Raw genomic sequence first — 113326 nt, forward strand, 5'->3', positions numbered from 1 at the left:
TCGTGCTGGTCCTGGCCGTGGTGTACGTCCTGTTCCAGTACGTCTTCCCGTGGGCCGAACCGCTGTTGCCCTTCAACGATGTGACGGTGGACAACCAGTGAGCGCGCGCATCCTCGTCGTCGACAACTACGACAGCTTCGTCTTCAACCTGGTGCAGTACCTCTACCAACTGGGCGCCGAGTGCGAGGTGCTGCGCAACGACGAGGTGTCGACGGCGCACGCCCAGGACGGCTTCGACGGCGTCCTGCTGTCCCCCGGACCGGGCACCCCCGAGGAGGCGGGCGTCTGCGTCGACATGGTCCGCCACTGTGCCGCCACCGGTGTCCCGGTCTTCGGGGTCTGCCTGGGCATGCAGTCGATGCAGGTGGCGTACGGCGGTGTCGTCGACCGGGCGCCGGAGCTGCTGCACGGCAAGACCTCGCTGGTGGAACACGAGGGCAAGGGCGTCTTCGCGGGCCTGCCGTCCCCCTTCACGGCGACCCGCTACCACTCCCTGGCCGCGGAACCGGCGACCGTCCCGGCCGAGCTGGAGGTCACGGCGCGCACGCACGACGGGATCATCATGGGGCTCAGGCACCGGGAGCTGCCGGTGGAGGGTGTGCAGTTCCATCCCGAGTCGGTGCTGACCGAGCACGGGCACCGGATGCTGGCCAACTGGCTCGTGCAGTGCGGTGACCGGGAGGCCGTGGCCAGGTCGGCGGGGCTCGCCCCGGTGGTGGGCAGGGCCACGGCGTGACCGCGCTGCGCCCCGAGCGCGAGACCGGCGCCACCTACGGGGACGCCGCGGAGCAAGGGTCCTCGTACGAGCAGCAGCCGTACGGGGACTTCGGCGTGTGGCAGGGGCAGGAGCCGGGCCCTCAGTGGGAGGGGGCCGGGGGGTACGGGCCGCAGGCACCGCAGCCGGGGTACGAGCCGCAGCAGGGATACGACGCGACGGCGGTGCTCCCGTCGTACGAGGAACCGCGGCCGGCCCCGGCTCCGGCGCACGAGGGGCCCCTGCCGGTGGACGACGAGACCGTCGCGCTGCGCACCTTGGACGTGGCGAAGGCGCGGCGGGCCGCGGGGCGCGCCGCCGAGCCCGCACCGGCGCCCGGTGGCCGTGCCGCGCGGCGCAAGGCGGCCCGGAGGCACGGGCGGCACGGTGGAGGCCCTGGAGGTCCGCCGACGGCCGGGAAGCCCGCTGGAGGGGCTTCGGAGGCGCCGCGCTCCCGGCTGGAGGCCCGGAGGGCGGCGCGGGCTCAGAAGCCCGGTGCGGCGGTCGTGGTGAGCCGGCTGGTGGGGGAGCTGTTCATCACCACGGGTGTGGTGATGCTGCTCTTCGTGACGTACCAGCTGTGGTGGTCGAACGTGCGGGCGCACCAGGAGGCGGGCAGCGCCGCGCAGCACCTCCAGCAGGACTGGGCGAGCGGCAAGCGGGAGCCGGGGGTGTTCGCGCCGGGGCAGGGCTTCGCCATCCTGCACATCCCGAAGCTGGACGTGGTGGCGCCGATCGCGGAGGGCACCAGCAAGACGCAGGTGCTCGACAAGGGGATGGTCGGGCACTACGGCGAGGGCACCCTGAAGACGGCGATGCCCGGCGACAAGACGGGCAACTTCGGGCTCGCGGGGCACCGGAACACGCACGGAGAGCCGTTCCGGTACATCAACCGTCTCCAACCGGGTGACGCGATCGTGGTGGAGACACAGGACGCGTACTACGTCTACAGGATGACGTCGATGCTGCCGGTGACGTCCCCGGCGAACACGAGTGTCCTGGACCCGATCCCGAGGGGTTCGGGCTTCACCGCACCTGGCCGCTACATCACGCTGACCACGTGCACGCCGGAGTTCACCAGCAAGTACCGGCTGATCGTGTGGGGCAAGATGGTGGAGGAACGGCCGCGCAGCAAGGGCAAGCCGGACGCTCTGATTTCGTAGGCGCAGGGCACGTGGACGCACGGGCACGTGGAACAGACGGGGCAGATGCAGTGGGAGTGACCACCGACCAGGACGAGCGGACCGCCGCCTCCCCGTCGGCTCGGCGGCGTGGGCGCGGCCGGTTCGCGCTGGCCGTCAGCGTCTTCGGGGAACTGCTCATCACCGCGGGGCTGGTGCTGGGCCTGTTCGTCGTCTACTCCCTGTGGTGGACGAACGTGATAGCGGACCGCAAGGCCGACCAGCGGGGCGACACGGTGCGCCACCACTGGGCGGCCGAGAAGGACAGTGGCCCGGGCGCCCTGGACACCAAGGACGGCATCGGCTTCCTGCACGTGCCGGCGATGAAGAACGGCGAGGTGCTGGTCGAGAAGGGCACGTCGACGGACGTCCTCAACGACGGCGTGGCCGGCTACTACACGGACCCGGTCAAGGCGACGCTGCCGATGACGGGCAGGACGGGCAACTTCGCCCTGGCCGCGCACCGGGACGGGCACGGGGCGAAGTTCCACAACATCGACAAGCTGAAGAAGGGCGACCCGATCGTCTTCGAGACGAAGGACAACTGGTACGTCTACAAGGTCTTCGCCATCCTCCCGGAGACGTCGAAGTACAACGTGAAGGTGCTGACGGCGATCCCGAAGGAGGCAGGCGTGAAGAAGCCGGGCCACTACATCACCCTGACGACGTGCACGCCCGTCTACACGTCGGAGTACCGGTACATCGTGTGGGGTGAACTGGTGCGGGTCGACAAGGTGGACAGCGAGCGGACGCCGCCGAAGGAACTGGGCTGAGGCCTCTCCTGGTGCACGACTGAGCCCCGGCCCTCCGCGAGGGGGGCCGGGGCTCAGTCGTGGTGCGGGCCGGTGGCAGCCGGTCGGCCTCAGCCGCCGGTCAGTCCGCCGAAGAAGCCGCCGTTGTTGCCGCCGTTGCCGCCGGCGGTGAACAGGTCGACCGAGGTGCCCTTGTTGACCTGCTGGCCCTGACCCGGGTTGGAGCCCACGACGATGGCGTTGTCGTCCGAGGAGCCGTTGATGTTGCCGACCTGAAGGCCCGCCTGCTCGAGCATCTTCCGGGCGTCCTTCAGCTTCTGGTTCTGGATGTTCGGGACCGGGACCTGGGTGTTCTGGGCCTTGCCTATCTGGATCTGGACCGTGGAACCCTTCGTGACCTGCTGGCCGATGGCGGGCACGGTCTGTATGACCTTGCCGTCCTGGTTCGGGTCGTTGGTGGGGACTTCGGTGCAGTTGCCCGTCAGACCGCTGGCCTGCATCTGCTGCTTGGCGGCGTCACAGCTCTGGTTGCTCACGTCCGGCACGGCCACCTTCTGCGGGGCCGCGGCGACCGTGAGGGTTATGGTCGAGCCCTTCTCCTTCTCCGTGCCGCCGGCAGGGTTCTGGCGGATGACGACGCCCGGAGTCCGGTCGGACTCCTCCGTCTTCTGGTCGACGACGAAACCCTTGCCCTCGAGCTGTGACTTCGCATCGTCGAACTGCAGCCCGCTCACGTCCGGCACCGCCACCTTCGGGGCACCCGTGGACACCACCAGGTCGATGATGCTGCCCTTCTTGACCTCGGTGTTCGCCGTGGGGTTCTGGGTGCAGACGTTGCCCTTCTGCTGGGTGTCGCAGGGCTTTCTGGAGATGGACAGCTTGAGGTCCGAGTTGTTCGCGAGTGTCTGCGCGTCCTTCTGGGACTGGCCGACGAAGTTCGGCGTCGGCACGGTGTCGTTGCCGATGCCGTGGTTGCTGAAGATCCACTTGCCGATGAGGATCGCGCCGACCAGGACCAGGACGCCCGCGACGACCAGCAGGATCGTGGAGGTGTTGGACTTCTTGGGCTGGCGGCGGCGGTCCGGGCGGTCGTCGTAGCCGTAGCCCCCGTCGTCCGGGTTCATCGGCGGCATCATCGTCGTCGCGCCGGCGCCCGGGTCGGAGCGCAGGGCCGTCGTCGGCTGGTCGTCGGGGTAGCCGCCGTAGCCGACCGAGCCCAGCGCGGCCGTCGCCGCGACCGGCTGGCCGTCGAGGCACGCCTCGATGTCGGCGCGCATCTCGTCGGCGCTCTGGTAGCGGTAGTCCGGGTCCTTGACCAGCGCCTTCAGCACGATCGCGTCCATCTCGGGCGTGATCTCCGGGTCGAAGACGCTCGGCGGCTGGGGCTCTTCGCGGACGTGCTGGTAGGCCACCGCGACCGGGGAGTCGCCCACGAAGGGCGGGCGGACGGTCAGCAGCTCGTAGAGGAGGCAACCCGTCGAGTACAGGTCCGAACGCGAGTCGACCTGCTCACCCTTCGCCTGCTCCGGCGAGAGGTACTGGGCGGTGCCGATGACCGCCGCGGTCTGCGTCATCGTCATGCCGGCGTCGCCCATGGCGCGGGCGATGCCGAAGTCCATCACCTTGACCTGCCCGTTGCGCGTCAGCATGACGTTCGCGGGCTTGATGTCGCGGTGGACGATGCCGTTGCGGTGCGCGTACTCCAGGCCCTGGAGGATGCCGATGGTCATCTCCATGGCGCGCTCCGGCAGCAGCTTGCGGCCGCTGTGAAGAAGCTCACGGAGTGTGGAGCCGTCGACGTACTCCATGACGATGTACGGGATCGAGACCCCGTCGATGTAGTCCTCGCCCGTGTCGTAGACCGCGACGATCGCGGGATGGTTGAGCGAGGCGGCCGACTGGGCCTCCCGGCGGAACCGGGCCTGGAAGGAAGGATCGCGCGCCAGGTCGGCGCGCAGCGTCTTCACCGCCACGGTGCGGCCGAGGCGGGTGTCGTGCGCGAGGTAGACCTCGGCCATGCCACCACGGCCGAGCACCTGGCCCAGCTCGTACCGGCCGCCGAGGCGACGCGGCTCTTCCATAGCTTCCTACCAGCCCTCTCCGTCGGTCCCGACCACACCCGCGTGTGGTCCGGCGGTGTGCTGTCCGGGCATACGGTACCCGGCTCGCTCTGCGTGACCTGGCCACATCCGCCACCCGATACAGGACCGGTATCGCAACGTGCACCGATGTGAAGGCGACGTGACCGGGGTCACTTCTTGCTGTTGATGACCGCCTCCATGACGTTCTTCGCGATGGGGGCGGCGAGGCCGCCACCGGAGATGTCGTCACGGTTGGCCTTGTCGTCCTCGACCACCACGGCCACGGCGACAGGCGAGCTGCCGTCCTTGAGCTTGGCGAACGAGATGAACCAGGCGTACGGCTTCTCGCTGTTGTTCAGGCCGTGCTGGGCGGTACCGGTCTTGCCGCCCACGGTGACGTTCGGGATCTGCGCGTTGGTGCCGGTGCCCTTCTCGACGACGGTCTGCATCATCGACTGCAGGATCTGGGCGTTCTTCTCCGACAGCGGCCGGCTCAGCTCCTCCGGCTGGGTCTGGGTGAGCACGTCCAGGCCGGGCGTCTGCAGCTTGTCCACCATGTACGGCTTCATCAGCTTGCCGTCGTCGGCGACGGCGGAGGCGACCATGGCCATCTGCAGCGGCGTCGCGGCGGTCTCGAACTGGCCGATGGAGCTGAGCGCGGTCTGCGGACGGTCCATCTTCTCCGGGAAGTTGGAGGCGACCGAGCGCACCGGCGTGAACTGCTCGGAGTCGAAGCCGAACTTCTTCGCCTCCTCGAGCATCTTGTCCCGGCCGAGGTCGGCGCCGATCTTGCCGAAGACGGTGTTGCAGGAGAACTGCAGCGCGGTCCGCATGTTCGCGTTCTCGCAGGGGATGTTCCCCTCGTTCTTCAGCTCCGTCCTGGTGTCCGGGAGGGTATAGGGCAGCGGGGACTTGGTCGGCTCGTCCGCGCCGGTGTACAGCCCGTTCTCCAGTGCCGCCGCCGCGGTGACCACCTTGAAGGTGGAGCCCGGCGGGTAGGTCTCGCGCAGGGCCCGGTTGAGCATCGGGTCGCTGGGGTCGTTCTTCTTCTGCAGCTGCTGCCAGGCCTTGGAGTCCGTGGACAGGGAGTTGCCCGCGAACGTCGACGGGTCGTACGACGGGTAGGAGGCCAGCGCCAGGATCGCCCCGGTCTGCGGGTCGAGTGCCACGGCCGCGCCCTTGCCGCCGACCTTCTTCAGACCGTCGTAGGCCGCCTTCTGCGCGGCCGCGTTGAGCGTGGTGACGACGTTGCCGCCCTGCTGCTGCTTGCCCGTCAGCATGTTGAGGGTGTTGCGGAAGAACAGCCGGTCGTCGGTGCCGGTGAGGATGCCGTCCTCGATGGACTCCAGCTGCGTGGCGCCGAAGGCCTGGGAGGCGTAGCCGGTGACCGGCGCCCACATCGCGCCGTCCCTGTAGGTGCGCTTGTACTTGAAGTCGTTGAGGCTGTTGGTGGGCGTCTCCTTGGACCCGGTGATGGGGTTGCCGTCGACGATGATGTCGCCGCGCGGTGTGGAGTACCGGGCGATCAGCACCCGGCGGTTGTCCGGGTCGGTGCGCAGGCTGTCGGCCTGCACGTACTGGAGCCAGTTGTCGCGGACGAGCAGCGCGAGGACGAGCAGTCCACAGAAGATCGCGATCCGGCGCAGGGGCTTGTTCACGGTCGGACCACCTGGGTCATCTCGGCGTCGGGGTTCGGAGCGGGGGTGGGGGCCGGGCGGCGCGCGGTGTCGCTGATGCGCAGCAGGATGCCGATCAGGGCCCAGTTGGCGATGACGGAGGAACCGCCGTAGGCCAGGAAGGGCATCGTCATACCGGTCAGCGGGATGAGCCCCATCACACCGCCCGCCACCACGAAGACCTGGAGCGCGAAGGCGCCGGACATGCCGACGGCGAGCAGCTTGCCGAACGGGTCGCGGGCGGCGAGGGCGGTGCGCACTCCGCGCTCCACGATCAGGCCGTAGATCAGCAGGAGCGCCATGATGCCGGCCAGGCCCAGCTCCTCGCCGAAGGTCGCGAGGATGAAGTCGGAGTTGGCGGCGAACCGGATCAGTTCGGAGTGGCCCTGGCCGAGTCCGGTGCCGAGGGTGCCGCCGGAGCCGAAGGCCCACAGGGCCTGCTGCAGCTGCTCGGAGTGGCCGCCGACACCCTGCCGGCTGAGCGTGTACTCCTTCATCGGGTCGAGCCAGGCCTGGACGCGCATCTTCACGTGGCGCTCGACGCCGGCCACACCGACGGCGCCGGCCGCGGACATCAGCAGACCGAAGACGATCCAGCTGGTCCGCTCGGTGGCGACGTACAGCATGATGACGAACATTCCGAAGAACAGCAGCGACGTACCGAGGTCGGTCTCGAAGACCAGGATGAGGATCGAGATCGCCCAGACGACGAGGATCGGCCCGAGGTCGCGGCCGCGCGGCAGGTACAGGCCCATGAAGCGGCGGCTGGCCAGGGCGAGCGCGTCGCGCTTCACCATCAGGTAGCCGGCGAAGAAGATCGCCAGCACGATCTTCGCGAACTCGCCGGGCTGGATGGAGAAGCTGCCGACATGAATCCAGATCTTCGCGCCGTAGATGTTGGCGCCCAGGCCCGGGACGAGCGGCAGGAGCAGCAGGATCAGCGCGGCGACCATGGAGATGTAGGTGTAGCGCTGCAGGACGCGGTGGTCCTTGAGGAAGACCAGTACGGCGACGAACAGCGCGATCCCCAGCGCCGTGTACAACAGCTGGCGGGGCGCCGCGTTGCCGGCCTGGTGGATGTGCTGCAGCAGCTTGGACTGGTCGAGCCGCCAGATGACCACCAGGCCGAGGCCGTTGAGCAGGGTCGCCAGCGGCAGCAGCAACGGGTCCGCGTACGGGGCGAACTTCCGTACGACGAGATGGCCGACGCCGGCCAGCAGACCGAGGCCGATGCCGTAGCTCAGCAGGCCGGGCGGCACCTTGTTGTTGATGGCGAGGCCCACGTTGGCGTAGGCGAACACCGGGATGACGACGGCGAACACCAGCAGCGCAAGCTCGGTGTTGCGGCGGCTCGGTGTGCCGATCGCGCCGATCGTGGACGTGTGGTGCGTCGACGTGTTCGTACTGCTGCTCATGGTGTGACAGGGCCCCTCACGGCTGCTTACTGCTTACCGCACAGTGAGACGACCTTCTGCTCTTCCTCCGAGAGGCTGGGGCCGGGTGTGGGAGTGGGTGCGGTCTGGGTCTTGGACGCCGACGGGTTCGGTGTCGGTGTGGCCTTGGACGTCGGGGAGCTGCTCGCGGTTCCCGTGGTGCTGCCGGGCTTGGGGGTGTTCTTGGACTCCGTGGTGCGGCGTTCGGCGTCCTTCCTGCACGCCGACGCCTGCACGGCCAGCTCGGAGATCTTCGACTGGGCCGCCTGGAGGCCGCCCTCGGCGATGGTCGCCTTGACCTGCTTCTGCTGGTAGGGCGGCAGGTACTTCAGTTCGATCTCCGGGTGGTCCTTCTCCACCTTGGACAGCGAGACCCAGGCCAGGTCCTGGCTGATGCCCTGGTACAGCGCGACGTGCTCGCCGTTGGCGCCGACGTAGTACTGCGTCTGTGTCCACCGGTAGGCGCCGTAGCAGCCGCCGCCGACGACGGCGAGCGCGAGGGCCGTGTAGAAGGATCTCTTCAGCCACCTGCGGCTCTTCCTCGGCTTGACGAAGTCCTCGTCGGTGTAGTCGCCGAAGCTGCCCGCCGGGAGGTACCCGGTGGTGTCGCCGCTGCCGGGCGGGCCGAACTCGCCCCCGCCGCCCTGCACGGACCTGTGGCGGCCGAGTCCGGCGGCGCGGCCCGCGGGGGTCTGCATGATGCCGTTGTCGTGCAGGTGGTGCTGGTTCTCGGCGACCGCGCCCACCACGACCGGGGTGTCCGACAGGTGCCCGGCGAGGGTGTCCCCGGTGTCCAGGTCCAGCACGTCGGCCACGATGACGGTGATGTTGTCGGGGCCGCCGCCGCGCAGCGCCAGCTCGATCAGCGCCTGCACGGTCTCCTCGGGCCCGTGGTAGCTGGCGAGGGTCTCCTCCAGCGTCTGGTGGGAGACCACCCCGGACAGCCCGTCGGAGCAGATCAGGTACCGGTCGCCGGCGCGCACCTCGCGGATGGACAGGTCGGGCTCGACGTGGTCGCCGCTGCCCAGCGCGCGCATCAGCAGGGACCGCTGGGGGTGGGTGGTGGCCTCCTCCTCGGTGATGCGGCCCTCGTCGACGAGCCGCTGCACCCAGGTGTGGTCCTGGGTGATCTGGGTGAGGACGCCGTCCCGCAGCAGGTACGCGCGGGAGTCGCCGACGTGGACGAGGCCGAGCCGCTGACCGGTCCACAGCAGCGCGGTGAGCGTGGTGCCCATGCCTTCGAGCTGGGGGTCCTCCTCGACCATGGCGCGCAACTGGTCGTTGGCGCGCTGGACCGCGGTGCCGAGCGAGGTGAGGACGTCGGAGCCGGGGATGTCGTCGTCGAGCGCGACGATGGTGGAGATCACCTCGGAGGAGGCGACCTCGCCGGCGGCCTGGCCGCCCATCCCGTCGGCGATCGCGAGCAGGCGCGGACCGGCGTAACCGGAGTCCTCGTTGCCCTCGCGGATCATTCCTTTGTGCGATCCGGCGGCGAAGCGCAGTGACAGACTCATGCGCACCTCGCCCGTCGGCTCCGGGTACATCCGCACGGTGCCCACCCTCCGGTCGGGAGCGCGCCGGGGCCCTGGGTGGGGGCCGCCGCTGCGTGCTCGCTCCGCTCGCTCATTGTCGTACTACTTCCGCAGCTCGATGACGGTCTTGCCGATGCGGATCGGCGCGCCCAGCGGAATCGGTGTGGGGGACGTCAGCCGGGTCCGGTCGAGGTACGTGCCGTTGGTGGACCCGAGGTCCTCGACGATCCACTGGCCGTCGCGGTCGGGGTAGATCCTGGCGTGCCGGCTGGAGGCGTAGTCGTCGTCCAGCACGATGGTGCTGTCATGGGCGCGGCCGAGCGTGATGGTCTGGCCCTGCAGTGCGACCGTGGTCCCGGTCAGTGAACCCTCGGAGACGACCAGCTTGGTGGGTGCCCCGCGGCGCTGGCGGCCGCCGCTCGGCTGCTGGCGCTGCGGCGGGGGCGCGGCCTGGCGGGCGCCGGGCTGCGGCCGCGCGGCGTCCCGGCGCGAGCCGCGCTGGGTGACCCGCGTACCGAACAGGTCGCTCCGGATGACCTGCACGGCCACGATCACGAACAGCCACAGTACGGCCAGGAAACCCAGCCGCATGACCGTGAGGGTCAGCTCTGACATTGCCCCCGCTTCACCCTTCGGCTTGCCTATAGATAACGGTGGTGCTGCCCACGACGATCCGCGAGCCGTCGCGGAGCGTAGCGCGGGTGGTGTGCTGCCCGTCCACCACGATGCCGTTGGTGGACCCGAGATCCTGGATCGTCGAGGGCGTTCCGGTCCGGATCTCACAGTGCCGGCGGGAGACGCCGGGGTCGTCGATCCGCACGTCGGCTTCGGTGCTGCGGCCCAGCACCAGCGTCGGGCGGGAGATCTGATGGCGGGTGCCGTTGATCTCGACCCAGTAGCGGGTCCGTCCGCCGGACGCCGGGGAACCGCCGGGACGCTGGCCGGCGGGCTGCGGGTAGCCGTATCCGCCGGGGCGGGTGCCGGGCGGCGGCGCGGACGGCATGGGCGGAGCGCCCGCGGGAGCGGCGGAGGGCGGGTAGCCGTAGCCGCCGGGGCGGGGGGAGGGGCCGCCGCCCTGTGCGGGAGCCTGCTGGTCGGTGGAGGAGGCGAGCGTGCGGCTGCGCACGCGGTACAGGCCGGTGTCGAGGTCGTCGGCCTTCTCCAGGTGGACCTTGATGGTGCCCATGAAGGTGTAGCGCTGCTGCTTGGCGTAGTCGCGCACCATGCCGGCGAGCTCGTCGCCGAGCTGACCGGAGTAGGGGCTGAGGCGTTCGTAGTCCGGTGCGCTCAGCTCCACGATGAAGTCGTTCGGGACGACGGTGCGGTCGCGGTTCCAGATGGTCGCGTTGTTGTCGCACTCCCGCTGGAGCGCGCCGGCGATCTCCACGGGCTGGACCTCGGACTTGAAGACCTTGGCGAAGGTGCCGTTGACCAGACCTTCGAGACGTTGCTCGAACTTCTTCAGGACTCCCATGGGGCACCTCCTCCGTCGTTGCCGTTCTGTGTACTGCTTACCTGGTACTGCTTACTGATCGTATCCACGCGCCGGAAAATCGGCTGGTTCCCCCCGTCGTCCCTGTCGACGGGTGTCGACGCCTCCGGACTTCCCTGCGGACGGCCCCTTCGAACACCTCCCGGGCGTACTCCTTGTCGTACTCCTCGGAGCGCTCCGCGGTGGTACTCCCGGCATGGATCGTAGAGGCGGCTGCAGACCAGTGTCCCGCACCCGGCTGTAGACCCCGCCGCCTCCTGGGGAGATGAACGGGACCGGTACGAGGTTGATACGTGAACAGACACACTCTGAGACGTCGGCGGGGCGGCGGGGGGCGCGGGGCGCGGGGCCGGGCGGTGGGAGGGTCGGGGCGGCGAGGCGGTGGCGGGGTGGGTGCGTGCGGCCGGGCTGTGGGTGCGGGGTGGTGCGGGCCGGCGCCCGGTGGTGGTCGGGGCAGGCACCGGGAGTTCGGGGTAGTCGCTGGTCGGGAGCCGGTTCGCGGGGCGGGGCCCAGGGGCCCCGGGGGAAAGGGATGTGAACCCACCCTCTTCAGCGTGCTAATGTTCTGGGTGTCGGAAGGCGCCGGGCCGAGAGGGCCGGGACCGGAGGACACACCCAATGCGCGGGTGGCGGAATAGGCAGACGCGCTGGATTCAGGTTCCAGTGCCCGCAAGGGCGTGGGGGTTCAACTCCCCCCTCGCGCACAGAGAGAAACCGACGAAACGGGTCTCTGCCGGTGACGGAAGTCACGGCAGGGGCCCGTTTCTCGTTGTGTCCGCGTTGTGAGGGATCGCACAGCCGGAGATCGACGCCCCTGGCCCCGCCCGTGAGCTATATCACGGGCGGGGCCAAGGGTTCTCCTGCGGGTAATGCCGTGTTGTTGCCGTCAGTTTGCCGAGCACCGGGGAACGCGCCGCGTCCGGCAAGGCAAGACGGTCTGGGCCGAACCGAGCGAGAAGGAGTCCGCCGGATTCCCGGCAGGGGATTCCCTGTGCGTTCGCTGATGACCAGCTCGGTGGTGAGGAGCAAGTCCTCCGCACCGGTGCGCGCCGACAGCAGAGGCGCGTCGTCACGCGGAGCTTCGTCCGCAAGCTCGACGAGCAGCGCGCGGCCTGTTGTCCTTCACGGCCCGGTCTGCGCCGGAGCGTCACGTGCCCTCGGTGCCGCAGCCGCAGTCGCACCCAGGCCGGCACGTCATGCCGCAACGGCGTAGCGGAGCACCACATCACAGACCCCTCGACATTTCCATACGGCGTATGGTAATTCTGGTGAGATGCTTCCGTACAACGTATGGAAGCATCGCGACCACCGACATACATACTGAGAAGAAAAGGAACGAGTGTTCATGTCCCAGTACCAGCTTCGCGTCTACACCCTGTGCAGCCCTGAGGCGCTCGCCGCCTACGAGAACATCTGGTCCAAGCACATTCCAGGCATGGCCAAGCACCGGATCACCACACATGGGGTCTGGACGGTGCCCGCGCCTGCCGACAGCGAGGCGCGCCAGCTGTACGCCCTCGTGTCCTACAGGGATGCCGACGACGTGCAGGAGCGGCTGACGGCGTACCTGTCCAGCCCCGAATTCCGCGCCGACATGGAGGGCTTCGACATCGGCCAGATCGTCGACGTCGCCGAGACCGTGCTGAAGCCCACCGCCGACTCACCCTTGCGATGACGGGGCCCGAGCCTCTCAGGTTGTGATCCGCACAAGTGAGCCAACCAGAAACGGCCACGACCTGCGGCTCTCACGTTCAGCGGCAGCGCTGCGCTCTTCGGGCAGCAAACGCTGCCACCACGCGCCGGGGGCAACCCCGGTCGCTTCGCGCAACTCGGCCAAGGCGCCCCGCAGTCGGCAGCAGACACGGACGAAGTCGGTGAGGTCGGCAGTGGATGGCGGGTCCCCCACCGCACAGCAGGGCGCTCCGCATGCGAACGTGACGCCGGTTCAGCAGCCAGTGGCGGTGCGGTCTGCTCCGGGCAGGGCCCGCTTCGGCTGCTGCCGCGTCTGCGCCCTCGGCAGGCCGGAGCCTGGGCGGGGCGCCGTGGTCCGCGGTTCGAGCGAGCCGAACGCCGGCGCCCAGGGTCCCGGTCACTGCCGGACACTGCGATTCCTGGGGAAGGCGCAACCGGCTGCGAGGAAGAATGTGACGACGACTTCGCCCAGAGGGCCGATTCGAGCGGCCTCGCGCGCAACTTCGTGAGGAGCTGCAAGGAGAGCCGCCCCAGCACCCCGGACCGTGGTGCTGCTGTGACGACCGCGGTCGTCAGACCCACTTGCTCACGACCGTTCCTTCAGGTCGGGCGGTCACCGTGCGTCGGTGTCGAACAAGCGGCGGGCATTGCGGGTGGAGAGGTCCCGCCAGGTGACGGTGGCGGACGGCTGCACCGCGGAGTCGATGGAGGTGACCTGAGCGAGCACCGCGTCAAGGGGCGTCCAGCAGTAGTGTCAAGACCCCGCCGGCTGCCGTTGTGCGCCCCCGTCTCGCACACCACCCTTTCCACGCCCTCTTCAGCCGTACATGCCCCCGCGTCAGTTCCTGTCGAGGTCTGTACGGCTCTCGGTGTTTCATGTGGGCGCAGAGACGAGTACTCGGCCATTACCGCTGGTCACCAGCCCGGGTCCGGGGAAAAGGTTCCGGGCGATGCCGTGGAGAGCGTGCTCCGCCGGGCTGGATGCCGGCGGGTGGGACGTTCGTCCGACCCGTGGGTGAGGGGGTGAGGGGATGAGGGGTGGACCCCTCAGGTGACCACCTGTCCTGCTACATGTGCACGACAGGTGCAGCGTTCTCGTCCTGCTGGGGCACACCCCGGCGGTAGAGCAGGGCGGTGACGACGAGGCCGATGGCGAAGACGGCCGCCGACCACCAGTAGGCCGTGGAATAGCCCTCGATGCCGGCCTGGGCCAGGACGGCGGGGTCCTTGGGGTTGCGGCCGGAGAGGTAGCCGGTCGCGGCGTCGGAGGCCATCGTGCTGAGCAGGGCGATCCCGATGGAACCGCCCACCTGCTGGAGGGTGTTGACAGCGGCCGAAGCCACGCCGGCATCGGCGGCCGCCACGCCGGAGGTCGCCAGGCTCATGGCGGGCGCGATGACCGTGCCCAGCCCGATGCCGACGAGTACCAGCTGGGGCAGTACCTGCGTCGCGTATCCGCTGTTCAGGTCCAGCGTGGTCATCCAGATCAGCCCGGCGGCGGCAATGGCCATGCCCAGCGGGACCACCGGCTTCGGTCCCATGTGCGCCACCAGGACGTTGTTCGCCACGGCGGAGGCGCACGACGAGGCCACGATCAAGGGCAGGAAGGCGAAGCCGGTGTGCAGAGCGCTGTAGCCGAGGCTCTGCTGCAGGTAGTAGGTCAGGAACAGGAACACGCCGAACATGCCGGCTCCGGTGACGAAGAGGGCGGCGAAGGAGCCGCCGCGGTTCCGGTCCAGCAGCACCCGCAGGGGCATCAGCGGATACGCCGTCCTGGTCTGCCACCAGGTGAAGAGGGCCACCAGTACGGCGCCGGCCGCCAGCATGCACCAGGTCGCGGGCGAGCCCCAGCCGTGCGTTTCGGCGTTCGAGAAGCCGTAGACCAGGCAGAACAGGCCAATGGAGGCCAGCAGGGTGCCGGGGACGTCGAGCTTGGAGGTCGTATCACGCGGGGTGCGGTGCAGCAGGGCTGCCCCACCGACGAACGCCACCACCGCGAAGATCACGTTGACGTACATGGTCCAGCGCCAGTCCAGGTACTGGGTCAGCACGCCGCCGAGAATCAGGCCGACGGCTCCGCCGGCACCGGCGACCGAGCCCGCCACGGTGAAGGCTCTCGCCCGCTCGCGCGGATCGGTGAAGGTGGTCATCAGGATCGACAGGGCCGAGGGGGACAGCAGGGCGGCGAACAGGCCCTGGACAGCCCGGGCGACGACGAGCATGGCGAAACCGTTCGCCGCGCCTGCCACCATGGAAGCGGCCGCGAAGCCGGCCAGACCCACCAGGAACGTCACCTTCTGCCCGACCAGGTCCGCGATCCTGCCGCCGAGCAGCAGCAGGCTGCCGAAGGCGAGGGCATAGGCGGTGACCACCCACTGCCGAGAGGCGTCCGAGAAGCCCAGGTCGTGCTGGGCGGACGGCAGGGCGATGTTCACGATGGTGCCGTCGAGGACACCCATCAGCATGGACAGGGAAATGACCAACAGAGTCCACCAGCGACGCTGATGCGACAGGTCGGGCACATGCTCAGGTGCGATCTCGGCGCCGCGAGCAGCGGCGGTGGCGTTCTGGGACATGAGGACAGCCCTCCGGACAGCGGATGGGGGGATTGGGGATATCAGGTGCGGTTCATCCGGTACGGGCCGCCCTTCACGCTCACGGGCGGGAGCCCTCGGCGGCATGGCCGCCTCGGTAAACGGATGGCGCGGGTGATGCAGCTCGACGAGGCCGATGGCTCCCCGTTTCGGGAGGGGGCCATGAAGAGGTCCCCGCACGCGCATTTCGCGGTTGGCGTCGGCGGACGGCTGCCGCGTACGGACTGGGGAACCACCCCGCCGGACGGGCTTACCCATGGGACGGGGGTGGCTCCCGTGTGTCGCAGGCCGAGCTCGTCCGACTGCGGGCGCGCACCCCAGGCGTCCAGCGCCTGGTGCGCAGCGCCTGAGGACGACCGGCTCAGAGGTCGGCGCCCCGGCCGTGCCGATCACCGGTGAGCCGGCTTTCCAGGCCCGTGATCAGTGTGTCCATCACGAGGCGGAACATGTGGTCCTGATCAGGGCCTTCCGGGGCTGCGTCCGGGGAGCCGGACGCTGCGTCCGCGGCCCCGTTTCCTTCGGCGTCAGGGCCGGGGGGCGTGAGGTTCGACCACTGGTGGAGCGAGCCGTTGAGTTCGGCGGTGAGAACGCCGATGACGACGGCGACCATCAGCGCGGCGATCTCCGGGACCTTTGACCGCGGCACCCCGGCAGCGGCCACGATCGCGGTGAGGGCTGTCCAGAACGGGTCGTCGGGCTGGATGAAGTCCGGCTGGTGGCTGAAGGAGTAGGCCACCAGCTCGGGATGACGGTGCGCCAGGGCCCGGAAGTCCGTGGCGAGCAGGCGGATGCGCTCCTGCCAGGGGGCGTCCTCCAGCGTCACGGTGCGGAACCGGGCGCCGACCCTTCTCGTCACGCCGCGCAGCACGGCTTCCTTGTTCGACACGTGGTGGTACAGCGACATCGGGTTCGCATCGAGCACGGTCGCGAGCTTGCGCATGGTGAGCGCCTCGACCCCGTCCGCGTCGATGAGCCGCAGGGCGGCGGCATAGATCCCGGCCTCGGTCAGGGGCACGTCCCTCTTCCTGGTTCCCCGCGGGGGACGCCTCGCTTTTTCCATACCACGTACGGTATCAGTGCCATACGTCGTATGGAAATGACCTTCATCACGGCGGTCGCTTGCGCGTCCGGGGTTGCGCTCCGGTTTCCGTACTGCGTATGGTTTCGATTCCGTACGACGTATGGTTCTGTCGTGTACCGCGGCATCGACCGGCGCCCTTGCCCTTCCCCCTTCTCCACGCAAAGGAGCAAGAACATGACCACGCACTCCGCGAACGACCTTCGCCCCATCCGGTCCCCGCGGGGGATCCCCCTGCTCGGCCACACGCCGCAGATCCCCGACACCAATCCGGTGGAGTACTTCGCCGAGCTGTCCAAGCAGTTCCCCGAGGGCATCTACGGCATGGACATCGCCGGCATCGAGCAGGTGTTCGTCTACGACCCGGACCTGGTGGCCGAGGTCTCCGACGAGACGCGGTTCTTCAAGCAGATCGAGAGGACGCCGCTGCAGCACGTCCGGGACTTCGCCGGCGCGGGCCTGTTCACGGCCCACCAGCACGAAGAGGAATGGGGCATGGCGCACCGGATCCTCCTGCCGGCCTTCAGCCAGCGCGCCATGAGGAATTACTTCGGGCAGATGCTGGAGATCGCCCAGAACCTGGCGGGCAAGTGGGAGCGCCGGGAGGGCCAGCCGGTCAACATCACCGACGACTACACCCGGCTCACCTTGGACACCATCGCCCTGTCGGGGTTCGGCTACCGGTTCGACTCCTTCGAGAAGGAGGAGCTGCACCCCTTCCTCAAGGCGCTGCTGGAGGCGCTGATCGAGTCGCTGCGGCGCTCGCAGGAGCTGCCGATGATGACCAAGCTCCGCAAGGCCGATGCCAAGAGGTACGGCGCGAACATCCAGATGATGCAGGAGCTGGTCGAGAGTGTGATCAAGGAGCGCCGCGAGGGGCAGTCCAGCGGTGAGGACGACCTGCTGGGTCTGATGCTGGAGGCCACCGACCCGGAGACCGGCAAGAAGCTGGACATCGACAACGTCCGCGACCAGGTGCTGACGTTCCTGATCGCCGGTCACGAGACCACCAGTGGTCTGCTGTCGTTCGCCACGTACTCGCTGATGCGCAACCCGTCCGTGCTGGCCCAGGCGTATGCCGAGGTGGACCGCCTGCTGCCGGGCGACACCGTTCCGGACTACGACACGATCATGCAGATGGACGTCATCCCGCGGATCCTGGACGAGACGCTGCGCCTGTGGGCTCCCATCCCGTCGTTCGGCAAGACGGCGCGGGAGGACACCGTCATCGGCGGCCGGTACGAGCTGAAGAAGGACACGAAGGTCCTCATCCTCGAGGGCCCGCTGCACACCCACCCCAAGGCGTGGGAGCGGCCCGAGGAGTTCGACATCGACCGGTGGCTGCCGGAGAACCGGGTCACGCAGCACCCGCACGCCTACAAGCCGTTCGGCAACGGCATACGTGCCTGCATCGGCCGCCAGTTCGCGCTCGTCGAGGCCCGCCTGGCCCTGGCGCTGGTGCTGCAGAAGTTCAAGTTCGCCGACACCAGCGACTACAAGATGGACCCCCGGGAGGCGCTGACGCGCAAGCCCGGCAACTTCGAGCTGGTCGTGCGCCGCCGGCAGGAGCACGAGCGGACCGTGTTCGGCGTCGCGGATGTGCAGACCGGCGACACGCAGGCGCGGGCAGCGGTCAGCGGTGTCGGGGTGAACCTGACCGTCGCCTACGGCTCCAGCCTGGGCTCCTGCGAGGACCTGGCGCGCACCATCGCCGACCGCGGTGAGCGCTCCGGGTTCGGCACCACGCTGGTGAGCCTGGACGAGCTGGGCGACAACCTGCCCACCGAGGGCCTGCTCACCGTGGTCGCCGCCAGCTACAACGGCAAGGCCCCCGACAACGCCCAGCGCTTCGACGACCTGCTGGCCGTCGGACTGCCGGAGGGCTCCCTGTCGAATGTGCGGTTCGCGCTGCTGGGCGCCGGCAACACCCAGTGGGTGGCCACCTACCAGGCATTCCCCAAGCGGATCGAGGAAGGTCTGCTGGCCGCCGGCGCCACCCCGATCGTGGAGCGCGGCATCGCGGACGCCGCCGGTGACTTCGACGGCATGGCCACGCGGTGGATGGACACCCTGTGGGCCACCCTGGCCGAGGAGTACGCCGCCGACACCTCCCAGGCCAGCGGCCCGCGCTACCAGGTCCAGCTGCTCAGCGAGTCCGACGTGCGCCCCGCGATCGTCTCCGAGCAGGCCTACCCGCTCACCGTGGTGGCCAACGAGGAGCTCGTGGCCGACGCGACCGGTCTGTGGGACTTCAGCATCGAGCCGCCGCGCCCGTCGGCGAAGTCCATCACCTTCGAGCTGCCCGACGGTGTCACCTACGACACCGGCAACCACCTGGCCGTCTTCGCCAAGAACGAGCTTTCCCTGGTGGAGCGCGCCCTGAGGCGGCTCGGCGTCGACTACGACCAGGTGCTCCGGCTCGACCAGCCGGACGGTGGCCGCACCCACCTGCCGGTCGGCACCCCGGTCACCGCCGGCATCCTGCTCACCGAGTTCCTGGAACTGCAGGACGTGGCCACCCGCTCCCAGATCCACACGCTCGCCGAGTACACCGAGTGCCCGTGGACCCGGCCGCAGCTCCAGGCCTACACGGCCGACACGCAGGAGGCCGAGGAGCGCTACCAGCAGGAGATCCTCGGCAAGCGCATCTCGGTGCTGGGCCTGCTGGAGCGCTTCGAGGCCATCGAGCTGCCGCTGGCGGTGTTCCTGGAGATGATGGGCCCGATCCGGCCGCGCTTCTACTCCATCTCCTCCGCCCCGTCGGCCAACCCGCGCCACGTCCGGCTGACCGTCGGGCTGCTGGAGGGCCCGGCCCTGTCCGGCGACGGCCAGTACCGCGGCACCTGCTCCTCCTACATCGCGGGCCTGGAGCCCGGTGACGTCGTCTACGGCTACGTCCGCGTGCCCTCCCCGACGTTCGCCCCGCCCGCCGACCCCGCCACGCCGCTGATCCTCATCGGCCCCGGCACCGGCATCGCGCCGCTGCGCGGCTTCCTGGAGGAGCGGGCGACACAGCACGCGGGCGGCACCCAGGTGGGCCTGTCGCAGGTGTTCGTCGGCTGCCGCCACCCGGAGCACGACTACTTCTACCGCCAGGAGATGCAGGACTGGGAGCAGTCCGGGATCGCCCGGGTGCACACCGCCTTCTCCGCGGTGACCGGCCACCCGGCCCGGTTCGTGCAGAACGCCATCGCCAGTGCGGCCGACACGGTGTGGCAGGCCATCGAAGACGGCGCGTACATCTACGTCTGCGGTGACGGCCGCCGTATGGCCCCCGCCGTCCGCGAGGCCCTCGCCGCCATCCACCGCGACAAGACCGGCGCCGACGACGAGACCGCCCAGCAGTGGCTCGCCCAGCTCGAGGCGGACGAGCGCTACCAGCAGGACGTCTTCGCCTGACCGCCGCACGCCGTCAAGGCGTGCGCCCCTCAGCCGCCGGGAGGCGTGCGGACGTCCTGCCTTCCCCGCACACCTCCCGGCCCCACCAGCCACTCAGACACCACAGGCACCCGCCGGCCCGAACCGCCGCGCGGTGCCGCTCACAGAAAGCAGATCACCATGGACACCATGCTCGCCGGACGCTTCCACCTGGACAGCAAGAAGTTCGCCGTGGAGGAAGTCCCGATCCCCGTGCCCGGTCCGGGCGAGGTCCTCATCGAGGTCAAGGCCGCCGGCGTCTGCCTCTCCGACGTCCACCTCCTCGACGGCTCCCTCGTCCCGATGTTCGCCACCTCCGACACGGTCACCGTCGGCCACGAGGTCTCCGGCGTCATCCACACCCTCGGCCCCGACCTCAAGCGCAACCTGACCATCGGCACCCGCGTCACCCTCGAGGCCGGCAAGACCTGCGGACAGTGCGCCGACTGCGCGCGCCACCGCCCCTGCATGCAGATGCGCACCGCAGGCATCGACTACGACGGCGGCTGGGCCGAGTACATGATCGCCCGCGAGGACACCCTCATCCCCATCCCCGACAGCCTCCCCTTCGACCAGGCCGCGATCATCCCCGACGCGGTCTCCACCCCCTACGCCGCGGTCGTCGCCACCGCCGGTGTCCGTCCCGCCCAGTCCGTCGGCGTCTGGGGCGTCGGCGGAGTCGGCGCGCACAACGTGCGCCTGGCCCGGCTGGTCGGCGCCGCCCCGATCATCGCCGTCGACCCGCTGCCCAGCGCCCGCGAGCGCGCCCTCGCCTTCGGCGCGGACCTGGCCCTGGACCCCGCCGCCCCCGACTTCGCCGACCAGGTACGCAAGGCCACCGAAGGACGAGGCCTGGACTTCGCCTTCGACTGCGCCGGCGTACCCGCCGTCCGCGAACAGGCCGCCTCCGTACTCGGCCTGGGCGGCTCCCTGATCCTGGTGGGCATCACCCCCAGGCCGCTGACCATCACCGAGGGCCTGACCTTCAACTACATGCAAAAGCAGGTGCGCGGTCACTACGGCGGCTTCCCCGAGTCCGTCTCCGAGCTGGTGCGGCTGAGCGCAGCCGGCCGCCTCGACCTGGCCCCCTCCATCACAGACCACCTCCCCCTCCTCGACGCGGCCGACGCGGTCAACCGTCTGGAGAACAAGATCGGCGACCCGATCCGCCTCATCCTCGTCCCCTGACGCCCGTCAGCAGGACACCAAGCCACCCTGGGCAGGGGTGAGTGGGCGCCGGTGCGTGAGGGAGCACCGGCGCCCACGGCTTTCCGGCACCAAGAATCCGACCGTCACCGGTCCTCGCAGCCACCGCTTCTCTGTTCAGCCCCCTTGAATCCGACGGCAGACCTTCCGATGTCCCTCCCCGGATGACTCGAAGCACCAGGAGTAAGACCCAATGAAGTCATTGAGAAGTGTGGTCCAGGGGCTACCTGTGAAGCTTGTCGGCGCGCACGCGACGTCCCTGCCCTTGATCATGAAGCTGCGGTACGAGCCGAGCGATCCCTATGTCGTCCGTGCCGCATTCACCACCGATGTCGACAGCGACGAGCTGGTGGAATGGATCATCGGCCGCGATCTGCTGATCGACGGCCTGCAGGGCCCCGCCGGCGAGGGAGACGTTCGCATATGGCCCTCCGGCGAGGAGGGCTGCCGCGACTTGTACATCCTTCTCAACCCGCCGTCCGGTACGGCCCTGCTCAAGGCCCCGGCGCAGGAATTCAAGGCGTTCCTGCAGGAAACCGAGGCAGTGGTGCCCAGGGGGGCCGAGCTCGGTCACAGCGACTTCGACCGCTTGCTGGCGCACTTCCTCGCCGAAGGGTGAGTCCCGTCACGTGCCCACCCGAGGCCGGCACCCGGACGTCTGCGTATCGGTGTTCGACCGCCGTGGTGAGTGCCCGCCATCATGGCGTCGAGGGCGGACGGCCGGCCTCGGTCAGGACGTTCGCCGTGACTCCGCGGCCGATCCGGGACTCCGCGGCCGATCCGGGCAAGACCGATCGGCAGGTCACCGCTGTCCATACGGTCTGTGGCGGTCGCCGTAGGAGGTGTTGAGCTGCTCGATGACGGGTGGACGGGGCCTCCTCGTCCAGGTCGAGTCGACATGGTTCCCTCCGACGTCAGGGTTCTTCCGTCCGTGCGGTCGTCCCGGCGGAGGGGCGCCGCTGACACCGACCCGAGATAGAACGATGGCAAAACATTTCGGTGACCGATGTAACCTTGGGGCATGGCCACCCACATGAGTCCTCACCCTCCCCGGAGGCGCTGGTCCGCGCTGCTCACCGCGGAGCGGCCCCGTCCCGAGGGCATACGGTCGCGGCCGAATGCCTGGTGGCTGGCCGTGGGCACGGTGTGTTTCGGCGCGTTCATGGGACAGCTGGATGCCAGCATCGTGACGCTGACCTATGGGAGCCTGGGTACCGAGTTCCGTGCTTCGCTGGCGGCGGTGGAGTGGGTGTCGCTGGCGTATCTGCTGACCCTCGTGGCGCTGCTGGTGCCCGCCGGTCGGCTGGCCGACGCGCACGGCCGCAAGCTGCTGTACCTGTACGGGTTCGCCGTCTTCACCCTCGCCTCGGCCGCCTGCGGGCTCGCCCCGTCACTGATGGCGCTTGTCGCGTTCCGCGTGGTCCAGGCGGCCGGGGCGGCCATGATGCAGGCCAACAGCGTGGCGCTGGTGACCACCAGTGCCCCGCGTGAGCGGATGCGCAGCGCGCTGGGCGTCCAGGCCGCCGCTCAGGCGCTCGGGCTGGCACTCGGGCCGACGGTGGGCGGGGCGCTGGTGTCGACGCTGGGCTGGCGGTGGGTGTTCTGGGTGAACGTACCGGTCGGGCTGGTCGCGCTGGTGGGCGGGCACTATCTGCTGCCGCGCACCCGGGCCCGGACGACGGTGGCGCGCTTCGACTGGGCCGGACTGGGACTGCTTGCCGTGGCGACCACCAGCGCCCTGATGGGCGTGTCGGCAACCTCCGGGCTGGCCGTGCCCGGATGGGGAGTGGCCCTGCTGTTCGTCGCGGCGGCCTGGACGGGCTGGGGCTTCGTGCGACGGCAGCAGCGGGCCGCCGCTCCGCTGCTGGACCTGGCTCTGCTGCGGGAGCGGACGGTGGTGTTCGGATTGGTCGGGGCGCTGAGCGGATACCTGGTGCTGTTCGGGCCGTTGGTGCTGGTGCCGGTCGTCCTCACCGCGCGCGGCTCCTCGGACCTGACCGCCGGGCTGGTACTCACGGCGCTTCCGACCGGGTTCGCGCTGGCGGCGACCGGCGGCGACCGTCTGCTGCCGCACTCTGTGACGGACCGGTGGCGGTGCCTGGCGGGGGCCGGCGTCTTCACTCCGGCCGTGGCCGCGCTGCTGGTCGTCCCCCTGACCATCGGCTGGCTGGCGCCCGTCCTGGCCCTGACCGGCGTGGGGCTGGGGACGTTCACCCCGGCCAACAACGCCATGATCATGGGGTCCATCCCGGCCCGTTCCTCGGGCACGGGAGGAGGGCTGGTCAACATGACCCGCGGTCTGGGCACAGCACTCGGCGTCGCCCTGGTCACTCTGGCCCTGCACCTGGGGAACGGTGGCGGGATACAGGCAGGGGCTCGGTGGGCGGCGGCCGTTCTGGTGGCGGCCTCGGTGGTGACGGTCGCATCGGCGTGGCTGAGTCGGAGCGGAGACCCGGGAGTGTCGCAGGCGACGCTGTGAGCAGCGGCGCGGAAGGATCGCGGAGGTGACCGCGGCCGGCCGCGCAGGGCTCAGCGGTCGCGCGGTGCGGCGAGTGCTGCGTTCAGGTCGGCTGCGCGGGGGCGGTCGTGGGGCAGTTCGCCGAGCATGGCCGCCAAGCTCCCGCCGACGGCCGCCCGCGTGGCATCAGGTGCCGCTGTCACACCCGCTCCCGGCCGGGCGTGCCGCTCACGATCGCGGTCGGCACGTGCTGTCCGTTGTCGCCGGGCGGGCAGGGGGCGTCGTCGCCGCTGCGGTGGGCGGTCACCGAACCTTCGCGGGCCGTCGGCTCGGGCGCCGGGTCCGTCCGAGCTGCGGACGGCGGGACCGTACCCGTGTGCCGCCCAGCTACCCTGGCCCCATGTCCGCGCAGCCCCACACCGAGGTCACCTCGCCCTCTCCCGGCCCTGCCGGAGAGGCACCGGAGGCCCGTCTGCTCACCGAGGCCGTCACCCGGCTGCGCCGGGCGCTGCGCTCCTCGATCCGCACCGACTACCCGTGGGAGACCCTCCCCATGGCACAGGTCGAGCTGCTGCAGGTACTCGGCGAGCACTCTCCCGCCCGGATCAGCGACCTTGCCGCCCGCCGGCGGCTGGCCCAGAGCACGGTCAGCGGGCTGATCGGCCAGATGATCACCTCCGGCCTCGTCGCGCGCGACGTCGACGCCGCCGACCGCCGCGCCTCCGTCGTCACCCTCACCGACGCCGGACGCGAGAAGCTCGCCGCCTGGACCACCGCCCACGAACGCCGCATCGACGCCGCACTCGCCGCCCTCGACGACAGCTCCCGAGCGGCCATCACCAACGCGCTGCCCGCCCTGTTCCGGCTGGCCGAACACCTCGGCGAGCCGGCCGACGGCGCGCCGGAGCGGTGACCGGCGACCGGGCACACGTCCGCAGGCCTCCTTTGGTGCGCTGAGTATCCGTATGCCCTGGCGCTTCGCGTGGCCGTGGCCCCGGCCCCGGGGAGCCGGCCGCACATGCCGGAAGCGCGCTCTCCCTCCCCGGCACGACGGAGCGGCCCGAGCGCTGCGGGCCGGTGGGACGACTTCGAGGACGGGCCGGTGACACCTCGCCGGGCTGCCGTCCGACGGCGCGGCGGGCTGACAGGCGCCGGCGAGTCCACCAGGGCGCGGGCCAGCCGGCCTTTCGCCCGGGATGCCCGTGCGGCTCGGCGGACGGTGCGGTGGGTGGCGGGGTCAGCCGAGGGTGAAGTAGGCCAGGCTGCCGAGGCCCGCCACCGTGCAGTAGAGGGCGAACGGGATGAGGGTCCGGTTCTCGAAGTACCGGACCAGGTACCGGGTGGCGAGGTAGGCCGCCACGAAGGCGGCGATGCTGCCCATCAGCAACGGGCCGCGCAGACCGCTGCCTTCCGCTCCGAGGAGCGGGGGCAGCTTGAGCACGGCTGCTCCGCCGATCACCGGTGTGGCGAGCAGGAAGGCGAACCGGGCGGAGTCCTCGTGGCTCAGGCCGCGGAAGATTCCCGCGCTGATGGTCGAGCCGGAGCGGCTGATGCCGGGGAACAGGGCGAGGATCTGTGCCGCGCCGATCGCCATGGCCTGAGGGATGGTCATTTGGGTGATGCGCTGATCGGACAGTTCGTCCGGTGCCAGGTCCGTGTCTCCCGCCGCCGGCTGGACTCCTGCCCGCCGCCGCCCTGTTCCGCCGCGGCGCAACTGCTCGGTGACGAAAAGGACGATGCCGTTGAGGGCCAGGAAGACCGCCGTCGGGACGGGGCGCCCGAGTGTCGTGCGGAACACCTTGTCGAGCGCGACGCCGGCGACGCCCACCGGGATGCAGGCCATGATGATCAGCCAGGCCAGCCGCTGGTCCACGGTCTGGATGCGTCGCTGGGTGATGGACGTGGACAGCCCGCGGATCACCCGGAGCCAGTCCCGCCAGAAGTAGACCACCAGCGCGAGGGCCGTGGCCAGATGGAGGCCGACCAGTTCGTTCAAGTAGAGCGAGCCGCTCGCGGAAACGTCCAGATCGCGCTTCCAGTGCCCGCCCAGCAGCGCGGGTATCAGGATGCTGTGCCCGAGGCTGGACACGGGGAACAGTTCGGTGACGCCTTGCAGCAGGCCGACGCCCACGGCTTCCGGATAGGTGAGAACGGACATGGGCGACCCTTGCTCGATGCGGGCGGCAGGTGGGTGACACTGGTCGGCCTTCGGGCCGAATGCCGGATCAGGCGGAACCTACTACACGGCTGTAAAAACTGGGTCACGGGCGGGGTGTCTTCACCTCGGTGCCCCCCACTGTTCACCTGTTGCGGACCTCCGGGCTGTCCGAGTTGATCTCCCTGTCCGGTAGGACCGTTCGCCCCTGTTCCGGCTTGTGCGTGCTCGGGACGGCCGGGTCGTCTGTGGCGGCTGCGCCGTGTCCGGTGTCAGTGGCCGCTGTGATGCTGGCGGCATGACCCCTTGGAACCTGCTCGACCTCGACAAGGCCCTGCGTGTCAGCTGGGCCGCCGACACCTGCTCGCCCGACGATCGGGCCGACTGGGAGCCCGGCAACCCGGCCTGGGGGCACTGCGACATCACGGCCTTGATCGCCAACGACGTCTTCGGCGGCGATCTCGTGGTCGGTGAGGTGCACCTTGACGGGACCCAGCATGGCTTCCACTGGTGGAACCGGTTGCCCAGTGGCGTGGAACTCGACCTGACGCGCGAGCAGTTCCGGCATGGACAGACTGTCACGGCCGCTCGTGTCATCGAGCGCCCGCCGGGCCCTTTGCCCCGCCGCTGGGAGGAGTACCTCCTTCTGCGCGAGCGTGTCGTCGAGCAGCTCGGTTCGCTCCCGGGACCTGTCTGACGGACTGCGGTCAGCCCGTCTGGTTCGGCAGGACGAGGCCCCGGCCGCTGGTCGCCCGGGCAGCCGCAGTGAGGAGCCCTCGGCCCGGCGGCGCCGTTGCCGGCGGCGGCCGTGAGCTCCCGTGTCGCAGCTCGAACGGCACGTTGACGTGTTCCGTACACCGTGGGTCCGCCGGGTCGGCGGGTCAGCTGCCGCCGGCGGCCTCTGGCTGGTGGGCGGCGGCGTCCAACTGGTAGGGGACGCTGGTGACCATCACGCCGGGCATGAACAGCAGCCGGGTCTTGAGCCGCAGGGCGCTCTGGTTGTGCAGGAGTTGCTCCCACCAGCGGCCCAGCACGTACTCGGGGATGATCACGGTGACGACGTCACGGGGGCTGTCGCGGCGGATGCGGCGGACGTAGTCGAGGACCGGGCGGGTCACCTCCCGGTAGGGGGAGTCGAGCACGACCAGGGGTACGTCGAGGTTGTGCTCGTCCCACTGCCGCTTGAGCTCGTCGCTCTCGTGCGGCTCGACGGAGACGTTGAGGGCCTCGATCTGGTGGGGGCGGATGGAGCGGGCGTAGCCGAGGGCCCGCAGGGCGGGGGCGTGGATCTGGGAGACGAGAACGATCGCGTGGTTGCGGGACGGCGGCTGGGAGGGGGCGGTCGCCGGGACGGAGAGTTCCCTGGCGACGCGGTCGTAGTGGCGTCGGATGCCCTGCATGGCGAAGAACAGCAGGGGCATGGCGATGGTGACGATCCACGCGCCGTGCAGGAACTTCGTCGCCAGCACGATCACCAGTACCACGCCGGTGAAGAAGGCTCCGGTGGCGTTGATGGCCTGCGAGCGGCGGATACGGCGCCGGGCGGACGGGCCGGTGGTGTGGGCGAGCTCCTTGCTCCAGTGCTTCACCATGCCCGCCTGGGAGAGGGTGAAGGAGACGAAGACGCCGACGATGTACAGCTGGATGATCGAGGAGACGTCCGCGTCGAAGGCGATGATCAGGCCGATCGCGGCGAGCGCCAGCAGGATGATGCCGTTGGAGAAGACCAGCCGGTCGCCGCGGTTGTGCAGCTGGCGGGGCAGGAAGCGGTGCTGGGCGAGCAGCGAGGCGAGCAGCGGGAAGCCGTTGAACGCGGTGTTGGCGGCGAGGATCAGGATCCCGGCGGTGAAGGCCTGCACGTAGTAGAAGAGGAACGTCGCGTTGCCGAAGGACGCCTTGGCGATCTGGGCGAGCGCGGTGGGCGTCGAGGTGCCTGCGGGCAGGCCCAGCTCGGTCGGGCTGTCCGCGACGTGCACGCGGTAGAGCAGCGCCAGGACGGTGATGCCGGCGAACATGGTGATCGACATCGCGCCCATGATGACCAGGGACATCGCGGCGTTGCGGCTCTTCGGCTTCCGGAAGGCGGGCACGCCGTTGCTGATCGCCTCCACGCCGGTCAGCGCGGTGCAGCCGGACGCGAAGGCGCGCATGCCGAGGAAGACCAGGGCCAGGCCGGTGAAGGTGCCGGTGGCGTGGATGGTCAGGTGGGCCGACTCGGCGCGGACGGTTTCCCCGGCGGCCAGGCGTACGGCGGCGAACGCGAACATCGCGTAGATGCCGAGCACGAAGCCGTAGGTCGGTACGGCGAAGGCCCGCCCGGACTCCTTCACACCGCGCAGGTTCATCAGCGTCAGCAGCCCCACGGCGGCCACCGACAGCTCGACCGCGTACTTCGACAGGGACGGCGCGGCGGAGGTGATGGCCGCGATGCCGGCGACCACGGAGACGGCCACGGTCAGTACGTAGTCCACGAGCAGGGCGCTGGCCGCCGTCAGGGCGGCGGTGCGGCCGAGGTTGTCGGTGCTGACCGCGTAGGCGCCGCCGCCGTTGGGGTAGGCGTAGCAGGTCTGCCGGTAGGAGGAGATCACCACCACCAGCAGCAGGATGATCGCGGCGGCGATGTACCAGGTGAGATGGAGCAGCTGGGTGCCGCCGTAGGCGAGAATCAGCAGGATCTCCTCGGTGGCGTACGCGACGGAGGAGAGCGGGTCGCTGCAGAAGACCGGGATGGCCAGCCGCTTGGGCAGCAGGGTGTCGGAGAGCTGGGCCGTCCGCATGGGGCGGCCGACGAGCAGGTGCTTCGGCAGCGGTCTCACATCTGGCGATGCTAGGTGTGCGGTGGACACGCCAGGCAGCACCGGACGCCAGAAGGCCATCAAAGGTGCGTTAAGATCCCGCGATCGGCGTCATGCCTGCTCAGCTGGGCCCCGCTGGGAACCCCGTCCGCACGCCCCGAGGACGCGGACGTCGCCCTTCCGGCGCTACGGCGACGCTCCACGCGGCAACGGCGTCGGTCTCGGCCTCGCCGTCGCCCGCGGCTTCGCCGAGGCCATCGGCGGCACCCTGACCCGAGGACAGCCCCGGCGGCGGCCTCACCATGGTCCTCCCCCACCTCCCGGCAGCCCCGGCCACGCGTCTGCCGAAGCCGGGACTCCGGTGACCGCCGCGCCCCGGACCCCGTCGCGTGCGGAGGCCGGACATTGCCGGGTCCCGGCAAGCCATCCTCCCGGGAAGTGCAGGCCGGCAATCTGTCAAAGACGCATCAAGAGCAGGTAAGGTTCCCAACGGTGTGCCGGGAAGTCTGGTCGGCGAGCAGGGGATGTGGTCTCTCTTCCGATCGGGGACGTTGCCGGTGGTACTCGTTGCTGTCTTCGGGGTGGCGCTGCTGATCGCGGTGCTGCTGTCCGGGCTCGCCGCCCGCACCGTGCTGTCCACCTCCCTCCTCTTCCTCGTCGGTGGCGCGCTGGTCAGCGACGGTTTCCTCGGGCTGATCCACATCACACCGGACAGCGGGATCGTGTCGGTCACCGCCGACCTGGCGCTGTTCGCGGTGCTGTTCACCGACGGCCAGCACGTCTCCTTCGCCAAACTGCGCGCCAACTGGCGCAACCCGGCCCGCGCGCTGGGGTTGGGCATGCCGCTGGCGTTCGTGTTCATGGCGCTGATCACGCACTTCCTGGTCGGCCTGGACTGGACCACCTCGTTCCTGGTGGGCGCGGTGCTGGCGCCGACCGACCCGGTGTTCGCCTCGGCGATCGTGGGCCGCAAGGAGGTCCCGGCCAAGCTGCGTGAACTGCTCAACGTGGAAAGCGGCGTCAACGACGGCCTGGCCCTGCCGGTCGTCCTGTTCCTGATCGCCGCCGCCGGTCCCGCCGCCGGGCACGCGGACGAGGCGTCGATCGGCCGGATCGCGCTGGAACTGGCCCTGGGCCTGGCCTTCGGCGTGCTGCTGCCGCTGCTCGTCAACGGGCTCGTGCGCTTCCCTCTGCTGGGGGCCGAGCCGAAGCTGCAGCCGCTGCTGCCGCTGGCGACCGGAGTCATCCTGTACGGGCTGTGCCACCTCACCCACGCCAACCCCTACCTGGCCGCCTTCTCCGCGGGGGCGGTGTTCACGGCCGTGTCGCCGGAGGCGAAGGAGGCGTTCGAGCCGCTGGGCGAGGCGTTGGCGGAACTGGCGAAGTTCGCCGCGCTGCTGGTGTTCGGGGCGCTGCTCACGCCGCGTCTGTTCGGGGACCTGTCGTGGCAGGGATACGTCGCGGTGGTTCTGGCGATCGTCCTGATCCGCCCGGCCTCGCTGCTGATCTCGCTGGCCGGTACCCGGTTCGAGCGGCGCGAGAGGCTGACCGCGGCCTGGTTCGGGCCGAAGGGCTTCGCTTCGGTGGTGTACGGGCTGCTTGTGCTGCAGTCGGGCATCCCGCGGGCGGAGCAGGCGTACACGCTGATCGCGGTGTGCATCGCCTTCTCGATCGTGGCGCACTCCAGTACCGACGTACCCCTCGCCCGCATGTTCGACGTCGAGGACCTGGTCGGCATCCCCGAGGACGAGAGCGGCCAGGACGGCCTCGAGGCCGGACAGGAGGGGAAGACCGCCGTATGAGCGATTGGCACAGCTGGGCGGCCGTGACCGTGTTCGTCGGCGCGTACGGACTGATCATCAGTGAACGCGTCCACCGCACGGCCGCGGCCCTCGGCGGCGCCGGGGCCATGCTTGCGATCAGCGCCACCGACGACAGGGCGGCGTTCTACTCCGAGCACACCGGCATCGACTGGAACGTCGTCTTCCTGCTGCTCGGGATGATGGCGATCGTCGGCATACTGCGCCAGACCGGCCTGTTCGAGTACCTGGCGATCTGGTCGGTGAAGCGGGCCCGCGGCAGTCCCTTCCGGGTGATGGCCATGCTGGTCGTCATCACCGCCGTCGCCTCCGCGCTGCTGGACAACGTCACCACCGTGCTGCTGATCGCCCCGGTCACGTTGCTCGTCTGCGAACGCCTCGGTCTGGCCTCCGCGCCCTTCCTGATCGCAGAGGTGTTCGCCTCCAACATCGGCGGAACCGCGACGCTGGTCGGCGACCCGCCCAACATCATCATCGCCAGCCGGGCCGGACTGACCTTCAACGACTTCCTCGTCCACCTGGCCCCGGTGGCAGCCGTCCTGACGGCGGTGCTGCTGGGGCTGTGCCGGGTGATGTTCCGCAAGGTGTTCGTCCACGACGAGGAGCGCGCCGGGCAGGTCATGGCGCTGACCGAGCGCGAGGCCATCCGCGACCCGCGACTGCTGTGGCAGGGTCTGGCCGTCCTCGCCCTCGTCGTGGCAGGCTTCGTCCTCCACCCGGTACTGCACTACGCGCCGAGCGTGGTCGCCCTGCTCGGCGCCGGCCTGCTCGTCGCCGTGTCCAGGCCGGATACGCGGCAGGTCCTGAGCGAGGTGGAGTGGCCCACCCTCGCCTTCTTCGCCGGCCTGTTCGTCATGGTCGGAGCGCTGATCGAGACCGGCGTCATCGGCGAGCTCTCCCGCGTGTTGGCCAGCGCCACCGGCGGCCGCGAACTCGGTGCCGTACTCATCCTGCTGGGCGGCTCGGCACTGCTGTCCGGCATCGTGGACAACATCCCGTACGTGGCGACCATGGCGCCCATCACGGCCGACCTGGTCAAGGACCTGGGCGGCGCGGCTGACGGTCACCACGTGCTGTGGTGGGCCCTGGCTCTCGGTGCCGACCTGGGCGGCAACGCCACCGCCATCGGTGCCAGCGCCAACGTCGTCGTCCTGGGCATCGCCGAACGCAACCGACAGCCCATCTCCTTCTGGCAGTTCACGAAGTACGGCCTCGTCGTCACCCTCACCACCGTCGCGATCAGCGCTCTGTACCTGTGGCTGCGCTACTTCGTACTGGCCTGACGCACTGTCGGTGATGCCTGACGACCAGCGGTGGCACACCGAACGCGGAGGCCGCCGTCCTCTTGTGAGGGGGCGTCGGCGGTGGTCGGACCACGTCGAACGGCGGTGCTGTGGCGCCGGCGGCGTGGTCCGCTGCGGCGGCGCAGCACCGCCGTCGAAGCGCGGATCGTGCCCGCCCCCGCAGACTCGCTTGGTCGCCGACCGGGGGACCGCTCGTGTGATCAAGAGCCGGGAGTGTCCAACATGCCCGTCTTCCCCAGGAGCTCATGCAGCAGGTGCGAGGCGGTGACGACTCCGAGCAGACGTGTGCCGCCCTTGCCCTTCTCCGCGACCGCCACCAGCGGACTGCGCACCCGCGCCATCAGCGCGGCCACCTCCAGCGCCGTGTCGTCCGGATCAGCGATCGGCGGTGGCGCCGCCGTGCTGGACAGACACTCGCCGACGCGGCGCCCGGCCAGCGCCTGGCACAGCCGGTCGGCGTGCTGCTCGTCGACGACCGCGGCCAGCGTGGGATCCTCGATCACATAGGCGGGAACCAGCACCTTGACCATCTGGGAAGCCGGCAGGATCGCCTTCGGCTCGCCGCGCTCGTCCAGCACGAGCAGCCCGGGCAGCTTGTGCTCGGCCATCAGCCGTGCCGCCTCCAGGGCGTCGCTGTCGACGCTCACCGACTCGTATTCCACCGCCAGGTCACGTGCGCGCACGGTCGGCTCCTCGTCTTTCCTCGACGTCCCAGGTCCCAGCGTCGTACGCGTCCTGCCCGCGCGCCAGGCCGTCGAACGGAACCATACGGAACAGCAACGGAACACCCCGGACGCGTGGCGGTTCCGGCAGGAGGTCCTGAGCCGCCGGGTCTGGAACCGGAGGACGGCCTGGACCGGACACGCCGCCGCGGCTCGGCGCACGCGCTCCAGCCGGTCCCCGGCACGGCCGGGCTGTTCAAAGCCCCTCCTCCCCGTGCGGGTGCCGTCGTGGCCACCGGTGCGCCACCTGGCGGGGACGGTGGTGACGGTCAACCGGTCGTGGGCGGGAGAGATCCGCCGGCATGGGACATGAGGTGCGGCCGGTGCAGATGGCGCGAGGGGGTGCGTTCGATGATCAGGAAAGCGGCGTCGTCGGTGAGCTGCTCGCCGGTGTGGTCGAGCAGGTCGCGGTGAAGGTGGTGCAGCAGGGCGTCGGGGCTTGAGGCGGGGCAGGAGGCGACCCGTTCGGCGAGCGGGTAGAAGGCTCCGGTCGGTGAGCGGGCTTCGATCACGCCGTCGGTGTAGAGCAGCAGCATGTCGCCCGGTTCCAAGGTGAACGGGTCGGTGCGGTCGTTCCGTGTACAGAGGGCGCACAGGCCCAACGGGGGCGCGGGTCGTCGGGAGTTCAGGACGGTCACCTGGTCTCCACGGATCAGCAGGGGTGGCGGATGGCCGCAGTTGAGCATCTCGGCCTGCGGGCCCTGGTCGTGGATGTCGATCATGACAGCGGTGATGAAGTGCTCGCCGGCGTCGTGCGCGGTGTCGGCGACCTCCTCCAGGTTCCGGCAGACGCTCTCTTCGACGGCGGTGACGAGCTCGGGCAGGGAGGCGTACCGGTGAGCGCCCTCACGGAACGCGCCCATCACCACCGATGCCTCGCCGATGGAGGCCAGTCCGTGGCCTCGTACGTCGCCGATGAGGACCCGGGTGCAGGGTTGATCGGTGCGGGCGACCGCCAACAGGTCGCCCCCGATCTGGGCCTCGTCCTCGGCGGCCAGATACAGCCAGGCCACCCGCAGGGGTCCGATCCGGCGGGGTGGAGGCCGCAGCAGAATCCGCTGTGCCGTCTCGGCCACCGACCGCACCCGGCTCAGCTCACGGGTACGCCGCTCGCGCACGTAGGTGATGAAGACCACCAGAGCCGACAACACGGCCAGCGCGATGAGCTGCGCCACGTGGTTGGTCGTGGTCAGCCCCCCGTGGAATATCGAGATGATCACCAGGGCCGCCTGCGCCAGAGCCCCGACCAGGGCGGTCAGCCGCGGACCGGCGAAGGAGGCGGTCAGAGTCGGCGCGATGACCAGCAACGGGCCCAGATGGACACTGGTGCCGATGCCGATGTCCGTCACCGTGATGGCCACGATCAGTGCGAGCGCGATCACCAGCAGCCCGCGCTCCGCGCGCTGCTCCAGGACGGGGTCTTCCGATATCCCTCGTGCACCCATACGGCCTTTTTACGCCTGTTTTGACCGTTCGCGCGCTCCGCGTCGTGTCCTGTCGCGGCCGGTACGGCTCGCGGCGCCCCCCTGAGGCGGGACGTCGAGTGCTGCCCGTGATCGCTGGTCGCCGGCCCCGGTCGGCGGGGCCTGGTTCGAGGCGGTGCCGTGGAGGTGGGCGGGTGGCGGTGGGCGGCGTCGCCGGCGATCAGTACGCGGCCGTCGTCGGGCCCGTGGTTGAGGTGGAAGACCATTCCTCGGACTTCGGCCCAGGTGGTCGGAGCCCATGGCTGCCGCATCGTCGGGCGGTCGCCCGCGGCGGCTGCCTGTGCCGGCCACCCGAGTCGAAGATCGAACGCCTTCGCACCGTTGCGCCAAGGGAGCGTCAAGAGGCTGGTGGGCGGCCATACTTGACCATGCGGGGGCGCCCCGTGACGGCCTGATGCGGGGAGGCGATGTGAGCGGTGACGGCAAGGGGCTGGGGAAGGTCGAGGTCAGGCTCAAGTGGGACCCGAGCCCGCTGGGGGAGCCGCCTCGTCATCTCGACATCATCGCCGCGACCTACTCCGTCGACGCACCCCACGGGCGGCCGGTGTACGTCGTCCACTGGGACAGCCGGTCGCCGGACGGCACCATCAACATGAGCCGGCACAGCCGCACCGGCATGGGCTTCGGCTTCGTCGAGGTGATGGTCCTCGAGTTCGACCGGCTGTCGGAGGTCTACGGGAGGGTGGTGGTCGGGGTGGTGATCCACCAGAACGGCGGGCCCCGTACCTTCGGCGACATGTCGAACGCCGGGGTCCTCGTCGCCCAGAGGTACACGGAGCTGCTGAAGGACGACTTCGGACGGGTCACCGACTCGACCGCCGCGACGGTGGCGGAGTTCACCCGGGACGGGACCGGAGCATGGCGGTTCCGCGAGATGATCCGCGGATTCGACAGCGACCCGGTGGCCTTCACCGCGGAGATGGGCAGCGCCCGCCCGTGACGTCGGGGCATGGCCCGCGACGGGTGTCGGTCCGCTTCGGCGCGCGCCTCGATGTCCTCGATGCCGGTGGGCCGGCCGGCACGGTTCCACCGGACGTACCGGCCGCCCGCGATCAGGGGTGTGGCCACCCTCGACCGGATCGGCCGGCCTCGCAGCAGGTTCACCACAAGGGTGAACGCCGCGGCCGCAGACCGGGAGACCGGCGAACACCGCGACCGCGTGGAACGGCACCAGTTCCTGCTCCTGGTCCGCCGCCGCCGCCGCGACGATCACAGCGGCGGCCGCCGGGTACACCGCGAACGACCGGCCGGTACGGGGTGTGGTGACGGTTGGCCCGGCCCGGCACCGGCGGCAGCGCACCCGGCCGGTCGGCCGTGCCGGACCGCGCCCTTTCCAGGCCCGGTCCGGCCCGGAAGGGAGGAGTGGGCGGCGGCGAGCAGCAGCGGGGAACCGGTCAGCTGGACCGCACCCCGGAGCCGGGAGGCGTTGCAGCACCCTTCGCCGAGTCGCCTCACTGCTCCTTGGACCCGGCCGCCTCCCGGGCACGGCGGTCGGTGGACGGGATGCGCGGGTCGGTGGCGCGTGTGATGGCGGACTCGACCGCGGCCACCCGGTCGGCGAGGAGGCCGAGGGCGGCCACGACGGGCTCCCCCGCACGAGCGACGCCGAGGGCTCGCGGGAGGGTGACGGGGTCCTCGGCGGGACCGCCGAGGACCTGCGTGCGGACGTAGGCGGCCTTCACCTCGGCCCAGCGTGCCGCTTCCCCGGTGGTCAGCGTGTGGCGCAGTTCGGCGAGTTTCAGCAGGTTGGCCTCCGCGCCCGTGGTGAGGGTCTGGGCCTCCGCGGTGAAGTGGTCGTCGACGACGGCGGCGAGTTCGGCGTCGTTCATGACGGGCCGCAGGCGTTGGGCGATCTTGTTCATGGTGCGGTAGGAGCCCTGGAGCCGGAAGGGCGGCTCGGTGCGCGCGGCGTCGGACTGTGCGGCGGAGGCGATGTAGGCGGCATTGACCGCGAGGACCGTCCTCCGCACGGTGAGCAGGTGGCGCAGCACGGCCACGATCTGCTCGACCTCGGCGGGAGCATAGGGGGACGTGAGCCGGTCGGCGCGGGCGGCGGGATCGTCGGCGGCGAGCCGGACGAACAGATCGAGGTCGCGGCGGTCGCGTCCGGCGAGCGGGGCGAGCACCGGGTTGGAGGTGAGCGCGTTCTCCAGGAAGCTGTGCGCGAAGACGTCGTCCTTGCCGGTGAGGACGTCGCCGAGGTTCCAGACGTCGGCGCGGTTGGCGAGCATGTCGGGGACGTGGAAGCGAGCGCCGGACTCCGTGTAGGGGTTGCCGGTCATGCAGACCGCGAAGCGCTTGCCGCGCAGGTCGTACGTGCGCGGCTCGCCGTCCCACACGCCGTCGATGCGACGGGTGGCGTCGCACAGGGGGATGAACTTCTGCAGCAGCTGCGGTGAGGTGTGCTGGATGTCGTCGAGGTACAGGAGCGTGTTGTTGCCCGCCGCGAGCGCGAAGTTGATCTTCTCGATCTCCCGGCGGGCTGTGGCGTTCGGGGCTTCGGCCGGGTCGAGCGAGGTGACGGAGTGGCCGAGTGCGGGGCCGCTGACCTTGACGAGCATCAGGCCGAGGCGGTCGGCGACGTACTCCGTCAGCGTCGTCTTGCCGTAGCCGGGTGGGGAGACCAGCAGCAGGAGGCCGCCGGTGTCGGTGCGCCTGGTCTCCCCCGCGGTGCCGAGCTGCCGGGCGAGGCTGTCGCCGATGAGGGGCAGGTACACCTCGTCGATGAGGCGATTGCGCACAAAGGCCGCCATGGAGCGCGGACGGTGGTCGTCCAGGTGCAGTCGGGTGCGTTCGGCGGCGATCAGGGCGGTGCGCCGGCGCTGGTAGCCGCGGAACGCGGGTACCTCCACCTCGGCGAACCGCTTGGTCCGGGCGAGGAACTCGTCGACGCGCAGGGTCAGGGTGCGGCCGGTGATGCGCGGGTGGGTGCCGAGCAGCCCCTCGGCCGTGGTCACCGGCGAGACGCCGGAGTCGTAGCGGACCAGGTCCGGGCACAGCTCGGCGGCCACCGCCTCGGCCAGGTCCCCTGTGGTGGCCTCCGTGCCGGTGGAGGCCGCGTACGCCGACAGCCACGCCTCGGCGAGCTGGCGGCGGGCGGCGAGGTCGTCGAGTGCGGCCAGGTCCTCTTCGTAGGCCGACGCCGCCACCGTGTGCCGGAATGTGTCGAGCAGGGTGCGGGTGGCGGTGCTGATGACGAAGCCGTCGGGGCCGGTCGTCAGTTCCTCGAAGAGGTACGACGCCGCCGGGGAGGCGAGCTGCCCGGCATCCGGGGACCAGGCGCCGATCGCCGATGCCAGTTCCGCCTCGAGCTCGGCGATCGCGGGCGTCGGGCCGAATGTGTCGCGGGCCCGGGCCAGGGACACCGCGCGCCGGGTCCACGTCGCGCGCGCCTCGGCCGTCGTGCCGTGCGTCCAGAAGAGCTGGGCCAAGGCGCGGGCCGCGGGCTCGTGGCGCAGCGGACCGGCCTGTTCGTACACGGACAGGAGCGCGGTGAGGATCAGGGTGGCGTCGTGGTCGTGGACGCCCCGCTCGTAGCCCTCGTCGTACGCCTCCTGGGCCGCCCTGCGGACGAGGTCGGGCAGGTCGCCCTCCGCCAGGGCGGCCGGGCCGTGTTCCCTGAGCAGGCGGGCGGCGAGGTGTTCGGCGCGGTAGACCTCCGGCGACTCGGACGGCAGGGTGCGCTCCCAGTACGGGCGCGTGGCGGCGAAGTCCGGGTCGGTGACCGGTGAGCGGTAGTCGGTGCCGGCGAGTGCGAAGGCGAGGCCGTCGCCGTGCGGGACCAGGGTCAGGTCGAGGGGCTGGGTGGTGACCGTGAAGCGGTGGCTGCCCAGGCGGATGGTGCGCCCGCCGTCGGCGTACAGGTCGGTGCGGTCGCGCAGGGCGCGGACCGCCTCCTGCCGCGCGGTCTTCAGGCGGCCGTCCAGTTCCTCCGCCCGGACGCCGTCGCCGAGTCCGCGCAGTTCGTCGGCGGTGTGGCGGACCTTGGCGACCATCGGGTCGGAGGCGAAGTAGGTGGCGACCGCGTCCGCGTCGACGAGTGTGGCCGCGCGCCGGGCGATCGTCTCCAGGATGCGGGCGGCGGAGGCCGCGAGCTGTTCGGCGCGGCGGGCGCGGGTGTCGAGGAGGCTCTGCTTGCGGGCGGAGAACGCCTCGTGGACCTCGGTGCGCCGGCCGGCGAGCTCGCTCAGGAAGTCCTCGAACTCCGCGAAACGGGACTCCAGGTTCTCCAGCCGCACCAGCGTGCCCGCCAGCTGCTCGTCGCACGCCTCCGGGCTGTCGGCCACCGCCAGCGCGCCGGTGACCGCCTGGCCGAGCAGCGCGAACTCGGCGGCGAACTCGGCGCGGCCCTCGCTGTCGCGGAGGGTGCGGCGGCGGGCGTCCAGGGTGGCGCGGGCGCGGTTGGCCCCGCCCAGCACGTCGGCGATGCGCTGAAGGACGGATGTGCGGACGGTGGCGTCGCCGATGTCGAGGCTGTTCACGACGTCGGTGACCGTGCGCAATGTGTCGGCGAGGTCGTCGAGCCGGGCCGCGACGGGTGCCGCCTCGGCGACACTGCCGATCGACTCGGCGTCGGCGACGAGCTGTGCGACCTCGCGGTGGTGCTCGGCGAAGGCGTCCTCGCGGGCCAGGAAGGTGACGGCCCGCTGCCCGAACGCGGCGAGGTCCGCTTCCGCCTCGGCTGCGAGTTCGTCGATGCGGGCGGCGTCGGCGTACCGCATCTCCCTCAGCGTCAGCAGGTGCCCCTGGGCGTGCCGGAGTTCGGTCAGCCCGCTCACCCAGGCGGCCGCACCGCGCGGCGCCTCGCCCCGCAACCGGCGCACCACCGCCGCCAGACGGCCCGATGCTTCCTCGAGCGCCTCGGCGGCCCGGCGGGTCAGTGCCCGGACGGTGCGGAACTCGGCGAGCACCTGCTCGGCCGTGTCCCTCACGGCGTCCAGTGCGGTCCGCAGGTCGCCCAGGTCCTCCTCGTCCAGCCAGTGGTGGTTGTCGGTCGCGCGGACGCAGGCGGCGGCCAGAGCCTCGTACACCTCGGTCGTCGGCGTGGTCTCGGCGGCCGCGCGGCTGATGGACAGGCAGTCGGCGATGCCGCGCACGAGGTCGGCGTTGCCGACGCGGCCCAGCGGGCCGGTGCCCGTGCGGGCGGCGTGGGTGTCGGCGGCGTAGGGGGAGGTCCACTGCTGGAGCGGGTGCGTGCGGGCGGGGGCGTCGCCGTCGGCCCGTAGCGTCATCAGGGTGCCGTCGTCGAACCGGGCCCAGCCGTGACAGGTCAGCGGGGTGGCGACCTCTTTGCGGATCGTGTTGTACGACAGCAGCAGGCTGCGTCCCTCGGCGCGCGCGTGGAAGGCGAACAGGACGTCCTCGCCGTGGGGCGAGCGCACCTCGCGCTCGAATTCCAGGCCGGTCGTGTCGAGGTCGTACGTCTTGTGGGCGCCTCCGGCCAGGCAGTAGCCGCCGGGGAACACGATCCCCTGGTCCTCGGGCAGGCGGCGGCACGCCTGCCCGATGCCGTCGAGACGCACCACGGACTTGGTGAGGGTGTCGAAGACCAGGTAGCGGTGGGCTTCCTCCTTGTAGGGGCGGACCCGCAGCAGGCTCAGCGCGCCCACGCGCGCGTGCGCGATGTCCGCATCGGCCAGTGACTGCAGCGGTTCGTCAACAGGCTCCGAGTAGATGCCCCGGTCCGTCTCGGTGTCGTTCTCCGCCTTGATCGTCAGCGTCCCGCCGAGGGTGTCGACGAAGACCTCGCCGTGGACGGACACGTGCGGGTGGCGGCCCAGGATGTGGTCCTCGCGAGTCGCCTCGGTCCACGCGATGTCGTGGGAGGGCGGCAGCACGTGATCGCGGTCGCCCCGCGCGTCCAGGAACGTCACCTGCCCGTCGTCGGCCAGCGCCCAGCGCAGCACCCTGATGTCGTCGGTCTTCTCACCGGTCTGGAAGACGGCCAGCAGCTTGCCGTCGATGCGGCGGAGCCGGAGCAGGCGGGCTTGACGGTAGTAGCGGTGGAGGGCCCCGAACTCCCGTACGAAGGCCGGGTCGTCGAGCAGTCCGGGTACCGCGTCCTCGGGCAGCCGGCCCAGGTCGCGGTCGTACAGTGCGAGGACCTCGCCCACCTCGGGCTCGGGACGCGTGCCGTGGTACCCGAACAGCAGGCGCTCCCCGACCGCCACGACGTCCCGGGCAACGCAGGCCTGCTCGGTCCGCAGCCGGCCCGTCGCGGTGAGGTCGAGCCGCGTGGCACCGAACTCCTCGACGCGACGGGCGTTGAGGAACTCGGCACCGCGGGCGAGTTCCGCCGCTCGTGCGGTGAGCCGGTCGCGCAGCACCTCGTACGTTCCGGTGTCGACGGCGTCGTACGAACCCGTCTCCAGGGCGGTTGCCATGGATCGTGCGTCCCTTCCATCAGGTGGTGCGGTGCCGGAGCCGCCGTCCCCTGTGCGGCAGCTCCGGCACCGCGGTCATCAGGCCTAGGCCGTACCGTTGACGGCGATGAGAGGGGTGTCGGCGAGGCCCAGCTCCCCGGCCTTGTCGAGGAGCTGCTGAACCTGCCCGGCGTTCGTGGCGCCCGACCCCATCAGCTTCATCAGCAGCGCGGAGACGGTGAGGTTCTGCACGTCCGCCGTCGACACCGAGCCGAGGATCCGGCTCAGGTCGTCGGCGAAGCTCGACGTACCGTCCAGCCATGGCTTGGCCAGCGCCTGTGCGGTCCCGGAGTGCTCGACGAAGCCGTCCACCCCCTTGCCGAGGGCGATGGAGGACATGAGCCGGTCGAAGAAGACCGACTCCCCGCCGACGATGTCGATGTCCGCGTTCTCGAGCCCCGTGGCAAGGACGGTGGCCTGCGCCTCGGCGACCTGCCGCTGCACGTCCAGCCCCGCGAGCCGGATCTCCTTCTCCGCCTGCAGCCGCAGCCGGTACTCCTCGTGACCCCGGGAGGCCTCGTCCAGCGCGGCCATCGCCGCCGCCTTCTCCGTCAGGCCCGCCGCCTCGGCCTTCAGCTTCTCGCCGATGGCGGTGGCCTCCGCCAGCGCCTTGGCCTGGGCCCCCTCGGCCTCCGCGCGCATCCGTGCCTCGGTCGCGACGGCCTCCGCCCGGCCGGCCTTCTCGATGACCTCGGCCTCCTTGCCGCGGACCTGCACGGCCGCGAGCCCCTCGGCGGCCGCTTCCGCCTGGATCCCCTCGGCCAGCCGCAGCTTGGCCTGCGCGTCGAGGTCGGCCGTCTTCAACCGCGCCTCGGCCAGGGTCAGTTCCTCAGCCGCGCGGTGCGTGGCGGCCTGCTCGGCGGCCTCGGCTGCCTTGATGTCCTTGACCAGCTTCTCCTGCGCCTCGGCCTCGGCGGCGATGATCACGGCCTGGCGCCGCCGCTCCGCCTCCTCGACGGCGCGCAGCTTCTTGATCGACTCCTCCTGCTCGGCGACCGTACGGTCCACGGCGACGCGCTCGCGGATGACCTCGGCGATCTCCCGCTTCTCCGCCTCCACCTCCTTCTCGGCGGCGATACTGGTCAGCTGCGTCTCCCGCTCCCGGGCGATGACCTCCAGCAGACGGTCCTTCTCGATCCGCTCGTTCTCGACGGCGATGACCCGCTCGCGGTTCTTCGCCGCGACGGCGACCTCACGGGCCTGGTTCTCACGCTGCACACCCAGCTGCTCCTCGGTGCGCAGGAAGGCGCCCTGCGCCCGCAGCCGCTCCTCCTCCACGACCCGCGCCGTCTCGGCCTCCTCGCGGGCCCGCAGGGTGTCGATCTCACGCTTCTGCTTGATCTCGGCGTCGGCCTGCCGGCGCTCCAGCTCCAGGATCGCCTCGCGTGCGTCGACGTTCTGCCGGGTGATCTCCTTCTCCTCGGTGCGCTGGGCCTCGTTGGTGCGCACGTGCTCGACGGCCGTCAGCTCGGTGATCTTCCGGATGCCCTGCGCGTCCAGCACGTTGGCCGGGTCGAGCTGGGTCAGCGGCGTCTGCTCCAGGTAGTCGATCGCGGCGTCCTCGAGGTGGTAGCCGTTGAGGTCGACGCCGATGACCTCGATGATCCGGTACCGCAGTTCCTCGCGCTTGGTGTACAGGTCGGTGAAGTCCAGCTGTTTGCCGACGGTCTTCAGCGCCTCGGAGAACTTCGCGTGGAACAGTTCCTGCAACGTGGCCTGGTCGCTCGCGCGTGCCGTGCCGACGGACTGGGCGACCTTGACGACGTCCTCGACGGTCTTGTTGACGCGCACGAAGAACGAGATCCGGATGTCGGCGCGGATGTTGTCCCGGCAGATCAGCCCGTCCCGTCCGGTCCGCGTGATCTCGATCGCCTTCACCGAGATGTCCATCACCTCGGCCTTGTGCAGCACGGGCAGCACGACCTGCCCGGTGAAGGTCACATCGACCTTCTGCGTCCTGGAGACGATCAGCGCCTTGCCCTGCTCCACCTTGCGGAACAACCGCGAAAGAACCAGCAAGGCGAGGAGAACGACGATCAGGCAGGCGGCAGCGAGCACGCCGATGACAACCATGGCATACGTCCTTGAGGCATGGGGCGGTTGAAGTGGCAGACAGGAGGGGCCGGCACAGGCGAGCCGGCGAGCCGGGGATCAGGCAGTGCGGTCGTCCGTCATGGGGCGGGCAGAACCGGGTCCGTCGGGGAAGAGCCGGTGCAACGGCCGGACGAACAGGCAGGTCAGCCGCCAGGCGGCGAACCACGCGGCAGCCGACACCACCGGACGCAGCAGCCCGGTCACGGCTCCCGGGGGTGCGAGCGCGGCGAACAGCACGCTCGCGCCGACGCCCAGGAACCAGGCGAGCACCGTCAGCAGGGAGAACGCGACCGCCACCGGCACACCGTCCATACCGCAGCCGCCGAGGTCGACATCCGCGTCGAAGCTGTCCGCGGCCGCGACGCCGAGGGCGACCAGCAGCCAGAAGCACATGACCACGACGAGGGCGGCGGTGAACAGGAGCATGGGAAAACCGGTGGCGGTCTCCACGACCACCCGCATCCTGTGACCCCCTCTCCCGCGCACGGCGCACCCGGACGGCGCACTGCCGGCGTCCGGGCCCGGTGCCTGGTACCTGCCGGTGCCCGGCACCGGAACCATCCGCAGTGCTCCCCGCGGGCCATGGTGCACGGCCGTACCAGCTCCGCGCATTGCCGGTTCCCGGCAGTGTTCACCAGGGTCTGCATGCCGGTGGAACGCTAAGAAGGCGTCAGCGGCGCGTCAGGATTCGGGGGACGGCGTGACGCAGGACGAGGCCGCCCGCGATGCACGGCGGGCTGGTGCAGTGCGGGTCGGGTCCTGCGGCGGCCCACGCGCCGGTACCGCCGGCGAGGGCGGCGAGTACGCCTTGTCCGGCCAGGAGCCCGCAGGCGTTCTCCGGGCGGACGCCGGAGGCGCACAACACCACGAGGACATCGCCGCGTTCGGCGGCCGGCCGTATCCCGGGCAGTGCGCGCCGGATCCGGCCCAGGGGCAGGGATGGTGCGGGCGCCGGGCAGGCGGCGGAGGCGTACGCGCCGGGGTGCGCACGTCGATGACGGTGAGCTCGTGGAGTCGCCTGCGGGCCTGGTCGGTAGCGAGGGCGGTGGGGATGAGGAGGCTGGTGATGACAGATGTGATCCTTGATGGTCGCCGCCGGCCCGAACCGGGACGTACAGTACCCCTAGGGGTATATTCCGAGGAGTGGTCGTGGAACTGGAGCTTGAGGGTGCGTCCCTGAGGGCCGTGCTGAACCGGCTGCGGCGTGCGCAGGGCCAGATCTCCGGTGTGATCCGGATGATCGAGGAGGGCCGGGACTGCGAGGAAGTGGTCACGCAGCTGGCCGCCGCCTCGCGGGCTCTGGACCGTGCCGGTTTCGCGATCATCGCCACCGGTCTTCAGCAGTGCGTGGCGGACATCGAGTCCGGCCGGAAGAACGGCGAGGACACCGAGCAGATGCGCTCCCGGCTGGAGAAGCTCTTCTTGTCGCTGGCCTGAGGGGCCGCGGGGTGAGCCCGTGGCCGGTGCGGGCCGCGGTCTCCTGTACGCGGCGGCGGTGCGGCCCGCCGACTCGACGCCGCCCTCGCCTCCCTCACCGGCGAGGCGCACACCCGGGTCGGGGCCGACCGCGGGTGACGACGTTCCGGCCTGCGCGACGGCTTCCTGGTGGGGGTGGGGCCGGTCAGTGGCCGTGCGGCCCGGCGCCGGGACCGTGGGCGTCGGTGAGGTGGCATTCCACGTCCACGACACCTTCCACGGCGCGGACGAGACGCGCGGCGACGGAGATGAGCGAGGTGTCCCCGGTCTGACCGCGGAGCGTGACGACTCCGTCCTTCACGTCCACGTGGATGGTGCGGGCGAGGGCCGGGAAGAGCGGCGCGACCACTGTGCGGTGGACCTCTTCCTCGAGGTCCTCATCCGACCGGAGGAAGACCTTCAGCAGGTCGGCGCGGCTGACGATGCCGCGCAGCACGCCTTCGTCGTCCACGACGGGGAGCCGTTTGACGTGCTTCACGGCCATGATCCGGGCCGCCTGCGCCAAGGTGACGCCGGGGTGCACGGTGATCGCAGGGGTGCTCATGAGGTCCCGGGCGGTCAGACCTCCGGCCCTGGCCGTGGCGGACAGGCGTTCCCGCTGCTCGGACAGGCTCGGGATACCGGCGCGGAACTCCTCCTTGGCCAGGAGGTCGGCTTCGGACACCACCCCGATGACGCGGCCGTCGCCCTCCAGGACCGGCAGGGCGCTGACCTTCCACTGCTCCAGGGTCCTGACGATCTCCCTGAACGGCGCGTCACGCCCGACGGCCACCACCGCCATGGTCATCACATCGCTCACGATGTGCGGTGTCGCGCTCATGAAGACCTCCCGTCGGCGCGCGGACCCTCGCCCCCTGCCTCCAGCGTCCCAAGGAGGCGGCCGGTCGGCATCCGGCCGAACGTCCCCGTCGCAGGGGCGTTGCGCCTGTCGCGTGCCTCACCGGACGGTGCGAGCCCGCGAGGTGTTGCCGGACGCCGCGGCGGACACGGACCTTCCGGCCGTCGGCGCGCGGAGGCGGACCGGCCGCCACCGGCGTCTGCGGCCGGGCCGGGCATGCCGTACCGCACCCCGCGGACCGCCCCGTCGCCGTCGTTGCGCACCGTCCGTCAGAGAGGGACGTGGGCCGATCGGGTACCCGCAGGGGCTGCACGGCCCTTACCGGTCCGGCCCCCGGCACACCACGGTGGAGACGAGGCGCACACCGCCGAGGTGAGGAGGCTGTGCCATGCGGACACCGCGTCTTCGGGGACACCGGCCTCCGTACCCGTCGGGGCGGAGGCGGCACGCCGGGCGACCGGGCCGGAACCCGCTCGAACGACCGTCGGACCGCTTCGAGCGCGGGCTCCGCATCCTGCTGATGGCCGTGCTCGCCGTGGCCGTGCCGATGGCGGCGTGGATCGCCGGGAGCGCGACCTACGACCATGACAGCCGACTGCATCAAGTGCAGACGGCTGAAGGACACCCGGTCACGGCACGGCTGCTGTCCGATGCCCAGGACGACGGCGATCGCACCGACGGCCCGCTCGGCTCTCACGCGTCGGTCCGCTGGGGTGACGCCCGCGGGTCCCACTCCGCTGTGGCACCGGTAGGGGCCCGGCAGCGGAAGGGGGACACGGTCACCGTGTGGCTGGATGCCCACGGCGACGTCACCACGCCGCCTCCCACGTCGGACGAGGCGGCGCTCGCCGGTGTCGAAACGGGCTTCGCCGCCGCGGCGGGCGTTGCCCTGATCGTGGGCGGCGCGTGGAAGAGCGTTCGTGTCCGCCTCGATCGTCGCCGCCTGGAGCAGTGGGACCGGGAGTGGGAGCTCGTCGAACCACGGTGGACGGGGCGTCGCTCCCGGTGAAGGGGCAGGGGGCGACCGGGCAGCGGGTGCCGTTCAGCGGCTGCGGGGCGGTCCACCGGGCAGGGGCAGCGTCAGGGCGTCCATGACACCGGGGACTCGATGCTGTCGTTCGGGGTGGTCAGCCGCGCGTTCGGGGTGGTCAGCCGCGGGTGGTCCTCCTCGTCGGTGCGCAGGCCGTGCGTTGCTTCGGCGGTGATGCCGTCGGCGGCGAGGAGGTTCGCCGTCGTGCCGTTCGCCCGGCGAAGCACCGGCTCGTTCGGCTCGTTCCGACGCCTGCCTTCTCCGGTCTTCCCGTTCGCCGCAGCGCGCCCGGGGCCGATCGGCCCCCTGAGCGGGCCCCCTGAGCGGGCCCCCTGAGCGGGCCCCCTGAGCGGGCTCCCTGAGCGGCGCACGGGGCCCACTCGGCCGCCCTTCCCTGGCGCGGCGCCGCCGATTCGCGCAGCGTGGAGGTGGAGCACGGCATCCGGCGTGGCCGGTGAGGGGGGCCGCGGGAGAGGTGGGACGTATGGGCACGGACGCTTCCAGGCCTCGTGTCGTGGCCGGTGTCGACGGTTCGCCGTCCTCGCACGCGGCACTGCGCTGGGCCGTGCGGTACGCCGGCCTGATCGGCGGCACCGTGGACGCGGTGGTGGCGTGGGATCTGCCCGGCGCGTACGGCTGGTCGGCTCTGGCCGTGGACGCCGACTTCGACGAGGCCGTCGCCCGGCAGCGGCTGAGCCAGGAGCTGAGCGACGTGCTGGGAGCCGAGGAGGCCGGCTCGGTCAGGGGGCTCGTGGTCCGGGGGAACACCGTCGAGGTGCTTCTGATGGCAGCCGAGGGCGCTGAGGCGTTGGTGGTGGGCAGCAGGGGGCGGGGCGGGTTCGCGCGGGCCCTGCTGGGCTCCGTCAGCCAGCACGTCGCTCAGCACGCGAAGTGCCCGGTCGTCATCGTGCGCCCGGAAACGCGATGAGGCGGTCCGGGAGGCCATGAGCGGGTCGTGCGTGACGGCCGCTCCCAGGACGTCGGCTCCTGCCCCGCCTCGACGCGGAGTCAGGTCGGGCGGGCTCCCGCACCTGCCGGGCGCGGGCCGGTGCCGCGATCAGCCGCGCCGCGACGTGAGGGTGGTCGTCGCGGGTGCGGGCCGCCCCCGCCCCCTCGCGGAAGCCGGCCGCCTCCCGCCGAACGTCGGCCAGCCGTGCGAGGGACTGCTCCAGTCCCGCGGCGCGCTCCGCCGCCCGGCCGGCGGGGACCGCGGCGGCAGAGGCTCCCGGCCTGCCGGTCGGAGGGAACCGTGCGGGGAAGTCCCGCAGGCTCACCACGCGCGTCCTGCTGCCGGTCCGCCCCTTCTTCGGTCCCACCGCCTCCGTGCGAGCCCGCACCGCATGGGCCCTGAGGCTGCTCCGGCAGGGCCGTTCGGCTCTTGGCCGGGCGCTGCGCGACGCGAGACTGGACACAGGCGACCAGACACAGTCCGGAGGCTGCCGTGAACGAGCACGAGAACTGCGTGATCGGCAAGGACGGGATGGCCGCGCTGGTCGACGTCCTGATCGCGCGCGGTTTCACCGTGGTCGGCCCCACCGTGCGGGACGGTGCGATCGTGCTGGAGGAGCTGGAGTCGGCCGACCGGTTGCCCTACGGATGGGGCGTGGAGCTGGAGGCCGGACAGTACCGGCTGCGCGAGCGGGTGGACGGTGCCGCATTCGCGAACGCGGCGGGCCCGCAGTCGTGGAAGGCGTTCCTGCATCCGGCGCGGGTACGGCAGTGGAGTGCCGACCGGGTGGGGGACGGGACGGTGTTCACGGCTGACGAGCCCCCGCCCGGCCGGTACGCGTTCCTCGGGGTGCGCTCCTGCGACCTGCGGGCCATCGCCGTCCAGGACCGGGTGCTCACCGGCGGGCCGCACCGCGACCCCGTCTATATGGGGCGGCGCACCGGAGCGTTCCTGGTGGCGGTGGAGTGCACGGAGCCCGGCGCCACCTGCTTCTGCGTCTCGATGGGCACCGGACCCGCGGCCGGGCCCGGCTACGACCTGGTGATGACCGAGGTGGTCGACGACGACGGCCACCGTTTCTGGATCCGCGGCGGCAGCGAGGAAGGCGCCGAGATCCTCGCCGAACTGCCCGTTCGCCCGGCGGACCCCGCCACGCGCGAGGCGGCACGGGCGGGCGTCGCCTCCGCCGCGGACCGCATGGGACGGACCATGCCCGAAGCCGACCTGCGGGAACTGATGGCCGGCACGCTGGACGCCCCCCGCTGGGACGACGTCGCCGGGCGCTGTCTGACGTGCGGCAACTGCACCATGGTGTGTCCCACCTGCTTCTGCACCACCACCGAGGACGTCACCGACCTCACCGGTGACCACGCGGAGCGGTGGCGGCTGTGGGACTCCTGCTTCGACCTCGACTTCTCCCACCTGCACGGCGGCCCGGTCCGCGCGTCCGCGCGCAGCCGCTACCGGCAGTGGATGACCCACAAACTGGGCACCTGGTACGACCAGTTCGGCTCCTCCGGCTGTGTCGGCTGCGGCCGCTGCATCGTGTGGTGCCCGGTCGGCATCGACATCACCGAGGAGGCCGCCGCCCTGCACGACTGGACGCGGTCCCGGGCACCGGAGGAGGCGGAGGCCCCGTGACCGGCCTGCCGTCGTCCCTGGACTTCCTTGCGGCCGCACACCGCGAACGGCTGCTGGGCACAGGACTGGACGTCTCGTACCCGGCCGGTACGCGACTGTTCGACGAGGGCGGGAAGGCCGACCGCTTCTGGCTGCTGCGCTCCGGCGAGGTCGCCCTCGACCTGTACGTCCCCGGCCGGCACCCGGCGCCCGTGGTGGAGACGCTCGGTCCGGGCCAGCTGCTGGGCTGGTCGTGGATCTCCGCGCCGTACCGCTGGCACCTGGGGGCCGAGGCGGTGACCGCGGTGGAGGCGCGGCAGTTCCCCGCCGCCGAAGTCCTCGCCCTGTGCGCGGCCGACCCGGCACTCGGCTACGCCCTGATGCGCCGCTTCACCGAGGTCGTCGCCGAGCGCCTGCAGGCGACCCGCATCAGGCTGCTGGACCTGTACGCGCCCTACGGAAGCGGCCCGGGATGAGCACCGTGACGCCTCCGCTGCCGTACCGGGTCGTCGGCACCCGGCCGGAGACCGCCGACACCCGCTCGGTGGAGCTGGTGCCGGTGGGACGGGAGCTGCCGCCGTTCGCGCCGGGCCGGTTCGCCATGGTCTACGCGTTCGGCGTCGGCGAGGTGCCCGTCTCGGTCAGCTCCCTGCGCGGCCCGCACGGGGGGCTGGTGCACACGGTGCGTGCGGTGGGCGCGGTCTCCCGGGCGCTGTACCGACTGCGCCCGGGAGACACCGTGGGGCTGCGCGGGCCGTACGGCGTCGGCTGGGATCTGGACGCGGCGGCCGACCAGGACGTGCTGGTGATCGCAGGCGGCATCGGCCTTGCACCGCTGCGGCCGGTGGTGCACACGGTCCTGGAGCGGCCCGCCGCCTACGGCCGGCTCGGGGTCCTGGTGGGCGCGCGTACTCCCGGCGACCTGATCTACCGGGAGGAGATCGAAAGCTGGCGCGGCCCGGCCCGGGTGGAAGTGACCGTCGACCGCCCCGGCCCGGGCCGCTGGCACGGCGCGGTCGGGGTGGTCACCACACTCCTGGACCGGTTCGCCCTCCGGCCCGACCGCACGTGCGCGCTGGTGTGCGGTCCCGAGGTGATGATCCGCCACACCGCACGCGCCCTGACGGACCGGGGCGTGCCCCCGCACCGCGTCCAGGTGTCCCTGGAACGCACCATGCGCTGCGCCACCGGCCACTGCGGCCACTGCCAGCTCGGCCCCCTTCTGCTGTGCCGGGACGGGCCGGTCGTCGGCTACGACCGGGCTGAACCACTGCTCGCCGTACGGGAGCTGTGAGATGACCACCGACCTCCCCCCTGGCGCCGATCCCCGGCCGGACACCGACCCCCGGCCGACACTCGCCGTGTGGAAGTTCGCCTCCTGCGACGGCTGCCAGCTGACCCTGCTCGACTGCGAGGACGAACTGCTCGGCCTGACCGACCGGATACGGATCGAGCACTTCCTGGAGATGTCCGCCGCCGAGGGCCCCGACGGGGAGCGCGCGGAGCTGTCCGGGCGCGGACCGTACGACCTCTCCCTGGTCGAGGGATCGATCACCACCGCCGAGGACGCCGAGCGGATCCGGCACATCCGGCGCATCTCCCGGCGCCTGGTCACCATCGGAGCCTGCGCCACCGCGGGAGGCATCCAGGCGCTGCGCAACTTCGGGGACGTCGCCGAGTTCCGCGCCGCGGTCTACGCCCACCCGGAGTACATCGCCACGCTGGAGACCTCGACACCGGTCTCGGCCCACGTACCGGTCGACTTCGAACTGCGCGGCTGCCCCATCGACCGCCGCCAGCTCCTCGAAGTCATCACCGCCCACCTGGCCGGACGCAAACCGAACATCCCCGACCACAGCGTCTGCTTCGAGTGCAAGAGGCGCGGCACCACCTGCATCACCGTGGCCCACGGCACCCCCTGCCTCGGCCCGGTCACCCACTCCGGCTGCGGCGCCATCTGCCCCGCCTACGGACGCGGCTGCTACGGCTGCTTCGGCCCGAGCAACAGCCCCAACCTGCGCTCCATGGTCCGGCAACTGCGCCACGACGGGATGAGCGAGCGCGACATCCTGCGTGTCTTCCGCACCTTCAACGCCGCGTCACCGGAATATGCCCCCGTACCCGGTCTCGCGGCTGAGGCAGCCGAGGAACCGGACGACTCCCAGGCCAGGACAGAGGACACCCCGGAAGGGCCGGCATGAGCCATCGCGGATCCCGCGTGCTGCGGCTGGACGCAGTGGCCCGCGTGGAAGGCGAGGGCGCCCTCCACCTGCGCGTCCACGACGGAACGATCGCCGAGGCACGGCTGCGCATCTACGAACCGCCACGGTTCTTCGAGGCCTTCCTGATCGGCCGCGGACACACCGAGCCGCCGGACATCACCTCCCGCATCTGCGGCATCTGCCCGGTCGCCTACCAGATGAGCGCCTGCCAGGCGATCGAGAACGCCTGCGGTGTCACCGTGGACGGCCCCCTGGCCGAACTGCGCCGCCTGCTGTACTGCGGGGAGTGGATCGAGAGCCAGACCCTGCACATCCATCTGCTGCACGCCCCCGACTTCCTCGGCTGCCCCAGTGCGGTCGAACTCGCGCGCGACCACCGCGCCGCCGTCGAGCGCGGCCTGAGGACCAAGCAGGCCGGCAACGCGATCCTGGAACAGTTGGGCGGCCGCCCCATCCACCCGGTCAACGTCCGCGTCGGCGGCTTCTACCGCACGCCGACGATCCAGGAACTCCGTCCGCTGGCGGACCGGCTGTGGCAGACCCGCGAGGACGCGCTTCAAACCGTGCGCTGGGTGGCCGCGTTCGACTTCCCCGACGCCGAGTGCGACTACGACCTGCTCGCGCTGCGGGACCCGGGCCGCTACGCCATCGACTCCGGAACCCCCGCCGTCCTGTCCGTCCGCGACGGAGGCGACACCGAGCGGAGCCCGGCGCTGCGCGCGTTCCCGGTCGCCGACTTCGAGCGGCACGTCCACGAGGAGCACGTACCGCACTCCACCGCCCTGACCGCCACCCTCGACGGCCGCCGCTACCTGACCGGCTCACTGGCCCGCTACGCCCTGGGCGGCCGCTGGCTGCACCCCGTGGCGGCCGAGGCCGCGCGGGACGCCGGGCTCGGCGACCCGGCCGCGGGCGCGGTCTGCCGCAACCCCTTCCGCAGCATCGTCGTACGCGCCGTGGAAGTGGTGCACGCCGTCGAGGAAGCCCTGCGGATCATCGACGCCTACGAACCACCTCCCCGTCCGGCCGTCGACGTCCCGCCACGCGAGGCGGTCGGCGTCGGCGCCACCGAGGCACCCCGCGGACTGCTCTACCACCGCTACGCCCTGGCTCAGGACGGCACGCTCACCGCGGCCCGCATCGTTCCCCCCACCGCCCAGAACCAGTCGGCCATCGAGGAGGACCTGCGCCGGGCCGTCCAGGCGCGACTGGACCGGCCGGGCCCCGCCGCCGACGACGAGGAGCTCACCACGGTGTGCGAGCGCGCCATCCGCAACCACGACCCCTGCATCTCCTGCTCCGCGCACTTCCTCGACCTGACGGTGGAGCGCACATGAGCGGCCGGATCGTGGTGATCGGGGTGGGCAATCCCTTCCGCCGCGACGACGGCGTCGGGCCGGCGGTGGTGGAGGCACTGCGCGGCCGGGTTCCCGACGGCACCGTGCTCGCGGTCAGCGACGGCGAACCCAGCCGGATGCTCGACCTGTGGCACGGCGCCGACGGAGTGGTCGTGGTGGAAGCCGTCCGCGCGCACCCTGCCCGGCCCGGTCGGCTGCACACCCTGTCAGCGGCGGAAGCGGCAGCGCACCGGGCGGGTCCGGCGAGCACCCACGCCCTGGGCCTGGGCGAGTGCCTGGCCCTGGGGAGAACCCTCGACCGGCTCCCGCACGAGCTCGTGGTGCACGCCGTGGAGGCGTCCGACACAGACCTGGGTACCGGCCTGAGCGAACCGGTGCGTACGGCCCTTCCCGAACTGATCGACCGTGTGGCCGCCTCCGTACGGAAGGCACATGGTCACGACCGCTAGGAGGGCCACCCGCAGGACACCGGTGCCTGGCCGGAGTGCGCCGCACGGAGGTGTGCGGTAGTCCTCGAATGAGAAGAAGCCGGGCCCGGCGTGCCGGTGCCGCCCGGACCGGCGGACTCCCGCCCCGTCGTTCCGGCTTCCCACCAGAGGGAGGCAGTCGCCATGGACCCGGTCGTCACGGTGGGCCTCGACGGCTCGCCCGAGAGTCTCGCCGCCGCTCGCTGGGCCGCTGACGAAGCCGAACGGCGCAAGCTCACCCTGCGCCTGCTGCACGCGTGGCCGCTGCTGGTGCCGGAACCGACCCGCCTTCCCTGCGAGGTCGATCAGAACTACTGGGCGAAGCGCCTCGTGCACGACGCACGGGCGAAACTCCAGGCGCGCCACCCCCGCCTCACCGTCGTGGGCAGCCTGATCGCCGACGACGCCGAGCACGCACTGCTCCGAGCGGCATCCGAGTCCGAGATGACCGTGCTCGGTTCCCGCGGGCTGGAGCCCGTCGAGAGCTACTTCATGGGTGACGTCAGCATGCCCGTCGTGGCACGGGCCGAGCGGCCGGTGGTGCTGGTCCGCGCCGAAACAGGCGAAGAGGTGCCCACGCCCGCGTCCCACGACGTGGTGGTGGCGCTGAAACTGCACGGATCGTGCGACGACCTGCTCGCGTTCGCCTTCGGCACCGCCGCGGCGAGGAACGTGGGCCTGCGGGCCGTCCACGGCCGCAGCGTGCCCCTCCACGCGCGGTTGCCCTGGGGCATCGACCACGACGTCACCGAGGAGATCGGGCAGGACGCACAGAAACAGCTCAGCCAGGCGCTCCACCCCTGGCGCGAGAAGTTCCCGCACGTCGACGTCACCGACACCATCGCTCTCGACAGCCCCGCCAAGGCCGTCGTGCGCGCTGCCGAGGGCGCCGGAATGCTGGTGGTCGGCAGACGCAGGCACCGCGCCGCCCTCGCCCCACGCCTGGGCCCCGTGGCCCAGGCCGCCCTCCACCACGCCCGCTGCCCCGTCGCCGTCGTACCCCATGACTGAGCCGGGCCACCGGAGGGAGCCGAACATGCCGGGGCACCACTCCGACGCGACGGTGCCGGGGCCGGCCACGGGAGTCGGCGCGCCCGGTCCGGCTCACGACGCTCCGGCGATCCCCCGCGCAGAAGTCCGCGAGACCCACACCGGCCTCGTGTTCTTCGTCGGCGACCGCGCCTACAAGGTCAAGAAACCGGTCGATCTGGGCTTCCTCGACTACTCGACCGTGGCGGCCCGCCGGGACGCATGTGAGCGGGAAGTCGCCCTCAACCGCCGCTTCGCACCGGACGTCTACCTCGGGCTCGGCGAGGTCCGCACCCCGGAGGCGAAGGCGCCCGAACCGCTCGTGGTGATGCGCCGCATGCCGGCCGACCGGCGCCTGTCCCTGCTGGTACGGGAAGGCACCGCGATCGACGACGACCTCCGGGCCATCGCCCGGCAGCTCGCCACCTGCCACGCGGGCGCGCCCCGCGGCCGCGAGATCGACGAACAAGGCACCGCAGACGCACTGTCCTCGCGCTGGGAGGACAGCTTCGCGCAGGTCCGGGCACTGGCCGGGGACGGGCCGGTGCCCGAGGGGGTGGAGGAGACCGAACGGCTGGTACGCCGCTATCTGGCCGGACGCAAACGGCTGTTCGACGCCCGCATCGAGCAGGGGCGGATCGTGGACGGCCACGGCGACCTGCTCGCCGAGGACGTCTTCTGCCTCGACGACGGGCCGCGCATCCTGGACTGCCTGGAGTTCGACGACCACCTCCGCTACGTCGACGGCCTCGACGACGCCGCGTTCCTCGCCATGGACCTGGAGCAGCTCGGGGCGACGGAGGCCGCCGCGTTCTTCCTCACCCGGTACAGCGAGTACTCCGGCGATCCGGCACCACCGTCCCTGTGGCACCACTACGTCGCCTACCGCGCGTTCGTCCGCGCCAAGGTCTCCCTGATCCAGGCCCGTCAGGGCGCGCCCGGCGCGGAGGCGGCGTCACGCCGGCTGGTCACCACGGCACTGCGCCACCTGCGTGCCTCCACCGTCGGCCTCACGCTCGTGGGCGGACTGCCGGGCAGCGGCAAGTCCACCCTCGCGGGAGCACTGGCCGACCGCCTCGGCGTCACGCTGCTCAGCAGCGACCGTCTCCGCAAGGAACTCGCGGGCATCCCGGCGGAGCAGTCCGCGGCGGCCGGCTACGGGGAGGGCCTGTACACGGCCGAGTGGACCGCCAGGACCTACCAGGCCCTGCTCGACCGGGCATCCGCCCTGCTGTCCTGCGGAGAGTCCGTCGTCCTGGACGCCACCTGGTCCGACGCGGGACAACGCGCAGCGGCCGTGCGCACGGCCGAACGCACCAGCGCCGACCTGGTGGCCCTGCACTGCCGGGTCCCGGGCGACGTGTCGGCGACCCGCCTGGCCACCCGTGCCCCCGGAGCGTCGGACGCCGGCCTCGAGGTGGCCGCCGCGATGGCGGCCAGGGAGACCCCGTGGGCGGAGGCCGTCACGATCGACACGAGCGGCCCCCTGGAGTCCGCAGTCGTCCGGGCGCTGGCAGCCGTACGGCCGTGGGGCCCCGGTCAGGCCCAGGTCTTCCGCCGCGCCGGGACCCGGGACGCGGTCACACGGTGATCCGGCGCCCGGTGATGTCCAGGGGTTCGATGCGGATCCACAGCTCCCGTCGCCCGCCCGCCCAGGGCGCGCTCGGCGCTTGCTCCTCCAGCCGCCGTACGGAGCCGGGATCCGTCACGGCTCGGGCGTCTCCGCGTACCAGGACGCTCCAGCCCTGGCTCAGGGCTCCGTCGATGTGGTCGATCTCGAGGGCCACCTGAGAGCCCGACGCCTGCGAAGGCACCGTGTGCGGCTGCGTCCTGAAGACGAGCGCCCCTTCCACGACGCTGTAGTTCACGGGGACGACGACCGGTCCCGAGGCGGTGGTCACCGCGAGTCTTCCCACCCCGTGCGTGGAAAGCAGCTCCCGGCACTCCCGCGGGGTCAGCTCCGTGAACTTCGGGTGCCGGCCTGCCTGTCCGAGGCCGGGCGGCAGGTCGACGTCGCCGCCGGAGAGGTCCCGGACGGTGGTCTCGAGCGCTCCGGCCAACCGCAGGAGGGAGGCCGCGCTGGGCGCGGCGGTGGGCTGCTCCTCCAGGTACCGCAGGTAACCTGCGGCCATACCGGCCCGATCGGCCGTTTCCTCCCGGGTCAGACCGAGTTCCTCGCGCCGCAGCGCGATCCGCCGCCCGAGGTCGCCGGTGGGACGGCCCCCCGACGCGTTCGGCGATGTCTGTGCGGCCATTCGCCCGTCACCTGCTCTCGGAGGTCGCGCCGCGGGTCGTGGGCGAGCCGTGCGGTGACCGCTCGCCGGACGACAGAGGGGAGTCGTCGAACACGTAGGTGAGCTGGTCGATCACCGTGACCACTCCGTCGATCTGCCGGGTCATGGAGACGGCGATCTGCGTCTCGCTCCGGCGTTCCAGCCGGCCGGTGAGGGTGACCACGCCTTCGACCACGAAGACGTCGACGGTCGTGGGCGCCAGTCGCAGGGTGCGGACCATCACTTCCTCGATCACTTCGCCGCGGATCTCGGCGTCGGGCCGCAGAAAGACCTGGAGCACGTCGCGGCGGGTGACGATGCCGACGAGCCGGTCCTCCTCGTCCAGTACGGGCAGCCGCTCCACGTGGTGGTGCGCCATGGTGCGCGCGGCTTCGGCGATGGTCTCCTCGGCGTGAACGGTGACGGGCGGGGCGGTCATGAGCTGACCGGCGGTGAAGGCACTGGAAGCGGCGGCCTGCCTGCGAGCCCTCGGCGTGCGTTCGGGGAACCGGAAGCGACGCCTGGTCCCGTCCGTGTCGAGGGCTTCGGACTGCCTGGTCACCAGATCCGTTTCGGAGATGACGCCGATGACCTTGTCGTCGTCGTCCACCACGGGCAGTCCGCTGATGCGGCGGTCCGCGAGGAGCCGCGCGACCTCCTTGAACGGAGTGCGGTATTCGGCGCGGACGACGTCCGTGGTCATCACGGAGCCGACCTTGTTGTGCTTCATGTCCTTCCCTCCTCAGCGGAGCCGGCGCAGATAGGGGTCCTGTGGCCCGCGGAGCAGCAGGCGTGCGGTTTCCTCCCGCCTCTCGACACTTCGAGCATCCGTTGCTTCGACGGCGATCACATGGGCTGACCGGGGTGGAACGAGGGCCGGTCGGCCCTGAAAGCGCATCGCGATCCCGCCGGTGGCCCCAGCCACGGGGCGCCCGCCACCACTCGGCGAACCGGTTCGGGCGGCGAACGGTTCGGGCGGCGAACGGTTCGGGCAGGGACGCGTACGGACCCGGCACTCGGATGCGACGCTCTGTGATGGGGCGCCCGGGTGCGATGGGGTGCCCGGTGATGGGACGCCCGGATGCGGCGCCCTGTGATGGGGCGCCCGGATGCGGCGCCCGGTGATCGCGTCCACGATGAGGACACGGTGCCCGTTCCCCCCTGCTGACCGCCCTCCCCTCACATCCGGCCGTGTGGACACCGGCGCGTCCTGCCGCCATGACCAGGCATCAGCGGTCCCCGTCCGCACTGCCCGACGGTGACCGGAACCAGGGCACGGGCATGGCCGCTCCCGTCCTGAGGCCGCCGGTGGGCGGTGGCCACGGGCCGTCCGCACCCGGCGAGCCCGGTTCCGCCGTGCAGACGGAGCCGGCCCGGGCGTCCTTCCCATGACGATGCCGGTGACAGAGCCAGCCCGTCGGAGCCACTCCGCAGAGGCCGACCGGGTCAGAGACGCCGGACGGACCGTCCGCGGGCCGTACGACGCCGCCCTCCTGGACGCCGACGGGAAGACCGGGCGTCAGCGCCCTGCATGATGTCGACGCATGCGAGGCGGCCCGCTCCCGGGGGCGGGGCCATCCGCCGTCGGTCCCGGCGGACCAGCACGGCCGTGCAGACCGCCACGATCAGCACGGCGGCGGCGAGGGGGATCAGGAAGGGCATGATCACCACTCCTCGTGACCGGCCGCATGCCGGACACCGACCGGCAGCCGGAAGCACATGACCACCTCGAGAGCGGCGGTGAACAGGAGCACGGCAAAACCGGTGGCGGCCTCCACGACCACGGGAAAACCGATGCCGGCCTCCACGACCACCCGCATCCTGCGACCCCCTCTCCCGCGCACGGCGCACCCGGACGGCGCACTGCCGGCGTCCGGTTGCGCCGTGCCGGGCACCTGCCGGGACCCGGCACCGGAACCATCCGCAGCCCAGCACCTGCCGGTGCCCGGCACCCGAACCATCCGCAGTACTCCCCGCGGGCCATGGTGCACAGCCGCATCCGCTCCGCGCATTGCCGGTTCCCGGCAGTGTTCACTAGGGTCTGCATGCCGGTGGAACGCTAAGAACGCGTCAGCGGCGCGTCAGGATTCGGGGGACGGTGTGACGCAGCGGGAAATACCCGAGCAGTACCTGGACGGCTACGCCCGGATCCTGACCGAGGTCTCGGCCACCGGGCGCCGTCTCACCCGCGAGGAGATCGAGTCACGGCGCGCTCTCGGCGAGCAGGCCGCGGATGCCGGGCACGGACTGCGTGCCCTGGTCGTCGCGCACCTGGCCGCGGCCCGCGCCGCGTGGCCCGCCACCCCCGGCTCGGCCGACAGCACCCTCGCGGCCATGCAGCAGGTCGTCGACGCGTTCGCCGAGGGCTACGAACGCGCCCAGCGCCTGGCCGTGCGCCAGGAGGAAGCCGCCCGCCGCGAGTTCATCGACGACCTCCTCTACGGCCGCAGCGACCTCGGCCACCTGGCCGAACGCGCCGAACGCTTCGGCCTGCGCCTCTCCCACGCCCACGCCGTCGCCGTCGCCCAGGGCCCGACCGCCTACGACGAGAGCGACCCCGTGACCCGGCAGGTGGAGCGCGCGCTGATCACCCGCTTCGGCAACCGCAGCGTCCTGCTCACCACCAAGGACGGCCGGCTGCTGTGCATCGCCCCCGGCCACGAGGACCAGATCCTGCCCTACTTCGCCAAGCAGGCCCACGCCGCCACCGACGGCGGCCGGGTCGCCATCGGCCGCCCACAGCCGGGCCCCGGCGGAGTGGTCCAGTCCTACGAAGAGGCCCTGAACGCCTTGGAGATGGCCGAGCGCATCGGTCTCGACGACCCGGTGCTGCACGCCGCCGACCTGCTCGTCTACCCCGTCCTCACCCGCGACCGCCAGGCCATGGCCGACCTCGTCTCGAACACCCTCGGCCCGCTCACCACCGCCCGTGGCGGCGCCCAGCCACTCCTCGACACCCTCACCGCCTACTTCGACTCCGGCTGCGTCGCGGCCGAAGCCGCCCGCCGCCTCTCCCTGAGCGTGCGGGCCATGACCTACCGCCTGGAACGCATCCACCGGCTCACCGGCGCCGACCCCGCCGACCCCGCCCACCGCTACATGCTCCAGACTGCCGTCATCGGCGCCCGGCTGCTGGACTGGCCCGCCAAGAACCTCTGACACCGAACCGCCGGCAGCCCGCCCCGGACCGGCCTGCGACAGGGCACGCCCGGCTCACGCGGAGCGCGAACCAACCACAACCACCGGCGACGCCGACTGCCGTCCGGCCCCGCCGGTCAGTGCTGCGGGTGCGGACGGGCGCGGAACAGGGGACGCCGCTCGGTGGCCGCGCCCGCAGTGAGACGGCCGATCTCGACGCGCGTCCTGATGGCGCGGAACACCTCGGTCAGGCCCAGGACTATGGCCATGACACCCACTACCAGGGTGAGTGTCCCGATCGACGCGAACGGCATGATGATCATGACGACGCCCGCCATGGAGCCGATGATGCCGAAGGCCACGTGCCAGCCCCGCGCCGGCATGTCCTGGACCGAGACCGCCGCGGCCGTCTCCGTAGTGCCGCGCAGCAGCCAGCTGAAGCCGATCCACAGGGCGAGCAGCAGGATCGACTCCAGGGGACCCCGGAAGCTGATCAATCCCAGCAGGATGGAGGCCGCACCGGTGATGAAGTGCAGGACCCGAAGATGCCGGGCGACGTGGCTACCGAAGGCGCCGGCCAGCTCGAAGACACCGGTGACGACCAGATAGACGCCGAAGAGTACGCCGGCGACCCGCAGCGTCGCGCCCGGCCAGACCAAGGCGATCACGCCCAGGGCAATGCTGGCGAGGCCCATGGTGAGCAGGATCTGCCAGCCCATGTTCGCCAGGGCGGCCAGGCCTCCGGCCAGGGGGGTGTCCGGCGTCTGCGGTCTTTCCTGCGCGTGCGGCTCGGTGCCGCGCGGGGGAACGGGGCCCGGGGAACCAGCGGAAGATGCCATGACGCCTGCCTCCTTCTGGGAGCAGCGTGGTCACGTCTGGTGGTCACGACTGTTACCCGTCCATCGTCACCCGATCGGCCTCGGGCCGCTCGGTGGAGAGGAAGAGCACGGCGGTGGATGCGAGACCACACCCGCCCCGTGCGCCGCTGCTGGAGAGGCGCACCGGAGCGCGACTGCTGCGGCCCGGCGTCGCCACCGGGAGTCCGCTTCCTTGGACCGGACCTCTCGCCGGCCTTCAGCCGTCCTGTCGCGAGCCGGAACCGGTGAGTTGTCCACAGGCCTGACACGCCTCGGCGCCCGCCAGGTACGGTCTGGGCAGTCGATGTTCACACAGCTGCACGGACAGCGGGGGAGGCGATCGGTGTGACCGAGGTCGAGGCCGGGGTGGGGACGGCGGAGCTGCGGCGGGCGGCCAGGATCTCCGCGGTGCGGGGCTTCGCACGGTGGCCGGCCGAGGGCTCGCCGAAGGAGGAGGGCAAGGCACTGCGCGCACGGGTGCACCGCCGGGCCCACGCCGAACTCCTGCTGGACGTCGACCGCCCGGACGCGGTCGGCGCCGTCGAGGAGTCCAACCGCGGCCGCCTGTCCGAGCTCACACCCATACGCGTCGGCAGGATGGCGGCCACACCCTTCGCGTTCCTGCGCGGCTCGGCGGGCCTCATGGCCTACGACCTCGCACGCACCCCGGTGACCGGCATCCGCGCCCAGATCTGCGGCGACGCCCACGTGGCGAACTTCGGCCTGTACGGGGACGCCCGCGGCGGCCTCGTCATCGACCTGAACGACTTCGACGAGACGGTGCACGGCCCCTGGGAGTGGGACCTCAAGCGGCTCGCCGCCTCACTGGTGCTCGCCGGCCGTGAGGCGGGGGCCGACGAGGACCGGTGCCGGCAGGCGGCGCACGACGCGGTCGGCGCCTACCGGCGCACCATGCGCCTGCTGGCCAGGCTCCCCGTCCTTGACGCCTGGAACGCGATCGCGGACGAGGAGCTCGTGTCCCACACGGACGCCCGCGATCTGGTCGGCACGCTGGAACGGGTCTCGCAGAAGGCGCGGGCCAACACGAGCGGCCGGTTCGCGGCGAAGGCGACGGAGCCGGTCGAGGACGGCGGTCGGCGCTTCGTGGACGCGCCGCCGGTGCTGCGCCGGATACCGGACGCGGAAGCCGAGTCCGTCACGGCGTCGCTGGAGGAGTACCTGGCGACGCTGCCCGAGGACCGGCTCCCGCTCCTCGCCCGGTACGCCGTGCACGACGTGGCGTTCCGCGTCGTAGGCACGGGCAGCGTGGGCACCCGCTCCTATGTGGTGCTGCTTCTCGACCACCGGGGGGAACCGCTGATCCTCCAGGTCAAGGAGGCCCGTCCGTCAGCCCTTCTGCCCCACCTCGCCACGGCCGGCCACCCGGTGCCGGAGGTGGAGCACGAAGGACGTCGGGTCGTCCAGGGGCAGAAACGCATGCAGGTCGTCAGCGACATCCTGCTGGGCTGGACGACGGTCGACGGCCGCCCCTACCAGGTACGGCAGTTCCGCAACCGCAAGGGCAGCGTCGACCCGGCCGCCCTGGCCGCCGACCAGATCGACGACTACGCCCGCATGACCGGCGCGCTGCTGGCCCGTGCCCACAGCCACAGCGCCGACCCGCGCCTGATAGCGGGCTACTGCGGCAAGAACGAGGAACTGGACGAGGCGACGGCCGCGTTCGCCGTGACGTACGCCGACCGCACCGAGGCGGACCACGCGGAGTTGGTGGCGGCGGTGCGGAGGGGGCGGATTGCGGGGGAGACAGGGGTCTGAGGGGGGCGGGAGGGAGGGGAGGGGGGAGGGGGAGCCCCCAAGGTGTCGCTATCCCGGGCATCCCCACCTCACCGGACCGAGGCAGAGCCCCCACGGCCGTGTCTTAGGCTGGTGCGGTGACGACGCCGGATGCCGAGCAGAGCGAGCCCCTTCCCGCTGCCGAGGAACCGGTCGCCGAGGGTGGCGGCTCGGGTGAGGGCGCGGCGGACGCCGGGTCCGGGGCCGGGGGTGCCGGGGCGCGCCCCGAGGAGCGGCTGGAGCGGGCCGTGCGGGCGGCTGAGCAGGCGTTGATCGAGTACGAGATCGCCGTGGAGACCTTCCGTGTGGAGGTCGAGAACTTCTCCCGGTTGCACCACCAGAAGCTCGGCCCCGTGTACGCGCGCCTGGAGGAGCTGGACGCGGAGATCGCCGAGGCGCGGGCCGCCCGAACCCAGGACCCGGAGGACATACGCCGCGCCCACGAGGCACGCGCCCGGGTCCTGCCGATGCCGGGTGTGGAGGAGTTGTTCCACGGCTGGATGGACTCCGACGGGCTGTTCCCGGAGGCGCAGGCCATGCTGACGGATCGGCCCGTGCGGCCTCCGCAGCGCGTGCGTCCCAGCGAGGAGGCCCGCAAGCTGTACCGCGAGCTGGCCCGCAAGGCCCACCCGGACCTCGCCCAGGACGAGGATGAGCGCGAACGGCGGGACGAGTTCATCGCCCGGGTCAACGTCGCCTACGCCCGCGGTGACGAGGCCCTGCTGCGGGAGCTGTCGAAGGAGTGGGCTGCCGGCCCTGTCCCCGAGGAGCGCCGGCCCAGCCGTAGCGAGGAGCTGTACGCCCGCCTGGAGTGGCTGTCCCAGCGCAAGGAACTGCTCACCCTGATGGCCCGGGAGCTGGAGGAGGGCGCGATCGGCTCGATGCTCCGGCTCGCCCCCGACGACCCCGACGGCCTCCTCGAGGAGATCGCGGAGCAGCTGCTGGCCCAGGTCGCGCAGAAGGAAGCCGAGCTGGAGGCGCTGCGCGGCTGAGCCGAGGGCGGCCGTCCACGGTGACGGGCAGTTCCGTGTCGGCGTCGGGTAGCGTCGGGGTATGCATTTCGGAGCTGGTGTGCCCACGGTCGAGGTCGCGGACCTCAAGGATGACGATTTCCTGCTGGACGTCCGCGAGGACGACGAGTGGCAGGCGGGTCACGCCGAGGGGGCGCTGCACATCCCCCTCAGTGAGTTCGTCGCACGCTACGGAGAGTTCACGGAGGTGGCGCCGCAGGACGGCAGGGTCCATGTGATCTGCCGTTCGGGGGGCCGTTCGGCTCAGGTGGCGATGTATCTCGCTCAGCAGGGCATCGACGCGGTGAACGTCGACGGCGGAATGCAGGTCTGGGCCGCCCGGGGCCGCCCGGTCGTGGACGCCAAGGGCGAGCCCGGCGTCGTGCTGTAGTCCGGCCGAGGGACGTCGGGCTCTGGACCGGCACTTTTCGGCCGGACCTTGTCGGGCGGTGTCCACCCCGCTCAGCGCAGCGGGTGTGCCGCCAGTAGGTCGCCCAGCGTTTCCTCGTGCGCCGCGGCCGGGCCGAGGGCCAGCTCCAGGTGCTTGGCCCAGGCGTGGTAGCGGTGCAGGGGGTAATCGGTGTCGGCGCCGAAGCCGCCGTGCAGGTGCTGGGCGGTCTGCACCACCCGCCGTACGCCCTCCGAAGCCCAGATCTTCGCCACTGCCACGTCGCCGGTCGCCGGCAGCGCTCCCGCCCTGCCGGACGTGATCCGCCACGCGGCCTGCCAGAGTGTGGCCTCCATGGCGCGCAGGTCCATGTACCGGTCGGCAGCCTGCATCGCGACCGCCTGGAACGTGGCGATGGGGTGCCCGAACTGTTCCCGTTTGCCGGTGTACTCGCTCGTCATCCTGAGCGCGCTCTCGGCGAGGCCGAGCGCGAGCGCGCATGTCCCGGTGGTGAGCAGCAGGCGCAGCCACTCCCAGGCCCCCTCGGCGTCGAGCAGGTACCGCCGGGCGATGCGTGCCGACTCCAGTCGCAGCTCGGCGAGCCGCTCCCCGGTCGTCGAGAGCTGCTCGGCCAGAACGACGCCCTCCTGCATGCGTGGCACCAGGGCGAGGACGGCGCGGCCGGAATCGTCGGTGTGGGCCGGTACGAGGAGGGCGTCGGCGTTGTAAGCCCACGGGACCGCCGTCTGTGTCCCGTCGAGCACCCACGTGTCGCCCTCCTGCCGCGCCACCACCGCGAGTTCGGCCGGGTCGTGCCCGGTGCGGCCGTGTGCGGCGACCGTGAGGACTGTTTCTCCCCGGCCGGTCCGTGCGAGGAGTTCCTCCTTCAACTCCGGGCTGCCGTAGGTCTGTACGGCGACCGCCGCGGCCGTGTTCTCCAGCAGGGGCACCCGTGCGAGCACCTTGGCCGACTCCCGCAGTACCAGGCAGAGGCCGATCGCGTCGAGATCCGCACCGCCGTGCTCACCGTCCAGCAGCAGGCTGAGCAGGTCCGCGTTCGCGAGCTGCGCCCACAGCGCCCGGTCGAAGTCGTCGGCGACGGCGCCGGCGGTCAGCGCGGGGCTGGGCACCCGGTCCGGCGCGACCCCGGCGAACACGGCCCTCGCCGCCTCGACCGCCGCCTGCTGCTCCTCGGTGAAGGTGAAGTCCACGGCCTGTCCTCCTGGCGGGTCCGCTGATCTGACGGATCGTCAAGATAGAACATGTTCTAGAAGAAGGGAACGGTTCGTGGACGGGCCCTCCCCGTGACGTTCAGCGAGCATCCTCGCGGGAGGCGCTCACCGGTCGAAGTCCAGCTCCACCGACTCCGTGACCGGATGTGACTGGCATGCGAGCACATATCCAGCACCCGTCTCCTCCGGCTCGAGCGCGAAGTTGCGGTCCATCCGGACCTCACCGGAGACGAGGAAGGCCCGGCAGGTGCCGCAGACCCCGCCCTTGCAGGCGTAGGGGGCGTCGGGCCGGTTGCGCAGCACCGTCTCCAGCAGCGACTCGCCGTCGCGGACCGGCCAGGTTCCGCCGCGTCCGTCGAGCCGGGCGGTCACCGTGCTGTGTGCGGGAGCCGGGGCGGCCTGTGCGGCCACGGCCATGTCGTCCACATGGAAGATCTCCTCGTGGATCCGCGTCCGCGGCACCCCCAGTCCGCGCAGCGCCCGCTCCGCCGACTGCACCAGCCCGAACGGTCCGCACAGGAACCAGCCGGCGACCTCCTCCACGGGCAGCAGCGCCGGCAGCAGCCGGTCGAGCCGCTCCCGGTCGAGCCGCCCGGTCGGCAGTCCCGCCTGCTGCTCCTCCCGGGAGAGCACCGTGACCAGCTGGAACCGCTCGGGGTAGCGGTCCTTGAGGTCGGCGACCTCCTCCAGGAACATCGTCGAGGCCGTCGTGCGGTCGCTGCGTATGAGGCAGAACCGTGCACCGGGTTCCCGCTCCAGGAGTGTCGTCACGATCGACAGCACGGGGGTGATTCCGCTGCCGCCCACCACCGCCGCGTACAGCCCGGGTGCCGGCTCCAGCGTGAACCGTCCCGCCGGTGTCATCACCTCCAGCTCGTCCCCGGCGGCGATCTCCTTGAGCGCGTAGGTGGAGAAGGCTCCGCCCTCGACCAGCCGTACCCCGACCCGCAGTGTGCGCGGGCCCCCTTCGTCCGACGCCGGAGCGGGGGAGCAGATCGAGTACGTACGCCGTATCTCACTGCCGTCGACGGTGCGGCGCAGCGCGAGGTGCTGGCCGGGGGCGTGGCGGTACTCCTCGCGCAGTGCGGGCGGCACGGTGAAGGTCAGGGCCACGGAGTCGTCGGTGAGCCGCTCCACCGAGGCCACCGGGAGTGGGTGGAACCTGGCCATCACAACTCCTTGAAGTGGTCGAACGGCTCACGGCAGGCCAGGCAGCGGCGCAGCGCCTTGCACGCGGTGGACGAGAAGCGGCTGAGGAGCTCGGTCTCGGCGGACCCGCAGAACGGGCAGTGCACGGGGTCCGCCTCGGTGGAGTCGGCGCGGGTGCGGGTCGGGCCCAGTTCGACGGGCACCGGGCCCGACGCGTGCCGCCCGCGGACGCGAGGGGGCGCTATGCCGAACTCCTTCAGCTTCCGGCGGCCCTCCTCGGTGATGTCGTCCGTCGACCACGCGGGGCTGAGGACCGTCCGTACGACGACCTCCCGCACGCCGTGCTCGCGCAGCACTCGTTCTATGTCCACGGACATCGCTTCGAGCGCGGGGCATCCCGTGTAGGTCGGGGTGAGCTCGACCTCCACCGCGTCCGTGCCGCGCACATGGAGAGCCCGCAGGACGCCCAGCTCCTCCAGGGAGAGCACGGGCAGCTCTGGGTCGGGAACGGAGCCGGCGAGTCGGCGCAGTTCCTCTTCGAGGGCCGTGGCCGTCACCATGACGCCCCCGGGTGGCTGCGGTGCAGGTGCTGCATCTCGGCGAGCATCCGCCCGAACGGTTCGGTGTGCAGGCCCTGCCGTCCCGCGCCCGCCGTCCACGCCCCGGTACGCGGCCCGTTCGGAACGTCGAGGCCGGCCCGGCGCAGGACGTCGCCGACCGAGTCCAGCCAGGCCTGTTCCATGCGGGTCCAGTCGGCGTCCAGGCCTTCCAACGGCTGGAACATCTCTCCCGTGTAGCGCCACAGCGCCTCGCACGCGCGGCGCATCCGCTCGTGGCTGGCGTCCGTGCCGTCGCCGAGCCGCAGCGTCCACTGCTCGGCGTGGTCCTGGTGGTAGGCGACCTCCTTGACCGCCTTGGCCGCGAGTCCGACGAACGCGCTGTCCCCGGCGGTGAGTTCGGTGTACAGCAGCCGTTGGTAGGTCGAGAAGTACAGCTGGCGGGTGATGGTGTGCGCGAAGTCGCCGTTCGGCTGCTCCACCAGCTGCAGGTTGCGGAAGGCGCGCTCCTCGCGCAGGTAGGCCAGCTCGTCCTCGTCGCCCACCATGGACAGCAGCACCCGGGCCTGGCCCAGCAGGTCGAGGGCGATGTTGGCGAGGGCGACCTCCTCTTCCAGTACCGGCGCGTGGCCTGCCCACTCCCCCAGGCGGTGCGAGAGCACCAGGGCGTCGTCGCCGAGGGCCAGGGCGGCCGCGGTGTGCACGGTGACGGTCACAGGTGCTTCACCCCTTCCGGGATCTCGTAAAAGGTCGGGTGCCGGTACGGCTTGTCGGCGGCCGGCTCGAAGAACGGGTCCTTCTCGTCCGGGGAGGACGCGGTGATCGCGGTGGAGGGCACCACCCAGATCGAGACGCCCTCGCCGCGGCGGGTGTAGAGGTCGCGCGCGTTGCGCAGGGCCAGCTCGGCGTCCGGGGCGTGCAGGCTGCCGGCGTGGGTGTGGGAGAGCCCGCGGCGTGAGCGCACGAAGACCTCCCAAAGGGGCCAGTCGGTGTTCGTCATGCGTGCTGCGCTCCCGTCGTCCCGCTGTTGTGCTTCGCCGCGTACGCCGCGGCTGCCTCGCGCACCCAGGCGCCCTCCTCGTGGGCCTGGGTGCGCTGGGTCAGCCGCTGCTCGTTGCAGGGGCCGTTGCCCTTGAGAACCTCCCAGAACTCCGTCCAGTCGATGGGGCCGAAGTCGTGGTGCCCCCGCTCCTCGTTCCACTTCAGGTCCGGGTCGGGGAGGGTCAGGCCCAGGGACTCGGCCTGGGGGACGCAGATGTCCACGAAACGCTGGCGCAGCTCGTCGTTCGAGTGTCGCTTGATCTTCCACGCCATCGACTGCGCGGAGTGGGCCGACTCGTCGTCGGGCGGGCCGAACATCATCAGCGACGGCCACCACCAGCGGTTCACCGCGTCCTGCGCCATCGCGTGCTGCTCCGGTGTGCCTCGGCTCAGGGCCAGCAGCAGCTCGTAGCCCTGGCGTTGGTGGAAGGACTCCTCCTTGCAGATGCGGACCATCGCGCGCGCGTACGGCCCGTAGGAGCAGCGGCACAGGGGCACCTGGTTGGTGATCGCCGCGCCGTCCACCAGCCAGCCGATGGCGCCGACGTCCGCCCAGGTCAGTGTCGGGTAGTTGAAGATCGAGGAGTACTTCTGGCGGCCCGTGTGCAGCTTGTCGAGGAGTTCGTCGCGGCTGGTGCCGAGCGTCTCCGCGGCGCTGTACAGATACAGCCCGTGTCCCGCCTCGTCCTGGACCTTGGCCATCAGGATCGCCTTGCGGCGCAGTGAGGGAGCGCGCGTGATCCAGTTGGCTTCCGGCTGCATGCCGATGATTTCGGAGTGCGCGTGCTGGGCGATCTGCCGGATGAGGGTGGCGCGGTAGGCCTCGGGCATCCAGTCGCGGGGCTCGATGCGCTCGTCGGCGGCCACGGCGGCGTCGAACACGGCTTCGTACGCCGTCGCGTCCGCCCCTGCGTCGTCCGCGCGGGCCGTCGGGTGCGCTGCTGCTGTCGCCATGCGGTCCCCCTGACCGTTCACATTCTCCCGACCGATCGTTCGGTCCGGTCGATATCAATGGTGAGGTGGGGCGCCGTAGGGTGTCAACCGCTGTGGACAACCTGCGGCGACCGTCCGGCCCGCTGCGCCGATGGGGCTGTGCGGGGCGGGCGGGGCTGAGTACCGTTCCGGGTGCACCTGCCCGGCGTGCTGCGAACGGGTGAGGCGGCCCTCGCGGCCCGGCGGACACACGGCAGGCAATGGCCCGGACGGCGGCACAGGACGGCACGACTGCAGGAAAGCTCGGGAGACGGGGCGGGATGGACACGTACGACAAGGAGCCGGACGCCCGGCCGGATCGGCCGGGGCACCCTGCCGACCCGGTGTCCGCCCTGTCCGAGGGGGCCAGGAGGGACGTCACCGAAGCGCAGGAGAAAGAGAAGGACGCGCGGGGTGGTGCCCCTCCCGCCCGTACCGCAGCCTCCCCGGCCCCGGAATCTGCCTTCCCGGAATCCGCTTCCCCGGACTCCACCGCCGCGGCCTCCGCGCCCCGCACCGGCATAGCCGCCCTCTCGCTGCGCTACCAGGTCGCCGCCGCGGTGGCGCTCGCGGCCGTCGCCGTCACCGCCTGTGTGCACCTGGGCATGGTGTTCCTGCACGTCGCGCCACCGAACACGCTCACGAAGAAACACGGCAAGGCGATCGACGACTGGATCTACCCGGAGTTCGAACAGAACTGGAAGCTGTTCGCGCCCGACCCGCTGCAGCAGAACATCGACGTCCAGGTCCGCGCCGAGGTGCGCACCGAAAACGGCGGAGTCCGGACGACCGGCTGGTACGACCTGTCGGCGCTCGACGGCGCCGCCGTCGACGGCAACCTGCTGCCGAGCCACACCCAGCAGAACGAGCTGCGTCGCGCCTGGGACTTCTTCGCCGCCTCGCACGACGGCGAGAACCGCCCCGCAGGCCTGCGCGGCGCCCTGTCCGAGGACTATCTGCGCCGCGTGGTCGTGATGCGCCTCGGCCGGGAGCACGCGGCAGGCCGCGGAGAGAGCCTCGAAAGTGTCCAGGTCCGCTCCCGCGTCACCAACGTGCCGCCGCCCAAGTGGAGCGACGAACAGGTGTCCAGCACGCCCGCCCACCGCCAGCTGCCCTGGTGGTCGCTTCCGGACGGCGAGCGGGCGGGGGCGAGGACCTGGTGAACCGTGTCGCCCCGTCCTTCTCGCGCGGCATCGCCCGAGTGGCCGACACCGCCCTCGGCCCCTACCAGACCGCCGTCGTGCGCATCGGCTTCGCCGCCACCTGGCTGCTGTTCCTGCTGCGGGAGTTCCCCCACCGCCAGGAGATGTACGGACCCGACGGCCCGTGGAGCTGGGACCTGGCCCGGCAGCTCATCGCAAACAACCACGCCTTCACGATCCTGTTGTGGTCCGACGGCCGGGCCTGGTTCGAGACCGTGTACGCCCTCGCCGTGCTGTCGAGCGTCCTGTTCCTGGTCGGCTGGCGCACCCGCACGATGTCCGTGCTGTTCATGGTGGGCGTGCTGTCGCTGGAGAACCGCAGCGTGTTCATGGGCGACGGCGGTGACAACGTCATCCATCTGATGGCGATCTACCTGGTCTTCACGCGCTGCGGGCAGGTGTGGTCGCTGGACGAGCGGCGTGAACGGCGCGCGCGTGCCGCACGCGCGCGTGCCGCACGCGCGCGTGGGGAGCGGCCACGTCCCGACCGGGCGGGGCCCGTGCTGTGGGGCGCGCTCGGCCTCGCGCTGGCCCTGGCGACGTGCGCGGGCCGGCTCGACGCCGGCTGGCTTGCCGTGTACTGGGGGCTGTGGGCCGTACAGGGCCTGTGGTGGTACGTCGTCCGGCGCGCCCCGGACGGTGAGCCCCGTGTCCTGCTGGACGTCGTCGCGAACCTGGTGCACAACGGCGCACTGCTCGTGATCATGGCGGAGGCGTGTCTGATCTACTCGACCGCCGGCTGGTACAAGATCCAGGGCTCGCGCTGGCAGGACGGCACCGCCGTCTACTATCCGCTGCACCTGGAGTCCTTCTCGCCCTGGCCCGTCCTGTCCGACCTGCTGTCCTCGCACGGCACGATGGTGCTGCTGGTGACGTACGGAACGGTCGCCGCGCAGGTCGCCTTCCCCTTCACCCTCCTGAACCGGCGTGTGAAGAACGTCCTGCTGGCCTTCATGATGACCGAGCACGCGGTGATCGCCGTCGTCCTCGGGCTGCCGTTCTTCTCCCTCGCGATGATCGCCGCCGACTCCGTGTTCCTGCCGACGTCGTTCTTGCGGCGGCTGGGCGGCTGGGCGTCACGCGCGCGTGGGCGCCTGGCCGCGGGCCGCGTCGCCCGGGCGCTGCCTCGCCCGCGCCCGCACCGGCCGCCCACGCAGGAGCCGACCGACCCGGCACAGGCAGGCTCGCCGGCGTGAGCCGCACGTAGGCTGCACAGCATGACCGACCCGTCCCGCGGCGCCACCGACCCGCTGACCACCTGGCGCAGGCTCGCCGGCTCCTGCGTGCTGCTCGACGGTTTCCACGCGCTCAAGCACGCGGTCCGCTTCCACGCCCGGGTGCCGGTCGCCGTCACCACCGACCGGGGTGCGGCCCTCGCCCTGGCCGACGACCTCGCACCCGACGTACGGGACGCCCTGGACGCGCTGCTGAGGGAGGTCCCCGAGGCCGCCTATCAGATGCTGGTCCCGCGCCCACACCCCACGGGGGTCGCGGCCCTCGCCCAGCGCCCCTCGCGTGAGGCCAACCTGGAGAAGCTCCGGCGCACCCCACGCACCGCTCCCGTCGTCGTCCTCGACAACCCCCGCAACCTGGGCAACGCGGGCGCCGTGATCCGGCTCGCGGCCGGCTTCGGCGCGACCGGGGTGGTCACGACGGGCACGCTCGACCCCTGGCATCCCACGGTGGTCCGCGGTGGGGCCGGGCTGCACTTCGCGACCGCAGTGGAGCGGCTGACCGTGGCCGAACTGCCGCCCGGCCCGGTCTTCGCCCTGGACCCCGAGGGCGAAGACCTCCGCGCACTGAAACTCCCCGACGACGCCGTGCTCGCGTTCGGCTCCGAACGCAGCGGTCTCTCGGCCGAGCTGCGCGACCGTACCGACCACCTCGTGTCCCTGCCGATGCGCCCCCAGGTCTCCAGCTACAACCTCGCCACCAGTGTGGCCATGACGCTGTACCACTGGAGCGCGACCGGGGGCGCATCCTCCTGAGCCGCCGACAGGCCTATCAGGCCTCCCGGCGCACCTCCACCACGCGGAAGCGGTTCGCCACGAACGCCCCGTCGCACAGGGCCGCGTTGGCCGCCGGGTTGCCGCCCGAGCCGTGGAAGTCGGAGAAGGCAGCCGTCTGGTTGACGTACACCCCGCCGGTCAGGTTGAGCGAGAGCTGGGCGGACTCCTCCAGGCAGACCTCCTCGACGGCCTGCTCGACCTCCTCGGAGGTGGTGTACGCGCCCACCGTCATCGCGCCCTTGTCCCTGATCGTGCGCCGCAGCAGCTCCACCGCGTCCGTCGCCGAGTCCACCGCGACGGCGAAGGCGACCGGGCCGAAGCACTCGCTCATGTAGGCGGCTTCCGCGTCCGGCTTGGCGCCGTCGAGCTTGACGATGACCGGCGTGCGGACGACGGCCTTCGGGAACTCCGGGTTGGAGATCTCCCGCGAGGCCAGGGCGACCTCGCCGAGCCCGGCCGCCGCCTCCAGGCGGGCCTTGACGTCCGGGTTCACGATGGCGCCGAGCAGCGCGTTCGCCCGCGCGTCGTCGCCCAGCAGGCCGTCCACCGCCTTGGCCAGGCCGGCGACCACCTCGTCGTACGACTTCGGGCCCTCGTCCGTGGTGATGCCGTCCCGCGGGATCAGCAGGTTCTGCGGGGTGGTGCACATCTGGCCGCTGTACAGCGACAGGGAGAACGCCAGGTTGGACAGCATCCCCTTGTAGTCGTCGGTCGACTCCACGATGACCGTGTTGACGCCGGCCTTCTCGGTGTAGACCTGGGCCTGGCGGGCGTTGGCCTCCAGCCAGTCGCCGAACGCCGTCGATCCGGTGTAGTCGATGATCCGGATCTCCGGGCGGACGGCCAGCGTCTTGGCGATGCCCTCGTCGGGGCGCTCGGCGGCCAGCGCCACCAGGTTCGGGTCGAAGCCCGCCTCGGCGAGCACCCGGCGGGCCACCTGCACCGTGAGCGCGAGCGGCAGCACCGCGCGCGGGTGCGGCTTGACCAGCACCGCGTTACCGGTGGCGAGGGAGGCGAACAGGCCGGGGTAGCCGTTCCACGTCGGGAAGGTGTTGCAGCCGATGACCAGCGCGATGCCGCGCGGGACGGCCCGATACGTCTTGGTGAGCGCCAGCGGGTCGCGCTTGCCCTGGGGCTTGGTCCACTCGGCGGTGTCGGGTGTGCGGACCTGCTCCACGTACGCGTAGGCCACCGCTTCCAGGCCGCGGTCCTGCGCGTGCGGGCCGCCCGCCTGGAACGCCATCATGAATGCCTGGCCGCTGGTGTGCATGACCGCGTGCGCGAACTCGTGCGTCCGGTCGCTGATGCGCTTGAGGATCTCCAGGCACACCATCGCGCGCATCTCCGCGCCGGCGTCGCGCCACGCCTTCTGGCCCGCGCGCATGGCGGGCAGCAGTACGTCGATGTCCGCGTGCGGATAGGTGATGCCCAGCTCGATGCCGTACGGGGAGACCTCGGCGCCCGCCCAGTCGTCCGTGCCGGGCTGGCCGAGGTCGAGGCGGGAGCCGAGGAGCGCCTCGAAGGCGGCCTTGCCCGCCGCCGCGTCCAGGCTGCCGTTCTCCCCGTAGGCCTTGGGGTGCTCGGGGTGGGGGGACCAGTACGCACGTGTACGGATCGTTTCCAGCGCCTGGTCGAGGGTGGGCCGGTGCTGGGCGATCAGCTGGTGCGCGGTGAGTTCGGCGGCCATGCGGGACCAACTCCTCGTCTTGAGAGCTCTTCCTTGAGCTCGTGACCTGGGCAGGAACAGCCGGACAGGGTTAGAGTAACCGAACGATCGGTCGGGACAAGGGTGTCAGCCGTATCTGTGGACAAGGGGGTCCGCCGCATCTGTGGACAACCCCGTGCGGGAGGATCGCGCACATGACAGCACTCGACCTCAGCAGCCCCGTGGCCGTCGTCGGCACCGGCACCATGGGCCAGGGCATAGCCCAGGTCGCGCTGGTCGCGGGTCACCCCGTACGGCTGTACGACGCCGTCCCGGGGCGCGCCCGCGAGGCGGCCGCGGCGATCGGCGCGCGTCTCGACCGGCTCGTCCAGAAGGACCGGCTCACCGCCGCCGAGCGCGACGCGGCCCGCGTCCGCCTGCTGCCCGCCGAGAGCCTGGATGCTCTCGCGGACTGCGCGCTCGTGGTGGAGGCGGTCCTGGAGCGCCTGGAGGTGAAGCAGCAGCTGTTCCGTGAGCTGGAGGACATCGTCGGCGGGGACTGCCTGTTCGCCACCAACACCTCGTCCCTGTCCGTCACCGCGATCGGCGGCGCGCTGCGGGTCCCGGGCCGCTTCGTCGGACTGCACTTCTTCAACCCTGCGCCGCTGATGCCGCTGGTCGAGGTCGTCTCCGGGTTCGCCACCGACGTCACGTCGGCCACGCGCGCGTACGAGACGGCCCGCGCCTGGGGCAAGACCCCGGTCGCCTGCGCGGACACCCCGGGTTTCATCGTCAACCGCATCGCGCGGCCCTTCTACGCCGAGGCGTTCGCGGTGTACGAGGCGCAGGCCGCCGACCCGGCCACCATCGACGCCGTGCTGCGGGAGTCGGGCGGCTTCCGGATGGGCGCCTTCGAGCTGACCGACCTGATCGGGCAGGACGTCAACGAGTCCGTCACCCGCTCCGTGTGGGAGTCCTTCTTCCAGGACGTGCGCTTCACGCCCTCGCTCGCGCAGCGGCGACTGGTCGAGTCGGGCCGGCTCGGCCGCAAGAGCGGACGCGGCTGGTACGACTACGCGGACGGCGCCGAGCGGCCCGAGCCGCACACCGCGGAGAAGGCGCAGGCACCCTCGTACGTGATCGCCGAGGGGGACCTCGGCCCCGCCTCCGAACTGCTCGCGCTGATCCGCGAGGCGGGTATCGGGGTGCGTGAGGAGGACGAGGACAACGGCACGCGCCTGGTGCTGCCGAGCGGCGGCCAGCTCGTCCTCGCCGACGGGCAGACCTCCGTCGAGTTCCGCGACGTCGTGTACTTCGACCTGGCGCTCGACTACCGCAGGGCGACCCGCATCGCCCTGTCCGCCTCCCAGGACACCTCCGCGCACACCCTGGCCGAGGCCACCGGGCTCTTCCAGGCGCTCGGCAAGGACGTCAGCGTCATCGGGGACGTGCCCGGCATGATCGTCGCCCGCACGGTGGCCCGCATCATCGACCTCGCGCACGACGCCGTCGCCAAGGGTGTGGCCACCGAGGAGGACGTCGACACCGCGATGCGGCTCGGTGTCAACTACCCCCTCGGCCCCTTCGAGTGGAGCCGCGGGCTCGGCCGTGACTGGGCCTACGGCGTCCTGGACGACCTGCACCTGCGGGACCCCTCGGGACGGTACGCCCCGTCCCTCGCGCTCTACTGCCACGCGTACGCCTCCGAGAAGCGGGAGGGCACCCCATGACCACCGCCAAGCGCGACACCTACACCCCGGAGAGCCTGCTCTCCGTCGCGGTGCAGGTCTTCAACGAGCGCGGCTACGACGGCACCTCCATGGAGCACCTGTCCAAGGCGGCGGGCATCTCCAAGTCGTCGATCTACCACCACGTCGCCGGCAAGGAGGAGCTGCTGCGCCGCGCCGTCAGCCGGGCGCTGGACGGGCTGTTCGCCATCCTGGACGAGGAGCACGCGTGCGGGGGGCGCCCGGTGGAGCGGCTGGAGTACGTGGTCAGACGCATGGTCGAGGTGCTCACCGCCGAACTGCCGTATGTGACGCTGCTGCTGCGGGTACGCGGCAACACCGGCACCGAGCGGTGGGCGCTGGAGCGGCGCCGCGAGTTCGACCACCGGGTCGCCGAGCTGCTCAAGGCGGCGGCCGCCGACGGGGACGTGCGCGGCGACGTGGAGGTGCGGCTCGCCACGCGGCTCGTCTTCGGGATGATCAACTCGATCGTGGAGTGGTACCGGCCCGACGGACGCGGCATGGGCGAGCGGGAAGTGGCCGACGCGGTCGTGCGGCTGGCCTTCGGCGGTCTCCGCAAGGAGTCGTGAGCGGGGCCTTCGAGGTCTCCCGAAGCCAGGCTCCCCGAGCCCGGCATGATCCGAACGAGAGTCCCTAGCTCTCCGGCTCCACGTCCTCCTCCTCGAACACCAGCAGTGTGCGTGTGCTGAGCACTTCGGGGATCGCCTGGAGCCGGGTGAGGACCAGCTCGCGCAGCGCCCGGTTGTCGGGCGTGTGCACCAGCAGCAGGACGTCGAAGTCGCCGCCCACCAGGGCGATGTGGGCGGCGCCGGGAAGCCTGCGCAGCTGTTCGTGGACGGTGCGCCAGGAGTTCTGGACGATTTTCAGGGTGATGTACGCCGATGTCCCGTGGCCGGCGCGCTCATGGTTCACACGCGCCCCGAAGCCGCGGATCACCCCGTCCTCTATGAGCCGGTTGATCCGCGCGTAGGCGTTGGCGCGCGAGACGTGGACGCGCTCGGCGACCGCCCGTATGGAGGCACGGCCGTCCGCCTGGAGCAGTTGCAGGATGTCCCGGTCGATCGCGTCGAGCGGGCGCGGGGGCGGCGGAACGGGGACGTGCTCCGCCGGCTCGGCCATTTGTTCAGATGCCATGCACCCCCGCCTCTCTACCATGGACGTACTGCGTCCATCTCAAGGTGTGGAGAACCGTTTGTCCACAGCCTGGAGGGGCCTGTAGCCAAAATGTGCCGTCGACCGAACAATCGGTAGGTGAGGCGCATCACTCCCGTGGCGCGCCTGAAGCCGCTCCCACGAGGAGGTGCCGTCATGACGGTCATGGAGCAGCGGGGTGCCTACCGGCCGACCCCGCCGCCCGCCTGGCAGCCCCGTACCGATCCCGCACCGCTGCTGCCCGACGCGCTGCCGTACCGCGTCCTCGGCACCGAGGCGGCCGCCAAGGCCGACCCGGAGCTGCTGCGCCGCCTGTACGCCGGGCTGGTGCGCGGACGTCGGTACAACACGCAGGCGACGGCGCTGACCAAGCAGGGCCGCCTGGCCGTCTACCCCTCCAGCACCGGGCAGGAGGCCTGCCAGGTCGCCGCCGCGCTCGTCCTTGAGGAGCGCGACTGGCTCTTTCCCAGCTACCGCGACACGCTCGCCGCAGTGGCCCGCGGCGTCGACCCGGTCCACGCCCTGACCCTGCTGCGCGGCGACTGGCACACCGGTTATGACCCGTACGAGCACCGCGTGGCCCCCCTGTGCACCCCCCTCGCCACCCAGTTGCCGCACGCCGTGGGCCTCGCGCACGCCGCGCGCCTGAAGGGCGACGACGTGGTGGCGCTCGCCCTGGTCGGCGACGGCGGCACCAGCGAGGGCGACTTCCACGAAGCCATGAACTTCGCCGCGGTCTGGCAGGCACCGGTCGTCTTCCTCGTCCAGAACAACGGCTTCGCGATCTCCGTGCCGCTCGCCAAGCAGACCGCGGCGCCCTCCCTCGCCCACAAGGCCGTCGGTTACGGCATGCCGGGCCGCCTGGTCGACGGCAACGACGCCGCCGCGGTGCACCAGGTGCTCGCCGACGCCGTCGCGCACGCGCGCGCCGGAGACGGCCCCACGCTCGTCGAGGCGGTGACGTACCGCCTGGACGCGCACACGAACGCCGACGACGCGACCCGTTACCGCGCCGAAGCCGAGGTCGAGGCCTGGCGCGACCACGATCCGATCGCGCTGCTGGAGCGGGAGCTGACAGACCGCGGACTGCTCGACGAGGAGGGGATACGGGCCGCGCGCGAGGACGTCGAGGCCCTGGCCGCCGACCTGCGCACCCGTATGAACCAGGACCCGGCCCTCGACCCGACGGACCTCTTCGCCCACGTGTACGCCGAGCCCACCGCCCAACTGGCCGAGCAGGAGGCCCAGTTGCGTGCCGAGCTCGACGCCGAGACCGCCGGACCGGAAGGAGCCGGGCGATGACGACCGTGGCCCTCAAGCCGGCCACCATGGCCCAGGCCCTCACGCGCGCGCTCCGCGACGCCATGGCCGCCGATCCGTCCGTGCATGTCATGGGCGAGGACGTCGGCACACTCGGTGGTGTCTTCCGCGTCACCGACGGACTCGCCAAGGAGTTCGGCGACGACCGATGCACGGACACGCCGCTCGCCGAGGCGGGCATCCTCGGCACGGCCGTCGGCATGGCGATGTACGGCCTCAGGCCGGTCGTCGAGATGCAGTTCGACGCGTTCGCCTACCCCGCCTTCGAGCAGCTGATCAGCCATGTCGCGCGGATGCGCAACCGCACACGTGGCGCGATGCCGCTGCCGATCACCGTCCGCGTCCCTTACGGGGGAGGCATCGGCGGTGTGGAACACCACAGCGACTCCTCCGAGGCGTACTACATGGCGACTCCGGGCCTCCACGTCGTCACGCCCGCGACCGTCGCCGACGCCTATGGGCTGCTGCGGGCCGCGATCGCCTCGGACGACCCGGTCGTCTTCCTGGAGCCCAAGCGGCTGTACTGGTCGAAGGACACGTGGAACCCGGAGGAACCCGAGGCCGTCGAGCCGATAGGCCGTGCGGTGGTGCGGCGCCCGGGACGCAGCGCCACGCTGATCACGTACGGTCCTTCGCTTCCGGTGTGCCTGGAGGCGGCCGAGGCGGCGCGCGCCGAGGGCTGGGACCTCGAAGTCGTGGACCTGCGGGCGCTGGTGCCCTTCGACGACGAGACGGTCACCGCATCCGTGCGCCGCACGGGCCGGGCCGTGGTGGTGCACGAGTCGAGCGGGTTCGGCGGGCCCGGCGGGGAGATCGCCGCGCGCGTGACGGAGCGCTGCTTCCACTACCTGGAGGCGCCGGTGCTGCGGGTGGCGGGGTTCGACATCCCGTATCCGCCGCCGATGCTGGAGCGGCACCACCTGCCGGGCGTCGACCGGATCCTGGATGCCGTGGGGCGGCTGCAGTGGGAGGCGGAGAGCTGATGGCCCAGGTGCTGGAGTTCAGGCTGCCGGACCTCGGGGAGGGACTGACCGAGGCGGAGATCGTCCGCTGGCTGGTGCAGGTCGGCGACGTCGTCGCGGTCGACCAGCCGGTCGTCGAGGTGGAGACGGCCAAGGCCATGGTCGAGGTGCCCTGCCCCTACGGCGGTGTGGTCACCGCCCGCTATGGCGAGGAGGGTGCGGAACTGCCGGTCGGAGCACCGCTGTTGACGGTCGCCGTCGGCGCGTCGGCGGAGCCGGCGGAGGAGTCGTCCGGGAACGTGCTGGTCGGATACGGCACATCGGCGGCTCCGGCGCGTCGCCGCAGGGTACGGCCGCCGCGGCCCGGCGTCCGGTCCACGGCCGGCGAGCCCTCCGACGGCCGTCGGACGGCCGGGCCCGCCGCCCAGGCCCAGGTGCGCGACGCCCAGTCCCCCGTGCCCGCTTCTCCCCTGCGCGCCGGGCGCCGCACCGCCCCGGAGCACCCCGACGGCCCCGTCCCGGTCATCTCCCCGCTGGTCCGTAGGCTCGCCCGCCAGAACGGCCTGGATCTGCGACGTTTGACGGGGTCCGGACCCGACGGGCTGATCCTGCGGGCCGATGTGGAAGGCGCCCTGAAGGCCACGGCGGCCCGCGAGGAGACGCCGAAGGCCACGCTGACCGCTCCGGCGGCCGAGACGGCTCTCCCCGAGCGCCCCGAGGCCCTCGCCGGTACCCGTGTCCCCCTCAAGGGGGTGCGCGGTGCCGTGGCCGACAAGCTCTCCCGGAGCCGGCGCGAGATCCCCGACGCGACGTGCTGGGTGGACGCCGACGCGACCGAGCTGATGCGTGCGCGGGCGGCGATGAACGCGGCCGGCGGCCCGAAGATCTCCCTGCTCGCGCTTCTGGCCCGCATCTGCACCGCTGCGCTCGCCCGGTTCCCGGAGCTCAACGCCACCGTCGACACGGAGGCCCGGGAGATCGTCCGGCTCGGCAAGGTGCACCTCGGGTTCGCCGCGCAGACCGGGCGCGGGCTCGTCGTCCCCGTCGTACGCGACGCGCACACGCGGGACGCCGAGTCGCTGACCGCGGAGTTCGCGCGGCTCACCGAGGCGGCACGCGCCGGAAGCCTCACCCCCGCGGACCTCACCGGCGGGACGTTCACGCTGAACAACTACGGCGTGTTCGGCGTCGACGGCTCGACGCCGATCATCAACCACCCCGAGGCGGCCATGCTCGGCGTCGGCCGTATCGTCCCCAAGCCCTGGGTACACGAAGGCGAACTCGCGGTGCGGCAGGTCGTGCAGCTCTCGCTCACCTTCGACCACCGGGTGTGCGACGGCGGCACGGCGGGCGGCTTCCTGCGGTACGTGGCGGACTGCGTGGAACAGCCCGCGGTGCTGCTGCGCACCCTCTGAGCCGACGGCCGGATTCGGGCGCGGTCCTGGCTCAGGGCGCTGCTCCGGATTCGGGCGCGGTCCTGGCTTCGGGCGCTGCTCCGGCTTCGGGCGCGGTCCTGGCTTCGGGCGCTGCCCCCGAAACGCGCGCGGCCCCGGCTTCGGGCGCTGCCCCGCAAACGCGCCGCCCCGGATACAGGTCCACCCCCGGAAACGGGCCCCGGCGATCCCTCGGGGAGCACAGAGGTCCCGGGGGTGGCGTTGATCCACGCGGCGCCCATACTCGGGGCATGACCGCGTACCAGCGCCCGGGCGACCCCCGCCGCGACGGCTACGACGTCGTCGTCCTCGCGGGCGGTGCCGCCCGGCGGCTCGGCGGCGCCGACAAGCCCGGTGTGCGCGTCGGTGGACGGGCACTGCTCGACCGGGTGCTGGCGGCGTGCGCCGACGCGGACACCACCGTGGTCGTCGCCGGTGCCCGGCCCACGGCACGCCCGGTGGTCTGGGCCCGTGAGGAGCCACCCGGCGCCGGACCGGTCGCCGCGCTCGAAGCGGGCCTCGGGCGGACCACGGCCGCGAATGCCGTCGTGCTCTCCGCCGACCTGCCGTTCCTCACGAAGCGGACAGTACGACGACTGCTGGACGCCCTCCGGACGAGCGGCGCCGAAGGGGCGGTGCTGACCGACCCCGAGGGGCGTGACCAGCCCCTGGTCGCCGCCTACCGCACAGCGGCACTGCGCCGCGAGCTGGCACGGCTCACCACCGAGCACACCGGTCTCACCGGCCTTCCGCTGCGGCGCCTGGTCGCCGGACTGGACCTCACCCGCGTCTCCGACTCCGTCGCCTCCTTCGACTGCGACACCTGGGACGACATCGCCGCAGCCCGATCACGTATCAGGGAGCATGGGCACGTGTTGGATGAATGGATTTCCGCAGTCAAGGACGAACTGGGCATCGACCTCGACGTCGACACCGGCGTCCTCCTCGACCTCGCCCGAGACGCCGCGCACGGCGTCGCCCGCCCCGCGGCCCCGCTGACGACGTTCCTCGTCGGCTACGCCGCCGCACGGGCCGACGGCGGCCCCGAGGCGGTCGCCGAGGCCGCCCGCAAGGCAGCCGCGCTCGCCCTGCGCTGGGCGGAGGAGGACACCGCCGAGAACAGGCCGGGCTCCGGATGACCGGGCGGGGCATCGACGGGCACCTGGACATCGAGGAACGCGACATGGAGGAGGCGCTGGCCGTGGCCAACGACAGCGGGGAGCAGAGCCGTCCGCAGGCCCGCCCCGCCCGTCCACCGCAGGACCAGCACGACCGGGACCTCGAAGAGGCCCTCGCCCTCGTCCGGGACCCGGGCCCGCGCACCCCCGAGCCCGGCCCGCCCGCTCCCGAACCCGAGGCGCGTACCGCAGAGCCCGGTCCCCGCCCACCCCGGCACCCCGGCGGCACCCAGGACCGTCCGGGTGGCACCGACGCCCCCGCCGCACCCCCCTCCACGCACCGTGCCACGCCGTGGCCCGAGGCCCGCGCGGCGGCTGAACGCGCCGCCCGCTCCGCTCCACGTCGCCCACCGCTCGACGTAGCCCTCGACGCGGCCCTCGGCCTGGTTCTTGCCGCGCCCCTCACCGCCCTCACCGACCTGCCCTCCTTCGACACCTCAGCCATGGACGGCTGGGCGGTCGCCGGCCCCGGCCCCTGGGACGTACGGGACCACGGGGTCCTCGCCGGGCACGCGGAGCCGGCCCCCCTGGGAGACGGCGAGGCCGTGCGGATCGCCACCGGTGCCCGCGTCCCGCCGGACACCACCGCCGTGCTGCGCACCGAGCACGGCCGCACCGACGACAAGGGACGGCTGCACGCCACCCGGGAAATTTCGCAGGGTCAGGACATCCGGCCGCGCGGCCAGGAGTGCCGCACCGGGGAGCACCTGCTCCCGCCGGGCACCCACATCACCCCGGCCGTCCTCGGACTGGCGGCCGCCGCCGGGTACGACGCCCTGCGCGCACTGCCCCGGCCGCGCGCCGACGTCCTCGTGCTGGGCGACGAATTGCTCACCGAGGGCCTCCCCAGGGACGGACTGATCCGTGATGCGCTCGGGCCGATGCTGCCGCCGTGGCTGCGCGCACTCGGGGCCGAAGTGACGGCCGTGCGCAGGCTCGGCGACGACGCCGACGCCCTGTACGAGGCCGTGACGTCCTCCACGGCCGACCTGATCGTCACCACGGGCGGCACCGCCGCGGGCCCCGTCGACCACGTCCACCCCATCCTGCGACGCGTCGGCGCCGAACTCCTCGTCGACGGTGTGCAGGTCCGCCCGGGCCACCCCATGCTCCTCGCACGCATCCGGGAGGACCGGCACCTCGTCGGTCTGCCCGGCAACCCCCTCGCCGCCGTCTCCGGCCTGCTCACGCTCGCCGAGCCGCTGCTGCGCACCCTCGCCGGCCGTATGGCGCCGGAGCCGTACACGCTGCCGCTGAAGGACTCCGTCCATGGTCATCCGTACGACACGCGGCTCATCCCTGTGGTCGTACGGGCCGACCAGGCCGTACCGCTGCACTATCACGGCCCCGCCATGCTGCGCGGCATCGCAGCGGCCGACGCCCTCGCGGTCGTCCCGCCCGGTGGCGCCGGTCCGGGCCAGGAAGCGGAGCTCCTCGACCTGCCGTGGGCGTTCGCCGGATGAGCCCGGCCGGGGCCGGCTCGGCCGGGCTGATCGGGAACGGGGCGTGTTTCACGTGAAACATCCGGGTCGGAGTGCCGTCGGAGGCCCGTGCGGGGGGCTCGGTGTCGCTCTTCCGTGAGGAGTAGCGTCCCTCTCATGTACGCGATCACGATTCCTGAACCCGGTGGGCCCGAGGCGCTGGTGTGGACCGAGGTCCCCGATCCCGTACCCGCCGAGGGCGAAGTGCTGGTCGACGTGGCTGCCGGAGCCGTCAACCGTGCCGATCTCCTCCAACGGCAGGGCTTCTACAACCCGCCGCCCGGGGCGTCCCCTTACCCCGGGCTCGAATGCTCCGGGCGGATCGCCGCGCTCGGGCCCGGGGTGTCCGGGTGGGCCGTCGGTGACGAGGTGTGCGCGCTGCTCGCGGGCGGCGGATACGCCGAGAAGGTCGCCGTACCGGCCGGTCAGCTGCTGCCCGTCCCCGAGGGGCTCGACCTGCGGAACGCGGCCGCGCTGCCGGAGGTGGCCTGCACGGTCTGGTCGAACGTGTTCATGGTCGCCCATCTGCGCCCGGGCGAGACGCTGCTCGTGCACGGCGGCTCCAGCGGCATCGGCACGATGGCCATCCAGCTGGCCAAGGCGGTGGGCGCGAGGGTCGCGGTCACGGCCGGAACCAAGGCGAAGCTGGACTACTGCGCCGAGCTGGGCGCGGACGTGCTGATCAACTACCGCGAACAGGACTTCGTCGAGGAGGTCCGGCAGGCCACGGCCGGTGCGGGTGCCGACGTCATCCTCGACAACATGGGGGCGAAGTACCTGGACCGCAACGTCCAGGCGCTCGCGGTGAACGGGCGTCTCGCGATCATCGGCCTGCAGGGCGGGGTGAAGGGCGAGCTGAACATCAACACGCTGCTGCGCAAGCAGGCGGCGATCACCGCGACGTCTCTGCGGGCGCGGCCGCTCGGGGAGAAGGCGGCGATCGTGGCGGCGGTGCGGGAGCACGTGTGGCCCCTGATCTCCTCCGGGGACGTGCGCCCGATCGTCGACCGTGAGGTCCCGATGAGTGACGCGGCCGAGGCCCACCGGGTGCTCGAGGAGAGCGGGCACATCGGCAAGGTGGTGCTGGTGGCGCGGTAGGCGTGGTCGTCCGGGGGTGACGGTGGCGCAGAGGGCGCCGGTCGTCCGGGGATGACGGTGGTCCCGGCGGTTCAGGCACGGCGCAGGCGCAGACCGAGGAGGGCGAGCGCCAGGCCGAGTCCCACGAGGACCAGACCGCTGCCGAGGGGGAGGATCTCGGCCGCGGGCTGCGCGGCGCCGGTCTCGCGGGCGGAGCCGGCGGCGCCCTGCGACGGGCTGGGGGAGGCCTCCACGGGGTCGGCCGCATCGCGGGACGGCTGGGTGCCGGTGGTCGGGTCGGCGGTGTCGCGGTCCCCCGGGTCCGGTATCCGTTCGGGCGGCGACGGCGGGTCCTGCTCCGTGTAGTTCGGCTCGTCGTCCTCGTCCGGTGGGTCGAGATCCGGCCGCCCGGGCCGCACCCTTCCTTCGCCCGCCCAACTGCCGGCCCGGGAGGAGTCGGGCGAGGGATCGGCGGGGCGCAGATCGGCGGAGGGTGGGTCGTCGGCGGTGGGTGGGTCGTCGGCGGGGCGCCCGGGGGCGGGCGAGCGCGCGGGGTCCTGGCGCTGGTGAGGGCGGTGGGGCCTGTCCTGGTGCTGGGGTTTTCCGTGGCCCCTCGGTTGTCCGTGGCCACGGGGAGCAGGGTGGTCATGCAGGGTGGCGTGATCCTGGAACCGCTCCTGCCGCTGAGGCTTCTCCTCGGGCCCGTCCGGGGCTGTGGTGGTGGGCGAGGCGGATGCGGGCGGCGCGGACGTGGAGCCGCCCGTCGGTATCGCGGATGCCGTGGGCCGGGGAGCGGCCGTGTCGTCGGGCGCCGTACCGGACGCCGGTGCCTTGCCGGCGGGTGGGTCGGCCGACGGGGCCGAGGAGGTGCGCTCCGGGGCGGAGTGGTGGGTCGGGGAAGCCGAGGGAGTGCGTGCGGCTGCCGTGAGCACGGCTATGGATTCATGGGCCGGATACGCGATTCGGGTGACGTACCTGCTGTGGAAGGGGCCCTCGGGCCCGGCCCGATGCACGGCCCTCGTGGTCTGCGAGGCGGCCCGTATGCCGTGGGCGGGCCGCAGCCCCTCCGCGGACGCGAGGGCGCAGGTGGATATGCCGTACAGACCGCAGACGGCCGTGGTGGTGAGCACCGGTGGCAGGACGGCCACGCGGAGCGTGCGGAACCTCGACGGTGGGCGACGCCATGGAGTCACGCGAGTGACCCCCTCCCGTGCTCGGGCGGCAAGATCAACGGCACCAGCGTCACACGGACCCCGGCGTCCGGCATCTCGGCCGTACGCCGTCCGTCGCGCTCTGCCGCACTGACGCGCCCCGCCCCACCCACTGACGCCGCACATCGGGCCGGAACTCTCCGGTGTGGGGTGGATCACTCCCCGTACCGGGCACCTGGCTGATGAGGTGTGTCGGTGCGAGAGAATGGCGGCATGGAGATGCCGAGGAACGAACGGTCGTCGGAGAACGCCCAGAAGATCCTGGTCGTGGGCCAGGACGGGATGGCTCTCGGCGGCGCCGGAGACGATGACTCCCGCGAGGTCCCGGTGACCGAACAGGTGGAGCAGCCCGCGAAGGTCATGCGCATCGGCAGCATGATCAAGCAGCTGCTGGAGGAGGTGCGGGCCGCTCCCCTGGACGAGGCGAGCCGGCAGCGTCTGAAGGAGATCCACTCCAGCTCGGTGAAGGAGTTGGAGGACGGTCTCGCCCCCGAACTCGTCGAGGAGCTCGAGCGGCTCTCCCTGCCCTTCACGCATGACGCGATCCCGAGCGACGCGGAACTGCGCATCGCGCAGGCCCAGTTGGTGGGCTGGCTGGAAGGCCTCTTCCACGGGATCCAGACCACCCTGTTCGCCCAGCAGATGGCGGCACGCGCCCAGCTGGAGCAGATGCGCCGCGCCCTCCCCCCGGGTGTGGGCTCCCCCGACGGGGAGGAGGACCGGCACGCCGGCGGCCGGGCGGGCGGCCCGTACCTGTGATCCAGGGCGTGCGAGGGGCCCGGCACCGTGCGGCGTGCGGGTGCCGGGCCCCTGCCGTCGTGTCAGCCGCGCCTCACGCCGGGTTGCCCGTCGACACCATGAGCACGATCACGGGCATGTGCTTCGGGTCGGCGTCCGTACCGGCCGCCGGGGACTGGTCCATGACCGTGTCCTGGCCGTAGGTGTTCTCGTCCTCGGACGTGATCCTGTACTTCCAGCCCGCCGCCCGGAAGCACGCCTTGACCGACGTGAGGTTCCTGAAGGAGAAGTCGGGCACCCGGATCTTCTCCGCGTCGACGTACGACGTCTCCGGCTCCGTGCACCTCGTCACCGCGATCGTCTTCGTCGTGTCCGGGCCCCGGTGGCCCGCGGCCGCGGTCGGGGGCGCGCTCATGCTGCCGTCGCCGCCGCCCGCCTGGTCCCCGCTGCTGCCGTTGCTGTGCAGCAGCAGTGAGGTGAGCAGGCCGACGATCACGACCAGGGCGACCACGACCGAGCCGATGACCACGGCCTGGTTGCCCTTCTGCTCGCCCGCGGCGGGCGCCTGCGCGGGCAGTCGGTAGGGCGGCGGGGTCGCTGCGGTCTGCTGCGGCGTGTACCCGGGGGTCTGCGGGGGCGTCGGGTAGCCGCCCTGCTGCGGGTAGGCGTAGGCGGCCGAGGGGGCGGGGGCGCCGTACGGGCCGGGCTGGTACGGCGTCTGCACGGGCCCTACGGGGCCCGGCGCCGACTGGCCGACCGGCGGGAAGACCGCGGAGCCGACACCGGCGCCGCTCGGCGGCTGCGCGCCCGGCACGATGCTCGGCGCGGCGGCAGTGAGCGACGCGGCCACCCGCAGGCACTCACCCCGCATCGACTCCGCGTTCGGGAAGCGTTCGTTCGGGTTCTTCTTCAGCGCGCGGGCGACCAGCGCGTCCACCGCGGGCGGCAGTGAACGGTTGATCGAGGACGGAGCCACCGGCTCCTCCTGCACATGCGCGTACGCGATGGCGAGCGGTGAATCCGCCTCGAACGGCAGCCTCCCGGTGACCAGCTGGAACACCATGATCCCGACCGAGTACAGGTCGGACCGCGCGTCGACGCCCCGGCCGAGGGCCTGCTCGGGCGACAGGTACTGCGGAGTGCCGACCACCATGCCCGTCTGGGTCATCGAGGTGACGCCGGACTGCATGGCACGGGCGATGCCGAAGTCCATGACCTTGACGACGTTGCGTTTCGTCATCATCACGTTGCCCGGCTTGATGTCCCGGTGGACCAGGCCCATCTCGTGGCTGATCTCCAGGGCCGCCAGCACATCCGCGGTGATCTTCAGCGCCTTGTCGGCCGGCATGGCGCCGTACTGCCGGATGTCCGCGTCGAGGACCGAGCCGAGCGGCCTGCCCTCGATGTACTCCATGACGATGTACGGGGTCGTCGCCCCGCCCAGCTCGTCCTCACCGGTGTCGAACACCGAGACGATGTTCGTGTGCGTGAGTTTCGCCACGGCCTGCGCCTCGCGGCGGAAGCGTTCCCGGAAGGCCTGCTCGCGTCCCAGCTCGGTGTGGAGTGTCTTGATCGCGACCTGACGGTCCAGGACCGAGTCGTACGCCAGGTGCACCGAGGCCATGCCGCCCTCGCCGAGCAAGTCGCGCAGCTGGTAGCGGCCGCCGGCGAGCGCGCGCCCCGCATACCGGCCGTGTGCGCCGTCCTGGCTCATGTTCTGCGTCCCCCATCGGCGCGGCGGCAGCGGCTGCTGGTGCTCCCGCGGTCCGTGATCGATATCCGTGTTGTCGTCGGCGATCGACGGCGAGTGTTCCGTGATCGACCGGTCGATTCCCGGCCAAGTCTGCCCCAGGGCAAGGACACGTCAAGCTCGGTGCCCGTTCCGTGACCGTACGCGAAAGAAGCGTCGCGGAAGCGTTACAGGTGTTGTACGGCCGGGACACGGAATGTGCAGCTGGGACCGGGTTCGGGGTTTGATGGCCGGTCCATCTCGAATCCATCTCGGACCGGAGCCTTGCGCGGAGCCTGTAGCGTGGCCCGTCGGAGACCGTACCAACCACCGCGCAGACCGCGGGCAGAAACGACGGCGAGGACCGATGGCACAGACGCAGCGCGCCCAGGGCCCGTCCGACCCCGAGGCGACTGGCGGCGGGATGTCGGACGCGCCGGAGACCTGGGGCAACGGCGGACTTGTCGGGGACGGCCGGTACCGGCTGACCCGTAGGCTCGGCCGGGGCGGCATGGCCGAGGTGTTCGCGGCCGAGGACGTGCGCCTCGGCCGGACGGTCGCGGTCAAGCTGCTCCGTTCCGACCTGGCCGAGGACCCGGTCTCCAAGGCGCGTTTCACCCGCGAGGCCCAGTCGGTGGCGGGGCTCAACCACCACGCGATCGTCGCCGTGTACGACTCCGGCGAGGACGTCGTGGGCGGCCAGTCGGTGCCGTACATCGTGATGGAGCTGGTCGAGGGCCGTACGATCCGCGACCTGCTGCTCAACGCGGAGGCGCCCGGCTCCGAGCAGGCCCTGATCATCGTCTCGGGCGTCCTGGAGGCGCTCGCCTACTCGCACCAGCACGGCATCGTGCACCGCGACATCAAGCCGGCCAACGTCATCATCACCCACAACGGCGCCGTGAAGGTGATGGACTTCGGCATCGCGCGCGCCCTGCACGGGGCGTCCACGACGATGACGCAGACCGGCATGGTGATGGGCACCCCGCAGTACCTGTCCCCGGAGCAGGCGCTGGGCAAGGCCGTGGACCACCGCTCCGACCTCTACGCGACGGGCTGCCTGCTGTACGAACTGCTGGCACTGCGGCCCCCCTTCGTGGGGGAGACGCCGCTGTCCGTGGTCTACCAGCACGTTCAGGACATCCCGGTGCCGCCGTCCCAGGTCTCGGAGGGGGCGTCGCCGCCCGAGCTGGACGGGCTCGTGATGCGCTCCCTCGCCAAGGAGCCGGACGACCGGTTCCAGACCGCCGAGGAGATGCGCGGGCTGGTCCAGTACGCGCTGCAGATGCTCTACGACCAGGGCGGCCACACCGGCACCTGGAGTACCGGCCCGGTGGCGGTGCACGACGGCCGCCACACCCCGGCCGCCGGCCTCGCCGGCACGGCGATGCTGCCGCACCCGGGAGAGTCGGGCACCGCGCAGATCCCGCAGCCGATCCTGCCCTCGGGGTACGGCTCCGGCGACGACAGCGGTTTCGAGGGGCACGGCAACAAGGGCAGCGGGCGCGGCAAGCTGTGGGTCCTCGCGGTCCTCGCGGTCATCGCGATCGCGGCGGGCGTCGCACTGGCCATGCAGAAGAACAACGGGGTCGGCGGCGGGACCGGTCCGACGAACACGCCCAGCGTCACGCAGTCGCACGAGGAGCAGCAGCCCAGCCAGACGCCCACGGACGAGCAGACCGCCACCTCAACGGACGACAACTCGGACACGAGCGGCGGTTCGGACTGGACGCCCTCGCAACGGCCGTCGCAGACCTACAGCCAGCAGCCGCCGGCCGAGCCCTCGGCGACGCCGTCCGAGTCGAGCGAGCAGCCGACCTCGTCGGCCCCCTCGCAGACGCAGCCCTCCGACACGCCCTCGGGCGGCGCGGGCGGCGGCTCCACGCCTCCGGCCGGCTCGTCGAACGGGGGCGGCGACAGCTCGGGCGGCAGCCAGGGGCCGTGACGGCCCGCGGTGAAGCGCCCTCCACGCGCGCGTGGCCCGGAACGGGCACCACGCGCGCGTGATCGTTTTCGGCCGTCTCCCATGGCCGTCTTCCACGGCCGTCTCCCGTGACCGCCTCCCGCGGTCGTGCCCCGCACGGCCGGCGAGTGGGGCGGGCCACACGTCCGACACCCGCGTCACTCCAGATGATGTCTTCCCGTCCTCCGGGCGCGCGGGATAACGTGCCGTTGTTCCGGCCCCCTGCAAGGCTGTGACCAGCACTGTTCCCGACTGACTCGATTTACTTGGAAATCCAAGCAAAATCCCAGGTCAGAAGGGGTTTCACAGAAATGTGGCGCGCTGGGTAACGTGCCCCTTGCAGGGTGCTCGCCGGGGCACCTTCCGCGTCTGTTCGTCACGAGCCGCACCCACCCCGTGCGTCCGTGCGGTGCAGGCGGAGCCGCTCCCAGCGGCCCGAACGGGCCGAGGGGAACCCAGGCACCCGGCGAACCCGGGGGCCGGACCGACGGAGGAGCACACGTGACCGTGGAGAGCACTGCCGCGCGCAAGCCGCGACGCAGCGCCGGAAGCAAGGCCGGCACCACCGGCACCAAGCGCACCACCAGCAACACGTCCGGGAAGGGCGCCGACCCCGGCCTCGTGCAGTTGCTGACGCCTGAGGGCACGCGGGTGGCAAGCCCCGAGTACGACCGGTACGTCGAGGACATCACACCCGAACAGCTGCGCGGGCTGTACCGGGACATGGTGCTGACCCGCCGTTTCGACGCCGAGGCCACCTCCCTGCAGCGCCAGGGCGAGCTGGGCCTGTGGGCCTCGCTGCTCGGCCAGGAGGCCGCCCAGATCGGCTCGGGCCGGGCCCTGCGTGACGACGACTACGTCTTCCCGACCTACCGCGAGCACGGCGTCGCCTGGTGCCGCGGTGTGGACCCGACCAACCTGCTCGGCATGTTCCGCGGGGTGAACAACGGCGGCTGGGACCCGAACAGCAACAACTTCCACCTCTACACGATCGTCATCGGCTCGCAGACCCTGCACGCCACCGGCTACGCCATGGGCGTGGCCAAGGACGGCGCGGACTCGGCCGTGATCGCGTACTTCGGTGACGGTGCCTCCAGCCAGGGCGACGTGGCGGAGTCGTTCACGTTCGCGGCGGTCTACAACGCCCCGGTGGTGTTCTTCTGCCAGAACAACCAGTGGGCGATCTCCGAGCCCACCGAGAAGCAGACCCGGGTGCCGCTGTACCAGCGTGCGCAGGGTTTCGGCTTCCCGGGCGTGCGGGTCGACGGCAACGACGTGCTGGCCTGCCTCGCGGTGACCAAGTGGGCGCTGGAGCGGGCGCGCAACGGCGACGGCCCGACCCTGGTGGAGGCCTTCACCTACCGCATGGGCGCCCACACCACCTCCGACGACCCGACCCGCTACCGCCTCGACGACGAGCGGGCCGCCTGGGAGGCGAAGGACCCGATCGCCCGCGTGCGCGCCTATCTCGAGGCGTCAAACCACGCGGACGAGGGATTCTTCGCGGAACTCGAGACGGAGAGCGAGACGTTGGGAAGGCGGGTGCGTGAAGCGGTCCGTGCCATGCCGGACCCGGACCACTTCGCCATCTTCGAGCACGCGTACGCGGACGGGCATGCGCTCGTCGACGAGGAGCGGGCCCAGTTCGCCGCCTACCAGGCGTCGTTCGCGGACACCGACGCTGAAGGGGGACGGTGACATGGCCGAGAAGATGGCGATCGCCAAGGCGATCAACGAGTCGCTGCGCAAGGCCCTGGAGTCGGACCCCAAGGTCCTGGTGATGGGCGAGGACGTCGGCAAGCTCGGCGGTGTCTTCCGGGTGACGGACGGGCTGCAGAAGGACTTCGGCGAGGAGCGGGTGATCGACACCCCGCTCGCGGAGTCGGGCATCGTCGGCACGGCGATCGGTCTCGCGCTGCGCGGGTACCGGCCGGTGGTGGAGATCCAGTTCGACGGGTTCGTCTTCCCGGCCTACGACCAGATCGTCACCCAGCTGGCGAAGATGCACGCCCGCTCGCTGGGCAAGGTCAAGCTGCCCGTCGTCGTGCGCATCCCCTATGGCGGCGGCATCGGCGCGGTCGAGCACCACAGCGAGTCCCCCGAGGCGCTGTTCGCGCACGTGGCGGGCCTGAAGGTCGTCTCTCCGTCCGACGCCTCGGACGCGTACTGGATGATGCAGCAGGCGATCCAGAGCGACGACCCGGTGATCTTCTTCGAGCCGAAGCGGCGCTACTGGGACAAGTCCGAGGTCAACACCGAGGCGATTCCGGGCCCGCTGCACAGGGCACGAGTGGTGCGTGAGGGCACGGACCTGACCCTGGCCGCGTACGGCCCGATGGTGAAGGTGTGCCAGGAGGCCGCGGCGGCCGCCCAGGAGGAGGGCAGGTCGCTGGAGGTGCTGGACCTGCGCTCGGTCTCCCCCCTCGACTTCGACACGATCCAGGCGTCGGTGGAGAGGACCCGCCGTCTGGTGGTGGTGCACGAGGCGCCGGTGTTCTTCGGTTCGGGCGCGGAGATCGCCGCTCGTATCACGGAGCGGTGCTTCTACCACCTGGAGGCGCCCGTGCTGCGGGTCGGCGGCTACCACGCGCCGTATCCGCCGGCGCGGCTGGAGGAGGAGTACCTGCCGGGCCTGGACCGGGTGCTGGACGCCGTCGACCGCGCCCTGGCGTACTGAGGAGAGGGTCGTGACGACGATGACTGACGCGTCCGTGCGCGAGTTCAAGATGCCCGACGTGGGCGAGGGGCTCACCGAGGCGGAGATCCTCAAGTGGTACGTCCAGCCGGGTGACACGGTCACCGACGGGCAGGTCGTGTGCGAGGTGGAGACGGCGAAGGCGGCCGTGGAGCTGCCGATCCCGTACGACGGGGTGGTCCGCGAGCTGCACTTCCCGGAGGGCACCACGGTGGACGTCGGCACCTCGATCATCGCGGTGGACGTGACCGGCGGCACCTCCGTCGGGGAGGCGCAGGCGCCCGTCGAGACGGCGGCGCAGGAGCAGTCCGAGGCGAAGGAGACCCAGAAGGAGGGCCGCAAGCCGGTCCTCGTCGGGTACGGCGTCGCCGAGTCCTCCACCCGGCGCCGCCCCCGCAAGGCGCCCGCGGCGGCCGAGGAGAGGCTCCCCGCGGTCCAGGGCGATCTCAACGGACACGGCAACCAGGTCCGCCCGCTGGCGAAGCCGCCGGTGCGCAAGCTGGCGAAGGACCTGGGCGTCGACCTGGCGACGGTACGGCCGTCGGGCCCGGACGGAACCATCACGCGCGAGGACGTGCAGGCGGCGGTGGCCTCTGCACCGGCCCCCGAGGCCCCTGCGGCCCCGGTGACCCCCGTGGCACCCGCCCCCGTCGAGATGCCGGCGCGGGCGGTGACGTACGACAGCGGACGGGAGACCCGTGTCCCGGTCAAGGGCGTCCGCAAGGCCACCGCGCAGGCGATGGTGGGCTCGGCGTTCACCGCGCCGCACGTCACGGAGTTCGTGACCGTCGACGTCACCCGCACGATGAAGCTGGTCGAGGAGCTCAAGCAGGACAGGGACTTCGACGGCCTGCGGGTCAACCCCCTGCTGCTGATCGCCAAGGCGCTGCTGGTCGCGATCAAGCGGAACCCGGACGTCAACGCGTCCTGGGACGAGGCCAACCAGGAGATCGTCCGCAAGCACTACGTGAACCTGGGCATCGCCGCGGCCACCCCGCGCGGTCTGATCGTGCCGAACATCAAGGACGCGCACGACAAGACCCTGCCGCAACTGGCCGAGGCGCTGGGCGAACTGGTGGCCACGGCCCGGGAGGGCAGGACGAGCCCCGCGGCGATGCAGGGCGGCACGATCACGATCACGAACGTCGGCGTGTTCGGCGTCGACACCGGCACGCCGATCCTCAACCCGGGCGAGTCCGCGATCCTCGCGGTCGGCGCGATCAAGCTCCAGCCGTGGGTCCACAAGGGCAAGGTCAAGCCCCGCCGGGTCATGACCCTTGCCCTGAGCTTCGACCACCGCCTGGTCGACGGCGAACTGGGCTCCAAGGTCCTCGCGGACGTCGCGGCGATCCTGGAGCAGCCGAAGCGGTTGATCACCTGGGCGTAGCGCGGGACGACATGCCTATGGTGAAGGGGGCCCGCCGCTGACCGGCAGCGGCAGGCCCCCTTGGCGTGTGGCGGGCGTCAGCCGAGCCTGGCGAAGCCGTAGTTCAGCAGCTTCGTGGCGTCGGCGGCGCGCTGGCTGATCGACGACGAGGCCAGGACCGTGCCGATGACCGTCTTGCCGTTGCGGGTGGCGGCGAAGACGAGGCAGTACTTGGCCTCGGGGCCGGAACCGGTCTTCACGCCGATCGCACCGCGGTAGCTGCCGAGCAGCGTGTTGGTGTTGGTCCACGGGGCCATGGTGCGGACGGTGCCGGACTTGGTGACGGTCTTCGCCGTGTACGACTTGGTCTTCACGATCGTGCGGAACGTGGAGTTCTTCATCGCGCTGCTCGCGATCTTCGTGAGATCGCGCGGCGTCGAGTAGTTGTTGCCGTTGCCGATGCCGTCGAACGAGTCGAAGTGCGTGTTCTTCAGGCCGAGGCTCGTGGCGGCGCTGTTCATCTTTCCGATGAACGACTTCACGCGCGCGTTCCGCGTCGTGCCGGAACCGAACTTGTCGGCGAGCGCGTAGGCCGCGTCACAGCCGGAGGGGAGCATCAGCCCGTACAGCAGCTGACGGACCGTGACCTTGTCGCCGACGATCAGGTGCGCCTGGGAGGCGTTGTTGGCGACCACGTAGTCGCTGTACGCCTTCTGGATCGTCACCTTGGCGTCGAGGTTCAGGTTCGGCTGTGCGAGCACGACCTTCGCGGTCATGATCTTGGTGGTGGAGCCGGTGGAACGCTTGGTGTCCGCGGCCTTCGTGTACAGCGTCGCGCCGTTCGCATTGTTCATCGCGTAGCCGCCCGCGGCCACGATCGAGGGCGTGGTGACGGCCTGAGCGGGCGCCGCGGTGAGGGCTCCTGTGGTGAGCACGGCTCCAGTGGTGACCACTGCCGCGACTGCCCTGCGAACCCGCGCGCCCTTGATGCCGGTAGTCAAAGTTGAACGCTCCGATTGCGTCTCTGATGCCTGTGAATGCATCCAAATGCCCCTGGAGTACGGCCGGATGACGAGGCCGCCTTCTCGTGAGACTAGTGAATGGCCCGCATGGATGTGCGGTTGCCCGGGTGAATTCGGAGACGGATGTACCCGTCCGCATGATGGACGCCCATCGGCATGCGTACGTGTTGTATCTATGATGTGCTCATGCCTGCAGCGCCGTCCGTCGCCGAAGCCCCCGAGAAGATGCCCCTCAAACAACCCCCCGCCGCCGACCGCGTGTACACCCATGTCAAACGGGGAGTCCTGGAGCGCCGTTACGAGGGCGGGACGCTGCTGACCGAGGGCGAGCTGGCCGAGGAGGTCGGCGTCTCGCGGACACCGGTGCGCGAGGCGCTGCTGCGCCTGGAGGTCGAAGGGCTGATCAGGCTCTACCCGAAGAAGGGCGCCCTCGTCCTCGCCGTCTCCGCGCAGGAGATCGCGGACGTGGTCGAAACGCGTCAGCTCGTCGAGGGGCACGCCGCCCGCAAGGCCGTCCCCGCGCCGCCCGCGCTGATCGAGCGGCTCGAGGAACTGCTCGCGCGCCAGAAGGAGCAGGCCGCCGCCGGTGACCTGGCCGGGGCGGCGGTCACCGACCGCACGTTCCACGCGGAGATCGTGCGCAGCGGCGGCAACGAGATCCTCTCCCGCCTGTACGACCAACTCCGCGACCGCCAGCTGCGCATGGGCGTCGCCGTCATGCACTCGCACCCCGACCGCATCGCCAAGACCCTCAGCGAGCACGCGGAGATCCTTCAGGCGCTGCGGTCCGGCGACGCCGAGGTGGCCGTGGGCGTCGTGCACCGTCACGTCAGCTGGTTCTCCCACCTGGCGCGGGGTGAGGTGCGATGAGGTCCGGTTCGGTGACTTCCCGCTCCGTGCCGCTCCCCGGCGATCCGCCCGGCGGCCGACGAGCCGTCGCCGTATGGGCCATCGGCGTCTCGGTCTACTTCGTCGCCGTCATCTTCCGCACGTCGCTGGGCGTGGCCGGTCTGGACGCGGCGGCCCGCTTCCATGTGAACGCGTCCGCCCTGTCCGCCTTCTCCATTCTCCAGCTGCTCGTGTACGCGGGCATGCAGATACCCGTCGGCCTGCTGGTGGACCGGCTCGGCACGAAGAAGGTGCTGACCATCGGGGTCATCCTGTTCACGGCGGGCCAGCTGGGGTTCGCGTTCTCACCGTCGTACGCCACGGCGCTCGCCTCACGCGCCCTGCTGGGCTGCGGCGACGCGATGACGTTCATCAGCGTGCTGCGGCTCGGCACGCGCTGGTTCCCGGCCCGCCGCGGTCCGCTGGTCGCCCAGCTCGCCGGGCTGGTGGGCATGGCCGGCAACCTGGTCTCCACGCTCGTGCTGGCCCGGCTGCTGCACGGAGTGGGCTGGACGGCGGCGTTCGGGGGCAGCGCGCTCGCCGGGGCGGTCGTCCTCGTGCTGCTGCTGCTCTTCCTGAAGGACCATCCGGAGGGCCACGAGCCGGAGCCGTTCCCGCACCGCGGGTCGGCGTACGTGCGGCGGCAGATCGTGGCTTCCTGGAAGGAGCCCGGAACACGGCTCGGGCTGTGGGTGCACTTCACGACGCAGTTCCCGGCGATGGTGTTCCTGCTGCTGTGGGGCCTGCCGTTCCTGGTGCAGGCGCAGGGCCTGTCCCGGGCCGCGGCCGGTGAACTCCTCACGCTCGTCGTGGTGTCGAACATGATGATCGGACTGGTGTACGGGCAGATCGTGGCCCGGCACCACACGGCGCGGCTCCCGCTGGCCCTCGGCACGGTCGGGGCGACGGCGGCGGTGTGGGCGGCCGCCCTCGCCTACCCGGCCGCGCACGCACCGATGTGGCTGCTCATCGTGCTGTGCACGGTGCTCGGGGCATGCGGTCCGGCGTCGATGATCGGCTTCGACTTCGCGCGGCCCGCGAACCCGCCGGAGCGCCAGGGCACGGCGTCCGGAATCACCAACATGGGCGGTTTCGTCGCCTCCATGACGACGCTGCTGGCGATCGGGGTGCTGCTCGACGCGACGGGGGACGACTACACCGTCGCCTTCTGCGCCGTGTTCGTTCTCCAGGCCGTGGGGCTCGGCCAGATACTGCGCCTGCGGAAGCGGGCGGCGCGCAGGGAGCGGGAGCGGCTCGTCGCCAGCCGGGTGGAGACGGTGCACGTACCGGCGTAGGTCACGTCCTACGGACGTCGGCGCGGGGGCTCAAGGCCCAGCACCCTGTCCTTCAGCGCCGGGAACTGCTCCCTCGTGGCGGCGACCCTCGCCGGGTCGAACTCCACCCTGAGGATCTCCTCCTCGGCACCCGCCTCGGCGAGGACCTCCCCCCACGGATCCACCACGATCGAGTGACCCGCCTGCGGAACTCCGTCATGCGTCCCGGCCGTTCCGCACGCAAGGACGTACGCCTGGTTCTCGACCGCCCGCGCCCGGGCCAGCAGCGTCCAGTGGGACCGCCGGCGCTCCGGCCAGCCCGCCGGGATCACGAGCGTCTCGGCCCCCGCGTCCACGAGCGAGCGGAACAGCTCGGGGAAGCGGAGGTCGTAACAGGTGGCCATGCCGACGGTCGTCTCCGGCAGCCGCACCGTCACCGGCTCGGTCCCCGCACCCATCAGCACCGCCTCGCCCTTGTCGAAGCCGAAGCGGTGGATCTTGCGGTAGGCGGCGGCCAGCTCACCGGAGGGGGAGAAGAGGAGAGACGTGTTGTAGAGGGGACCCTCCGGATCGCGTTCGGGGATCGAGCCCGCGTGCAGCCACACGCCCGCGTCGGCCGCGGCCTTCGCCATCGCCTCGTGGGTCGGACCCTCGAGCGGCTCGGCCTCGGCGCCGAACCGCTCGTAGGCGAACGCCCCGGTGGTCCACAGCTCGGGCAGCACCACGAGATCGACTCCGGCCTGCTCCCGTACCAGCGAGGCGGCTCGCCGCCGACGCGAATCGACCGATTCTTCCTCGTCCACCCGCATCTGGATCAAGGAGGCGCGCACACTACCACCGTCCTGGTAATCGAGCTTTCTGAACAGGCCTACGATCGTCACACCAAAGCACTGCCGGGGTGCCTCGCAGCAGCGTAACTTAACGTCCCAACACACCCGCCGACAGCCACCTCCCGCAGTACAGCCACCGACAACGCCGTCGACCAACGCCCGTGCACCGACCGCCCGAGGGGTCCGTTCCGTGAGTCTGCATCCCACTCTTCAGCCCTACGCCGATGCCTGGACCCACTCCGTCGAAGCGATATTCGAGCTGGTGCAGCCGCTCGTGGAGGGCGAGTGGAACCGGCGCACGCCGTGCCCCGCATGGTCGGTGCGCGACGTGGTCTCGCACGTCATCGGCATGGACTGCGAGATGCTCGGCGATCCCCGCCCCATCCACACGCTCCCGCGCGACCTGTTCCACGTCACCAACGAGCACCAGCGCTACATGGAGATGCAGGTCGACGTCCGCCGCCACCACACGGCCCCGGAGATGACCTCCGAACTGGAGTACACGATCATCCGCCGCAACCGCCAGCTGCGGAACGAGTCGCGGGACCCGGGCACCAAGGTACGCGGCCCGCTCGGCACCGAGCAGACCCTCGAAGAGGCCATGCGGTACCGCGCGTTCGACATCTGGGTGCACGAGCAGGACCTGCGCACGGCCCTCGGCCGACCGGGAAACCTGGACTCGCCGGGCGCGCACATCGCCCGCGACGCACTGCTGGCCGCGCTGCCGGAGGTGGTCGCCCAGGGCGCGGGCGCGCCGCCCGGGTCGGCGGTCGTCATCGACGTGCACGGCCCCGTCGAGTTCCTGCGCACGGTCCGGGTGGACGCGGAGGGCCGCGGCACGATCGACGGCACGCCCTCGCTGGGCCCGGCGGTGACGCTCACCCTCGACTGGGAGACGTACGTCCGCCTGGCCTGCGGCCGGGTGGGCGCGGACGCCGTCGCCGACCGCATCAAGGCGGAGGGCGACCCGGACCTGACGGCGGCGATCCTGCGCTCCTTCGCGGTGACGAAGTAGACGACGCGGACCATCCCTCGAAGGCCCGGGCCCGCCACGGGCCCCGGTCAGGCCTCCTCCCGCTCCTTGTCCGCCAGGTGGATCACGCACACGGCCACCGCGATCAGCAGTGCCGGGTCCACGTCCTCGCGCACGATGTCCACGCCGTACGTCTCCCGGACGTGCAGCCAGCGCCGGGAGATCTGCGCCAGCAGTTCGCCGTCGTACTCGATGGCGAACTCACGGTCGAGGATCTTGCCGCTGACGTCGAGCTCCGTACCGTCCGCCAGCGAGACGCGGAAGTGGTTGCGCAGCAGGGACAGTCGCTTGCGCTTGATCGTGGCCAGCCGGTCGCCGTCACGCTCGATGATCATCGTGTCGCGCAGGGCGAACATCTTCTGGTGGATGTCGATCAGGACGCGCCCCTGCGGGTCCTTCAGCTCGAAGGTGTCCCTCAGCCGCATCGCCTTGCCGTCGACGAGGAACACCTTGGTGCCGTGCTCGTCCTCGATCCAGTAGTCCTCACCGATACCGAGGAGCCGGTCGCGCACAAAAAGTCTCATACGGTCAGGGCTTCCCCCGGGACCGGCCCGAAACGCCGCCGGTAGGCCGACGGACTGAGCCCCGTCCCGCGCCGCAGCCGGGCCCGCAGGTTGGCGGCCGTGCCGAGGCCGCTGCGCGCGGCGACCACCTCCAGCCGCTCCTCCCCCCGTTCGATCAGCCGGCAGGCGAGGGCCACGCGCTCGCCGGTCAGCCAGGCCAGGGGTGTGGTGCCGAGCTGGGCGCGGAAGCGGCGGTGCAGGGTGGCGGGACTGACCCCGGCGCGGGCCGCCAGGTCGCCCACACTGAGCGGTTCGCCCAGCCGCTCCTGCGCCCAGGCCAGCAGCGGGGCCAGCGACTCGTCCGGTACGTCGGGCACCGGCCGCTCCACGAACTGCCGCTGTCCCCCGTCGCGGTGCGCGGCGAAGACCAGTCGGCGGGAGACGGCGTTGGCGATCTCGGCGCCGTGGTCACGGCGCCAGATGTGCAGCCCCAGATCGAGTGCCGCCGCGCTGCCCGCAGCGGTGAGAACGTCGCCCTCGTCCACGAAGAGCACGTCCGGCTCCAGCAGGACCTTCGGGTGCAGCTCGCGGAACGCGCCGGCCCAGCGCCAGTGGGTGGTGGCCCGTCGACCGTCGAGCAGCCCGGCTTCGGCCAGCGCGAAGCTGCCGGTGCAGAAGCTGAGCACCCGGGCGCCGCGTGCGTGGGCACGGCGGATGGCGTCGAGGACGTCGCGGCCGCGCGGAACGACGTTGTCGGGGCGGCCGGGCAGGACGAGGGTGTCCGCGTCGTCCACGGCCTCCAGACCGGGCACCCCGGTCATCGTGAAGAACCCGTGGTTCATCCGCACTTCGGGCACCGGCGTGCACAGCGTGGTCTCGTACAACGGCTCCGGCAGGCCCAGTTCGGGCCGAGGGAGCCCGAACAGCTCGGTCGCCACGCCGACCTCGAACGGGTTCGTGCCCCGGTCGACGATCACGGTGACCCGATGCGGTCGCCGTGCCTGAGAGGATCCTTGCGGCATGTGCGATTTCTAGCACTCGTACGGCGGGAGGTCACCCCGCACGATGGCGGCATGGAACCCAAGGAACCCCTCTCCCTGGCCGCGGCCCTCGCCTCCTTCACCGAGCTGTGGAGCCCGCGCATCGTCACCACCGTCAACGACTACGACGTCCGCGTCGCGAAGGTCCAGGGCGAGCACCTGTGGCACACGCACGACCACACCGACGAGTTCTTCCTCGTCCTCGACGGTGAACTGCACATCGCACTGCGCGAGCCGGCCGGCGAGCGCACGGTCACGCTCGCCAAGGGCTCGGTCTTCACGGTCCCGCGTGGCACGGAGCACAAGCCGTCCGCGCCCGCCGGTGCATCGATCCTGCTGTTCGAACCCACCGGCACCCCGACGGTCGGCGACCGCCACGAAGAGGTCCCCGACCACGTGGACGCCACGACCGGGCACGCACTGACCTGAGCCCGGCCGTTCCCGGCAGCCGGTGCCCCGGACGCGGACGGGTCCCCGCCCGGGCGGGGACCCGTGTAACGGGCCGCAAAGGGCACCGCGGGGGCGACCGGTCTACCGGTAGCCCTCCCGCCTGTCGGTCTCGTCGAGCTCGTCCTGGTCCCAGGACGAGCGCCGGTCCCCGCGCTCCCGGCGCGTGCCGGACCTGTCCAGGTCCTCGTCCGAGAGGTCGGAGCCGCTCATGTCCGGGTCGCGGCGGTCCCGGTCGCGGATCTCCTCACCGCTCGTCTCGCCGCGCACGCGGTCACGATTCGGGCGGCGCATCCGGTCGTCGATGTCTCGAGGCATGGAACTGCTCCCTTGCACTGACCCCCCTGTGTGAGACGAGCATCTCTCCGTTACCTCGCGTGCGCATCCCGTAGGGGAGCTTGTACGCAGCGTAACCGAGTTGTCCACAGGCCCCGCGGCACGCCGGTCACGGATGGCACCCTTGACCCATGAACGACTCCACTTCGCGTCGCGTCCGCGTCCGCGCCCCCGAGCTGATCGGCAAGGGCGGCTGGCTGAACACGGGCGGAGAGCAGTACACCCTCGCCGACCTGCGAGGACGTATCGTCATCCTCGACTTCTGGACGTTCTGTTGTATCAACTGTCTGCATGTCCTGGACGAGCTGCGCGAGCTGGAGGAGAAGCACCGCGACACCGTGGTGATCATCGGCGTGCACTCTCCGAAGTTCGTCCACGAGGCGGAGCACCAGGCGGTGGTGGACGCGGTGGAGCGCTACGGGGTGGAGCACCCGGTCCTCGACGACCCGGAGCTCGCCACCTGGAAGCAGTACGCGGTCCGGGCCTGGCCGACTCTGGTGGTCATCGACCCCGAGGGGTATGTGGTCGCCCAGCACGCGGGTGAGGGTCACGCCCATGCGGTGGAACGGCTCGTCGAGGAGCTGGAGGAGGAGCACGCCGCGAAGGGCACGCTGCGCCGCGGGGACGGTCCGTACGTGGCTCCCGAGCCCCAGCCCACGACCCTCCGTTTCCCCGGCAAGGCGCTCCTGCTGCCGTCCGGGAACTTCCTGGTCAGCGACACCACCCGGCACCAGCTGGTGGAGCTGGCGGCGGACGGCGAGACGGTGGTGCGGCGGATCGGTTCCGGTGTGCGGGGCTTCGTGGACGGGCCGGCGGAAGCGGCGGGTTTCAGCGAGCCGCAGGGTCTGGCGCTGCTCGACGACGGGGTGGTGGTCGTCGCGGACACCGTGAACCACGCGCTGCGCCGCCTGGACCCGGTGACCGGCGAGGTCGGCACGCTGGCGGGCACCGGCAGGCAGTGGTGGCAGGGCTCGCCGACATCGGGTCCCGCCCGTGAGGTGGATCTCTCCTCGCCGTGGGACGTGGCGGTCTTCGGCGGCCGGGTGTGGATCGCCATGGCGGGCGTGCACCAGCTGTGGACGTACGACCCCGCGACGGCAACGGTCGCGGTGGCGGCCGGCACCACGAACGAGGGGCTGGTGGACGGTCCCGGTGCCGAGGCCTGGTTCGCCCAGCCGTCGGGGCTCGCCGCGACCGCCGACCGGCTGTGGCTGGCGGACTCCGAGACCTCCGCGCTGCGCTGGGTGGATCTCGACGGACGTGTGCACACCGCGGTCGGGACGGGCCTGTTCGACTTCGGGCACCGGGACGGCGCGGCGGAACAGGCGCTGTTCCAGCACCCGTTGGGGGTGACCGCGCTGCCGGACGGCTCGGTGGCGGTCAGTGACACCTACAACCACGCGCTGCGGCGCTACGACCCGGCGACGGGGCAGGTGAGCACGCTGGCGACGGACCTGCGGGAACCGTCGGACGCGGTGCTCGTCGGCGAGGACGTCGTGGTCGTGGAGTCGGCCCGGCACCGGCTGACCCGGCTGCGGCTGCCGGAGGAAGCGGTGCAGGTCGCCGCGGTCGCCCACCGCACGCAGCGTGCGGCGACCGAGGTGACGCCCGGCAGGCTCCGGCTGGACGTGGTCTTCCAGGCCCCGGCCGGTCAGAAGCTGGACACCCGTTACGGGCCGTCGACCCGTCTGCTGGTCTCCTCGACGCCGCCGGAACTGCTGCTGAAGGGCGAGGGGGCCGGCCTGGACCTCGCGCGGGAGCTGGAGTTGAACCCGGCGGTGGCCGAGGGCGTCCTGCATGTCTCGGCGATGGCGGCGTCCTGCGACGACGACCCGGCGAACGAATACCCGGCCTGCCATGTCCACCAGCAGGACTGGGGAGTCCCGGTCCGCCTCACCGAGGGCGGGGCGGACCGGCTGCCGCTGGTGCTGGCGGGGATGGACGAGAGCCGGTAGGCCGGGGCTCCGGCGTCCAGAGTGGGGCCGCTGCGGCCCGCGGGCGGGTGGCCGCCGCCCTCAGGACGGGTGTGCGGCCACCGCCGACCGCGCCTGCCAGGCGCGCCTTGGGATGTCCGATCCGGCGACGGACGGTACCGTTCTCACGCGACCGGAGTGATCGTGTGGGGCATCGGACCGCGCAGGCCTATGGGGCTCACTCGCGCTCAGCCTCCGGAGAGGGTTGAGGACCGTGTCTGTCTTCGCCAGACGGGCTGTCGCTCCATGCCGCCGGGACCGGGCAGGGCGGAAGCCCTGTCATGCCGCTCCGGCGCGCCCGGCACCTGCCCCGAGCGCCTCGGGGCTTCAGACGCCGTATCCGTCGGTGTAGCCGTCGTCCCGGGGGTGCCGGTTCTCCTCGACGACGGTCGTCGAGGGTGGCACGACGACCCGCCTGCGGCGGTAGATACCGCTGAAGGTGGTCACCCCTATCAGCCCGACGATCATGAGTATGACGCCGACCAAGTGGATGTTGACGCCTTGCATGTGCCAGTCGGTCGCGAACGCGAGGATGGCCCCCACGGCGATCAGGATGATGCATCCACCCAGGCCCATGAGTCCTGCCCTCCCTGTGCGGCCGGTCCTTCCGGCCTCGGACCCGGGTACCCGGGACATCCGTGGACATGCCGGGGCGACGGCGGGCGGGCGTGCCGGCTCGATCGGCGACGGCGGGGCGCCGGGAGGGCCGGCGGGTCGGAGCGTCAGCCCTCCAGGAACGCCTTCAGGGCGTTGGCCAGCAGATAGGGGTCCTTCGCGCCGCACAGTTCGCGGGCGCTGTGCATCGAGAGGATGGCCGCGCCGATGTCCACCGTCCTGATGCCGTGACGGGCCGCGGTGATGGGGCCGATGGTGGTGCCGCAGGGCATCGCGTTGTTCGAGACGAAGGACTGGAAGGGCACGTCCGCCTTCTCGCAGGCTGCGGAGAAGAGCGCGCGGCCCGAACCATCCGTGGCGTAGCGGTTGTTGACGTTCACCTTGAGGATCGGGCCGCCGTTCACGCGCGGGTGGTGGGTGGGGTCGTGCCGCTCCGCGTAGTTGGGGTGGACGGCGTGCCCGGTGTCGGAGGACAGGCAGACTGTGCCGGCGAAGGCCCGGGCCCGGTCCTCGAAGGAGCCGCCCCGGGCGAACACCGAGCGTTCCAGGACCGATCCGAGCAGCGGACCGTCGGCGCCGGTGTCCGACTGGGAGCCGTTCTCCTCGTGGTCGAAGGCGGCGAGCACCGGGATGTACGACGGGGTGGTGTCGGAGCCGACGACGGCGGTCAACGCCGCGGCGGCCGCGTGCACGGACAGCAGGTTGTCCATGCGCGGGCCCGCCACCAACTCCTTGTCACGGCCCAGGTAGGCCGGCGGCTCCACCGAGTGGGTCATCAGGTCCCAGCCGGTCACCTCGCCGGCGGCGAGCCCGAGTTCCTGCTCGAGGAACGCGATCAGGTCACCGTCGCGCACGCCGTCGCCCAGGCCCCAGACGGGCTGGAGGTGCCGCTGCTGGTCGAGCTTCAGACCCTCGCTGGAGACCGTGCGGTCCAGGTGGATGGCCAGTTGCGGCACGCGCAGCAGCGGTCTGTCGACGTTCACCAGCCGTGTGGAGCCGTCGCGCAGGGAGAGCCGGCCGGCCAGCCCGAGGTCGCGGTCGAGCCAGGAGTTCAGCAGCGGGCCGCCGTAGATCTCCACCGCGACCTGCCGCCAGCCGTGCGCGCCGCTGTCCGGCCGGGGCTTGACCCGCAGGTTGGGAGAGTCGGTGTGCGCGCCCATGATCCGGAACGGCGTGTGCGGATCGGCGCCTTCGGGGACGTACCAGGCGATGATCGCGCCGCCGCGCAGCACGTACCGGCCGCCGCTCGTGCCGTCCCACGCATCCGTCTCAGCGACCTGCCGGAAGCCGGCCTTCTCCAGCCGTTCGGCGACGTTCGTCACGGCGTGGTACGGCGACGGGCTCGCCGCCAGGAAGGACATGAGGTCGTCGGTGTGGCTGCGGTCGAAGCGCGCACTTGTGCTCATGGGTTCACCTTAACGACGGAGGAGGGCCCGCTCCCGACGGACGGGAACGGGCCCTCGCAAGGGGCATGTGGAGGTGGTCCTAGAACGCGGCCTCGTCCAGCTCCATGATGTCCAGCTCCACGCCCTCGGCGACCTTGCGGGCCAGGGTCACGCCCGGCAGGACGTTGGCCGCGAAGAACTTCGCCGCCGCGATCTTGCCCTGGTAGAACGCCTTGTCCTTGCTGGAGGCGCTCGGCAGCTTCTCGGCGGCGATCGCGGCGCCCTTCAGCAGCAGGTAGCCGACGACGACGTCACCGCAGGCCATCAGCAGGCGGGTGGTGTTCAGGCCCACCTTGTAGATGTTCTTGACGTCCTGCTCGGTGGCCGCCAGGTCGGTCAGCATGAGGCCGACGATGGCCTCCAGCTCCACGGCCGCCTTGGCGAGCCGGTCGCGGGCCGGGGCCAGCTCCTCGCCGCCCTCGCCCACCGCCAGGAACTTCTTGATCTCCTCGGCGAGGGAGTTCAGCGCGGCGCCCTGGTTGCGGACGATCTTCCGGAAGAAGAAGTCCTGGCCCTGGATCGCGGTGGTGCCCTCGTAGAGGGTGTCGATCTTGGCGTCGCGGATGTACTGCTCGATCGGGTACTCCTGCAGGAAGCCGGAGCCGCCGAAGGTCTGCAGCGACTGGGCGAGCTGCTCGTAGCCCTTCTCGGAGCCGTAGCCCTTGACGATGGGCAGGAGCAGGTCGTTGAGGGCGTGCTCGGTGGAGGCGTCCTCGCCGTTCGCCTCCTTGACGGCGATCGCGTCCTGGATCGAGGCGGTGTACATCACCAGCGCCCGCATGCCCTCCGCGTACGCCTTCTGCGTCATCAGCGAGCGGCGCACGTCCGGGTGGTGGGTGATGGTGACCTTGGGCGCGGTCTTGTCCATGAAGTTCGCCAGGTCGGGACCCTGGACGCGCTCCTTGGCGTACTCCAGCGCGTTCAGGTAGCCGGTGGAGAGCGTCGATATCGCCTTCGTGCCGACCATCATGCGGGCGAACTCGATGATGCGGAACATCTGGCGGATGCCGTCGTGCTTGTCGCCGATCAGCCAGCCCTTGGCGGGGTGCCTGTCGCCGAACGTCATCTCGCAGGTGTTGGAGGCCTTCAGGCCCATCTTGTGCTCGACGTTCGTGGCGTACACGCCGTTGCGCTCGCCCAGCTCGCCGGTCTCGAAGTCGAACAGGTACTTCGGGACGAGGAAGAGGGACAGGCCCTTGGTGCCGGGGCCGGCGCCCTCGGGGCGGGCGAGGACGTAGTGGAGGATGTTCTCCTCCATGTCGTGCTCACCGGAGGTGATGAAGCGCTTCACGCCCTCGATGTGCCAGGAGCCGTCCTCCTGCTGGACGGCCTTGGTACGGCCGGCGCCCACGTCCGAGCCGGCGTCCGGCTCGGTGAGCACCATGGTGGAGCCCCAGCGCTTCTCGACGGCTGTCTTCGCGATCTCCTTCTGGACCTCGTTGCCCTCCTCGAAGAGGATGCGGGCGAACGCCGGGCCGGAGGAGTACATCCAGATCGCCGGGTTCGAGCCGAGGATCAGCTCCGCGTAGGCCCAGATCAGGGACGGCGGGGCGGTGGTGCCGCCGATCTCCTCGGGCAGGCCGAGGCGCCAGTACTCGGAGTCCATGAAGGCTTCGTAGCTCTTCTTGAAGGACGCCGGGACCGGGGCGGTGTTGGTCTCCGGGTCGAAGACGGGCGGGTTGCGGTCGGCGTCCGCGAAGGACTCCGCCAGCTCGTTCTCCGAAAGGCGGGTCAGCTCCTCGAGGATGCTCTTGGCGGTCTCGGCGTCCATCTCCGCGAACGGGCCGGTGCCGTACAGCTTGTCGCGCCCGAGCACCTCGAAGAGGTTGAACTCGATGTCGCGGAGATTCGACTTGTAGTGCCCCATGGCGACGGCTCCGTAGAGGGATCGGCGAGGCACTGTCTCCTCGCAACTGGTTCATCTACCAACAAGTAGCTCCGATGATGCTACCCGTCGGTAATAAGAAGCAACCCCTCACGGCCCATATGTGGCCTACTACTCTTTGGGACATGTACGGCTACCAGAACGCGGGCGCTCAGCAGCAGTACGCCCCGCCGCAGCAGCAGATGCCCGGGCAGCAGATGCCGGGTGGGCAGATGCCGGGCGGGTACGGCCAGCAGCCACCGCTGTACCCCGAGCCGTCGCCGCCGTCGCTCGCGGACGCGGTCCGTGCGTTCACCACGGGGTCGATGTCCGCGGAAGACTTCCAGCAGATCTTCGCCACGTCCAAGGTGTACTGCCCGCGCGGCGACAACCCCGGCTTCCTGGCGCTGCACAACACCCAGCAGCCGGTGATCCCGATGTTCACCTCGCTCAAGGAGCTGCGACGGTACGCGGGCAAGGAGTCGAAGTACTTCGTGATCACCGGGGCGGAGGTGATCGACCTGCTGCCGACCGGCTACGGCTTCGTGCTCGACATGGAGGGCGAGCACCGGATGGTCTTCGACGCGAAGGCCGTGGAGCAGATGGTGGAGTTCGCCATGCGCCGGATGTACGGCTAGCCGGACGTACGGCTGGACGTGATCGCTCGCGGGCGGCCGGGCGACGTCCTGGCCGGCCTCGCGTCCGTGAAGGGCGCACCGAAAGGCCCGGAGGGAATGCCCTCCGGGCTTTCTGTGTTTCGAGGTGGCAGAAAGTTCAACGGTCAACTAAGCTCGGAGCACAAGGAGGTACCGACATGCCCGCAGTGACTGTCGAGAACCCGCTGACCCTTCCCCGTGTGGTCGCACCCGCCGACGCGGTGGCCCGTCCCGTGCTCGGTGTCACGACCGCGCCCGGCGGTTTCGAGGGCGAGGGCTTCCCGGTCCGCCGCGCCTTCGCCGGGATCCACTACCGCCACCTCGACCCGTTCATCATGATGGATCAGATGGGTGAGGTTGAGTATCAGCCTGGGGAGCCGAAAGGGACCCCGTGGCACCCGCACCGCGGCTTCGAGACCGTCACGTACATCATCGACGGGATCTTCGACCACCAGGACTCGCACGGCGGTGGCGGCACCATCACCAACGGTGACACGCAGTGGATGACCGCGGGCTCCGGGCTGCTGCACATCGAGGCCCCGCCGGAGTCCCTCGTCGTCTCCGGCGGCCTGTTCCACGGCATCCAGCTGTGGGTCAACCTGCCCGCCAAGGACAAGATGATGGCCCCGCGCTACCAGGACATCCGCGGCGGCCAGGTCCAGCTGCTGACCACCCCCGACGGCGGCGCGCTGCTGCGTGTCATCGCCGGTGAGCTCGACGGTCACCAGGGCCCCGGCATCACGCACACGCCGATCACCCTGATCCACGCCACCGTGGCGCCGGGTGCGGAGGTCACCCTGCCGTGGCGCGAGGACTTCAACGGCCTCGCCTACGTCCTGGCCGGCCGCGGCAGCGTGGGCGTGGAGCGGCGTCCGATCCGCCTCGGCCAGACCGCCGTGTTCGGTGCGGGCTCCTCGGTCACCGTCCGCGCGGACGAGCGGCAGGACTCGAACACGCCGGACCTGGAGGTCGTCCTGCTCGGCGGGCAGCCGATCCGTGAGCCGATGGCGCACTACGGGCCGTTCGTGATGAACACCCGCGAGGAGCTCCAGCAGGCCTTCGAGGACTTCCAGAAGGGGCGCCTCGGGACCGTCCCGGCCGTCCACGGCATGACGGAGAGCGGGCCGCTGGGTTCCTGATCCGCCGGCACCTGACACCACGTCACCCGGGCGGGCCGTCCGCACAGGACAGCCCGCCCCTGGCGTGGTCGTCTGGAAGGATGCAGCTGCTCCCCGAGCCCGTCCGCCGGCTCGCCGCCTGGTGTGCGGTGTTCCTGCTGGTCGCCGGGGTCGTCTGGATCGTGATCCGGTTGTGCGGCCAGTTCCGTACGGCCGTCGTGCCGGTGCTCCTCGCGCTGCTCGGGAGCGCGCTGCTCGGGCCGTTGCACCGGTGGCTGGCGCGGATGGGGGTGCACCGGTCGCTCGCGGCCGGGATCACGTGCGTCGCCGTCCTGGCCGTGGCCGGCGGGGCGGTGTACGTGGTCGCCTCCGCGCTCGTCGAGACCGGCGACCAGATCATCACCGCCCTCGAACGGGTCGGGAAGTCGCTCGCACGGCGCTTCGGTGCGGCCGGGACCTCGCTCGAGGATCTCGCCGCCCATTCCAGGGACCTGCTCGCCAAGTTCGGCGGGACCGCCGCCCGCAACGTGATCAGCGGGGTCAGCGTCGTCAGCGAGACCATCGCCATGGGCGCCCTGGCCCTGCTGCTGGTCTTCTTCTTCCTGCGCGACTCCCACCGGGCCGCCGACACGCTGCGCTCGATGGCCCCGCGCGGCACCGCCGACACCGTCGAGGCGGTGGCGCGGCGCGCCTACCAGGCCGTCGAGGGCTTCATGCGGGGGACCACGTTCATCGCGCTCATCGACGCATTCTGCATCACCGTGGGGCTGCTGGTGCTGCGCGTCCCCGGGGCGATCGGGCTCGGCGCGCTCGTCTTCGTCGGGGCGTACGTGCCCTACCTCGGCGCGTTCCTCTCCGGTGCGGTCGCCGTCCTGGTCGCCCTCGCGGACCGGGGGCTCGTGATCGCGCTGTGGGCGCTCGGCGTGGTCGTCGCGGTGCAGCTGCTGGAGGGGCATGTGCTGCAGCCGGTGGTCCAGAGCCGGACCGTGCAGATGCACCCGGCGGCGGTGCTGCTGGCGATCACCGCGGGGGCGTCCGTGGCCGGAATCCTGGGGATGCTGCTGGCCGTACCGCTGACGGCGGCGGCGTCCGGCATGGCGCACGAACTGCGGCTGCGGTGCGGGCACGCCCCCGAGGACTCGCGGGACCAGTAGCGGCCTACGCCTCCCCGTCCTCCTTGACCGGCTCCTCCTCCAGCTCGAACCAGATGCTCTTGCCCTCGCCCCGCGGATCGACGCCCCAGGCGTCCGCGAGGAGCTCCATGAGGACCAGGCCGCGTCCCGAGGAGGCCAGCTCGCCGGGGTGGCGCCTGTGCGGGAGGTCGTCGCTGGCGTCGGTGACCTCCACCCGGACCCGGCGTCCGGTCCTGCGGCCCAGGCCGTCCACGTCGCCGGAGACCTCGGCGACCAGCAGTGCGTCCGCGTCGGTGTGCACCAGGACGTTGGTGAGCATCTCGGAGGCCAGGAGCACCGCCGAGTCGACCTGCTCGGCGCAGGACCAGTCGTGCAGCAGTTCGCGCAGCTGCTGCCGGGCGCCCGCGACCCGCTCGGGCTCCGCCTGGGCGATCGTGAGCGCGGTGCGCCGGATCACCGGCAGTGCCGGAGCGACCGTGCCGCCGGAGGCGCCCGCCCCGCTCGTACGGCAGAGCAGCACCACGGCGATGTCGTCCTCGCGCCGGTCGGTCAGCGGCCCGGTGGCGTAGTACGAGGAGGGCCCGTGCACGGCTTGGACCAGCGCGTCGGCCAGCTCCTCCATGTCACCTTCGTGCTCCTCGAGGATGCGCCGGATCCGCCGCCAGCCGGTCTCCAGGTCGTGCCCGCCGGTCTCGATCAGGCCGTCCGTGCACAGCAGCATGGTCTCGCCGGGTTCCAGGACGAGCCGGGTGGTGGGGTAGTCGGCGTCCGGGTCGATACCGAGCGGCAGTCCGCCCGAGGTCGGCCGCATCAGCACGGTGCGGTCGGCCATGCGGATCGCGGGGTCCGGGTGGCCGGCCCGGGCGATCTCCAGCATCCCGGTCGCCGGGTCCACCTCCACGTAGAGGCAGGTCGCGAAGCGCAGGTCGGCGCCGTCCTCGCCGTAGGTCATCCCGTGCAGGAAGCGCGAGGCGCGGGAGAGGACCGCGTCCGGGCGGTGGCCCTCGGCGGCGTACGCGCGCAGGGCTATCCGCAGCTGGCCCATGAGGCCCGCGGCGCGCACGTCGTGGCCCTGGACGTCGCCGATGGTCAGCGCGAACCGGCCTCCCCCGGAGGGGGCACCCCCGGGCAGCTGGATCATGTCGTACCAGTCGCCGCCCACCTGGAGCCCGCCGCCGGTCGGTATGTAGCGGGCGGCCACCGTCATGCCGGGAATCTGCGGGCCCAGGGTGGGCAGCATGGAACGCTGCAGCCCGTCCGTCAGCTCGCGCTCCGTCTCGGCGGCGCCCGCGCGGGTGAGGGCCTGGGCGAGCATGCGGGCGACCGTGGTGAGCACCGAGCGTTCGTCGGGCGTGAAGGTGACCGGGTGCTTGAACGCCGCCATCCAGGCACCCATCGTGCGTCCCGCGACGGTGAGCGGCAGGAACGCCCAGGAGTGGCGGCCGAACTGCGAGGCCAGCGGCCAGGCCGCCGGGTAGCGGGACTTGTACTCCTCGGGCGAGGACATGTACACGGCGCGGCCGGTGCGGGCGACCTCCGCGGCCGGGTACTCCGTGTCCAGTGACATCCGGGTGAAGGGGGCCTCGTCGCCCGGCTTGTGCCCGTGGTGGCCGATGACGGTGAGCTGGTCGGCCTCCACCCCGAATACGGCGAGCCCGTCCGGCGAGAACCCGGGCATCGACAGCCCGGCCGCGACCCGCAGGACCTCCTCCGTGGACCGTGCCTCGGCCAGCGCGCGCCCCGCGTCCAGCAGGAACGCCTCACGGGAGCGGCGCCAGTCGCCGATGACGGGGGCGCGGGTGGTGGCTCCGGGGACGGGCTCGGTGACCTCCTGGAGGGTGCCGACCAGCTTGTACTCGCCGGAGTGCGCGTCGAGTGACGGCTTGGAGCGGCTGCGGACGACACGGACGACGCGGTTGTTCTCGTCCATGATCCGCATACGGGTCTCGGCGATGGTGCCCTCGGTGAGGGCGAGCTGGACCACCCCGTCGACCTCGTTCCAGTCGACCGGGTGGAACCGGGAGCGCATCTGGGCCTCGGTGAGCGTGGTCGGCTCCGCGGGCAGCCCGACGAGCCGCGCGGCCTCGGCATCCAGGGTGACGAGCCCGGCGGCGGCGTCGTAGCGCCACATGCCGGTCGCGAGGTCGGACAGGACCTCCCCCACGGCGGGCAGGGGCTCACCAGTGCGCATTGCCCCACTGTAAGAACAGGGGATCGGGCGGTGCCACCGAAAGTGTGGAAAAGCGGACCTTGGGCCGGTTCGGGGGATATCGGCGCCCCGGAACAATCGGGGCGAGGCGATCTTGGGGCGGCCGGTACGCTTGATGGGTCCGGGCCGTGCCCGCCCGGAGGCGCCGGGGCGAGCGGCCCCGGTCGGACCCCGATCCTGCGAAGACTGGATGAACGACGATGCACCGGTACAGGTCCCACACCTGCGGCGAGCTCCGCGCCTCTGACGTCGGCAAGGACGTCCGGCTGAGCGGCTGGCTGCACAATCGGCGCGACCTGGGCGGCATCCTCTTCATCGATCTGCGCGACCACTACGGCATCACGCAGCTCGTCGCCCGTCCGGGCACGGTGTCGTACGAGGCCCTGGACAAGCTCTCCAAGGAGACGGTCGTCCGCGTCGACGGCAAGGTCGTCTCCCGCGGTGCGGAGAACGTGAACCCGGATCTGCCGACCGGTGAGGTCGAGATCGAGGTCGGCGAGGTCGAGGTGCTGGGCGCGGCGGCCCCGCTGCCGTTCACGATCAACACCGAGGACGGCGTGAACGAGGAGCGGCGCCTGGAGTACCGCTTCCTGGACCTGCGCCGCGAGCGCATGCACCGCAACATCATGCTGCGCACGGCCGTGATCTCGGCGATCCGCCACAAGATGGCGGCGATGGGCTTCAACGAGATGGCGACGCCGATCCTGACGGCGACCTCCCCCGAGGGCGCCCGCGACTTCGTGGTCCCCTCCCGGCTGAACCCCGGCAAGTTCTACGCGCTGCCGCAGGCCCCGCAGCAGTTCAAGCAGCTGCTGATGATCTCCGGCTTCGACCGCTACTTCCAGATCGCGCCCTGCTTCCGTGACGAGGACGCGCGCGCGGACCGTTCGCCCGGCGAGTTCTACCAGCTCGACGTGGAGATGTCCTTCGTGGAGCAGGAGGACGTCTTCGGGCCGATCGAGAGGCTGATGACGGAGATCTTCGAGGAGTTCGGGGACGGGCGCCACGTCACCTCCCCGTTCCCGCGGATCCCGTTCCGCGAGGCGATGCTGAAGTACGGTTCGGACAAGCCGGACCTGCGCGCCCAGCTCGAGCTGGTCGACATCACCGACATCTTCGAGGGCTCGGAGTTCAAGGCGTTCGCGGGTAAGCACGTGCGCGCGCTGCCGGTGCCGTCCGTGCAGGACCAGCCCCGCAAGTTCTTCGACCAGCTCGGCGAGTACGCGGTGGAGCAGGGCGCCAAGGGCCTGGCGTGGGTGCGGGTCGGCGAGGACGGCTCGCTGTCCGGGCCGATCGCCAAGTTCCTGACCGAGGAGAACGTCGCGGAGCTGACCAAGCGCCTGTCCCTGGCCGCCGGCCACGCGGTGTTCTTCGGCGCGGGGGAGTTCGACGAGGTCTCCAAGATCATGGGCGCGGTCCGGGTGGAGGCGGCCAAGCGGGCCGGCCACTTCGAGGAGGGCGTCTTCCGCTTCTGTTGGATCGTCGACTTCCCGATGTTCGAGAAGGACGAGGACACCGGCAAGATCGACTTCTCGCACAACCCGTTCTCGATGCCGCAGGGCGGCATGGAGGCGCTCGAAACCCAGGACCCGCTGGACGTCCTGGCCTGGCAGTACGACATCGTCTGCAACGGCGTGGAGCTGTCCTCGGGCGCGATCCGGAACCACGAGCCGGACATCATGCTGAAGGCCTTCGGTATCGCGGGCTACGACGAGGAGACGGTGGAGCGCGAGTTCGCCGGCATGCTGCGCGCGTTCCGCTTCGGCGCCCCGCCGCACGGCGGCATCGCCCCGGGCATCGACCGCATCGTGATGCTCCTGGCCGACGAGCCGAACATCCGCGAGACGATCGCCTTCCCGCTCAACGGGAACGCGCAGGACCTGATGATGGGCGCGCCGACGGAGCTGGACGAGGCGCGGCTGAGGGAACTGCACATCGCGGTGCGCAAGCCGCAGGCGAAGTAGGGGACGCGGCGAGGCGGCCCGGACCGACAGCCGGTTCCGGGCCGCTTTCGCGTGGACGGCCGAGGGCAGCGGGTCCCGGCGACGTGCCGTCGATCGCGGACACGCGCGAGGGCGGGTTCGGCAACCTTTCCCGGGGCGGTGACCACGGACAGGTGAAAGGGCCCCTTCACCGGGGCTTCGCCCCATGTCCCGCAACCCGTAAGGACTCTTTCGCGGCATCCCGCTCGCACCGCCGTTCCCTGTGCAAGCGCCGTGTCGTCAGGGGCTCCGTCGCCCTCGCCGCGGCCGGCGGGCTCGGTGCCGGCGCCCTCGTGATGAACGCGAACGCCGGTGGCGTCGACGTCGCTCACCGGATGCTGCCCGCCAAGGACGGCTGGACGGCCTCCGGCTCCGGTACCACCGGTGGCGCGCGTGCCGACGCCGCGCACGTCTTCACCGTCGGCACGCGCGCACGGCTCGTGAAGGCGCTCGGGTCCGCCTCCGACACCACGCCGCGGATCATCCGGATCAAGGGCATGGTCAACG

General features: G+C 71.4%; 96 protein-coding genes, 1 tRNA gene and 3 pseudogenes (2 of these 100 cut by a window edge). 57 read left to right on the forward strand and 43 right to left on the reverse strand.

Annotated features, from left to right (window positions below; all coding sequences use genetic code 11):
- The 4 genes in view from AC5WS8_RS08255 to AC5WS8_RS08270 are tightly spaced (at most 50 nt apart) and all read left to right on the forward strand, a layout consistent with a single transcriptional unit that may run on beyond the window.
- Positions 1 to 101, forward strand: the 3' portion of a protein-coding gene (locus tag AC5WS8_RS08255; protein WP_496102632.1) for a hypothetical protein. 61 nt of this gene lie to the left of the window's left edge; the window shows 101 of its 162 coding nt (coding positions 62-162); its start codon lies beyond the left edge, outside the window; it ends in the stop codon at positions 99 to 101.
- A complete protein-coding gene (locus AC5WS8_RS08260) occupies positions 98 to 736 on the forward strand; it encodes an aminodeoxychorismate/anthranilate synthase component II (protein ID WP_496102633.1) in 639 nt (212 codons plus the stop codon). The genes AC5WS8_RS08255 and AC5WS8_RS08260 overlap by 4 nt, the downstream gene beginning before the upstream one ends.
- On the forward strand, positions 733 to 1917 hold the full coding sequence (locus AC5WS8_RS08265; RefSeq protein ID WP_496102634.1) for a class E sortase: 1185 nt from the start codon (positions 733 to 735) through the stop codon (positions 1915 to 1917). Before AC5WS8_RS08260 ends, AC5WS8_RS08265 begins: the two co-directional genes overlap by 4 nt.
- A gap of 50 nt (positions 1918 to 1967) precedes the next feature.
- The gene (locus AC5WS8_RS08270) at positions 1968 to 2708 is read left to right on the forward strand and encodes a class E sortase (RefSeq protein ID WP_496102635.1); all 741 of its coding nucleotides are present in this window, start codon (positions 1968 to 1970) and stop codon (positions 2706 to 2708) included.
- Positions 2709 to 2797: 89 nt separating this feature from the next.
- On the opposite strand, the gene pknB is transcribed toward AC5WS8_RS08270, so the two are convergent.
- The 6 genes from pknB to AC5WS8_RS08300 form a co-directional block, all read right to left on the reverse strand.
- Positions 2798 to 4768: a Stk1 family PASTA domain-containing Ser/Thr kinase gene (gene pknB, locus AC5WS8_RS08275; RefSeq protein WP_496102636.1), complete on the reverse strand. Its 1971-nt coding sequence runs from the start codon at positions 4766 to 4768 to the stop codon at positions 2798 to 2800.
- A 170-nt stretch (positions 4769 to 4938) separates the two neighbouring features.
- A complete protein-coding gene (locus AC5WS8_RS08280) occupies positions 4939 to 6426 on the reverse strand; it encodes a peptidoglycan D,D-transpeptidase FtsI family protein (protein ID WP_496102637.1) in 1488 nt (495 codons plus the stop codon).
- A complete protein-coding gene (locus tag AC5WS8_RS08285) occupies positions 6423 to 7859 on the reverse strand; it encodes an FtsW/RodA/SpoVE family cell cycle protein (protein ID WP_496102638.1) in 1437 nt (478 codons plus the stop codon). The genes AC5WS8_RS08280 and AC5WS8_RS08285 overlap by 4 nt, the downstream gene beginning before the upstream one ends.
- 26 nt (positions 7860 to 7885) lie before the next feature.
- Positions 7886 to 9421: a Stp1/IreP family PP2C-type Ser/Thr phosphatase gene (locus tag AC5WS8_RS08290; RefSeq protein ID WP_496102789.1), complete on the reverse strand. Its 1536-nt coding sequence runs from the start codon at positions 9419 to 9421 to the stop codon at positions 7886 to 7888.
- Between the two features lie 90 nt (positions 9422 to 9511).
- On the reverse strand, positions 9512 to 10024 hold the full coding sequence (locus AC5WS8_RS08295; protein WP_496102639.1) for an FHA domain-containing protein FhaB/FipA: 513 nt from the start codon (positions 10022 to 10024) through the stop codon (positions 9512 to 9514).
- Positions 10025 to 10034: 10 nt separating this feature from the next.
- Entirely contained in the window at positions 10035 to 10883 is an 849-nt protein-coding gene (locus AC5WS8_RS08300) for an FHA domain-containing protein (protein ID WP_496102640.1), read from the reverse strand.
- 638 nt (positions 10884 to 11521) lie between these two features.
- Here AC5WS8_RS08300 and AC5WS8_RS08305 point away from each other — a divergent pair.
- A tRNA-Leu gene (locus AC5WS8_RS08305) sits at positions 11522 to 11605 on the forward strand.
- 641 nt (positions 11606 to 12246) lie between these two features.
- Positions 12247 to 12576: an NIPSNAP family protein gene (locus AC5WS8_RS08310; RefSeq protein WP_496102641.1), complete on the forward strand. Its 330-nt coding sequence runs from the start codon at positions 12247 to 12249 to the stop codon at positions 12574 to 12576.
- A gap of 1084 nt (positions 12577 to 13660) precedes the next feature.
- On the opposite strand, the gene AC5WS8_RS08315 is transcribed toward AC5WS8_RS08310, so the two are convergent.
- Together AC5WS8_RS08315 and AC5WS8_RS08320 are read right to left on the reverse strand one after the other, a co-directional pair.
- On the reverse strand, positions 13661 to 15169 hold the full coding sequence (locus tag AC5WS8_RS08315; RefSeq protein WP_496102642.1) for an MFS transporter: 1509 nt from the start codon (positions 15167 to 15169) through the stop codon (positions 13661 to 13663).
- Between the two features lie 379 nt (positions 15170 to 15548).
- On the reverse strand, positions 15549 to 16202 hold the full coding sequence (locus AC5WS8_RS08320; protein WP_496102643.1) for a TetR/AcrR family transcriptional regulator: 654 nt from the start codon (positions 16200 to 16202) through the stop codon (positions 15549 to 15551).
- Positions 16203 to 16442: 240 nt separating this feature from the next.
- Between AC5WS8_RS08320 and AC5WS8_RS08325 the strand changes: the two genes are divergently transcribed.
- The 4 genes from AC5WS8_RS08325 (at position 16443) to AC5WS8_RS08340 (ending at position 23367) form a co-directional block, all read left to right on the forward strand.
- Entirely contained in the window at positions 16443 to 19664 is a 3222-nt protein-coding gene (locus AC5WS8_RS08325) for a bifunctional cytochrome P450/NADPH--P450 reductase (protein ID WP_496102644.1), read from the forward strand.
- Between the two features lie 159 nt (positions 19665 to 19823).
- The gene (locus AC5WS8_RS08330; protein ID WP_496102645.1) at positions 19824 to 20870 is read left to right on the forward strand and encodes a zinc-binding dehydrogenase; all 1047 of its coding nucleotides are present in this window, start codon (positions 19824 to 19826) and stop codon (positions 20868 to 20870) included.
- Positions 20871 to 21117: 247 nt separating this feature from the next.
- The gene (locus tag AC5WS8_RS08335; protein WP_496102646.1) at positions 21118 to 21507 is read left to right on the forward strand and encodes an SsgA family sporulation/cell division regulator; all 390 of its coding nucleotides are present in this window, start codon (positions 21118 to 21120) and stop codon (positions 21505 to 21507) included.
- A gap of 402 nt (positions 21508 to 21909) precedes the next feature.
- On the forward strand, positions 21910 to 23367 hold the full coding sequence (locus tag AC5WS8_RS08340; protein WP_496102647.1) for an MFS transporter: 1458 nt from the start codon (positions 21910 to 21912) through the stop codon (positions 23365 to 23367).
- Positions 23368 to 23417: 50 nt separating this feature from the next.
- Here the strand turns inward: AC5WS8_RS08340 and AC5WS8_RS08345 are convergent, their stop codons facing one another.
- Entirely contained in the window at positions 23418 to 23549 is a 132-nt protein-coding gene (locus AC5WS8_RS08345; protein ID WP_496102648.1) for a hypothetical protein, read from the reverse strand.
- A 197-nt stretch (positions 23550 to 23746) separates the two neighbouring features.
- Here AC5WS8_RS08345 and AC5WS8_RS08350 point away from each other — a divergent pair, with 197 nt between their 5' ends.
- Positions 23747 to 24259, forward strand: a complete 513-nt coding sequence (locus tag AC5WS8_RS08350) for a MarR family winged helix-turn-helix transcriptional regulator (RefSeq protein WP_496102649.1) — start codon at positions 23747 to 23749, stop codon at positions 24257 to 24259.
- A 324-nt stretch (positions 24260 to 24583) separates the two neighbouring features.
- Here AC5WS8_RS08350 and AC5WS8_RS08355 read toward each other — a convergent pair whose 3' ends face one another.
- The gene (locus AC5WS8_RS08355; RefSeq protein WP_496102650.1) at positions 24584 to 25504 is read right to left on the reverse strand and encodes an undecaprenyl-diphosphate phosphatase; all 921 of its coding nucleotides are present in this window, start codon (positions 25502 to 25504) and stop codon (positions 24584 to 24586) included.
- Between the two features lie 295 nt (positions 25505 to 25799).
- Here AC5WS8_RS08355 and AC5WS8_RS08360 point away from each other — a divergent pair, with 295 nt between their 5' ends.
- On the forward strand, positions 25800 to 26198 hold the full coding sequence (locus AC5WS8_RS08360; RefSeq protein ID WP_496102651.1) for a YunG family protein: 399 nt from the start codon (positions 25800 to 25802) through the stop codon (positions 26196 to 26198).
- Positions 26199 to 26382: 184 nt separating this feature from the next.
- On the opposite strand, the gene AC5WS8_RS08365 is transcribed toward AC5WS8_RS08360, so the two are convergent.
- On the reverse strand, positions 26383 to 28317 hold the full coding sequence (locus AC5WS8_RS08365; protein ID WP_496102652.1) for an APC family permease: 1935 nt from the start codon (positions 28315 to 28317) through the stop codon (positions 26383 to 26385).
- 154 nt (positions 28318 to 28471) lie between these two features.
- Here AC5WS8_RS08365 and AC5WS8_RS08370 point away from each other — a divergent pair.
- The 3 genes and pseudogenes from AC5WS8_RS08370 to AC5WS8_RS08380 form a co-directional block, all read left to right on the forward strand.
- Positions 28472 to 28661: pseudogene (locus AC5WS8_RS08370) on the forward strand (ATP-binding protein); the annotation flags it as partial.
- A gap of 192 nt (positions 28662 to 28853) precedes the next feature.
- The gene (locus tag AC5WS8_RS08375) at positions 28854 to 30098 is read left to right on the forward strand and encodes a cation:proton antiporter (RefSeq protein ID WP_496102653.1); all 1245 of its coding nucleotides are present in this window, start codon (positions 28854 to 28856) and stop codon (positions 30096 to 30098) included.
- Complete coding sequence (locus AC5WS8_RS08380; protein ID WP_496102654.1) at positions 30095 to 31399, forward strand: ArsB/NhaD family transporter; 1305 nt, start codon at positions 30095 to 30097, stop codon at positions 31397 to 31399. Before AC5WS8_RS08375 ends, AC5WS8_RS08380 begins: the two co-directional genes overlap by 4 nt.
- Before the next feature lie 221 nt (positions 31400 to 31620).
- Here the strand turns inward: AC5WS8_RS08380 and AC5WS8_RS08385 are convergent, their stop codons facing one another.
- From AC5WS8_RS08385 to AC5WS8_RS08395, 3 genes are all read right to left on the reverse strand, one after another.
- Positions 31621 to 32103, reverse strand: a complete 483-nt coding sequence (locus AC5WS8_RS08385; protein WP_496102655.1) for a CBS domain-containing protein — start codon at positions 32101 to 32103, stop codon at positions 31621 to 31623.
- Positions 32104 to 32411: 308 nt separating this feature from the next.
- Positions 32412 to 33587, reverse strand: coding sequence for a PP2C family protein-serine/threonine phosphatase (locus AC5WS8_RS08390; RefSeq protein ID WP_496102656.1), 1176 nt, complete (start codon positions 33585 to 33587; stop codon positions 32412 to 32414).
- Positions 33521 to 33877 carry an FAD-dependent monooxygenase gene (locus AC5WS8_RS08395; protein WP_496102657.1) on the reverse strand — a complete coding sequence of 119 codons (357 nt, stop codon included), beginning with the start codon at positions 33875 to 33877 and terminating at the stop codon, positions 33521 to 33523. Before AC5WS8_RS08395 ends, AC5WS8_RS08390 begins: the two co-directional genes overlap by 67 nt.
- 158 nt (positions 33878 to 34035) lie before the next feature.
- On the opposite strand from AC5WS8_RS08395, the gene AC5WS8_RS08400 reads away from it, so the two are divergent.
- Positions 34036 to 34566: a TerD family protein gene (locus AC5WS8_RS08400; protein ID WP_496102658.1), complete on the forward strand. Its 531-nt coding sequence runs from the start codon at positions 34036 to 34038 to the stop codon at positions 34564 to 34566.
- Between the two features lie 511 nt (positions 34567 to 35077).
- Here the strand turns inward: AC5WS8_RS08400 and AC5WS8_RS08405 are convergent.
- From AC5WS8_RS08405 to AC5WS8_RS08420, 4 genes and pseudogenes are all read right to left on the reverse strand, one after another.
- A complete protein-coding gene (locus AC5WS8_RS08405) occupies positions 35078 to 40009 on the reverse strand; it encodes a DNA repair ATPase (protein WP_496102659.1) in 4932 nt (1643 codons plus the stop codon).
- A gap of 84 nt (positions 40010 to 40093) precedes the next feature.
- The gene (locus AC5WS8_RS08410) at positions 40094 to 42121 is read right to left on the reverse strand and encodes a flotillin family protein (protein WP_496102660.1); all 2028 of its coding nucleotides are present in this window, start codon (positions 42119 to 42121) and stop codon (positions 40094 to 40096) included.
- 78 nt (positions 42122 to 42199) lie between these two features.
- Positions 42200 to 42604 (reverse strand): hypothetical protein, encoded by a 405-nt coding sequence (locus AC5WS8_RS08415; protein ID WP_496102661.1) that lies wholly within the window; start codon positions 42602 to 42604, stop codon positions 42200 to 42202.
- 283 nt (positions 42605 to 42887) lie between these two features.
- Positions 42888 to 43210 (reverse strand): annotated as a pseudogene (locus AC5WS8_RS08420) (rhodanese-like domain-containing protein); the annotation flags it as partial.
- 81 nt (positions 43211 to 43291) lie between these two features.
- Between AC5WS8_RS08420 and AC5WS8_RS08425 the strand changes: the two are divergent.
- Positions 43292 to 43579, forward strand: coding sequence for a metal-sensitive transcriptional regulator (locus tag AC5WS8_RS08425; RefSeq protein WP_496102662.1), 288 nt, complete (start codon positions 43292 to 43294; stop codon positions 43577 to 43579).
- 184 nt (positions 43580 to 43763) lie between these two features.
- On the opposite strand, the gene AC5WS8_RS08430 is transcribed toward AC5WS8_RS08425, so the two are convergent.
- Positions 43764 to 44438, reverse strand: a complete 675-nt coding sequence (locus tag AC5WS8_RS08430) for a CBS domain-containing protein (protein ID WP_496102663.1) — start codon at positions 44436 to 44438, stop codon at positions 43764 to 43766.
- A 406-nt stretch (positions 44439 to 44844) separates the two neighbouring features.
- Between AC5WS8_RS08430 and AC5WS8_RS08435 the strand changes: the two genes are divergently transcribed.
- Complete coding sequence (locus AC5WS8_RS08435; protein ID WP_496102664.1) at positions 44845 to 45465, forward strand: Rv1733c family protein; 621 nt, start codon at positions 44845 to 44847, stop codon at positions 45463 to 45465.
- 71 nt (positions 45466 to 45536) lie between these two features.
- Here the strand turns inward: AC5WS8_RS08435 and AC5WS8_RS08440 are convergent, their stop codons facing one another.
- Positions 45537 to 45713: a hypothetical protein gene (locus AC5WS8_RS08440; RefSeq protein ID WP_496102665.1), complete on the reverse strand. Its 177-nt coding sequence runs from the start codon at positions 45711 to 45713 to the stop codon at positions 45537 to 45539.
- A gap of 257 nt (positions 45714 to 45970) precedes the next feature.
- Here AC5WS8_RS08440 and AC5WS8_RS08445 point away from each other — a divergent pair, with 257 nt between their 5' ends.
- The 9 genes from AC5WS8_RS08445 (at position 45971) to AC5WS8_RS08485 (ending at position 54722) form a co-directional block, all read left to right on the forward strand.
- Positions 45971 to 46414: a universal stress protein gene (locus AC5WS8_RS08445; protein WP_496102666.1), complete on the forward strand. Its 444-nt coding sequence runs from the start codon at positions 45971 to 45973 to the stop codon at positions 46412 to 46414.
- Between the two features lie 552 nt (positions 46415 to 46966).
- Entirely contained in the window at positions 46967 to 48076 is a 1110-nt protein-coding gene (locus tag AC5WS8_RS08450; protein WP_496102790.1) for a 4Fe-4S dicluster domain-containing protein, read from the forward strand.
- Positions 48073 to 48531: a Crp/Fnr family transcriptional regulator gene (locus AC5WS8_RS08455; RefSeq protein WP_496102667.1), complete on the forward strand. Its 459-nt coding sequence runs from the start codon at positions 48073 to 48075 to the stop codon at positions 48529 to 48531. The genes AC5WS8_RS08450 and AC5WS8_RS08455 overlap by 4 nt, the downstream gene beginning before the upstream one ends.
- Positions 48528 to 49349 (forward strand): FAD/NAD(P)-binding protein, encoded by an 822-nt coding sequence (locus AC5WS8_RS08460; protein WP_496102668.1) that lies wholly within the window; start codon positions 48528 to 48530, stop codon positions 49347 to 49349. Before AC5WS8_RS08455 ends, AC5WS8_RS08460 begins: the two co-directional genes overlap by 4 nt.
- A 1-nt stretch (position 49350) precedes the next feature.
- The gene (locus tag AC5WS8_RS08465; RefSeq protein ID WP_496102669.1) at positions 49351 to 50256 is read left to right on the forward strand and encodes an NADH-quinone oxidoreductase subunit B family protein; all 906 of its coding nucleotides are present in this window, start codon (positions 49351 to 49353) and stop codon (positions 50254 to 50256) included.
- Entirely contained in the window at positions 50253 to 51614 is a 1362-nt protein-coding gene (locus AC5WS8_RS08470; RefSeq protein ID WP_496102670.1) for a Ni/Fe hydrogenase subunit alpha, read from the forward strand. Before AC5WS8_RS08465 ends, AC5WS8_RS08470 begins: the two co-directional genes overlap by 4 nt.
- The gene (locus AC5WS8_RS08475; RefSeq protein WP_496102671.1) at positions 51611 to 52084 is read left to right on the forward strand and encodes a hydrogenase maturation protease; all 474 of its coding nucleotides are present in this window, start codon (positions 51611 to 51613) and stop codon (positions 52082 to 52084) included. Before AC5WS8_RS08470 ends, AC5WS8_RS08475 begins: the two co-directional genes overlap by 4 nt.
- Before the next feature lie 162 nt (positions 52085 to 52246).
- Positions 52247 to 53113, forward strand: a complete 867-nt coding sequence (locus AC5WS8_RS08480) for a universal stress protein (protein WP_496102672.1) — start codon at positions 52247 to 52249, stop codon at positions 53111 to 53113.
- 25 nt (positions 53114 to 53138) lie between these two features.
- Positions 53139 to 54722, forward strand: coding sequence for a bifunctional aminoglycoside phosphotransferase/ATP-binding protein (locus AC5WS8_RS08485; protein ID WP_496102673.1), 1584 nt, complete (start codon positions 53139 to 53141; stop codon positions 54720 to 54722).
- Here the strand turns inward: AC5WS8_RS08485 and AC5WS8_RS08490 are convergent.
- The 3 genes from AC5WS8_RS08490 to AC5WS8_RS08500 form a co-directional block, all read right to left on the reverse strand.
- Complete coding sequence (locus AC5WS8_RS08490; protein WP_496102674.1) at positions 54712 to 55386, reverse strand: helix-turn-helix domain-containing protein; 675 nt, start codon at positions 55384 to 55386, stop codon at positions 54712 to 54714. The two genes, AC5WS8_RS08485 and AC5WS8_RS08490, sit on opposite strands and share 11 nt — an antisense overlap.
- A gap of 7 nt (positions 55387 to 55393) precedes the next feature.
- The gene (locus AC5WS8_RS08495; protein WP_496102675.1) at positions 55394 to 56134 is read right to left on the reverse strand and encodes a CBS domain-containing protein; all 741 of its coding nucleotides are present in this window, start codon (positions 56132 to 56134) and stop codon (positions 55394 to 55396) included.
- A 934-nt stretch (positions 56135 to 57068) separates the two neighbouring features.
- Positions 57069 to 57224: a hypothetical protein gene (locus tag AC5WS8_RS08500; RefSeq protein WP_496102676.1), complete on the reverse strand. Its 156-nt coding sequence runs from the start codon at positions 57222 to 57224 to the stop codon at positions 57069 to 57071.
- 280 nt (positions 57225 to 57504) lie between these two features.
- Here AC5WS8_RS08500 and AC5WS8_RS08505 point away from each other — a divergent pair, with 280 nt between their 5' ends.
- Positions 57505 to 58563, forward strand: a complete 1059-nt coding sequence (locus tag AC5WS8_RS08505) for a PucR family transcriptional regulator (protein ID WP_496102677.1) — start codon at positions 57505 to 57507, stop codon at positions 58561 to 58563.
- A 116-nt stretch (positions 58564 to 58679) separates the two neighbouring features.
- Here AC5WS8_RS08505 and AC5WS8_RS08510 read toward each other — a convergent pair whose 3' ends face one another.
- The gene (locus tag AC5WS8_RS08510; protein ID WP_496102678.1) at positions 58680 to 59381 is read right to left on the reverse strand and encodes an HdeD family acid-resistance protein; all 702 of its coding nucleotides are present in this window, start codon (positions 59379 to 59381) and stop codon (positions 58680 to 58682) included.
- 363 nt (positions 59382 to 59744) lie between these two features.
- Here AC5WS8_RS08510 and AC5WS8_RS08515 point away from each other — a divergent pair, with 363 nt between their 5' ends.
- From AC5WS8_RS08515 to AC5WS8_RS08525, 3 genes are all read left to right on the forward strand, one after another.
- The gene (locus AC5WS8_RS08515) at positions 59745 to 61175 is read left to right on the forward strand and encodes a DUF2252 domain-containing protein (RefSeq protein WP_496102679.1); all 1431 of its coding nucleotides are present in this window, start codon (positions 59745 to 59747) and stop codon (positions 61173 to 61175) included.
- 116 nt (positions 61176 to 61291) lie between these two features.
- Positions 61292 to 62185, forward strand: a complete 894-nt coding sequence (locus tag AC5WS8_RS08520) for a hypothetical protein (RefSeq protein ID WP_496102680.1) — start codon at positions 61292 to 61294, stop codon at positions 62183 to 62185.
- 79 nt (positions 62186 to 62264) lie between these two features.
- Positions 62265 to 62594 carry a rhodanese-like domain-containing protein gene (locus AC5WS8_RS08525; RefSeq protein ID WP_496102791.1) on the forward strand — a complete coding sequence of 110 codons (330 nt, stop codon included), beginning with the start codon at positions 62265 to 62267 and terminating at the stop codon, positions 62592 to 62594.
- A 71-nt stretch (positions 62595 to 62665) separates the two neighbouring features.
- On the opposite strand, the gene AC5WS8_RS08530 is transcribed toward AC5WS8_RS08525, so the two are convergent.
- The 6 genes from AC5WS8_RS08530 to paaA all read right to left on the reverse strand — a co-directional run bounded on the left by AC5WS8_RS08530 (position 62666) and on the right by paaA (position 67524).
- Complete coding sequence (locus AC5WS8_RS08530) at positions 62666 to 63802, reverse strand: acyl-CoA dehydrogenase family protein (RefSeq protein WP_496102681.1); 1137 nt, start codon at positions 63800 to 63802, stop codon at positions 62666 to 62668.
- A gap of 126 nt (positions 63803 to 63928) precedes the next feature.
- Positions 63929 to 64993 carry a 2Fe-2S iron-sulfur cluster-binding protein gene (locus AC5WS8_RS08535; RefSeq protein ID WP_496102682.1) on the reverse strand — a complete coding sequence of 355 codons (1065 nt, stop codon included), beginning with the start codon at positions 64991 to 64993 and terminating at the stop codon, positions 63929 to 63931.
- Positions 64993 to 65532: a 1,2-phenylacetyl-CoA epoxidase subunit PaaD gene (gene paaD, locus AC5WS8_RS08540; protein ID WP_496102683.1), complete on the reverse strand. Its 540-nt coding sequence runs from the start codon at positions 65530 to 65532 to the stop codon at positions 64993 to 64995. The genes AC5WS8_RS08535 and paaD overlap by 1 nt, the downstream gene beginning before the upstream one ends.
- Complete coding sequence (gene paaC, locus AC5WS8_RS08545) at positions 65526 to 66245, reverse strand: 1,2-phenylacetyl-CoA epoxidase subunit PaaC (RefSeq protein WP_496102684.1); 720 nt, start codon at positions 66243 to 66245, stop codon at positions 65526 to 65528. The genes paaD and paaC overlap by 7 nt, the downstream gene beginning before the upstream one ends.
- Positions 66242 to 66529: a 1,2-phenylacetyl-CoA epoxidase subunit PaaB gene (paaB, locus tag AC5WS8_RS08550; protein ID WP_189706842.1), complete on the reverse strand. Its 288-nt coding sequence runs from the start codon at positions 66527 to 66529 to the stop codon at positions 66242 to 66244. Before paaB ends, paaC begins: the two co-directional genes overlap by 4 nt.
- A complete protein-coding gene (gene paaA, locus AC5WS8_RS08555) occupies positions 66526 to 67524 on the reverse strand; it encodes a 1,2-phenylacetyl-CoA epoxidase subunit PaaA (RefSeq protein ID WP_496102685.1) in 999 nt (332 codons plus the stop codon). Before paaA ends, paaB begins: the two co-directional genes overlap by 4 nt.
- Before the next feature lie 299 nt (positions 67525 to 67823).
- Between paaA and AC5WS8_RS08560 the strand changes: the two genes are divergently transcribed.
- The 3 genes from AC5WS8_RS08560 to AC5WS8_RS08570 are packed head-to-tail and all read left to right on the forward strand — an operon-like array spanning position 67824 to position 70732.
- Complete coding sequence (locus tag AC5WS8_RS08560; RefSeq protein ID WP_496102686.1) at positions 67824 to 68705, forward strand: DUF5819 family protein; 882 nt, start codon at positions 67824 to 67826, stop codon at positions 68703 to 68705.
- Positions 68702 to 69940: an HTTM domain-containing protein gene (locus tag AC5WS8_RS08565; protein WP_496102687.1), complete on the forward strand. Its 1239-nt coding sequence runs from the start codon at positions 68702 to 68704 to the stop codon at positions 69938 to 69940. Before AC5WS8_RS08560 ends, AC5WS8_RS08565 begins: the two co-directional genes overlap by 4 nt.
- 21 nt (positions 69941 to 69961) lie before the next feature.
- A complete protein-coding gene (locus AC5WS8_RS08570) occupies positions 69962 to 70732 on the forward strand; it encodes a TrmH family RNA methyltransferase (RefSeq protein ID WP_496102688.1) in 771 nt (256 codons plus the stop codon).
- A gap of 16 nt (positions 70733 to 70748) precedes the next feature.
- Here AC5WS8_RS08570 and paaN read toward each other — a convergent pair whose 3' ends face one another.
- Positions 70749 to 72440 (reverse strand): phenylacetic acid degradation protein PaaN, encoded by a 1692-nt coding sequence (gene paaN, locus AC5WS8_RS08575; RefSeq protein WP_496102689.1) that lies wholly within the window; start codon positions 72438 to 72440, stop codon positions 70749 to 70751.
- Between the two features lie 173 nt (positions 72441 to 72613).
- Between paaN and AC5WS8_RS08580 the strand changes: the two genes are divergently transcribed.
- Together AC5WS8_RS08580 and AC5WS8_RS08585 are read left to right on the forward strand one after the other, a co-directional pair.
- On the forward strand, positions 72614 to 74128 hold the full coding sequence (locus AC5WS8_RS08580) for a 3-hydroxyacyl-CoA dehydrogenase (RefSeq protein ID WP_496102690.1): 1515 nt from the start codon (positions 72614 to 72616) through the stop codon (positions 74126 to 74128).
- On the forward strand, positions 74125 to 74715 hold the full coding sequence (locus AC5WS8_RS08585; protein ID WP_496102691.1) for a TetR/AcrR family transcriptional regulator: 591 nt from the start codon (positions 74125 to 74127) through the stop codon (positions 74713 to 74715). The genes AC5WS8_RS08580 and AC5WS8_RS08585 overlap by 4 nt, the downstream gene beginning before the upstream one ends.
- Positions 74716 to 74779: 64 nt before the next feature.
- On the opposite strand, the gene AC5WS8_RS08590 is transcribed toward AC5WS8_RS08585, so the two are convergent.
- Positions 74780 to 75265 carry an Lrp/AsnC family transcriptional regulator gene (locus AC5WS8_RS08590; protein ID WP_496102792.1) on the reverse strand — a complete coding sequence of 162 codons (486 nt, stop codon included), beginning with the start codon at positions 75263 to 75265 and terminating at the stop codon, positions 74780 to 74782.
- A 189-nt stretch (positions 75266 to 75454) separates the two neighbouring features.
- Here AC5WS8_RS08590 and pdhA (AC5WS8_RS08595) point away from each other — a divergent pair, with 189 nt between their 5' ends.
- The 6 genes from pdhA (AC5WS8_RS08595) to AC5WS8_RS08620 all read left to right on the forward strand — a co-directional run bounded on the left by pdhA (AC5WS8_RS08595) (position 75455) and on the right by AC5WS8_RS08620 (position 82770).
- The gene (gene pdhA, locus AC5WS8_RS08595) at positions 75455 to 76600 is read left to right on the forward strand and encodes a pyruvate dehydrogenase (acetyl-transferring) E1 component subunit alpha (RefSeq protein WP_496102692.1); all 1146 of its coding nucleotides are present in this window, start codon (positions 75455 to 75457) and stop codon (positions 76598 to 76600) included.
- Complete coding sequence (locus tag AC5WS8_RS08600; protein WP_496102693.1) at positions 76597 to 77601, forward strand: alpha-ketoacid dehydrogenase subunit beta; 1005 nt, start codon at positions 76597 to 76599, stop codon at positions 77599 to 77601. The genes pdhA (AC5WS8_RS08595) and AC5WS8_RS08600 overlap by 4 nt, the downstream gene beginning before the upstream one ends.
- Entirely contained in the window at positions 77601 to 78995 is a 1395-nt protein-coding gene (locus tag AC5WS8_RS08605; protein ID WP_496102694.1) for a dihydrolipoamide acetyltransferase family protein, read from the forward strand. The genes AC5WS8_RS08600 and AC5WS8_RS08605 overlap by 1 nt, the downstream gene beginning before the upstream one ends.
- Before the next feature lie 269 nt (positions 78996 to 79264).
- Positions 79265 to 80152 (forward strand): NTP transferase domain-containing protein, encoded by an 888-nt coding sequence (locus tag AC5WS8_RS08610; protein WP_496102695.1) that lies wholly within the window; start codon positions 79265 to 79267, stop codon positions 80150 to 80152.
- On the forward strand, positions 80149 to 81654 hold the full coding sequence (locus AC5WS8_RS08615) for a molybdopterin molybdotransferase MoeA (RefSeq protein WP_496102696.1): 1506 nt from the start codon (positions 80149 to 80151) through the stop codon (positions 81652 to 81654). The genes AC5WS8_RS08610 and AC5WS8_RS08615 overlap by 4 nt, the downstream gene beginning before the upstream one ends.
- Before the next feature lie 135 nt (positions 81655 to 81789).
- The gene (locus AC5WS8_RS08620; RefSeq protein WP_496102697.1) at positions 81790 to 82770 is read left to right on the forward strand and encodes an NAD(P)H-quinone oxidoreductase; all 981 of its coding nucleotides are present in this window, start codon (positions 81790 to 81792) and stop codon (positions 82768 to 82770) included.
- A gap of 71 nt (positions 82771 to 82841) precedes the next feature.
- Here the strand turns inward: AC5WS8_RS08620 and AC5WS8_RS08625 are convergent, their stop codons facing one another.
- Positions 82842 to 83897, reverse strand: coding sequence for a hypothetical protein (locus tag AC5WS8_RS08625; RefSeq protein ID WP_496102698.1), 1056 nt, complete (start codon positions 83895 to 83897; stop codon positions 82842 to 82844).
- 276 nt (positions 83898 to 84173) lie between these two features.
- On the opposite strand from AC5WS8_RS08625, the gene AC5WS8_RS08630 reads away from it, so the two are divergent.
- A complete protein-coding gene (locus AC5WS8_RS08630; protein WP_496102699.1) occupies positions 84174 to 84719 on the forward strand; it encodes a bacterial proteasome activator family protein in 546 nt (181 codons plus the stop codon).
- Between the two features lie 73 nt (positions 84720 to 84792).
- Here the strand turns inward: AC5WS8_RS08630 and AC5WS8_RS08635 are convergent, their stop codons facing one another.
- Complete coding sequence (locus tag AC5WS8_RS08635; RefSeq protein WP_496102700.1) at positions 84793 to 86412, reverse strand: protein kinase domain-containing protein; 1620 nt, start codon at positions 86410 to 86412, stop codon at positions 84793 to 84795.
- Between the two features lie 382 nt (positions 86413 to 86794).
- Here AC5WS8_RS08635 and AC5WS8_RS08640 point away from each other — a divergent pair, with 382 nt between their 5' ends.
- The 4 genes from AC5WS8_RS08640 (at position 86795) to AC5WS8_RS08655 (ending at position 92472) form a co-directional block, all read left to right on the forward strand.
- On the forward strand, positions 86795 to 88372 hold the full coding sequence (locus AC5WS8_RS08640; protein WP_496102701.1) for a protein kinase domain-containing protein: 1578 nt from the start codon (positions 86795 to 86797) through the stop codon (positions 88370 to 88372).
- Positions 88373 to 88891: 519 nt separating this feature from the next.
- On the forward strand, positions 88892 to 90088 hold the full coding sequence (gene pdhA, locus AC5WS8_RS08645) for a pyruvate dehydrogenase (acetyl-transferring) E1 component subunit alpha (protein WP_496102702.1): 1197 nt from the start codon (positions 88892 to 88894) through the stop codon (positions 90086 to 90088).
- 1 nt (position 90089) lies between these two features.
- Complete coding sequence (locus tag AC5WS8_RS08650) at positions 90090 to 91067, forward strand: alpha-ketoacid dehydrogenase subunit beta (protein ID WP_496102703.1); 978 nt, start codon at positions 90090 to 90092, stop codon at positions 91065 to 91067.
- Between the two features lie 10 nt (positions 91068 to 91077).
- Positions 91078 to 92472, forward strand: coding sequence for a dihydrolipoamide acetyltransferase family protein (locus tag AC5WS8_RS08655; protein ID WP_496102704.1), 1395 nt, complete (start codon positions 91078 to 91080; stop codon positions 92470 to 92472).
- Positions 92473 to 92549: 77 nt separating this feature from the next.
- On the opposite strand, the gene AC5WS8_RS08660 is transcribed toward AC5WS8_RS08655, so the two are convergent.
- Complete coding sequence (locus tag AC5WS8_RS08660; protein WP_496102705.1) at positions 92550 to 93452, reverse strand: D-alanyl-D-alanine carboxypeptidase family protein; 903 nt, start codon at positions 93450 to 93452, stop codon at positions 92550 to 92552.
- A gap of 207 nt (positions 93453 to 93659) precedes the next feature.
- Here AC5WS8_RS08660 and AC5WS8_RS08665 point away from each other — a divergent pair, with 207 nt between their 5' ends.
- Positions 93660 to 94343 (forward strand): GntR family transcriptional regulator, encoded by a 684-nt coding sequence (locus tag AC5WS8_RS08665; RefSeq protein WP_496102706.1) that lies wholly within the window; start codon positions 93660 to 93662, stop codon positions 94341 to 94343.
- Between the two features lie 11 nt (positions 94344 to 94354).
- Positions 94355 to 95656 (forward strand): MFS transporter, encoded by a 1302-nt coding sequence (locus tag AC5WS8_RS08670; protein ID WP_496102707.1) that lies wholly within the window; start codon positions 94355 to 94357, stop codon positions 95654 to 95656.
- Between the two features lie 8 nt (positions 95657 to 95664).
- Here the strand turns inward: AC5WS8_RS08670 and AC5WS8_RS08675 are convergent, their stop codons facing one another.
- On the reverse strand, positions 95665 to 96465 hold the full coding sequence (locus AC5WS8_RS08675; protein ID WP_496102708.1) for a carbon-nitrogen family hydrolase: 801 nt from the start codon (positions 96463 to 96465) through the stop codon (positions 95665 to 95667).
- A 190-nt stretch (positions 96466 to 96655) separates the two neighbouring features.
- Here AC5WS8_RS08675 and AC5WS8_RS08680 point away from each other — a divergent pair, with 190 nt between their 5' ends.
- The gene (locus AC5WS8_RS08680) at positions 96656 to 97480 is read left to right on the forward strand and encodes a maleylpyruvate isomerase family mycothiol-dependent enzyme (protein ID WP_496102709.1); all 825 of its coding nucleotides are present in this window, start codon (positions 96656 to 96658) and stop codon (positions 97478 to 97480) included.
- Between the two features lie 47 nt (positions 97481 to 97527).
- On the opposite strand, the gene AC5WS8_RS08685 is transcribed toward AC5WS8_RS08680, so the two are convergent.
- Together AC5WS8_RS08685 and AC5WS8_RS08690 are read right to left on the reverse strand one after the other, a co-directional pair.
- Complete coding sequence (locus AC5WS8_RS08685) at positions 97528 to 98022, reverse strand: LURP-one-related/scramblase family protein (protein ID WP_496102710.1); 495 nt, start codon at positions 98020 to 98022, stop codon at positions 97528 to 97530.
- The gene (locus AC5WS8_RS08690; protein ID WP_496102711.1) at positions 98019 to 99023 is read right to left on the reverse strand and encodes a GlxA family transcriptional regulator; all 1005 of its coding nucleotides are present in this window, start codon (positions 99021 to 99023) and stop codon (positions 98019 to 98021) included. Before AC5WS8_RS08690 ends, AC5WS8_RS08685 begins: the two co-directional genes overlap by 4 nt.
- Positions 99024 to 99074: 51 nt before the next feature.
- Here AC5WS8_RS08690 and AC5WS8_RS08695 point away from each other — a divergent pair, with 51 nt between their 5' ends.
- Positions 99075 to 99470: a cupin domain-containing protein gene (locus AC5WS8_RS08695; protein ID WP_496102712.1), complete on the forward strand. Its 396-nt coding sequence runs from the start codon at positions 99075 to 99077 to the stop codon at positions 99468 to 99470.
- Between the two features lie 102 nt (positions 99471 to 99572).
- On the opposite strand, the gene AC5WS8_RS08700 is transcribed toward AC5WS8_RS08695, so the two are convergent.
- Complete coding sequence (locus AC5WS8_RS08700; RefSeq protein WP_496102713.1) at positions 99573 to 99806, reverse strand: hypothetical protein; 234 nt, start codon at positions 99804 to 99806, stop codon at positions 99573 to 99575.
- A 149-nt stretch (positions 99807 to 99955) separates the two neighbouring features.
- On the opposite strand from AC5WS8_RS08700, the gene AC5WS8_RS08705 reads away from it, so the two are divergent.
- Positions 99956 to 101779 carry an NHL domain-containing thioredoxin family protein gene (locus AC5WS8_RS08705; RefSeq protein ID WP_496102714.1) on the forward strand — a complete coding sequence of 608 codons (1824 nt, stop codon included), beginning with the start codon at positions 99956 to 99958 and terminating at the stop codon, positions 101777 to 101779.
- Positions 101780 to 102124: 345 nt separating this feature from the next.
- Here AC5WS8_RS08705 and AC5WS8_RS08710 read toward each other — a convergent pair whose 3' ends face one another.
- The 3 genes from AC5WS8_RS08710 to AC5WS8_RS08720 form a co-directional block, all read right to left on the reverse strand.
- Positions 102125 to 102373 (reverse strand): DUF6458 family protein, encoded by a 249-nt coding sequence (locus tag AC5WS8_RS08710; protein WP_496102715.1) that lies wholly within the window; start codon positions 102371 to 102373, stop codon positions 102125 to 102127.
- A 146-nt stretch (positions 102374 to 102519) separates the two neighbouring features.
- On the reverse strand, positions 102520 to 103818 hold the full coding sequence (locus tag AC5WS8_RS08715; protein WP_496102716.1) for a M18 family aminopeptidase: 1299 nt from the start codon (positions 103816 to 103818) through the stop codon (positions 102520 to 102522).
- Between the two features lie 79 nt (positions 103819 to 103897).
- Entirely contained in the window at positions 103898 to 105724 is a 1827-nt protein-coding gene (locus AC5WS8_RS08720) for an acyl-CoA dehydrogenase (protein ID WP_496102793.1), read from the reverse strand.
- 143 nt (positions 105725 to 105867) lie between these two features.
- On the opposite strand from AC5WS8_RS08720, the gene AC5WS8_RS08725 reads away from it, so the two are divergent.
- From AC5WS8_RS08725 to AC5WS8_RS08735, 3 genes are all read left to right on the forward strand, one after another.
- On the forward strand, positions 105868 to 106359 hold the full coding sequence (locus AC5WS8_RS08725) for an SseB family protein (protein WP_388569917.1): 492 nt from the start codon (positions 105868 to 105870) through the stop codon (positions 106357 to 106359).
- Between the two features lie 176 nt (positions 106360 to 106535).
- Positions 106536 to 107516 carry a pirin family protein gene (locus AC5WS8_RS08730; protein WP_496102717.1) on the forward strand — a complete coding sequence of 327 codons (981 nt, stop codon included), beginning with the start codon at positions 106536 to 106538 and terminating at the stop codon, positions 107514 to 107516.
- Between the two features lie 80 nt (positions 107517 to 107596).
- Positions 107597 to 108649: an AI-2E family transporter gene (locus tag AC5WS8_RS08735; RefSeq protein ID WP_496102718.1), complete on the forward strand. Its 1053-nt coding sequence runs from the start codon at positions 107597 to 107599 to the stop codon at positions 108647 to 108649.
- Positions 108650 to 108653: 4 nt separating this feature from the next.
- Here the strand turns inward: AC5WS8_RS08735 and AC5WS8_RS08740 are convergent, their stop codons facing one another.
- A complete protein-coding gene (locus AC5WS8_RS08740; protein ID WP_496102719.1) occupies positions 108654 to 110819 on the reverse strand; it encodes an ATP-binding SpoIIE family protein phosphatase in 2166 nt (721 codons plus the stop codon).
- 218 nt (positions 110820 to 111037) lie between these two features.
- Between AC5WS8_RS08740 and aspS the strand changes: the two genes are divergently transcribed.
- Positions 111038 to 112801, forward strand: coding sequence for an aspartate--tRNA ligase (gene aspS / locus AC5WS8_RS08745; RefSeq protein ID WP_496102720.1), 1764 nt, complete (start codon positions 111038 to 111040; stop codon positions 112799 to 112801).
- A gap of 239 nt (positions 112802 to 113040) precedes the next feature.
- A pseudogene (locus AC5WS8_RS08750) lies at positions 113041 to 113326 on the forward strand (pectate lyase family protein) (its annotated part continues 14 nt past the right edge of the window); the annotation flags it as partial.

The organism is Streptomyces sp. PTL18 (assembly GCF_059510295.1).

What these genes read in the sequence shown, in the direction of transcription:
- AC5WS8_RS08470 (WP_496102670.1), top strand. Translation starts at nt 50,253, where the DNA reads ATGAGCCATCGCGGATCCCGCGTGCTGCGGCTGGACGCAGTGGCCCGC.
- AC5WS8_RS08415 (WP_496102661.1), bottom strand. Translation starts at nt 42,604, where the DNA reads ATGCGGGTGGTCGTGGAGACCGCCACCGGTTTTCCCATGCTCCTGTTC.
- AC5WS8_RS08410 (WP_496102660.1), bottom strand. Translation starts at nt 42,121, where the DNA reads ATGGTTGTCATCGGCGTGCTCGCTGCCGCCTGCCTGATCGTCGTTCTC.
- AC5WS8_RS08355 (WP_496102650.1), bottom strand. Translation starts at nt 25,504, where the DNA reads ATGTCCGTTCTCACCTATCCGGAAGCCGTGGGCGTCGGCCTGCTGCAA.
- aspS (WP_496102720.1), top strand. Translation starts at nt 111,038, where the DNA reads ATGCACCGGTACAGGTCCCACACCTGCGGCGAGCTCCGCGCCTCTGAC.
- AC5WS8_RS08285 (WP_496102638.1), bottom strand. Translation starts at nt 7,859, where the DNA reads ATGAGCAGCAGTACGAACACGTCGACGCACCACACGTCCACGATCGGC.
- AC5WS8_RS08340 (WP_496102647.1), top strand. Translation starts at nt 21,910, where the DNA reads ATGGCCACCCACATGAGTCCTCACCCTCCCCGGAGGCGCTGGTCCGCG.
- AC5WS8_RS08580 (WP_496102690.1), top strand. Translation starts at nt 72,614, where the DNA reads ATGACAGCACTCGACCTCAGCAGCCCCGTGGCCGTCGTCGGCACCGGC.
- AC5WS8_RS08695 (WP_496102712.1), top strand. Translation starts at nt 99,075, where the DNA reads ATGGAACCCAAGGAACCCCTCTCCCTGGCCGCGGCCCTCGCCTCCTTC.
- AC5WS8_RS08720 (WP_496102793.1), bottom strand. Translation starts at nt 105,724, where the DNA reads ATGGGGCACTACAAGTCGAATCTCCGCGACATCGAGTTCAACCTCTTC.
- AC5WS8_RS08700 (WP_496102713.1), bottom strand. Translation starts at nt 99,806, where the DNA reads ATGCCTCGAGACATCGACGACCGGATGCGCCGCCCGAATCGTGACCGC.
- AC5WS8_RS08480 (WP_496102672.1), top strand. Translation starts at nt 52,247, where the DNA reads ATGGACCCGGTCGTCACGGTGGGCCTCGACGGCTCGCCCGAGAGTCTC.
- AC5WS8_RS08650 (WP_496102703.1), top strand. Translation starts at nt 90,090, where the DNA reads ATGGCCGAGAAGATGGCGATCGCCAAGGCGATCAACGAGTCGCTGCGC.
- AC5WS8_RS08640 (WP_496102701.1), top strand. Translation starts at nt 86,795, where the DNA reads ATGGCACAGACGCAGCGCGCCCAGGGCCCGTCCGACCCCGAGGCGACT.
- AC5WS8_RS08685 (WP_496102710.1), bottom strand. Translation starts at nt 98,022, where the DNA reads ATGAGACTTTTTGTGCGCGACCGGCTCCTCGGTATCGGTGAGGACTAC.
- AC5WS8_RS08605 (WP_496102694.1), top strand. Translation starts at nt 77,601, where the DNA reads ATGGCCCAGGTGCTGGAGTTCAGGCTGCCGGACCTCGGGGAGGGACTG.
- AC5WS8_RS08430 (WP_496102663.1), bottom strand. Translation starts at nt 44,438, where the DNA reads ATGAGCGCGACACCGCACATCGTGAGCGATGTGATGACCATGGCGGTG.
- paaD (WP_496102683.1), bottom strand. Translation starts at nt 65,532, where the DNA reads ATGGTGACGGCCACGGCCCTCGAAGAGGAACTGCGCCGACTCGCCGGC.
- AC5WS8_RS08325 (WP_496102644.1), top strand. Translation starts at nt 16,443, where the DNA reads ATGACCACGCACTCCGCGAACGACCTTCGCCCCATCCGGTCCCCGCGG.
- AC5WS8_RS08460 (WP_496102668.1), top strand. Translation starts at nt 48,528, where the DNA reads ATGAGCACCGTGACGCCTCCGCTGCCGTACCGGGTCGTCGGCACCCGG.
- AC5WS8_RS08570 (WP_496102688.1), top strand. Translation starts at nt 69,962, where the DNA reads ATGACCGACCCGTCCCGCGGCGCCACCGACCCGCTGACCACCTGGCGC.
- AC5WS8_RS08330 (WP_496102645.1), top strand. Translation starts at nt 19,824, where the DNA reads ATGGACACCATGCTCGCCGGACGCTTCCACCTGGACAGCAAGAAGTTC.
- AC5WS8_RS08610 (WP_496102695.1), top strand. Translation starts at nt 79,265, where the DNA reads ATGACCGCGTACCAGCGCCCGGGCGACCCCCGCCGCGACGGCTACGAC.
- AC5WS8_RS08730 (WP_496102717.1), top strand. Translation starts at nt 106,536, where the DNA reads ATGCCCGCAGTGACTGTCGAGAACCCGCTGACCCTTCCCCGTGTGGTC.
- AC5WS8_RS08395 (WP_496102657.1), bottom strand. Translation starts at nt 33,877, where the DNA reads ATGCGGCAGCCATGGGCTCCGACCACCTGGGCCGAAGTCCGAGGAATG.
- AC5WS8_RS08450 (WP_496102790.1), top strand. Translation starts at nt 46,967, where the DNA reads ATGGCCGCGCTGGTCGACGTCCTGATCGCGCGCGGTTTCACCGTGGTC.
- AC5WS8_RS08445 (WP_496102666.1), top strand. Translation starts at nt 45,971, where the DNA reads ATGGGCACGGACGCTTCCAGGCCTCGTGTCGTGGCCGGTGTCGACGGT.
- AC5WS8_RS08490 (WP_496102674.1), bottom strand. Translation starts at nt 55,386, where the DNA reads ATGGCCGCACAGACATCGCCGAACGCGTCGGGGGGCCGTCCCACCGGC.
- AC5WS8_RS08310 (WP_496102641.1), top strand. Translation starts at nt 12,247, where the DNA reads ATGTCCCAGTACCAGCTTCGCGTCTACACCCTGTGCAGCCCTGAGGCG.
- pknB (WP_496102636.1), bottom strand. Translation starts at nt 4,768, where the DNA reads ATGGAAGAGCCGCGTCGCCTCGGCGGCCGGTACGAGCTGGGCCAGGTG.
- AC5WS8_RS08465 (WP_496102669.1), top strand. Translation starts at nt 49,351, where the DNA reads ATGACCACCGACCTCCCCCCTGGCGCCGATCCCCGGCCGGACACCGAC.
- AC5WS8_RS08290 (WP_496102789.1), bottom strand. Translation starts at nt 9,421, where the DNA reads ATGTACCCGGAGCCGACGGGCGAGGTGCGCATGAGTCTGTCACTGCGC.
- AC5WS8_RS08635 (WP_496102700.1), bottom strand. Translation starts at nt 86,412, where the DNA reads ATGAGCCAGGACGGCGCACACGGCCGGTATGCGGGGCGCGCGCTCGCC.
- AC5WS8_RS08600 (WP_496102693.1), top strand. Translation starts at nt 76,597, where the DNA reads ATGACGACCGTGGCCCTCAAGCCGGCCACCATGGCCCAGGCCCTCACG.
- AC5WS8_RS08350 (WP_496102649.1), top strand. Translation starts at nt 23,747, where the DNA reads ATGTCCGCGCAGCCCCACACCGAGGTCACCTCGCCCTCTCCCGGCCCT.
- AC5WS8_RS08500 (WP_496102676.1), bottom strand. Translation starts at nt 57,224, where the DNA reads ATGCGGGTGGTCGTGGAGGCCGGCATCGGTTTTCCCGTGGTCGTGGAG.
- AC5WS8_RS08710 (WP_496102715.1), bottom strand. Translation starts at nt 102,373, where the DNA reads ATGGGCCTGGGTGGATGCATCATCCTGATCGCCGTGGGGGCCATCCTC.
- AC5WS8_RS08705 (WP_496102714.1), top strand. Translation starts at nt 99,956, where the DNA reads ATGAACGACTCCACTTCGCGTCGCGTCCGCGTCCGCGCCCCCGAGCTG.
- AC5WS8_RS08630 (WP_496102699.1), top strand. Translation starts at nt 84,174, where the DNA reads ATGGAGATGCCGAGGAACGAACGGTCGTCGGAGAACGCCCAGAAGATC.
- paaN (WP_496102689.1), bottom strand. Translation starts at nt 72,440, where the DNA reads ATGGCCGCCGAACTCACCGCGCACCAGCTGATCGCCCAGCACCGGCCC.
- AC5WS8_RS08735 (WP_496102718.1), top strand. Translation starts at nt 107,597, where the DNA reads ATGCAGCTGCTCCCCGAGCCCGTCCGCCGGCTCGCCGCCTGGTGTGCG.
- AC5WS8_RS08495 (WP_496102675.1), bottom strand. Translation starts at nt 56,134, where the DNA reads ATGAAGCACAACAAGGTCGGCTCCGTGATGACCACGGACGTCGTCCGC.
- AC5WS8_RS08620 (WP_496102697.1), top strand. Translation starts at nt 81,790, where the DNA reads ATGTACGCGATCACGATTCCTGAACCCGGTGGGCCCGAGGCGCTGGTG.
- AC5WS8_RS08740 (WP_496102719.1), bottom strand. Translation starts at nt 110,819, where the DNA reads ATGCGCACTGGTGAGCCCCTGCCCGCCGTGGGGGAGGTCCTGTCCGAC.
- AC5WS8_RS08590 (WP_496102792.1), bottom strand. Translation starts at nt 75,265, where the DNA reads ATGGCCGAGCCGGCGGAGCACGTCCCCGTTCCGCCGCCCCCGCGCCCG.
- pdhA (WP_496102692.1), top strand. Translation starts at nt 75,455, where the DNA reads ATGACGGTCATGGAGCAGCGGGGTGCCTACCGGCCGACCCCGCCGCCC.
- AC5WS8_RS08295 (WP_496102639.1), bottom strand. Translation starts at nt 10,024, where the DNA reads ATGTCAGAGCTGACCCTCACGGTCATGCGGCTGGGTTTCCTGGCCGTA.
- paaA (WP_496102685.1), bottom strand. Translation starts at nt 67,524, where the DNA reads ATGGCGACAGCAGCAGCGCACCCGACGGCCCGCGCGGACGACGCAGGG.
- AC5WS8_RS08615 (WP_496102696.1), top strand. Translation starts at nt 80,149, where the DNA reads ATGACCGGGCGGGGCATCGACGGGCACCTGGACATCGAGGAACGCGAC.
- AC5WS8_RS08585 (WP_496102691.1), top strand. Translation starts at nt 74,125, where the DNA reads ATGACCACCGCCAAGCGCGACACCTACACCCCGGAGAGCCTGCTCTCC.
- AC5WS8_RS08725 (WP_388569917.1), top strand. Translation starts at nt 105,868, where the DNA reads ATGTACGGCTACCAGAACGCGGGCGCTCAGCAGCAGTACGCCCCGCCG.
- AC5WS8_RS08380 (WP_496102654.1), top strand. Translation starts at nt 30,095, where the DNA reads ATGAGCGATTGGCACAGCTGGGCGGCCGTGACCGTGTTCGTCGGCGCG.
- AC5WS8_RS08510 (WP_496102678.1), bottom strand. Translation starts at nt 59,381, where the DNA reads ATGGCATCTTCCGCTGGTTCCCCGGGCCCCGTTCCCCCGCGCGGCACC.
- AC5WS8_RS08475 (WP_496102671.1), top strand. Translation starts at nt 51,611, where the DNA reads ATGAGCGGCCGGATCGTGGTGATCGGGGTGGGCAATCCCTTCCGCCGC.
- AC5WS8_RS08715 (WP_496102716.1), bottom strand. Translation starts at nt 103,818, where the DNA reads ATGAGCACAAGTGCGCGCTTCGACCGCAGCCACACCGACGACCTCATG.
- AC5WS8_RS08535 (WP_496102682.1), bottom strand. Translation starts at nt 64,993, where the DNA reads ATGGCCAGGTTCCACCCACTCCCGGTGGCCTCGGTGGAGCGGCTCACC.
- AC5WS8_RS08665 (WP_496102706.1), top strand. Translation starts at nt 93,660, where the DNA reads ATGCCTGCAGCGCCGTCCGTCGCCGAAGCCCCCGAGAAGATGCCCCTC.
- AC5WS8_RS08390 (WP_496102656.1), bottom strand. Translation starts at nt 33,587, where the DNA reads ATGGGTGCACGAGGGATATCGGAAGACCCCGTCCTGGAGCAGCGCGCG.
- AC5WS8_RS08435 (WP_496102664.1), top strand. Translation starts at nt 44,845, where the DNA reads ATGCGGACACCGCGTCTTCGGGGACACCGGCCTCCGTACCCGTCGGGG.
- paaB (WP_189706842.1), bottom strand. Translation starts at nt 66,529, where the DNA reads ATGACGAACACCGACTGGCCCCTTTGGGAGGTCTTCGTGCGCTCACGC.
- AC5WS8_RS08485 (WP_496102673.1), top strand. Translation starts at nt 53,139, where the DNA reads ATGCCGGGGCACCACTCCGACGCGACGGTGCCGGGGCCGGCCACGGGA.
- AC5WS8_RS08405 (WP_496102659.1), bottom strand. Translation starts at nt 40,009, where the DNA reads ATGGCAACCGCCCTGGAGACGGGTTCGTACGACGCCGTCGACACCGGA.
- AC5WS8_RS08300 (WP_496102640.1), bottom strand. Translation starts at nt 10,883, where the DNA reads ATGGGAGTCCTGAAGAAGTTCGAGCAACGTCTCGAAGGTCTGGTCAAC.
- AC5WS8_RS08690 (WP_496102711.1), bottom strand. Translation starts at nt 99,023, where the DNA reads ATGCCGCAAGGATCCTCTCAGGCACGGCGACCGCATCGGGTCACCGTG.
- AC5WS8_RS08560 (WP_496102686.1), top strand. Translation starts at nt 67,824, where the DNA reads ATGGACACGTACGACAAGGAGCCGGACGCCCGGCCGGATCGGCCGGGG.
- AC5WS8_RS08315 (WP_496102642.1), bottom strand. Translation starts at nt 15,169, where the DNA reads ATGTCCCAGAACGCCACCGCCGCTGCTCGCGGCGCCGAGATCGCACCT.
- AC5WS8_RS08360 (WP_496102651.1), top strand. Translation starts at nt 25,800, where the DNA reads ATGACCCCTTGGAACCTGCTCGACCTCGACAAGGCCCTGCGTGTCAGC.